The 112,252-nt window shown below is 56.0% G+C and carries 118 protein-coding genes, 4 tRNA genes and 3 pseudogenes (2 of these 125 cut by a window edge); 75 read left to right on the top strand and 50 right to left on the bottom strand.

The window, feature by feature from the left end:
• The 13 genes from nuoG to ACR0DU_RS08195 all read left to right on the top strand — a co-directional run.
• Positions 1-140, top strand: the 3' end of a protein-coding gene (nuoG, locus tag ACR0DU_RS08135) for an NADH-quinone oxidoreductase subunit NuoG (protein ID WP_480873540.1). It extends 1,882 nt beyond the left edge of the window; the window shows 140 of its 2,022 coding nt (coding positions 1,883-2,022); the start codon falls outside the window, past its left edge; the stop codon is at positions 138-140.
• Positions 137-352, top strand: coding sequence for a hypothetical protein (locus ACR0DU_RS08140; RefSeq protein ID WP_480873542.1), 216 nt, complete (start codon positions 137-139; stop codon positions 350-352). The genes nuoG and ACR0DU_RS08140 overlap by 4 nt, the downstream gene beginning before the upstream one ends.
• Positions 345-1,382, top strand: a complete 1,038-nt coding sequence (gene nuoH / locus ACR0DU_RS08145) for an NADH-quinone oxidoreductase subunit NuoH (protein WP_170543429.1) — start codon at positions 345-347, stop codon at positions 1,380-1,382. Before ACR0DU_RS08140 ends, nuoH begins: the two co-directional genes overlap by 8 nt.
• 1 nt (position 1,383) lies before the next feature.
• Positions 1,384-1,878, top strand: a complete 495-nt coding sequence (nuoI, locus tag ACR0DU_RS08150) for an NADH-quinone oxidoreductase subunit NuoI (RefSeq protein ID WP_039524264.1) — start codon at positions 1,384-1,386, stop codon at positions 1,876-1,878.
• A 244-nt stretch (positions 1,879-2,122) separates the two neighbouring features.
• Positions 2,123-2,533 carry a carboxymuconolactone decarboxylase family protein gene (locus ACR0DU_RS08155; protein ID WP_170693944.1) on the top strand — a complete coding sequence of 137 codons (411 nt, stop codon included), beginning with the start codon at positions 2,123-2,125 and terminating at the stop codon, positions 2,531-2,533.
• Entirely contained in the window at positions 2,530-3,132 is a 603-nt protein-coding gene (locus ACR0DU_RS08160; RefSeq protein ID WP_480873544.1) for an NADH-quinone oxidoreductase subunit J, read from the top strand. Before ACR0DU_RS08155 ends, ACR0DU_RS08160 begins: the two co-directional genes overlap by 4 nt.
• A 4-nt stretch (positions 3,133-3,136) precedes the next feature.
• Positions 3,137-3,442 (top strand): NADH-quinone oxidoreductase subunit NuoK, encoded by a 306-nt coding sequence (gene nuoK / locus ACR0DU_RS08165; RefSeq protein WP_005984024.1) that lies wholly within the window; start codon positions 3,137-3,139, stop codon positions 3,440-3,442.
• Positions 3,443-3,448: 6 nt separating this feature from the next.
• Entirely contained in the window at positions 3,449-5,611 is a 2,163-nt protein-coding gene (gene nuoL / locus ACR0DU_RS08170) for an NADH-quinone oxidoreductase subunit L (RefSeq protein WP_480873546.1), read from the top strand.
• Entirely contained in the window at positions 5,611-7,155 is a 1,545-nt protein-coding gene (locus tag ACR0DU_RS08175; protein ID WP_480873548.1) for an NADH-quinone oxidoreductase subunit M, read from the top strand. Before nuoL ends, ACR0DU_RS08175 begins: the two co-directional genes overlap by 1 nt.
• 15 nt (positions 7,156-7,170) lie before the next feature.
• The gene (gene nuoN / locus ACR0DU_RS08180; RefSeq protein WP_480873550.1) at positions 7,171-8,613 is read left to right on the top strand and encodes an NADH-quinone oxidoreductase subunit NuoN; all 1,443 of its coding nucleotides are present in this window, start codon (positions 7,171-7,173) and stop codon (positions 8,611-8,613) included.
• 53 nt (positions 8,614-8,666) lie between these two features.
• Positions 8,667-9,416, top strand: a complete 750-nt coding sequence (locus ACR0DU_RS08185) for a biotin--[acetyl-CoA-carboxylase] ligase (protein WP_480873552.1) — start codon at positions 8,667-8,669, stop codon at positions 9,414-9,416.
• 11 nt (positions 9,417-9,427) lie between these two features.
• Positions 9,428-10,207 (top strand): type III pantothenate kinase, encoded by a 780-nt coding sequence (locus tag ACR0DU_RS08190; protein WP_010442755.1) that lies wholly within the window; start codon positions 9,428-9,430, stop codon positions 10,205-10,207.
• Entirely contained in the window at positions 10,204-11,871 is a 1,668-nt protein-coding gene (locus ACR0DU_RS08195; protein WP_480873554.1) for a ribonuclease J, read from the top strand. Before ACR0DU_RS08190 ends, ACR0DU_RS08195 begins: the two co-directional genes overlap by 4 nt.
• On the opposite strand, the gene ACR0DU_RS08200 is transcribed toward ACR0DU_RS08195, so the two are convergent.
• Positions 11,868-12,569, bottom strand: coding sequence for an NUDIX hydrolase (locus ACR0DU_RS08200; RefSeq protein WP_480873556.1), 702 nt, complete (start codon positions 12,567-12,569; stop codon positions 11,868-11,870). The genes ACR0DU_RS08195 and ACR0DU_RS08200 overlap by 4 nt on opposite strands.
• Entirely contained in the window at positions 12,566-12,964 is a 399-nt protein-coding gene (locus tag ACR0DU_RS08205; protein ID WP_480873557.1) for a DUF983 domain-containing protein, read from the bottom strand. Before ACR0DU_RS08205 ends, ACR0DU_RS08200 begins: the two co-directional genes overlap by 4 nt.
• 221 nt (positions 12,965-13,185) lie before the next feature.
• Between ACR0DU_RS08205 and ACR0DU_RS08210 the strand changes: the two genes are divergently transcribed.
• The 4 genes from ACR0DU_RS08210 to ACR0DU_RS08225 are packed head-to-tail and all read left to right on the top strand — an operon-like array spanning position 13,186 to position 15,069.
• Positions 13,186-13,641 (top strand): EF-hand domain-containing protein, encoded by a 456-nt coding sequence (locus ACR0DU_RS08210; protein WP_480873559.1) that lies wholly within the window; start codon positions 13,186-13,188, stop codon positions 13,639-13,641.
• Between the two features lie 6 nt (positions 13,642-13,647).
• The gene (locus tag ACR0DU_RS08215; RefSeq protein ID WP_480873561.1) at positions 13,648-14,262 is read left to right on the top strand and encodes an RNA polymerase sigma factor; all 615 of its coding nucleotides are present in this window, start codon (positions 13,648-13,650) and stop codon (positions 14,260-14,262) included.
• The gene (locus ACR0DU_RS08220; RefSeq protein WP_480873563.1) at positions 14,255-14,599 is read left to right on the top strand and encodes a hypothetical protein; all 345 of its coding nucleotides are present in this window, start codon (positions 14,255-14,257) and stop codon (positions 14,597-14,599) included. Before ACR0DU_RS08215 ends, ACR0DU_RS08220 begins: the two co-directional genes overlap by 8 nt.
• Entirely contained in the window at positions 14,596-15,069 is a 474-nt protein-coding gene (locus ACR0DU_RS08225; protein WP_480873564.1) for a periplasmic heavy metal sensor, read from the top strand. The genes ACR0DU_RS08220 and ACR0DU_RS08225 overlap by 4 nt, the downstream gene beginning before the upstream one ends.
• A 4-nt stretch (positions 15,070-15,073) precedes the next feature.
• Here the strand turns inward: ACR0DU_RS08225 and ACR0DU_RS08230 are convergent, their stop codons facing one another.
• On the bottom strand, positions 15,074-16,474 hold the full coding sequence (locus ACR0DU_RS08230) for a diguanylate cyclase (RefSeq protein ID WP_480873566.1): 1,401 nt from the start codon (positions 16,472-16,474) through the stop codon (positions 15,074-15,076).
• 89 nt (positions 16,475-16,563) lie between these two features.
• Between ACR0DU_RS08230 and ACR0DU_RS08235 the strand changes: the two genes are divergently transcribed.
• The 5 genes from ACR0DU_RS08235 to ACR0DU_RS08255 all read left to right on the top strand — a co-directional run bounded on the left by ACR0DU_RS08235 (position 16,564) and on the right by ACR0DU_RS08255 (position 20,945).
• Positions 16,564-16,848, top strand: coding sequence for a DUF3572 domain-containing protein (locus tag ACR0DU_RS08235; protein ID WP_170543465.1), 285 nt, complete (start codon positions 16,564-16,566; stop codon positions 16,846-16,848).
• Positions 16,849-16,867: 19 nt separating this feature from the next.
• Positions 16,868-17,560 (top strand): HAD family hydrolase, encoded by a 693-nt coding sequence (locus ACR0DU_RS08240; protein WP_170543466.1) that lies wholly within the window; start codon positions 16,868-16,870, stop codon positions 17,558-17,560.
• Between the two features lie 120 nt (positions 17,561-17,680).
• Entirely contained in the window at positions 17,681-19,240 is a 1,560-nt protein-coding gene (locus ACR0DU_RS08245; RefSeq protein ID WP_480873568.1) for a trimethylamine methyltransferase family protein, read from the top strand.
• Between the two features lie 122 nt (positions 19,241-19,362).
• Positions 19,363-19,950, top strand: coding sequence for a heme NO-binding domain-containing protein (locus tag ACR0DU_RS08250; RefSeq protein ID WP_170775727.1), 588 nt, complete (start codon positions 19,363-19,365; stop codon positions 19,948-19,950).
• Positions 19,947-20,945 carry a diguanylate cyclase domain-containing protein gene (locus tag ACR0DU_RS08255; protein WP_480456400.1) on the top strand — a complete coding sequence of 333 codons (999 nt, stop codon included), beginning with the start codon at positions 19,947-19,949 and terminating at the stop codon, positions 20,943-20,945. Before ACR0DU_RS08250 ends, ACR0DU_RS08255 begins: the two co-directional genes overlap by 4 nt.
• An 11-nt stretch (positions 20,946-20,956) precedes the next feature.
• Here ACR0DU_RS08255 and ACR0DU_RS08260 read toward each other — a convergent pair whose 3' ends face one another.
• The 8 genes from ACR0DU_RS08260 to ACR0DU_RS08295 form a co-directional block, all read right to left on the bottom strand.
• Complete coding sequence (locus tag ACR0DU_RS08260; RefSeq protein ID WP_480873571.1) at positions 20,957-21,643, bottom strand: CbiX/SirB N-terminal domain-containing protein; 687 nt, start codon at positions 21,641-21,643, stop codon at positions 20,957-20,959.
• 72 nt (positions 21,644-21,715) lie between these two features.
• A complete protein-coding gene (locus ACR0DU_RS08265) occupies positions 21,716-22,648 on the bottom strand; it encodes an AEC family transporter (RefSeq protein WP_010442740.1) in 933 nt (310 codons plus the stop codon).
• Positions 22,649-22,692: 44 nt separating this feature from the next.
• Entirely contained in the window at positions 22,693-23,490 is a 798-nt protein-coding gene (locus ACR0DU_RS08270) for an MBL fold metallo-hydrolase (protein ID WP_480873573.1), read from the bottom strand.
• Positions 23,487-24,293 (bottom strand): TatD family hydrolase, encoded by an 807-nt coding sequence (locus ACR0DU_RS08275; RefSeq protein WP_480873575.1) that lies wholly within the window; start codon positions 24,291-24,293, stop codon positions 23,487-23,489. Before ACR0DU_RS08275 ends, ACR0DU_RS08270 begins: the two co-directional genes overlap by 4 nt.
• Positions 24,290-25,411, bottom strand: coding sequence for a DNA polymerase III subunit delta' (locus ACR0DU_RS08280; protein WP_480873577.1), 1,122 nt, complete (start codon positions 25,409-25,411; stop codon positions 24,290-24,292). Before ACR0DU_RS08280 ends, ACR0DU_RS08275 begins: the two co-directional genes overlap by 4 nt.
• A 7-nt stretch (positions 25,412-25,418) precedes the next feature.
• On the bottom strand, positions 25,419-26,045 hold the full coding sequence (gene tmk, locus ACR0DU_RS08285; protein ID WP_010442736.1) for a dTMP kinase: 627 nt from the start codon (positions 26,043-26,045) through the stop codon (positions 25,419-25,421).
• Positions 26,042-27,208, bottom strand: a complete 1,167-nt coding sequence (locus ACR0DU_RS08290; RefSeq protein WP_010442735.1) for a D-alanyl-D-alanine carboxypeptidase family protein — start codon at positions 27,206-27,208, stop codon at positions 26,042-26,044. The genes tmk and ACR0DU_RS08290 overlap by 4 nt, the downstream gene beginning before the upstream one ends.
• 19 nt (positions 27,209-27,227) lie before the next feature.
• Positions 27,228-28,529 (bottom strand): SPOR domain-containing protein, encoded by a 1,302-nt coding sequence (locus ACR0DU_RS08295; protein WP_480873579.1) that lies wholly within the window; start codon positions 28,527-28,529, stop codon positions 27,228-27,230.
• A gap of 204 nt (positions 28,530-28,733) precedes the next feature.
• Between ACR0DU_RS08295 and ACR0DU_RS08300 the strand changes: the two genes are divergently transcribed.
• The 3 genes and pseudogenes from ACR0DU_RS08300 to ACR0DU_RS08310 all read left to right on the top strand — a co-directional run.
• Positions 28,734-28,823 (top strand) — tRNA-Ser (locus ACR0DU_RS08300).
• 301 nt (positions 28,824-29,124) lie between these two features.
• The gene (locus tag ACR0DU_RS08305) at positions 29,125-29,832 is read left to right on the top strand and encodes an IS6 family transposase (protein WP_480873775.1); all 708 of its coding nucleotides are present in this window, start codon (positions 29,125-29,127) and stop codon (positions 29,830-29,832) included.
• Positions 29,833-29,929: 97 nt separating this feature from the next.
• Positions 29,930-30,154 (top strand): annotated as a pseudogene (locus tag ACR0DU_RS08310) (fumarylacetoacetate hydrolase family protein); the annotation flags it as partial.
• 193 nt (positions 30,155-30,347) lie between these two features.
• Here ACR0DU_RS08310 and ACR0DU_RS08315 read toward each other — a convergent pair.
• From ACR0DU_RS08315 to ACR0DU_RS08340, 6 genes are read right to left on the bottom strand one after another with little or no spacing between them, the layout of a single operon-like run.
• Positions 30,348-31,484 carry a Gfo/Idh/MocA family protein gene (locus ACR0DU_RS08315; RefSeq protein WP_480873581.1) on the bottom strand — a complete coding sequence of 379 codons (1,137 nt, stop codon included), beginning with the start codon at positions 31,482-31,484 and terminating at the stop codon, positions 30,348-30,350.
• Between the two features lie 9 nt (positions 31,485-31,493).
• Positions 31,494-32,237, bottom strand: a complete 744-nt coding sequence (locus tag ACR0DU_RS08320) for a sugar phosphate isomerase/epimerase family protein (protein WP_480654319.1) — start codon at positions 32,235-32,237, stop codon at positions 31,494-31,496.
• Positions 32,238-32,262: 25 nt separating this feature from the next.
• Positions 32,263-33,351, bottom strand: a complete 1,089-nt coding sequence (locus ACR0DU_RS08325) for an ABC transporter ATP-binding protein (RefSeq protein ID WP_480456409.1) — start codon at positions 33,349-33,351, stop codon at positions 32,263-32,265.
• A 4-nt stretch (positions 33,352-33,355) separates the two neighbouring features.
• Positions 33,356-34,273 (bottom strand): carbohydrate ABC transporter permease, encoded by a 918-nt coding sequence (locus tag ACR0DU_RS08330; RefSeq protein ID WP_170780559.1) that lies wholly within the window; start codon positions 34,271-34,273, stop codon positions 33,356-33,358.
• Positions 34,266-35,189 carry a carbohydrate ABC transporter permease gene (locus ACR0DU_RS08335; protein WP_170780558.1) on the bottom strand — a complete coding sequence of 308 codons (924 nt, stop codon included), beginning with the start codon at positions 35,187-35,189 and terminating at the stop codon, positions 34,266-34,268. The genes ACR0DU_RS08330 and ACR0DU_RS08335 overlap by 8 nt, the downstream gene beginning before the upstream one ends.
• Positions 35,190-35,247: 58 nt before the next feature.
• On the bottom strand, positions 35,248-36,477 hold the full coding sequence (locus ACR0DU_RS08340) for an ABC transporter substrate-binding protein (protein WP_480873584.1): 1,230 nt from the start codon (positions 36,475-36,477) through the stop codon (positions 35,248-35,250).
• A gap of 146 nt (positions 36,478-36,623) precedes the next feature.
• On the opposite strand from ACR0DU_RS08340, the gene ACR0DU_RS08345 reads away from it, so the two are divergent.
• The 20 genes and pseudogenes from ACR0DU_RS08345 (at position 36,624) to ACR0DU_RS08440 (ending at position 58,990) form a co-directional block, all read left to right on the top strand.
• Positions 36,624-37,658: a LacI family transcriptional regulator gene (locus tag ACR0DU_RS08345; RefSeq protein ID WP_480873586.1), complete on the top strand. Its 1,035-nt coding sequence runs from the start codon at positions 36,624-36,626 to the stop codon at positions 37,656-37,658.
• Positions 37,659-37,682: 24 nt separating this feature from the next.
• The gene (locus ACR0DU_RS08350; RefSeq protein WP_480873588.1) at positions 37,683-38,738 is read left to right on the top strand and encodes a sugar phosphate isomerase/epimerase family protein; all 1,056 of its coding nucleotides are present in this window, start codon (positions 37,683-37,685) and stop codon (positions 38,736-38,738) included.
• Entirely contained in the window at positions 38,735-39,844 is a 1,110-nt protein-coding gene (locus ACR0DU_RS08355; protein ID WP_480873590.1) for a Gfo/Idh/MocA family protein, read from the top strand. Before ACR0DU_RS08350 ends, ACR0DU_RS08355 begins: the two co-directional genes overlap by 4 nt.
• A complete protein-coding gene (locus tag ACR0DU_RS08360) occupies positions 39,819-41,627 on the top strand; it encodes an IlvD/Edd family dehydratase (RefSeq protein WP_480873591.1) in 1,809 nt (602 codons plus the stop codon). The genes ACR0DU_RS08355 and ACR0DU_RS08360 overlap by 26 nt, the downstream gene beginning before the upstream one ends.
• Before the next feature lie 33 nt (positions 41,628-41,660).
• Positions 41,661-42,581 (top strand): sugar kinase, encoded by a 921-nt coding sequence (locus tag ACR0DU_RS08365; RefSeq protein WP_480873593.1) that lies wholly within the window; start codon positions 41,661-41,663, stop codon positions 42,579-42,581.
• Between the two features lie 113 nt (positions 42,582-42,694).
• A complete protein-coding gene (locus ACR0DU_RS08370; RefSeq protein WP_480873778.1) occupies positions 42,695-43,402 on the top strand; it encodes an IS6 family transposase in 708 nt (235 codons plus the stop codon).
• A 64-nt stretch (positions 43,403-43,466) separates the two neighbouring features.
• Complete coding sequence (locus ACR0DU_RS08375; RefSeq protein ID WP_480873595.1) at positions 43,467-43,838, top strand: cupin domain-containing protein; 372 nt, start codon at positions 43,467-43,469, stop codon at positions 43,836-43,838.
• A 140-nt stretch (positions 43,839-43,978) separates the two neighbouring features.
• Positions 43,979-44,449, top strand: coding sequence for a VOC family protein (locus tag ACR0DU_RS08380; protein WP_480873597.1), 471 nt, complete (start codon positions 43,979-43,981; stop codon positions 44,447-44,449).
• Positions 44,446-44,796, top strand: a complete 351-nt coding sequence (locus ACR0DU_RS08385; RefSeq protein WP_010442678.1) for a hypothetical protein — start codon at positions 44,446-44,448, stop codon at positions 44,794-44,796. Before ACR0DU_RS08380 ends, ACR0DU_RS08385 begins: the two co-directional genes overlap by 4 nt.
• A gap of 130 nt (positions 44,797-44,926) precedes the next feature.
• The gene (locus ACR0DU_RS08390) at positions 44,927-45,895 is read left to right on the top strand and encodes a carbon-nitrogen hydrolase family protein (RefSeq protein WP_480873599.1); all 969 of its coding nucleotides are present in this window, start codon (positions 44,927-44,929) and stop codon (positions 45,893-45,895) included.
• 42 nt (positions 45,896-45,937) lie between these two features.
• On the top strand, positions 45,938-48,670 hold the full coding sequence (locus tag ACR0DU_RS08395; RefSeq protein WP_480873601.1) for an aminotransferase class I/II-fold pyridoxal phosphate-dependent enzyme: 2,733 nt from the start codon (positions 45,938-45,940) through the stop codon (positions 48,668-48,670).
• A gap of 17 nt (positions 48,671-48,687) precedes the next feature.
• Positions 48,688-50,136 carry a biotin carboxylase gene (locus ACR0DU_RS08400; protein ID WP_480873603.1) on the top strand — a complete coding sequence of 483 codons (1,449 nt, stop codon included), beginning with the start codon at positions 48,688-48,690 and terminating at the stop codon, positions 50,134-50,136.
• An 8-nt stretch (positions 50,137-50,144) separates the two neighbouring features.
• Positions 50,145-51,137, top strand: coding sequence for a C45 family autoproteolytic acyltransferase/hydrolase (locus ACR0DU_RS08405; protein WP_170780547.1), 993 nt, complete (start codon positions 50,145-50,147; stop codon positions 51,135-51,137).
• Between the two features lie 61 nt (positions 51,138-51,198).
• Positions 51,199-51,906, top strand: a pseudogene (locus ACR0DU_RS08410) (IS6 family transposase).
• A gap of 297 nt (positions 51,907-52,203) precedes the next feature.
• Positions 52,204-54,303, top strand: a complete 2,100-nt coding sequence (locus ACR0DU_RS08415) for a hydantoinase/oxoprolinase family protein (RefSeq protein ID WP_480873605.1) — start codon at positions 52,204-52,206, stop codon at positions 54,301-54,303.
• Entirely contained in the window at positions 54,300-55,949 is a 1,650-nt protein-coding gene (locus ACR0DU_RS08420) for a hydantoinase B/oxoprolinase family protein (RefSeq protein WP_480873607.1), read from the top strand. Before ACR0DU_RS08415 ends, ACR0DU_RS08420 begins: the two co-directional genes overlap by 4 nt.
• A complete protein-coding gene (locus ACR0DU_RS08425) occupies positions 55,946-57,028 on the top strand; it encodes a pyridoxal phosphate-dependent aminotransferase (RefSeq protein ID WP_480873609.1) in 1,083 nt (360 codons plus the stop codon). The genes ACR0DU_RS08420 and ACR0DU_RS08425 overlap by 4 nt, the downstream gene beginning before the upstream one ends.
• Positions 57,025-57,768 carry a maleate cis-trans isomerase family protein gene (locus ACR0DU_RS08430; RefSeq protein ID WP_480873611.1) on the top strand — a complete coding sequence of 248 codons (744 nt, stop codon included), beginning with the start codon at positions 57,025-57,027 and terminating at the stop codon, positions 57,766-57,768. Before ACR0DU_RS08425 ends, ACR0DU_RS08430 begins: the two co-directional genes overlap by 4 nt.
• A 41-nt stretch (positions 57,769-57,809) precedes the next feature.
• Positions 57,810-57,968, top strand: coding sequence for a hypothetical protein (locus ACR0DU_RS08435; protein WP_480873612.1), 159 nt, complete (start codon positions 57,810-57,812; stop codon positions 57,966-57,968).
• 53 nt (positions 57,969-58,021) lie between these two features.
• Positions 58,022-58,990, top strand: coding sequence for a D-2-hydroxyacid dehydrogenase (locus ACR0DU_RS08440; RefSeq protein WP_480873614.1), 969 nt, complete (start codon positions 58,022-58,024; stop codon positions 58,988-58,990).
• A 220-nt stretch (positions 58,991-59,210) separates the two neighbouring features.
• Here ACR0DU_RS08440 and ACR0DU_RS08445 read toward each other — a convergent pair whose 3' ends face one another.
• Positions 59,211-59,966: a globin domain-containing protein gene (locus tag ACR0DU_RS08445; RefSeq protein ID WP_170781926.1), complete on the bottom strand. Its 756-nt coding sequence runs from the start codon at positions 59,964-59,966 to the stop codon at positions 59,211-59,213.
• A 58-nt stretch (positions 59,967-60,024) separates the two neighbouring features.
• Positions 60,025-61,146 carry an NAD(P)/FAD-dependent oxidoreductase gene (locus ACR0DU_RS08450; RefSeq protein WP_480873779.1) on the bottom strand — a complete coding sequence of 374 codons (1,122 nt, stop codon included), beginning with the start codon at positions 61,144-61,146 and terminating at the stop codon, positions 60,025-60,027.
• 41 nt (positions 61,147-61,187) lie between these two features.
• On the opposite strand from ACR0DU_RS08450, the gene ACR0DU_RS08455 reads away from it, so the two are divergent.
• The gene (locus ACR0DU_RS08455) at positions 61,188-61,541 is read left to right on the top strand and encodes a winged helix-turn-helix transcriptional regulator (RefSeq protein WP_170781924.1); all 354 of its coding nucleotides are present in this window, start codon (positions 61,188-61,190) and stop codon (positions 61,539-61,541) included.
• A 104-nt stretch (positions 61,542-61,645) separates the two neighbouring features.
• Here ACR0DU_RS08455 and ACR0DU_RS08460 read toward each other — a convergent pair whose 3' ends face one another.
• Positions 61,646-62,659 carry a LacI family DNA-binding transcriptional regulator gene (locus tag ACR0DU_RS08460; RefSeq protein WP_170781923.1) on the bottom strand — a complete coding sequence of 338 codons (1,014 nt, stop codon included), beginning with the start codon at positions 62,657-62,659 and terminating at the stop codon, positions 61,646-61,648.
• A 104-nt stretch (positions 62,660-62,763) separates the two neighbouring features.
• Here ACR0DU_RS08460 and ACR0DU_RS08465 point away from each other — a divergent pair, with 104 nt between their 5' ends.
• The 5 genes from ACR0DU_RS08465 (at position 62,764) to ACR0DU_RS08485 (ending at position 68,903) form a co-directional block, all read left to right on the top strand.
• On the top strand, positions 62,764-65,085 hold the full coding sequence (locus ACR0DU_RS08465; RefSeq protein WP_480873617.1) for a DUF1989 domain-containing protein: 2,322 nt from the start codon (positions 62,764-62,766) through the stop codon (positions 65,083-65,085).
• Positions 65,086-65,120: 35 nt separating this feature from the next.
• On the top strand, positions 65,121-66,089 hold the full coding sequence (locus ACR0DU_RS08470) for an ABC transporter substrate-binding protein (protein ID WP_480873619.1): 969 nt from the start codon (positions 65,121-65,123) through the stop codon (positions 66,087-66,089).
• Positions 66,090-66,153: 64 nt separating this feature from the next.
• Positions 66,154-67,203: a quaternary amine ABC transporter ATP-binding protein gene (locus ACR0DU_RS08475; RefSeq protein ID WP_480873621.1), complete on the top strand. Its 1,050-nt coding sequence runs from the start codon at positions 66,154-66,156 to the stop codon at positions 67,201-67,203.
• A gap of 10 nt (positions 67,204-67,213) precedes the next feature.
• Positions 67,214-68,731 (top strand): ABC transporter permease, encoded by a 1,518-nt coding sequence (locus ACR0DU_RS08480; protein WP_480873622.1) that lies wholly within the window; start codon positions 67,214-67,216, stop codon positions 68,729-68,731.
• The gene (locus ACR0DU_RS08485) at positions 68,712-68,903 is read left to right on the top strand and encodes a hypothetical protein (RefSeq protein ID WP_480873623.1); all 192 of its coding nucleotides are present in this window, start codon (positions 68,712-68,714) and stop codon (positions 68,901-68,903) included. Before ACR0DU_RS08480 ends, ACR0DU_RS08485 begins: the two co-directional genes overlap by 20 nt.
• Positions 68,904-69,150: 247 nt before the next feature.
• On the opposite strand, the gene ACR0DU_RS08490 is transcribed toward ACR0DU_RS08485, so the two are convergent.
• The 7 genes from ACR0DU_RS08490 to ACR0DU_RS08520 are packed head-to-tail and all read right to left on the bottom strand — an operon-like array spanning position 69,151 to position 75,668.
• Entirely contained in the window at positions 69,151-70,215 is a 1,065-nt protein-coding gene (locus tag ACR0DU_RS08490) for an ABC transporter ATP-binding protein (RefSeq protein WP_480873624.1), read from the bottom strand.
• Positions 70,215-71,000: an ABC transporter permease gene (locus ACR0DU_RS08495; protein ID WP_480873626.1), complete on the bottom strand. Its 786-nt coding sequence runs from the start codon at positions 70,998-71,000 to the stop codon at positions 70,215-70,217. Before ACR0DU_RS08495 ends, ACR0DU_RS08490 begins: the two co-directional genes overlap by 1 nt.
• Entirely contained in the window at positions 70,997-71,860 is an 864-nt protein-coding gene (locus ACR0DU_RS08500) for an ABC transporter permease (protein ID WP_170477115.1), read from the bottom strand. The genes ACR0DU_RS08495 and ACR0DU_RS08500 overlap by 4 nt, the downstream gene beginning before the upstream one ends.
• Positions 71,861-71,888: 28 nt before the next feature.
• The gene (locus ACR0DU_RS08505; protein ID WP_480873629.1) at positions 71,889-72,929 is read right to left on the bottom strand and encodes an ABC transporter substrate-binding protein; all 1,041 of its coding nucleotides are present in this window, start codon (positions 72,927-72,929) and stop codon (positions 71,889-71,891) included.
• Between the two features lie 41 nt (positions 72,930-72,970).
• A complete protein-coding gene (locus ACR0DU_RS08510; RefSeq protein WP_480873631.1) occupies positions 72,971-73,903 on the bottom strand; it encodes a PfkB family carbohydrate kinase in 933 nt (310 codons plus the stop codon).
• Positions 73,900-74,925: an ADP-ribosylglycohydrolase family protein gene (locus tag ACR0DU_RS08515; protein WP_480873634.1), complete on the bottom strand. Its 1,026-nt coding sequence runs from the start codon at positions 74,923-74,925 to the stop codon at positions 73,900-73,902. Before ACR0DU_RS08515 ends, ACR0DU_RS08510 begins: the two co-directional genes overlap by 4 nt.
• A 5-nt stretch (positions 74,926-74,930) precedes the next feature.
• Positions 74,931-75,668, bottom strand: coding sequence for a GntR family transcriptional regulator (locus ACR0DU_RS08520; RefSeq protein ID WP_480873637.1), 738 nt, complete (start codon positions 75,666-75,668; stop codon positions 74,931-74,933).
• Positions 75,669-75,834: 166 nt separating this feature from the next.
• On the opposite strand from ACR0DU_RS08520, the gene ACR0DU_RS08525 reads away from it, so the two are divergent.
• The 7 genes from ACR0DU_RS08525 to ACR0DU_RS08555 are packed head-to-tail and all read left to right on the top strand — an operon-like array spanning position 75,835 to position 83,324.
• Positions 75,835-76,662, top strand: a complete 828-nt coding sequence (locus tag ACR0DU_RS08525; protein ID WP_319546701.1) for an FAD binding domain-containing protein — start codon at positions 75,835-75,837, stop codon at positions 76,660-76,662.
• Positions 76,662-79,397 (top strand): molybdopterin-dependent oxidoreductase, encoded by a 2,736-nt coding sequence (locus ACR0DU_RS08530; RefSeq protein WP_480873640.1) that lies wholly within the window; start codon positions 76,662-76,664, stop codon positions 79,395-79,397. Before ACR0DU_RS08525 ends, ACR0DU_RS08530 begins: the two co-directional genes overlap by 1 nt.
• Positions 79,397-80,881 (top strand): 6-hydroxynicotinate reductase, encoded by a 1,485-nt coding sequence (locus ACR0DU_RS08535; protein WP_480873642.1) that lies wholly within the window; start codon positions 79,397-79,399, stop codon positions 80,879-80,881. Before ACR0DU_RS08530 ends, ACR0DU_RS08535 begins: the two co-directional genes overlap by 1 nt.
• Entirely contained in the window at positions 80,878-81,741 is an 864-nt protein-coding gene (locus tag ACR0DU_RS08540; protein WP_480456445.1) for a UPF0280 family protein, read from the top strand. Before ACR0DU_RS08535 ends, ACR0DU_RS08540 begins: the two co-directional genes overlap by 4 nt.
• Positions 81,728-82,309, top strand: coding sequence for an amino acid synthesis family protein (locus ACR0DU_RS08545; protein WP_170781911.1), 582 nt, complete (start codon positions 81,728-81,730; stop codon positions 82,307-82,309). Before ACR0DU_RS08540 ends, ACR0DU_RS08545 begins: the two co-directional genes overlap by 14 nt.
• Entirely contained in the window at positions 82,306-82,890 is a 585-nt protein-coding gene (locus ACR0DU_RS08550; protein ID WP_170477094.1) for an amino acid synthesis family protein, read from the top strand. The genes ACR0DU_RS08545 and ACR0DU_RS08550 overlap by 4 nt, the downstream gene beginning before the upstream one ends.
• A gap of 8 nt (positions 82,891-82,898) precedes the next feature.
• Positions 82,899-83,324, top strand: coding sequence for a MarR family winged helix-turn-helix transcriptional regulator (locus ACR0DU_RS08555; RefSeq protein WP_010442642.1), 426 nt, complete (start codon positions 82,899-82,901; stop codon positions 83,322-83,324).
• A gap of 61 nt (positions 83,325-83,385) precedes the next feature.
• Here ACR0DU_RS08555 and ACR0DU_RS08560 read toward each other — a convergent pair whose 3' ends face one another.
• A complete protein-coding gene (locus ACR0DU_RS08560; RefSeq protein ID WP_170543549.1) occupies positions 83,386-84,552 on the bottom strand; it encodes an amidohydrolase family protein in 1,167 nt (388 codons plus the stop codon).
• Positions 84,553-84,776: 224 nt separating this feature from the next.
• Between ACR0DU_RS08560 and ACR0DU_RS08565 the strand changes: the two genes are divergently transcribed.
• Positions 84,777-85,580, top strand: a complete 804-nt coding sequence (locus ACR0DU_RS08565) for a ferredoxin--NADP reductase (RefSeq protein ID WP_480873648.1) — start codon at positions 84,777-84,779, stop codon at positions 85,578-85,580.
• Between the two features lie 69 nt (positions 85,581-85,649).
• Here ACR0DU_RS08565 and ACR0DU_RS08570 read toward each other — a convergent pair whose 3' ends face one another.
• Complete coding sequence (locus tag ACR0DU_RS08570) at positions 85,650-86,417, bottom strand: copper chaperone PCu(A)C (protein WP_480873651.1); 768 nt, start codon at positions 86,415-86,417, stop codon at positions 85,650-85,652.
• 87 nt (positions 86,418-86,504) lie between these two features.
• Between ACR0DU_RS08570 and ACR0DU_RS08575 the strand changes: the two genes are divergently transcribed.
• The 6 genes from ACR0DU_RS08575 (at position 86,505) to ACR0DU_RS08600 (ending at position 92,529) form a co-directional block, all read left to right on the top strand.
• Complete coding sequence (locus ACR0DU_RS08575) at positions 86,505-87,842, top strand: hypothetical protein (RefSeq protein ID WP_480873653.1); 1,338 nt, start codon at positions 86,505-86,507, stop codon at positions 87,840-87,842.
• Between the two features lie 89 nt (positions 87,843-87,931).
• Entirely contained in the window at positions 87,932-89,224 is a 1,293-nt protein-coding gene (locus ACR0DU_RS08580; protein WP_010442637.1) for an ABC transporter substrate-binding protein, read from the top strand.
• Between the two features lie 30 nt (positions 89,225-89,254).
• Positions 89,255-90,181 (top strand): branched-chain amino acid ABC transporter permease, encoded by a 927-nt coding sequence (locus ACR0DU_RS08585; RefSeq protein ID WP_170781907.1) that lies wholly within the window; start codon positions 89,255-89,257, stop codon positions 90,179-90,181.
• Positions 90,181-91,122 carry a branched-chain amino acid ABC transporter permease gene (locus tag ACR0DU_RS08590; RefSeq protein ID WP_480456454.1) on the top strand — a complete coding sequence of 314 codons (942 nt, stop codon included), beginning with the start codon at positions 90,181-90,183 and terminating at the stop codon, positions 91,120-91,122. Before ACR0DU_RS08585 ends, ACR0DU_RS08590 begins: the two co-directional genes overlap by 1 nt.
• On the top strand, positions 91,110-91,841 hold the full coding sequence (locus ACR0DU_RS08595) for an ABC transporter ATP-binding protein (RefSeq protein ID WP_480717422.1): 732 nt from the start codon (positions 91,110-91,112) through the stop codon (positions 91,839-91,841). The genes ACR0DU_RS08590 and ACR0DU_RS08595 overlap by 13 nt, the downstream gene beginning before the upstream one ends.
• Positions 91,834-92,529 (top strand): ABC transporter ATP-binding protein, encoded by a 696-nt coding sequence (locus ACR0DU_RS08600; RefSeq protein ID WP_480873658.1) that lies wholly within the window; start codon positions 91,834-91,836, stop codon positions 92,527-92,529. Before ACR0DU_RS08595 ends, ACR0DU_RS08600 begins: the two co-directional genes overlap by 8 nt.
• A gap of 127 nt (positions 92,530-92,656) precedes the next feature.
• On the opposite strand, the gene ACR0DU_RS08605 is transcribed toward ACR0DU_RS08600, so the two are convergent.
• Genes ACR0DU_RS08605 through ACR0DU_RS08625 form a run of 5 tightly spaced genes read right to left on the bottom strand, consistent with a single transcriptional unit; the run spans position 92,657 to position 97,451 of the window.
• The gene (locus ACR0DU_RS08605) at positions 92,657-94,135 is read right to left on the bottom strand and encodes an aldehyde dehydrogenase (protein WP_480873660.1); all 1,479 of its coding nucleotides are present in this window, start codon (positions 94,133-94,135) and stop codon (positions 92,657-92,659) included.
• 8 nt (positions 94,136-94,143) lie between these two features.
• Complete coding sequence (locus ACR0DU_RS08610; RefSeq protein ID WP_480873662.1) at positions 94,144-95,178, bottom strand: LLM class flavin-dependent oxidoreductase; 1,035 nt, start codon at positions 95,176-95,178, stop codon at positions 94,144-94,146.
• Between the two features lie 3 nt (positions 95,179-95,181).
• The gene (locus ACR0DU_RS08615) at positions 95,182-96,105 is read right to left on the bottom strand and encodes a flavin reductase family protein (RefSeq protein ID WP_170781902.1); all 924 of its coding nucleotides are present in this window, start codon (positions 96,103-96,105) and stop codon (positions 95,182-95,184) included.
• Positions 96,092-96,880, bottom strand: a complete 789-nt coding sequence (locus ACR0DU_RS08620; RefSeq protein ID WP_480873665.1) for an alpha/beta fold hydrolase — start codon at positions 96,878-96,880, stop codon at positions 96,092-96,094. Before ACR0DU_RS08620 ends, ACR0DU_RS08615 begins: the two co-directional genes overlap by 14 nt.
• On the bottom strand, positions 96,852-97,451 hold the full coding sequence (locus ACR0DU_RS08625; protein ID WP_319546719.1) for an amino acid synthesis family protein: 600 nt from the start codon (positions 97,449-97,451) through the stop codon (positions 96,852-96,854). Before ACR0DU_RS08625 ends, ACR0DU_RS08620 begins: the two co-directional genes overlap by 29 nt.
• 106 nt (positions 97,452-97,557) lie before the next feature.
• On the opposite strand from ACR0DU_RS08625, the gene ACR0DU_RS08630 reads away from it, so the two are divergent.
• Positions 97,558-98,403 (top strand): LysR family transcriptional regulator, encoded by an 846-nt coding sequence (locus tag ACR0DU_RS08630; protein ID WP_480873669.1) that lies wholly within the window; start codon positions 97,558-97,560, stop codon positions 98,401-98,403.
• 203 nt (positions 98,404-98,606) lie between these two features.
• Here the strand turns inward: ACR0DU_RS08630 and ACR0DU_RS08635 are convergent.
• A tRNA-Tyr gene (locus ACR0DU_RS08635) sits at positions 98,607-98,690 on the bottom strand.
• Positions 98,691-98,806: 116 nt separating this feature from the next.
• Between ACR0DU_RS08635 and rlmB the strand changes: the two genes are divergently transcribed.
• The 5 genes from rlmB (at position 98,807) to ACR0DU_RS08660 (ending at position 101,706) form a co-directional block, all read left to right on the top strand.
• Positions 98,807-99,580, top strand: a complete 774-nt coding sequence (gene rlmB / locus ACR0DU_RS08640) for a 23S rRNA (guanosine(2251)-2'-O)-methyltransferase RlmB (RefSeq protein ID WP_480873671.1) — start codon at positions 98,807-98,809, stop codon at positions 99,578-99,580.
• A gap of 12 nt (positions 99,581-99,592) precedes the next feature.
• Positions 99,593-99,865, top strand: coding sequence for a hypothetical protein (locus ACR0DU_RS08645; RefSeq protein ID WP_480717480.1), 273 nt, complete (start codon positions 99,593-99,595; stop codon positions 99,863-99,865).
• A 175-nt stretch (positions 99,866-100,040) separates the two neighbouring features.
• Entirely contained in the window at positions 100,041-100,412 is a 372-nt protein-coding gene (locus tag ACR0DU_RS08650; protein WP_480873674.1) for a YHS domain-containing (seleno)protein, read from the top strand.
• 201 nt (positions 100,413-100,613) lie between these two features.
• On the top strand, positions 100,614-101,084 hold the full coding sequence (locus ACR0DU_RS08655) for a CoA-binding protein (protein WP_010442623.1): 471 nt from the start codon (positions 100,614-100,616) through the stop codon (positions 101,082-101,084).
• 148 nt (positions 101,085-101,232) lie between these two features.
• Positions 101,233-101,706, top strand: coding sequence for a GFA family protein (locus ACR0DU_RS08660; RefSeq protein ID WP_480873677.1), 474 nt, complete (start codon positions 101,233-101,235; stop codon positions 101,704-101,706).
• A 76-nt stretch (positions 101,707-101,782) separates the two neighbouring features.
• Here the strand turns inward: ACR0DU_RS08660 and ACR0DU_RS08665 are convergent, their stop codons facing one another.
• The 3 genes from ACR0DU_RS08665 to hisF all read right to left on the bottom strand — a co-directional run bounded on the left by ACR0DU_RS08665 (position 101,783) and on the right by hisF (position 103,494).
• On the bottom strand, positions 101,783-102,349 hold the full coding sequence (locus ACR0DU_RS08665) for a hypothetical protein (RefSeq protein ID WP_319546724.1): 567 nt from the start codon (positions 102,347-102,349) through the stop codon (positions 101,783-101,785).
• Between the two features lie 69 nt (positions 102,350-102,418).
• Positions 102,419-102,736 (bottom strand): phosphoribosyl-ATP diphosphatase, encoded by a 318-nt coding sequence (locus ACR0DU_RS08670; protein ID WP_170781896.1) that lies wholly within the window; start codon positions 102,734-102,736, stop codon positions 102,419-102,421.
• Positions 102,733-103,494, bottom strand: coding sequence for an imidazole glycerol phosphate synthase subunit HisF (gene hisF / locus ACR0DU_RS08675; RefSeq protein ID WP_170477009.1), 762 nt, complete (start codon positions 103,492-103,494; stop codon positions 102,733-102,735). Before hisF ends, ACR0DU_RS08670 begins: the two co-directional genes overlap by 4 nt.
• Positions 103,495-103,614: 120 nt before the next feature.
• Here hisF and ACR0DU_RS08680 point away from each other — a divergent pair, with 120 nt between their 5' ends.
• Positions 103,615-104,061 (top strand): DUF302 domain-containing protein, encoded by a 447-nt coding sequence (locus ACR0DU_RS08680; protein ID WP_480873680.1) that lies wholly within the window; start codon positions 103,615-103,617, stop codon positions 104,059-104,061.
• Positions 104,062-104,073: 12 nt separating this feature from the next.
• Here the strand turns inward: ACR0DU_RS08680 and ACR0DU_RS08685 are convergent, their stop codons facing one another.
• Both ACR0DU_RS08685 and hisA read right to left on the bottom strand, forming a co-directional pair.
• Positions 104,074-104,538, bottom strand: a complete 465-nt coding sequence (locus ACR0DU_RS08685) for a DUF2867 domain-containing protein (protein ID WP_480873682.1) — start codon at positions 104,536-104,538, stop codon at positions 104,074-104,076.
• Positions 104,539-104,542: 4 nt separating this feature from the next.
• Positions 104,543-105,265, bottom strand: a complete 723-nt coding sequence (gene hisA, locus ACR0DU_RS08690) for a 1-(5-phosphoribosyl)-5-[(5-phosphoribosylamino)methylideneamino]imidazole-4-carboxamide isomerase (RefSeq protein WP_480873684.1) — start codon at positions 105,263-105,265, stop codon at positions 104,543-104,545.
• A gap of 133 nt (positions 105,266-105,398) precedes the next feature.
• Here hisA and ACR0DU_RS08695 point away from each other — a divergent pair, with 133 nt between their 5' ends.
• On the top strand, positions 105,399-105,800 hold the full coding sequence (locus ACR0DU_RS08695) for a DUF2147 domain-containing protein (protein WP_010442615.1): 402 nt from the start codon (positions 105,399-105,401) through the stop codon (positions 105,798-105,800).
• Positions 105,801-105,804: 4 nt separating this feature from the next.
• Here ACR0DU_RS08695 and hisH read toward each other — a convergent pair whose 3' ends face one another.
• Positions 105,805-106,443, bottom strand: coding sequence for an imidazole glycerol phosphate synthase subunit HisH (gene hisH, locus ACR0DU_RS08700; RefSeq protein WP_170775325.1), 639 nt, complete (start codon positions 106,441-106,443; stop codon positions 105,805-105,807).
• On the bottom strand, positions 106,444-107,031 hold the full coding sequence (gene hisB / locus ACR0DU_RS08705; RefSeq protein ID WP_480873688.1) for an imidazoleglycerol-phosphate dehydratase HisB: 588 nt from the start codon (positions 107,029-107,031) through the stop codon (positions 106,444-106,446).
• Between the two features lie 154 nt (positions 107,032-107,185).
• Here hisB and ACR0DU_RS08710 point away from each other — a divergent pair, with 154 nt between their 5' ends.
• Positions 107,186-107,425: an Lrp/AsnC ligand binding domain-containing protein gene (locus ACR0DU_RS08710; protein WP_170543593.1), complete on the top strand. Its 240-nt coding sequence runs from the start codon at positions 107,186-107,188 to the stop codon at positions 107,423-107,425.
• Here ACR0DU_RS08710 and ACR0DU_RS08715 read toward each other — a convergent pair.
• From ACR0DU_RS08715 to ACR0DU_RS08740, 6 genes and pseudogenes are all read right to left on the bottom strand, one after another.
• Positions 107,422-107,736, bottom strand: a pseudogene (locus tag ACR0DU_RS08715) (GNAT family N-acetyltransferase); the annotation flags it as partial. The gene ACR0DU_RS08710 and the pseudogene ACR0DU_RS08715 overlap by 4 nt on opposite strands.
• Before the next feature lie 30 nt (positions 107,737-107,766).
• Positions 107,767-108,084 (bottom strand): hypothetical protein, encoded by a 318-nt coding sequence (locus ACR0DU_RS08720; protein ID WP_480873691.1) that lies wholly within the window; start codon positions 108,082-108,084, stop codon positions 107,767-107,769.
• On the bottom strand, positions 108,066-108,287 hold the full coding sequence (locus ACR0DU_RS08725; RefSeq protein ID WP_480873694.1) for a hypothetical protein: 222 nt from the start codon (positions 108,285-108,287) through the stop codon (positions 108,066-108,068). Before ACR0DU_RS08725 ends, ACR0DU_RS08720 begins: the two co-directional genes overlap by 19 nt.
• Positions 108,288-108,393: 106 nt before the next feature.
• The gene (locus ACR0DU_RS08730) at positions 108,394-109,611 is read right to left on the bottom strand and encodes a RidA family protein (RefSeq protein ID WP_480873697.1); all 1,218 of its coding nucleotides are present in this window, start codon (positions 109,609-109,611) and stop codon (positions 108,394-108,396) included.
• A 112-nt stretch (positions 109,612-109,723) separates the two neighbouring features.
• Positions 109,724-109,798: transfer RNA gene (locus ACR0DU_RS08735), tRNA-Gly, on the bottom strand.
• A 34-nt stretch (positions 109,799-109,832) separates the two neighbouring features.
• A tRNA-Gly gene (locus ACR0DU_RS08740) sits at positions 109,833-109,907 on the bottom strand.
• A gap of 83 nt (positions 109,908-109,990) precedes the next feature.
• Between ACR0DU_RS08740 and ACR0DU_RS08745 the strand changes: the two genes are divergently transcribed.
• Entirely contained in the window at positions 109,991-110,209 is a 219-nt protein-coding gene (locus tag ACR0DU_RS08745) for a hypothetical protein (RefSeq protein ID WP_480456483.1), read from the top strand.
• Positions 110,210-110,224: 15 nt separating this feature from the next.
• Here ACR0DU_RS08745 and ACR0DU_RS08750 read toward each other — a convergent pair whose 3' ends face one another.
• Together ACR0DU_RS08750 and ACR0DU_RS08755 are read right to left on the bottom strand one after the other, a co-directional pair.
• A complete protein-coding gene (locus ACR0DU_RS08750; protein ID WP_480456484.1) occupies positions 110,225-110,608 on the bottom strand; it encodes an MAPEG family protein in 384 nt (127 codons plus the stop codon).
• A gap of 71 nt (positions 110,609-110,679) precedes the next feature.
• Positions 110,680-112,252: the final stretch of a pyruvate carboxylase gene (locus ACR0DU_RS08755; RefSeq protein ID WP_480873701.1), read on the bottom strand. It continues 1,865 nt past the right edge of the window; the window shows 1,573 of its 3,438 coding nt (coding positions 1,866-3,438); the start codon falls outside the window, past its right edge; its stop codon occupies positions 110,680-110,682.

Below are 112,252 nucleotides of genomic sequence, written 5' to 3' on the forward strand. Positions count from 1 at the left end.
GCCCGTTGGGCAAGGCGACATTCCGCAATGCCGTCAAAGATTTCTATCTAACTAACCCGATAGCACGCGCCTCGCAACTGATGGCCGAGCTATCGGCACAAGCGCAGGCCCGCAAGACTGAGAAGATTGCGGCGGAATGAACCAGACACGTTTCATATCGCAGACAAACGCGGTGCCCGGGTGGCAGTCAGCCGCGCCGGAATTGCGTGTGAAATTGAAGATTAAGGGTGGCGTAAAGACGGCAGATGCTGTTTACACCAACGCGCCGACCCAGCCGCAGATTGCGCAGGCAACTGGCCTTTGCATCGCACGCGGAAAACGGAATACCCACGGTGTGAGGACCAATGGCTGAATTCTTTAACACCCCAGGCGGAATAGCCATCATCATTCTGGCGCAAGTGCTTGCTGTTGTTGCGTTCGTGATGATCTCGCTGTTGTTCCTCGTTTACGGCGACCGCAAGATTTGGGCAGCGGTCCAGATGCGCCGCGGCCCCAATGTGGTCGGCGTCTACGGCCTGCTGCAATCGGTGGCGGACGCACTAAAATATGTGGTGAAAGAGGTCGTCATTCCCGCGGGCGCTGACCGCACGGTGTTTATCCTCGCACCATTGACCAGTTTTGTTCTGGCGATGATCGCTTGGGCAGTGATCCCGTTCAACGATGGCTGGGTTCTGTCGGATATCAACGTCGCCATCCTCTATGTCTTTGCCGTGTCTTCGTTGGAAGTTTATGGCGTGATCATGGGCGGTTGGGCGTCGAACTCAAAGTACCCATTCCTGGGATCGCTGCGCTCAGCCGCGCAGATGATTTCATACGAAGTGTCCATCGGCCTGATCATCATTGGCATCATCATTTCGACCGGTTCGATGAACTTCGGTGATATCGTTCGCGCGCAGGATGGCTCGTTTGGCTTCTTCAGCTGGTACTGGTTGCCGCATTTCCCGATGGTATTCCTGTTCTTCATCTCGGCGCTGGCCGAGACCAACCGGCCACCCTTCGACCTTCCCGAAGCGGAATCGGAGTTGGTTGCCGGTTACCAGGTCGAATACTCAGCCACACCTTTCTTGCTGTTCATGGCCGGTGAGTACATCGCTATCTTCCTGATGTGCGCCCTGACCACGCTGCTGTTCTTCGGCGGCTGGCTGTCGCCGATCCCGGGCTTGCCCGATGGCGTGTTGTGGATGGTCGCTAAGATGGCGTTCTTCTTCTTCATCTTCGCGATGGTCAAGGCGATCACGCCCCGCTACCGCTATGACCAACTGATGCGTCTGGGTTGGAAAGTGTTCCTGCCGTTCAGCCTCGTCTGGGTTGTCTTTGTGGCCTTCGCAGCGAAATTCGACTGGTTCTGGGGTGCGTTCGCCCGTTGGAGCGTAGGAGGCTGATATGACACAAATCGACTACACCCGCGCTGCCAAATACTTCCTTTTGCAGGACTTCTGGGTCGGTATGAAACTGGGGCTAAAGTATTTCTTCGCCCCCAAAGCCACCGTGAACTATCCGCACGAAAAAGGACCTCTGTCGCCGCGTTTCCGGGGTGAACACGCCCTGCGTCGCTATCCGAATGGCGAGGAACGCTGCATCGCCTGCAAACTCTGCGAGGCGATCTGCCCGGCTCAAGCCATCACCATCGACGCCGAACCGCGCGAAGACGGCAGCCGCCGCACCACGCGCTATGACATCGACATGACCAAATGCATCTATTGCGGTTTCTGCCAAGAGGCGTGTCCAGTCGATGCCATCGTCGAAGGTCCGAACTTCGAATTTGCCACCGAAACGCGGGAAGAGCTGTTCTACGACAAGGAAAAACTGCTCGACAATGGCGAACGCTGGGAAGCTGAGATCGCTCGCAATCTGGAAATGGACGCGCCGTACCGATGATGAAGGTGTTCTTATCGCAGTGGAGGTTTTATCTCGTCTTACTTACGGGTTTTTCGATACTTGCCTTAATCCGGTGGCATTTGGGTTTCGACGGAGCCGTTGAAGCAATTCTTTTTGGGCTCGGATTGTGCGCGTTGTTCTTTGGGGCTGATCTAGTTTTGTCGAAGTACAAGAAACGGGGATTAGACGTCTTGCTGTATATTCTCATTTTTGTCGCATCGACGGCTTACTGGTTGCGCCCCCAATGACTGATAATCCTACAAATCCGTTCGAGCTGATGATGAAGCAAGCTCAGGACATGGCCAAGGCGATGAACCCGGCGATGGAGAATTTCTCGCCCAAAGGGTTCGAGGCGCTGTGGCCGACCATGCCGAAAGAAGTCATGGAGATGATGTTCGGCAACACCGTCAACAAGGACGGGCTGGATGCCAAGACCCGCCTGCTACTGACGCTGGCCGGGCTGACCTGTCAAGGCGCTCAGGCGGACTCGGCAGTGCGTCAGACCGTCCGGCATGCGCTGGAAGCGGGCGCAAAGAAACAAGAGATCGTGGAAACGATCGGTCAGATGTCGGTCTTTGCCGGCATCCCGGCCATGACCCGCGCGCTGGATCTGGCGCAAGAGGTCATGGGCGACAACGAGGATGAGGATCAATGACCGTCTTTGCCTTCTACCTGTTTGCCATCAGCACCATCACCGGCGGGCTGTTCACGGTGATCAGTCGCCAACCGGTGCACTCGGTGCTGTGGCTGATCCTGTCCTTCCTGTCCTCAGCTGGGCTATTCGTGCTGCTGGGGGCCGAGTTCGTGGCGATGCTGCTAATCATTGTCTATGTCGGTGCGGTCGCGGTTCTGTTCCTCTTCGTGGTGATGATGCTGGATGTGGACTTTGCCGAACTGAAGGCCGAGATGGCGCGCTATATGCCGCTGGCCTTGCTGATCGGGTTGGTCATCTTGATGCAGTTCGTTATGGCAATCGGTGCCTGGGATAGCGCCGAGGGCGCGGCGGCCAATCTGGCGCAACCGGTTCCGGTCGACCGTCATAATACCGAGGCGTTGGGTGTCATCCTTTATGATCAATATTTCCTTCTTTTCCAGCTGGCGGGCCTGATCCTGCTGGTGGCCATGATCGGCGCGATTGTGCTGACACTGCGCCACCGTCAGGACATCAAGCGTCAGGACATCATCGGCCAGATGATGCGCGACCCGGCAAAGGCGATGGAGTTGAAGGACGTGAAACCGGGGCAGGGACTTTAAGACGATGATCGGACTTGAACACTATCTTACGGTCGCGGCGACACTGTTCGTCATCGGCATCTTCGGTCTCTTCCTGAACCGCAAGAACGTCATCATCCTACTGATGAGCATCGAACTGATGCTGCTGGCGGTGAATATCAACCTTGTGGCATTTTCCAGTTTCCTCGGCGATCTGGTCGGGCAGGTGTTTACGCTGTTCGTTCTGACAGTGGCGGCGGCCGAGGCGGCGATCGGGCTGGCCATTCTGGTCTGCTTCTTCCGCAACCGCGGCACCATCGCGGTTGAAGACGTCAATATGATGAAGGGGTAAGAGAACATGGAAACCACCATCCTCTTTGCCCCGCTGGTGGGCGCGCTGCTCTGCGGGTTTGGCTGGCGCTTTATCGGCGAGAAAGCCGCCATGTGGACCGCAACAGGCCTGCTGTTTCTGGCCTGTCTGCTGTCGTGGATCGTGTTCTTCGCGTTCGACGGGGTTACGCAACAGATCGAGATCATGCGCTGGATCGAGAGCGGATCTTTGTCGACAAGCTGGGCTATTCGTCTGGACCGTCTGACGGCGATCATGCTGATCGTGGTGACGACCGTCTCGGCGCTCGTGCACCTCTATTCCTTCGGCTACATGGACCACGATCCGCAATGGCGCGAGGGCGAGAGCTATAAGCCGCGTTTCTTTGCCTATCTGTCCTTCTTCACCTTCGCCATGCTGATGTTGGTGACCGCAGATAATCTGGTTCAGATGTTCTTTGGCTGGGAAGGCGTGGGCGTCGCCTCATACCTGTTGATCGGCTTCTACTATCGTAAGCCGTCGGCCAATGCCGCGGCGATGAAAGCGTTCATCGTCAACCGCGTGGGCGACTTTGGCTTTGCACTGGGGATTTTCGCGCTGTTCTTCCTGACGGACAGCATCAACTTTTCCGACATCTTCGCGTCAGCGCCCGCGCTGGCAGAAGAAAAGCTGCACTTCCTGTGGGGGGAGTGGACCGCGATTGAAGTGATCTGCGTCCTGCTGTTCATCGGCGCGATGGGTAAATCAGCGCAGTTGATCCTTCACACCTGGTTGCCCGACGCGATGGAAGGCCCAACGCCTGTATCGGCACTGATCCACGCGGCGACGATGGTGACCGCGGGTGTGTTCCTGGTCTGCCGCATGTCGCCGCTGATGGAGTTCGCTCCGGGAGCGACCGGGTTCATCACTTTCCTTGGCGCATCGACCGCGTTCTTCGCCGCGACTGTGGGTCTGGTTCAGACCGACATCAAACGCGTCATCGCCTATTCGACCTGTTCTCAGCTGGGATACATGTTCGTGGCCGCTGGCGTCGGCATGTATTCAGCGGCGATGTTCCACCTGCTGACACACGCATTCTTCAAGGCGCTGCTATTCCTTGGTGCAGGCTCGGTCATCCATGCAATGCATCACGAGCAGGAAATGACCGAATATGGTGGCCTGCGGAAGAAGATACCTTATACGTTCTGGGCGATGATGATCGGCACTCTGGCGATTACTGGCGTGGGTATTCCGCTGACCACTTTCGGCTTCGCCGGTTTCCTGTCGAAAGACGCAATTATCGAAAGCGCGTATGCCGGTGGCACTGGATATGCCTTCTGGATGCTGGTCATCGCTGCGATGTTCACATCGTTCTACAGCTGGCGCCTGATCTTCCTGACCTTCTATGGTGAGGAGCGTGGCGACAAGCATACCCATGAACATGCGCATGAAAGCCCAATGACCATGTTGGTACCGCTGGGCGTGCTGTCGCTGGGTGCAGTGTTTGCCGGGATGATCTGGTACGGCAATTTCTTTGGCCATGCGGATAAGGTGGGCAAGTTCTACGGGGTTCCAGTGGCCGAGGCATCAGAGCATGCAGAGGCGGGCGATCACAGCAAAGCGGATTCGCATGGCGAAGATAGCCACGCGAACGACAGCCACGCAGACGATAGCCATGCCGATACCGCCCATGCGGATGACGGACATGGTGAGAAGGACTCGCATGGCGGCGATCACCACTATGTCTTTGCCGGAGAACCGGGTGAAGGTGCGCTTTATATGGCACCCGACAACCATGTGCTGGACGATGCGCACGCAGCCCCGAAATGGGTTAAGGTCTCACCCTTTGTAGCGATGTTGCTTGGGTTCATCGTGGCTTACTGGTTCTACATCGTGAACACCTCGCTGCCTGCACGTTTGGCCGCGAACCAGCGTCCGCTCTACCTGTTCCTGCTGAACAAGTGGTACTTTGACGAGATCTACGACGCGATTTTCGTCAAACCCACTGTGGCGCTTGGCCGGTTCCTGTGGAAGCGCGGCGACGGCAACACGATTGACGGCTTCCTGAATGGGGTTGCGATGGGCGTTGTGCCCTTCTTCACGCGCCTCGCCGGGAAAGCTCAAACCGGTTACATCTTTACTTACGCCTTCTGGATGGTCTTGGGCATCGCCGCCCTTGTCACCTGGATGTCTATCGGCGGAGGCGCTCACTAATGGACAATATCCTATCTATTGTCACCTTCATCCCCGCCATCGCTGCAGGCATTCTGGCCCTGTTCCTGCATGGTGAGGACGTAGCCGCGCAACGCAACGCGAAATGGGTCGCGTTGGTTGCAACAACCGTGACCTTCCTGGTCTCGATCGGCATCTATACCGGCTTTGATCCGTCCAACACCGGCTTTCAGATGGTGGAAGAGGGCGAGTGGCTGCTGGGTCTGAAATACAAGATGGGTGTCGACGGCATCAGCGTTCTGTTCGTGCTGCTGACCACCTTCATCATGCCGCTGACCATTTTGGCCAGTTGGAACGTCACGGATCGTGTCAAAGAATACATGATCGCCTTCTTGCTGCTGGAAACGCTGATGCTGGGCGTGTTCATGGCGCTGGATCTGGTGCTGTTCTACCTGTTCTTCGAGGCGGGCCTGATTCCGATGTTCCTGATCATTGGTATCTGGGGTGGCAAAGACCGAATTTATGCCAGCTTCAAGTTCTTCCTCTACACCTTCCTTGGCTCGGTGCTGATGCTGGTGGCGATGGTTGCCATGTATGCGGATGCGGGCACCACGGATATCGAGGCGCTGATGAGCCATCAGTTCTCGTCGGAAGGGTTCAGCGTGCTGGGCGTGTATATCGTCGGCGGTATGCAGACGCTTATGTTCCTGGCCTTCTTCGCGTCGTTTGCGGTGAAGATGCCGATGTGGCCTGTCCACACCTGGCTGCCGGATGCGCACGTTCAGGCGCCAACGGCGGGATCGGTTGTTCTGGCTGCGATACTGTTGAAGATGGGCGGCTATGGCTTCCTGCGATTCAGTCTGCCGATGTTCCCGGTGGGTTCGGCGGTGATGACGGACGTCGTGCTGTGGATGTCGGCGATTGCGGTTGTCTACACCTCGCTTGTGGCGTTGGTGCAGGAGGATATGAAGAAGCTGATCGCCTATTCCTCGGTCGCACATATGGGCTTTGTGACCATGGGTATCTTTGCAGCGAACCAGCAGGGCATTGACGGCGCGATCTTCCAGATGCTCAGCCACGGGTTCATCTCGGCCGCGCTCTTCCTTTGCGTCGGTGTGATCTATGACCGGATGCACACCCGCGATATCGAGGCGTATGGCGGTTTGGTAATCCGGATGCCCGCCTATGCGCTGGTCTTCATGTTGTTCACCATGGCAAATGTTGGCTTGCCGGGTACGTCCGGGTTCATCGGAGAATTCCTAACCCTGATGGGTGCCTTCCAGGTCAACACATGGGTAACGGCTGTGGCCGCGACCGGTGTGATCTTCTCGGCCGGCTATGCGCTTTGGCTGTACCGCCGTGTGGTATTTGGCGACCTGATCAAGGAAAGCCTGAAAGCCATTACCGATATGAGCTCGCGCGAGCGGCTGATCTTTGCGCCTCTGATCATGATGACCATTCTGCTGGGTGTTTATCCTTCGCTGGTGACCGATGTGATCGGCAACTCGACGGCTGCGTTGATTTCGAACTATGACACGGCTCTGGCCGCGGCTGAGACCGCGACCCAGTCAGCCGCATCGCATTAAGGAGGCTTTGGAGACATGATCCAGGCTGATCTGACAATTATCCTGCCGGAAGTCGTTCTGGCGATCTATGCGATGGCGGCGCTGATCGGGGCTGTCTACACAACAAAAGATGGGCTGGCACCGGTGTTGGTCTGGTCAACGGCAGGGCTTATGGCGTTGCTGGCGATTTGGATCGCGACCAATGGCGATGGCACGAATGTTGCTTTCAACGGCATGTTTGTAGATGACGGCTTTGCCCGGTTTGCCAAAGTTGCAATTCTTCTTTCTGCAGCCGGTGTCCTGCTGATGAGTCAGGATTACATGGCACGCCGTGGTCTGTTGCGTTTCGAATATCCGCTTCTGGTGGCTCTGGCCGCTGTTGGCATGATGATGATGGTCAGCGCGGGCGATCTGATGTCGCTTTATATGGGCCTCGAGTTGCAATCACTGTCGCTCTACGTCGTGGCCGCGCTGCGTCGGGACAGTGCCAAATCGACCGAGGCGGGACTGAAGTATTTTGTTCTAGGCGCGCTCAGTTCTGGCCTGCTGCTTTACGGCGCGTCGCTGGTCTATGGCTTTACCGGAACGACTTTGTTCTCGGGCATCATCCAGACCGTGCATCACGACGACGTATCACTCGGCCTCCTATTTGGCCTTGTTTTGCTGATCTCTGGCCTTGCCTTCAAAGTTTCTGCTGTGCCGTTCCACATGTGGACACCGGATGTGTATGAAGGTTCACCGACACCCATTACCGCGTTCTTCGCCACTGCCCCGAAAGTGGCCGCGATGGCCCTGTTCGCGCGTGTTTTGCACGATGCCTTTGGCGGAGTTGTCAAAGACTGGCAACAGGTGATCGTTCTGTTGTCGGTTCTGTCCATGCTGCTGGGTGCAGTCGCGGCGATTGGGCAGCGTGACATCAAACGCCTGATGGCGTTCTCGTCGATTGCACATATGGGCTATGCCCTGATTGGTCTGGCCGCTGGTACCGAGATGGGCGTCAAGGCCATGCTGATGTATCTGGCGATCTATGTGACAATGAACATCGGCACGTTCGCCTTCATCTTGATGATGGAGCGGGATGGCAAGCCAGTGACGGATATCGATGCACTGCGTCAGTATTCAAAACGTGATCCCGGGAAAGCTCTGGCTGTTCTGATCCTGATGTTCAGCCTTGCGGGCGTGCCACCGATGCTGGGCTTTTTCGCCAAGTTTGGCGTCTGGCAAGCTGGTGTAGAGGCAGGGTTGACCGGTCTGGTCATTGCCTCGGCCATCGCTTCGGTCATCGGTGCGTTCTATTACTTGCGGATCGTGTTCTACATGTATTTCGGGGCTGAGAACGAGGACCCAATCGAAACGCGTTCGTCACCAGTTCTGTGGGGTGCTCTGATGGGGTCTGCCGCGCTGATGCTGATCGGTGTGTTTTATCAGTTCGGAATCGAAGGCGCTGCAGCTGCAGCGGCGACAACGCTTGTCAACTGATCTTGGTTCCGTAAACAGAAAGGGGCTCGGTCACTGTACCGGGCCTTTTTGACATGAGTGATTGGCCGCAAGGATACGGGCTGCATGTACTGCAGGAAGTGGACAGCACCCTAAACGAAGCCGCGCGACTCGCGCCGACCGCCTCGGGACCCGTCTGGATTTTGGCGCATCGCCAGACCGCAGCGCGCGGTCGGCGTGGTCGTGTCTGGACCAACCCCAAGGGTAATCTGGCCGCGACCTTGCTGATGCGACCGCCCGGAGATCCGGAACAGGCCGCGCTTCGCAGTTTTGTCGCGGCCCTCGCACTTTACGATGCCTGCGTCGCGGTGACCGGTCGAGCGGCGGGTTTGTCACTGAAGTGGCCTAACGATGTGTTGCTCAACGGTGGCAAGCTGGCTGGTATCTTGCTGGAAAGCACTGGGCAGGGACGAGGTGTTTCGCATCTGGCAATCGGCATTGGCGTCAATTTGTCCGAGGCTCCCAGCGCTGACAGCGTCGAACCCAGCGCCGTGCGGCCGGTGTCGTTACTGTCGGAAACCGGTTCCCATGTCACGCCTGAGGATTTTCTGGCAGAACTGGCTTCGGCCTATGCCCACTATGAAACCCAGTTCATGACGTATGGTTTCGATCCGATCCGCACCGCGTGGCTCTCTCGCGCAGCACGGCTGGGTGAGGTTATTACCGCCCGTACCGCAGCGTCCGAGACGGTAGGAACCTTCGAAACGGTAGACGCGGGTGGCAGCCTTGTCCTAAACACCGCTAAGGGCCGTGTCAGCATTCCTGCCGCGGATGTCTATTTCTAAAGGGGGCACAAATGCTTCTGGCGATTGATTGCGGCAATACCAACACCGTTTTCTCGATCTGGGATGGCGAGAAATTTCTGTGTACCCTGCGCACCTCAACCCACCACGCGCGCACCGCGGATGCGTATTTCACGTGGTATTCGACATTGGTAAAGCACTACGGAATTGAGGTGGACATTACAGATGTCATCATCTCTTCGACTGTGCCACGTGTTGTTTTCAACCTGCGGGTATTTGCAGACCGTTTCTTCGGATGCCGCCCTCTGGTCGTTGGTAAACCCGACTGTCTGCTGCCCGCCAACCCTCGTGTCGACGAAGGCACGCAAGTCGGACCGGACCGTCTGGTTAATACAGCAGGGGCCTTTGACCGATTTGGCGGTGATCTGGTTGTGGTGGATTTCGGTACGGCAACGACATTTGATGTCGTCGCTCATGACGGTGCATATGTCGGCGGAGTTATCGCGCCTGGCGTCAATCTTAGCCTTGAGGCACTGCACCTCGCAGCAGCCGCGCTGCCACATGTAGACATATCGAAGCCACAAAAGGTGATCGGGACCCACACGGTAGAGTGCATTCAATCCGGTGTCTTCTGGGGCTATGTCGGTTTGGTACGCGAGATCTGCGAGCGTATAAAAGCCGAGGCCGGGGTGCCTATGAAAGTAATCTCGACCGGGGGGCTTGCGCCCCTGTTTCAGCAAGCCGCTGACCTGTTCGACGAGTTTGAAGATGATCTGACGATGCACGGCCTGACCGTGATCCATCGCTATAACAAGGAAAATGGCTCAACATGAGCAGTGAACGACTGATCTATCTGCCGCTGGGCGGTGCAGGCGAAATCGGCATGAATGCCTACGTCTATGGCTACGGCAAACCTGGGCATGAGCGATTGATTCTTGTGGACCTCGGGGTTGCTTTCCCGGACATGGATACCTCGCCCGGCGTTGATCTTATCTTTGCCGATATCACATGGCTAAAGGAGCGTGCCGATCAGCTTGAAGCGGTCTTTATCACTCATGCGCATGAGGACCACGTCGGAGCGGTCGCGCATTGCTATGAGTCACTGGGTGCACCCGTTTATGCGCGTGCCTTCACGGCGAATATTGCGCGCCGCAAGATGGAGGAGCATGGCCATCCGACCGAGACGGTGCGAACCGCATCTCCGTGGCCCGAGCAGATCAATGCCGGACCATTCACAGTTGGTTTCTTGCCGGTATCGCATTCGATCCCGGAAAGTGCAGGGCTGGTCATCGACACTCCGGCTGGGCGCGTTGTGCACACTGGTGATTTCAAGCTGGACGCCAATCCAATTGTGGGTGAACCGTTTGATCCTGACTTGTGGTCCGAGGTGGCGAAGTCGGGTGTCAAAGCGTTGGTGTGTGACAGTACAAACGTCTTTTCATCCCACCCCGGCCGCTCGGAATCCGAGGTCGGGCCTGAAATCACGCAGCTGGTGCAGGATGCCAGTGGCATGGTTATCGCAACCACATTTGCATCGAACGTGGCGCGTGTGAAAACGCTTGCCGAGGCTGGCCAGAAGGCTGGACGTTCGGTCGTATTGCTGGGCCGTGCGATGCGCCGGATGATCGAGGCGGCCACTGAAACGGGTATTCTCAGCGATTTCCCGAAAGTCTTAAGCGCGGAAGAGGCGCTGGATGTCCCGCGCGCAAACCTGATGCTGATCGTGACTGGCAGTCAGGGAGAACGCCGTGCGGCCAGCGCCCAACTGGCGCGCGGTAAGTATCGCGGGCTTGAGGTGAAAGAGGGGGATCTGTTTCTGTTCTCGTCCAAGACTATCCCAGGAAACGAACGCGGTGTGATCCGCATTATGAACCAGCTCAGTGAAAAGGGCGTGGATGTGGTCGATGACAGTTCGGGGCTGTATCACGTCTCGGGTCACGCGAACCGGCCTGATCTGGAAAAGGTTCATGCTCTGGTTGATCCGCAAATGGTCATTCCGATGCACGGCGAGCACCGCCATTTGCGTGAACATGCCAAACTGGCCGAGGCGGGTGGCAGGACCGGAATTCTGGCCGTGAATGGCACCATATTGGACCTGACCGGAAATGCTCCGAAAGTGGTAGACTACATCGAGACGGGCCGGACCTATCTGGATGGTACGGTCAAGATTGGCGCATTGGATGGTGTTGTGCGTGACCGTATCCGCATGGCATTGAATGGCCATATCACAATCACAGTCATTCTGGACGAAGAAGACGAACCGTTGGGCGAGCCATGGTGCGACACGATGGGACTGCCCGAGATTGGATCGTCCCGTGCCGGTCTGGTCGAGGTGTTGGAAGAAGATTTGAACCAGTTCCTGATGCGCGCTGGCGCAAAAACGCTGCGCGATGACGACAAGCTGGAAGAGGGGTTGCGCCGGATTGCGCGCCAGACCGCCCAAGCTGAGATCGGCAAAAAACCCGAGGTGACGGTAGTCGTCAGCCGGATGCGTTAGCTCGTGTAGGGCATTGGAAAGCCGCGCAATTGCAGGAACAGGCTGGCTTCTTCGTTGTTGAGGAAAAAAGGCACTGTGTCCGGCGGGCTTGGGTCAGCAGCGCGCGCAGCGATTTCGGCCAGAACGACTTCGGTGATGAAAGGCAGATCGAATTCGCGCGCCTGGCTGATTTTGACCCACTGCAAATGCGATAACTCGTCCGAGGCATGAGTGAAGTCATCCAGATCGCCTTGAATCGCTTTTGCATCGACCAAAAAGAACCGGGCATCAAACCGGCGTGAGCGACCGGGTGGCGTGACCGCCCGGAACACGAATTGTAGCGCTTCTGCGGAAGGCTGGTAGCCCATAGCGGCAAAGCTCTGCCAGTCGTTCGGGGCCGTACCTTGCCAATCACCCGGTTGCCCAAGGATCAATCCGGTTTCTTCCCACAATTCACGGATCGCGGCAGCCGCCAGCGCATTCTGCAACCCTGGTTCTGATCGCTGTAACAGACGTTCGGAGCAGAGATCGGGTAACTGAGTACTCAGTGGAACGTGCGCGTCTTCAGGGTCGACTGCACCGCCGGGAAAGACAAATTTGTTTGGCATAAACGCGGCTTTCGCACCACGCTGCCCCATCAGGATCGAGGGGTCGCTGAGCCTGTCGCGCAGAACGATGACGGTCGCGGCATTGCGAATGGCGGTTTTGTCCGCGCTCATGCAGATTTGCCGAACCCGTGCATCCGACGCGCCCATTGATATGCGACCACAGCCCCTTTCAAGCGGGGCAGAAGGTACAGCGAGAGGGCAACGCAGGCGATCGAGAAGCCAATGGCCATGACCCAAGGGTCAGGCCGCCAGTGTACGTATGAGACGTGCAGCGCAGGTGCCAGAAGGTGCCCGACGATCAAAATGGTAAGATAGGCCGGGCCATCATCGGCACGGTGGTGAAACAATTCCTGACCGCATTCCGAGCAACTATCATTAACCTTGAGATAGCTGTGCAACAGCTTGCCCTCGCCGCAATTCGGGCATTTGCAACGAAACCCACGGATCAGTGCGGGTTTGGTCGGGCGGTCTTCTTCGATCGCAGTGTCGATAGTCTGATCAGTCATTTAAATCTCGCGCGTTTCTATTCGGGCGATATAGGCCGTTTCGAACCCGTCGGAAAAGGGGGGTGCGTCGCTTTGTGGCGATTGCTCACAGCGTATCAGCAACTGATCGAATTTCAAACATGGCGAAAAAAGTTGTGCGCGATGCGACGGAAAGCTGCCCGGGCTGCGTTTTAAGAAGTATCAACAGCGGCAAGGTGCCGCTAAATTCAGGGAACTTTGTAATGAAAACCAAAACTTTCATCTCGGCCATCGTTCTTGCGGCAGTTGCAGTATCCGGCAGCTCAGCACTGGCCAAAGGGCCGCGTCCGACGTTTCAGGAACTGGATGCCGATGGAGACGGGCAGGTAACGCAGGCCGAGATCGCGGCGCATCGCAACCAGAAGTTCACGACCGCGGACACGGACGGAGACGGGCAGCTGAGCGTTGAGGAAATGCAGGCAGCAGCACAGGCGAAAGCCGGCGAGCGTGTCTCTAAGATGTTTGAGAAGCACGATGCTAACTCCGATGGTTTCCTCAGCGAAGATGAATTGCCGAAACCGCGCCGTGCCACCAAGATGTTCGAGCGTATCGACGCCGATGGGAACGGATCGATATCAGAACAGGAATATGCGGATGCGAAAGACAGGATGGGTCGGAAACACAAACGGCACCAGAAGTCGGACACAGACAACAACTGATACGGGATGGAGGATCTGACCTCTTACCCAAACGAGGCGCACGGCAGTTTTTCTGCCGTGCCCGAGCTCAGCGACGAGGAGTTGCTGGGCCGGTTTGCTGATGGCAATGCGGCTGCGGCCCGTCTGCTGACCGGGCGGCTTGGACCGCGCAGCTATTCCGTGGCCTTGCGAATGTTGGGAAATCAGGCGGAAGCCGAAGATGTGACACAAGAGGCGATGATGCGTCTTTGGAAGATGGCGCCTGACTGGGTGCCGGGACAGGCGCAGATTTCGACCTGGCTTTATCGTGTGACATTGAACCTGTGCCTGGATATGCGCCGAAGAAATCGGCCTGATGCGCTCGAAAATGTTGCCGAGCCAGAAGACGAATCCGCCAGCGTGGTTGATCGGATGCAAGATACCGAGCGTAAGGATGCGTTGCAGGCGGCATTGGATCAGTTGCCGGATCGGCAACGGCAAGCTGTGGTTCTGCGGCATATCGAAGAGTTGTCCAACCCTGAAATCGCAGGGATTATGGATATCTCGGTTGAGGCGGTTGAAAGCCTGACTGCGCGTGGAAAACGATCACTGGCCGCACTACTTGCGGGGCGTCGGGATGAACTGGGGTACGAACATGGCTGATCACGACAAAAAACTCGAACACCTGTTTGCGCAAGCGCGCGACGCTCGGGATGTGTTCCCGGACAATCTTGCCGTCCGAATTGAAACCGATGCAGAGGCGGTTCGGTTGGCTCGATCCGCACACAAACGGCGTCGAACATGGCGGGACCGGATGAATGTCATCGGCGGATGGCATGGGGTAAGTGGCCTTGTGGCCGCAAGTGCAGCTGGCATCTGGATCGGGTTTTCTGCGCCTGCTTTTCTACCTGACCCTGCAGACTATTTTGTCTCGCAGGATGCAACCTATCTGGTGGCTGATCTCAACTTAGATGAAAACTATCTGGAGGACGCGGAATGAGCGATAATCCTGCACCCAAACGCAAATGGATGCCCATTCTGCTGATCGCTTCGCTTGCTCTGAACCTGCTGATTGCAGGAGTCGTCCTGGGTACAGCCTTGCGTTTCAAAGGCAGTGATCGTGCCGCTATACCGCCAGGATTTGGCCCAGCATTGTACTATGCCCTGCCCAAATCTGATCGCAAAGCTCTCAAGGATGAATTGTCAGATCTGCGTGGCAAAGGATCGCATCGACGCAAACAGGATTTTGGTGCGCTTAGCCAGGCCTTGCGAGCCGTGCCATTTGATCCGTCTGCGGTTGAAGATTTGCTTGAGAAGCAAGCGCAGGCAACGGCAGAGCTGCAAACAGCGCTGCACCAGCAATGGCTTGCGCAGGTCACGCAAATGAGTGCGGAAGAGCGGGTCGAATATGCAAATCGGCTGGAGGAGGTCGTCAGACGCGGCCCAGGAAAACACAAGAAACGAAACTGACCCGTCAGGCTGCTGAACTACGGATATGCACCTGGTTGCGACCCGCATTTTTCGCCGCATACAGAGCTTGGTCGGCTGAACGAATCAACTGACCGACGGCATTTCTGCGATCTGCAATATTCAGATCAGGTGAGGAACACCATTTTACGCCTACGCTGATCGTGACCGAGGTCAATACGGATTCGTCGGGCAGGCAAAACGGTTTGTTGCAAATGCTTTCGCAGATCTTGTCCGCGAGTTTTAACGCCTGCTCTGCCGAGCAATGAGGCAGCCCAATCATGAATTCCTCTCCGCCGATGCGTGCGACAAAGCCGGCCTTTTCTGTTGCTGCCTGAAGCCTGCGCGCTGTTTCTGTCAGAACGATGTCACCGCCAGCATGACCAAAACGATCATTAATCGCCTTGAAGTGATCTAAATCCGCCAGCATCAATGCAAACCCACGCCCTGTTTCCAAGGCCTGGTGGGCGATCTGATCAAGTGCCCTCATGGCGAATCGACGATTGTGTAACCTTGTCAAAGGATCGGTTAGCGATTCGGATAGATCTTTACGTATCGACGCACGCAATTTGTCGTCGCGGGTTTTGCGAGCGATCTGGGTATCGAGCCGGAGCGAGATTTCGTCCGGGTGGAACCCTCCCATACAAATTGCATCCGCCCCTTTGTCCAAAGCCTCGGCGGCGAGGGTCGCATCCTCGTTTGACAGAACGCCGATTAAAACGGTGTTTCGGGTGGCGCTGCGGGATTTTAGATCGGCCAGGATGTGCCCTCCTGATCCGCCGGGCGCAAGCTCAACGACAATGGCATCAGGAGCGGGTTCAGAGAAAACGCCGTGCAGATCGGGTAAAGTGTAGTTGGACAGGCGGTGTCGTGTTTGCTGTGCCAACGCACTGCCCCATAGCGCTCCAGCGCGTGGGGTCTGGGTCAACAGTGCAATCTGCGCGATCGCCGGTGGCGCAAGCGGTATCTGTGCCGCCTCACCAAAACCAATGGATTGGTTGGCGTCTCCAAGGCTCAGTTCCTGCCGATCGGCATGTGAGCGCAACATGCTGCGAACGCGCGCGAGAAGCAAAGTATCCTTAAATGGGTAACCCAGCACGTCGTCTAAACCATCCGATAAGGCCTTTAATCGCGCCGCCCTATCATTTTGCGGCGTGATGGCAACAATCGGTACATCGGCCAAAGCGGGATCAACTGCCATTAACTTCTTAACATCCGAGGCGGTCCCGTCGGGCAAGGTTTGGGCGGTCAAAACCAAGTCAGGACGCGTGCGCCTTAGTAAAGCGCCCAATCCGGCCAGCTTTTCCCCTTGTACAACATGATACCAAGCCGCGGTGAGCTGGACCTTAAGCATAATGCGATTGGTCGAGACCCCGTCGAGGACCAGTATGGTACCCTGTACAGACATTGCCGTTCACCGTTAGATTGCATGCGCTACCAAAGTGTTTATGAGTCTGGTTAACAAACCCTTTCCAAGAGCGTCGTCGAGGCCAGATAATGCCAATCTCTGTCCATTCTGCTGAAACATTGGCCCTGAGGGTGCTGAATTGGTTGGTGGGAAATGATGAGTTGCTCCCAGTTTTTTTGGGTGCAACCGGCGCTTCCATAGAGGATTTGCGTGCTCGGGCAGGAGAAGGCGAGTTTCTGGGATCGGTACTGGACTTTCTGGTGCTTGACGATTCCTGGGTGATCGCCTTTTGTGACGCCCATTCCGTGCCCTACGAAGAACCCGGCCGCGCCCGCGCTGTGTTATCCGGCACTTCTGATATGCACTGGACCTGACCAATAGGAGCCTAAATTCATGAACATTGACGCCCTCGTCTTCGACAAGGACGGCACGCTTTTTGACTTTGCGTCTACATGGGGTGCGTTCGGACGTATCGCGCTTGAACGCCTATCCGACGGTGATACAAAGCGCGCGGCTGAACTTGGCCAGGTCATCGGTTTTGATTATGCCGAGGAGAGGTATAGCCCTGACAGTATCGTTATTGCAGGAACCGTCGATGAAATTGCGCGTGCCCTGACGCCGCACTTGACTGGCATCGCTCAGCATCAAATCGTCGAAACTCTCAATGACGCATCCGCAGCGGCAGAGCAAATGCCTGCCGTTCCTCTCGCACCTTTTCTTGAAAATATGCGAAAGACCGGGCTTAAACTGGGTGTAGCGACCAATGACGCCGAGATACCGGCGCTGCGTCATCTCGAATCGGTCGGAATTCGGGGTCACTTCGATTTTGTTGCAGGGTATGACAGTGGCCACGGCTTCAAACCCGGTCCAGGACAGCTTTTGGCATTTGCCAAACATGTCGATGTTGATCCGTCGCGCGTCGCCATGGTTGGTGACAGTCTTCATGATCTTGAAGCGGGTCGCGCCGCAGGCATGGTGACGATTGGTGTTCTTACGGGGCTTGCCACAACAGAAACGCTCGAACCTTTGGCAGATGTAGTTTTACCCGACATCGGCCATATTCCCGGCTGGTTGTCAGAAATCTGATTGTTCGGTGTTCTGAAACGCCAGTTTGAACGACAAAACCGACACCACTTGTCGCAGATAGAGCGGCCAGAGCTAATTCTTCGGGGCTTTCTTGAGAAAGAGAGCGCCAGGAGGACAGCTATGGAAGACAGCAGGACACGCAGACGCCGCAGCGGTGGCCGCGCTGGTGCAGCCACCCGTCGCGGTAGCGAAGTCATCGATCAGATGCCGTGGAATCCGCCTGTGAACTTAGACCGGCCAACAGAACCGTTGGGGTCAGAGGGGATTGAGGCGATCCACGAAGGAGCTATGCGCATCCTCGAAGAGATCGGTATCGAGTTCTATAATCAAGAAGCTCTTGGCATTTTGCGCGAAGCCGGCTGTACGATCTCTGGTGATAATGTCCGTATGGGGCGGGACTTTGTCATGGAAATGGTGCGCAAAGCCCCCAACTCATTCACCATTACGCCACGCAATCTGGACCGCCAAATCGAGGTTGGAGGCAAAACCATGTTGTTCGGCAATGTTTCGTCACCGCCGAACTATTGGGATATGGAAATTGGCAAAAAAGTACCCGGCACACGACGGATGTGTCAGGATTTGCTGAAACTGACACAGTATTTCAACTGCATCCATTTCGCCGGAGGCTATCCGGTAGAACCCGTCGATATCCATGCCAGCGTCCGACATCTTGATGTGCTTTATGACAAGCTGACACTGACTGACAAGGCGATGCACGCCTACTCACTGGGTAAGGAACGTGTCGAAGATGTGATGGAAATGGTCCGTATCGCGGGCGGTTTGAGTCACGAAGAGTTTGAGGCATCGCCTCGGATGTATACCAACATCAACTCGACCTCACCGCTCAAGCACGACCATCCGATGATCGATGGTTGTCTGAGGTTGGCGCGGCGCGGGCAAGCGATCGTAGTAACTCCGTTTACGCTGGCAGGTGCAATGGCCCCAGTGACGATGGCGGGTGCGGTCGCCCAATCGCTGGCTGAGGCATTGTGTGCGATTGCGCTGTTCCAATATGTCAGGCCCGGCATTCCGTGCGTGATTGGGACGTTCACCTCGAATGTTGATATGAAGTCCGGAGCACCTGCGTTCGGGACGCCGGAATACATGCGCTCGACGCAGATGACCGGACAAATGGCGCGGTTCTATGGATTGCCGATGCGCTCTTCGGGTGTGTGCGCTGCGAATGTGCCAGATGGTCAGGCCATTTGGGAAACATCAAATTCACTGTGGGCCGCTGTTCAATCTGGAACAAATATGGTCTATCACGCGGCTGGTTGGCTTGAAGGCGGTCTGATCGCGAGTCCTGAGAAATTCATCATGGATTGCGAAATCCTGCAACAGATTCAGCGATATATGAAGCCGGAATTGACAGCGACAGGACCGGACGAGATCGCCCTTGAAGCAATCCGTTCAGTGGGAAATGACGGGCATTTCTTTGGCATTCAACACACACAGGATCGCTATACCACGGCGTTTTATCAGCCGTTTCTGAGCGATTGGAAAAACTTTGAGGCCTGGGAAGTCGCTGGCGGTATCTGGACTGCGGAACGGGCCCATCGAATGTTCAAAGAAATCGTTAACAATTTTGAAGCGCCGGCATTGGACGAGGCGATCCGCGAAGAGCTTGAAGACTTTGTTGCCCGCCGCAAGGCTGAAGGGGGCGCGCCGACAGATTTCTGACCTAGCCGAACCACGCAGATTAGTCATGAATGTCTAACATTCTCATGATCTCAGCCAGGATATTGGGTGTTTGTTAAGTTTTCTGGGGTCACCTGAAGCAGATATCCAATTCGAGTTGTTTCATGCATGGGCTGATTAACAGGGCGATCCAATCATTCGTTTGCGCCACTTATGGGCGCCAATGCTGGCTGCAGGCGACCCAAGCCGCAGGATTGGATTTCGTCGAATTCGAGGCGATGCTGATCTATGAGGCAGAGGTTTCAGATCGTGTGCTGGACGTGCTTTGTACCGAATTGAACCGTCGAAAATCCGAGTTTCTTGAGGACTTGGGAACCTACCTCGTATCACATGCGAATATGGAGGACCTAAGGCGATTGCTGCGTTTCGGGGGCGTAACGTATGTCGAGTTTTTGCACTCGCTAGATGATTTGTCTGATCGAGTGCGCCTTGCTGTTTCGGATCTCACGCTGCCGGACCTTGAATTGCAGGAACATTCATCAGCGGAATACCAACTATATTGCTCTCCCGGGCTGCCGGGATTTTCCAGTGTTATGACTGGTGTTTTGCGGGCTATGGCGGATGACTACGGCGCACTTGTTGTTCTTTCGAACGAAGAGCGTCGAAATGGGTCAGAGCTCATTTCGATTACACTGATCGAAAGCGCCTTTGCCGAAGGGCGTCATTTTGAGCTTGGGGCGCGGAAATCATGATCGAAACCGAAGATCTGGGTTCCCTTCTCGATACTTTGTGCCCCATGTATGTTCTTATCAATGATGAGGGGCGAATTGTTCAAGTGGGCCCCACAGTGCAGAAACTGCGCCCGGAGCAACCCATGGCAGGGCGGCGTTTTCTTGACGTCTTTGAGTTGCAGCGCCCGCGTTCTGTCACTGAGTTTCCAACGTTGCTTTCGACGCCAGGCGCGCGGTTACGTCTTCGTTTCCAAGATCAACCGCAAACAGCCTTTAAGGGCCTGATCGCGCCACTTTCTGGAAAGGGTGCATCGGTTGTTAACCTGTCATTCGGAATTTCAATATTGGATGCGGTGCGAGACTATGCACTGACAAGCGCAGATTTCTCAGGCACCGACTTGGCGATCGAATTGCTGTATTTGGTCGAAGCTAAATCTGCCGCGATGGAGGCTTCCAGATCATTGAACCTGCGTCTGCAAGGTGCAAAGCTGGCGGCTGAGGAGCAGGCCTATACAGACACGCTGACCGGGCTAAAAAACCGGCGTGCAATGGACCATATACTCGGGCATTTGATATCAACGAAATCGTCATTTGCATTAATGCATCTGGATTTGGATTTTTTCAAATCGGTCAACGATCGTCTGGGCCATGCCGCAGGGGATTTTGTGCTGCAGCAAGCCGCAATGATCATGCTTGATGAAACGCGGAGTGATGATACGGTCGCTCGTGTCGGCGGGGACGAGTTTGTCTTGATTATCAAAGGGGTGACCGACCGGAAAAAACTCGACAGCATTGCCCGGCGCCTGATCGCGCAACTTTGCCAGCCGATGAAATTCGAGGGAGCGGCCTGCAGTGTATCAGCGAGCGTTGGTACTGCTTTGTCGACCCAGTTCGAAATGCCAAAAGCGCAGGATGTACTGCATGCCGCTGACCTAGCGCTATACGCCGCAAAACGAAACGGACGATCTTGCCACCGGTTCTACTGTGAGTTTTCGAATGCACAACAATCCGGATAGAATGCGCTTGCCTAAATGGCGTCCAATATCGCAGCGATATGTTGTTCGACTTGGGGTAGCTCAGAAATGACTGGCATAACTTGGCCGGCGAAGTTTGCGCGGGCCAATTCTTGCGGCACATCTTCGAGCACATGGCCTCCGGTGCAGGCAAAGAAGGGCAGGCAAAGTGCCTTTTCACCACATCCTGATGCTGCCTCGGCAATGCTTGGAGATTGCTCAACAAAGCCGGTTCGGGTGCTTTTGAATGTGACCAATTGGCCCAGCGTATCTGCAAACCCATGGGCCACCGTTGCCGGGTTATTGCTGCGCCCTGAACCATGGGCTGCAATTACCAGATCAGTGTCAGGTGCTGACCATCCTAGATTTTCAAGTTTTTGATGCAGGGCGCTTTTAACCAAAAATGGCAACTGTGGGTCGATACCTAGAGGATCCAGAATTCTGACCGACCGAGAACCAAGTCGCTTAGGTAAAGCCTTGGTCACAAACCAACCCTTCGCCATGAACAACGGATAGATCGCTAGGTCGCCGTGCAATTCGTCAAGGCACGTCTCAAGCGCGTCAGGTGCAGCCAAAGTGGCGGAATGAACCGAGACCCGATGACACAGTGAATCTATTTGCCTGGCAAAGCGCGCCAGCGCCGCCTCGGCGGGTGCCGGATTTGACGGTTGTCCATGTGCGACGATAACGGCGTGTGGCATGCGGTGCTCCGAGATGGTGCTGCGAAAGATGTCCTGCTTGTTTGCAGAGTCAATGCAGGATTTTTGATCTGGCTATCCAAGTAGGGTCAACCAAAGCCAGACAGTCAGTATGGATGACGCGGTGCCGATCAAAACTGAAGATGCAGCAACCCGTTTGGCGCGCCCATACATATTTGCAAAGATATAGGCGTTGAAGCCCGGAGCCATCGCAGCGGTAAGAACACCTGAGCGAAACAGATCTTGCGGTAGCGCCAGTGAAGTTCCGAATAGCCATACGAGGCTTGGATGTAGCAACAGCGAGATGCAACAGACGAAGATAATGGCGCGCAAATCGCCTTCGGGTCGGTACTTCACCAACACGCCCCCCAATGCGAACAGTGCGCCGGGTAGGGCCGCGCGCGTAATCAGGTTCAACGCGTCATCAACCACGCCCGGTATTACAAATCCGGTAAGATTGACAACAAAGCCCAATGAGATGCCCAGTATCAACGCATTCTTGAACATTGCGGACAATACGGATTTCACCATCCGCGTCCCACCATGGCCACGGTTTCGAAAGATCTCCATCACGGTGATACCAACGCAATAGCAAAACGGTGAATGGAAGGCGATGATCGCAAAATTTCCCGTCAAGTTGTCCGGTCCGTAGGCACGTTCCGTGATGGGCAACCCTAAAAGCACTGAATTTGAGAACAAGCAGCAAAAGCCAATCGCGATCGAGTCCTCCCACTCGCGTCCGAATATGAGGCGAGCGCCTACCATTCCGGCGACAAAACAGAGGCCAGCTGCCGAATAGAAGCTGGTTAATAGTCTGGGGTCGAAGCTTGCGCTGAGATCGAGATTGGCGATGGCCAGAAACAACAAACAGGGAATGGCGAAGCCCTGCGTGAATTTCATCAACCCGTCGATATGGTCTTCGCGGAAATATCCGAACCGGGTTGCCGTATACCCGGCGCCGATGACCAAAAACACCGGCAGGATGACATCGATCAGGCTTTGGAACATGTCGCTGCCATCGACGGTATCGCGCGCGCGAACAGCGTCTTGCCCTACAGAGGTTGCCGGATCACCATGCCGTCAAAAGCAGGCGTAATATGATCCGGTGTTTCCGCATTAACCGTGGCATAATCCAGATCGATATGCATGTTGGTCAGAACGGCACGTTTTGGTTTCAATTGCTCAATCCAGCCCAGCGTCTTCTCCAGATGGGCATGGGTTGGATGCGGGGATCGGCGTAGGGCATCAATGATCAGGCAGTCGAGGTCTGAAAGCTCAGCCATGCTCTCATCATAAAGCTCTGCAACATCAGGCAGATAAACGAGATTTCCTATCTTGAAGCCAAGGGCATCAATCGATCCGTGGTTCACACGGAATGGTCGAAAGGGGATCTGGCCGCCGGGGCCGGAAACCTCAAACGGGCCATTGATTGTCTTTAGGTCCAGGATGGGCGGATAGGGTGAGCCTTCGGGTTGAACAAACGCATATCCAAAGCGACCGAGTAGATCGTTCTGGGTATCGCCGTCCGCCCATACAGGCACGCGGGTTTTCATGTTGAAAACAATCATCCGCAGATCGTCGATGCCATTCGTGTGATCGGCATGGGAATGGGTGTAAATCACGCCATCCAAACGCCCCGTTCCGGTGCCTAGCAATTGGCTGCGCATATCAGGAGACGTATCGATCAATACCGAGGTCGTACCCTCTGGCCCATCGCGTTCGGCCAACAGTGAGCAGCGACGCCGGATGTTTTTGGGGTTCTCCGGATCGCATTCGCCCCAATGCCCCCCAAGTCGCGGTACACCGCCGGACGAACCGCAGCCAAGTATTGTAAAGCGCAGCTCGCTCATGCAGCGGCCTTGTAGCAAGCGGCTTTGGTGAACAGCCGGTCAAAATTGGCCTGTGTTTGGACGGCGAAATCGGCGTACTCCAAACCGAATACTTCGGCCCCTTTGCGCGCTGTATGCGCGGTGTAGGCCGGTTCGTTTCGTTTGCCGCGATAGGGCGGTGGCGCCAGATAGGGCGCGTCGGTTTCAACCAGGATACGATCGATGGGCGCGGCGGCGAAGATATCACGCAGCTCCTGACTTTTGGGGAATGCTGCAATGCCGGACATGGATAGATAGAAGCCAAGATCAAGGGCGGCTCGGGCCAGCTCGGCTGAGGAAGAAAAGCAATGCATGACACAGGAATACGGAGCGTTTCTATGCTCATCCGCCAAGATACGTGCCATGTCCTCATCCGCGGCACGTGCATGGATAATCAGGGGTAATCCGGTCCGCTGCGCCGCTTCGATATGGATACGCAGCGAACGCTTTTGAACGTCCGCCGACTCAGCCGTGTAGTGATAATCAAGCCCGCTTTCCCCAATGCCCACGAATTTCGGATGCTTGGCGAATGCGAGCAGTTCATCGACTGTTGCCATCGGCTCGTCAGCGGCGCTCATCGGGTGGGTGCCCGCGGCATAAAAGACAGGGGCATGAGCCTCGGCGATGGCACGTACCGTGGGCTCGTTACGCAACCGTGTGCAGATGGTCACCATGCGTGTCACGCCAGCGTCGGCAGCGCGTGAAACGATTTCTTCCAACTGACCGTCAAAATCCGGGAAATCCAGATGGCAATGGCTGTCGGTAATTTCGGGAGTGGGGCTCATCTGTTGTGACCGGCGGTTTCCTGTATCTTGAACAGCGTATCTAGGACAAGCGAGGCAGGGTCAAGGTTCACCGCCTGCCCATGCCGCGCACGCGCCGTGATGGGGGCGGCGATTTCGGCCCATTGGCGGGCCTTTTGCGGTGAGCTGGAGAGACGCGATAAAGTTTCGGCCTCATTTGGGGCGGCCTCGGGCATCAGTGCGGTGCCGGTCGCACCAGTCAGAGCCAGGCGCGAGAGCACCACGTCGATTAGCGAAAGCAGCAGATCAAACCGTTCGGTGGCCCCTCGCTGAGCAGCCGTTTCAGCCAGTTTCAGGGCGCGCTGGCGGTCAAGCCGGGGCAGGGTGCCCAGAATGGCAATCAACTCGGCATAAAGTTCCAGTCCGCCGAGATTGATCAAGCGAACGGCATCGCCCACGGACCCGGCGGCAAGGGCTGCCAAATGCTCGGCCTGACCAGAGATTTCCGTGCCGGTCTGTGTCAGCGCAGCCTGCATGTCATCGGTGCCAAGGGGCGAAAGCCGCAGTGTGCGACAACGCGACCGGATGGTCGGCAGCAGGCGCGAAGGTTGGTGTGAAATCAGCAGCAGCGTCGTGCGCGCTGGCGGTTCTTCGAGCATTTTCAGCAGCGCGTTTGCGGCGCTGACGTTCATTTCATCCGCCGAGTCCACAATGACAACCCGTCGACCCCCATCAGCTGAGGACAAGCCGAAGAACCGCCCAAGTTTGCGGACGTCATCAACAACGATTTCATTGCGCAGCCGTCCCTGATCGTTAACAGAGCGGGTAATTGCGGCAAGGCCGGGTTCGGCCCCGGCAAGAATGCGATGGGCGACCGGGTGTTCCGGGGCAATATCCAAAGTGTCAGGCGGAGGTGGAGCGCCGAACAGTCCGCCATCCTCGCGTGGCGGCGTGGCCAGCAAGAACTGCGCGATCCGCCATGCTAGTGTTGCTTTGCCCACTCCACGAGGACCGGTCAGCAACCAACCATGGTGCAATCGATCCGAATTGTACGCGGTCAGAAAGGCCTGTTGTGCTGCGTCCTGCCCGATAAGACGGGTGGTTTCTCGCGGATGTGGCGCGCCAGGGGCCTGATCCGGAGTTAGGGTGTCGTCGCTCATGTCTGGTCTATCGCAGAGAAGTCATTACAATATCTGTCACATCCTGCGCGACGCTGTCCATGTCCCTATTGCCGTTCACGACTCGAAAACGATCCTGGAATTCGTCCGCCAGAGCGAGAAAACCTGCACGCATTTGCAGTTGAAGATCGACACCGAAATCTTCGAACCGTTCTTCAGCACCTTGCCGACCCTTAGCGCGTGAAAGACCGGTTTCCGGATCCATATCGATCAGTAGTGTCAGGTCAGGCTCGCGCCCGATCATCAAATTGTGCAGCTGATCCACGAGGCTGCGAAGATCGCCACGCGACATCCCCTGATACATGCGAGTGCTGTCGGCAAATCGGTCGCAGATGACCACTTTTCCAGCGGCCAGTGCGGGTTCGATTGTGCGTTCCAGATGGTCACGCCGGGCTGCAGTGAATAGCAGAATTTCCGTTTCGGCCGACCAACGATCCGGGTCGCCCTGTAAAACCAGATTGCGAATTTCTTCGGCACCGGCAGACCCACCCGGTTCCCGAGTCAGAATGACATCGCGGCCTTCACGTCGCAGGTGATCGGCCAGCAGTCGAGCTTGTGTAGACTTGCCGGATCCGTCAATGCCTTCGAAGGTAAGAAACGTGCCGCGCGCCGTCACATTTGCTCCAGCGGATTGTTGATCACGTCTTTTAGAACGATGCCGCCCACTGTCATCATGCGGACGACAAACCCGCCGAGGGGGACATCCCTGTCTGCCACCAACGGGCGGCGGATTTCCGGCAGGCCTTCGGGTTTGATCACCAACTCAGCCAGCTGTTGGCCTTTGCTGACCGGCGCATTGATCGGGCCCTCATAAACGACTTCGGCCTCAATGTCCTTGTTGCCCAGGACTGGAAATAGCAGGGTCAGATCACCTTCGGGCACCAAACCCACAGTTTTTTCCGCACCCATCCAAAGCTTGGCCTGCGCTACCGGTTCTTCCGATTTGGCAACTGTCCTCTCGACAAAATTTCGAAACGACCAGTTAACCACGGCCTCAGCCTCCTCTGCCCGCTTGCCGACGCTGTCGAGCCCGGAGAGCACAAAGACAACCCGGCGATCCCCTTGTTTGGCAGAACCAACCAGACCATATCCTGCTTCTTGCGTGTGACCGGTCTTGAGACCGTCGGCCCCGATATCCAGTTTCAGTAGAGGATTGCGGTTGCGTGCGTTCGACGGGGCACGACCGTCGAATTCGAAAACCTCTTCCGCAAAGAGGGGATAGTATTCAGGGAAATCAGTGATCAATCGATCGGCCAGAACTGCCAGATCATGCACAGACATCATGTGCCCCGCAGCAGGCCAGCCATTAGAATTGGCAAAGTTCGAGTTGTTCATACCCATCTGTTGCCCGCGCTGGGTCATAAAGCGGGCAAACCCGGCTTCGGTCCCGTCGGGGCTCAATGCCTCGGCAATCACGACGCAGGCGTCGTTTCCAGATAGCACAATGATCCCGCGCAGAAGGTCTTCGACCCGCACACGGTCCTGCGTGTTCAGGAACATGGTCGAGCCACCATAGCTCATGGCGTGTTCAGATACCGGCAGAGTTTCGTCCAGCGTAAGGCGACCATCGCGCAGCGCTTCAAACGCGACATAAAGCGTCATGAGTTTCGACATAGAAGCCGGGGGCAGAGGCTGATCAGCGTCTTTCGACAACAGCACAGTGCCGGTTTTCTGATCGATCACATAAGCAGCGCGCGCGGTGGTGTCGAACGCATAGGCCGGCAGCGCCATTAGTGCCAGCCCGATGGCAAGAGAGGTTGATCGTAAAGCGGAAAGCATCATTCGCCTCCTAGTTCAGTCAGTTCTTGGCCGTGAAGGCATCAGTAAACCCAAGGTCTTTGACGTCATTCAACAATGCCCGGCGTTCGCTGCGTGTTGCAACAGGTCCAACCAGAACGCGCCATACTGATTTGTCTTCACCTTTCAGTTCAAACACGTCAGCATTCATCCCATTCCGACGTATCTTTTCCGCTGCGCTCTTGGCATTGGATTCAACGCCAAAAGTTCCAGCCTGAACATACGGCTTGGATAAGCCTCCTGCCGTTGCAGTGCTTGCTGCCACCGGTGCCGCTGCAGCGGTCGGTTCGGATGCTTCAATTGCTGCCGCAGCACCTGCGATCGGGTCCAATGGCGTTTCGGTGATCTCGTTAGGGTTTTTCTTTTGCCACCACTTGCGCTTAGCGGGCTTCTCAGTTGGCGGTGTTATCTCTGGGTCTGACAATGCCGCCGACTGCACCTCGGTCGGGGCGGCATCAGCCTCTGTGACGGCGGCAGCAGCTGCTCCTGCTGCCGCAGCGTTGGCTTCATCCGTTGGTTTTTTCTGCCACCATTTGCGTTTGACTGGTTGCTCAGTCGCTTGTGGATCTGCATCGGCAACCTCGGTGCTTTGCACTTCGGCGGGGGTCGACTCATCGTCCGAAGATGCGACGACGGCGCCAGCGGCTGCCCCAGCAACAACTGCAGCACCAGCATTCGTGTTATTGGTTGGTTTTTTCTGCCACCACTTACGTTTAACGGGCTGTTCGACTGCTTCGCCTTCAGCTGTTTCCGTCGCCGCTTCGATTCCTTCTGCAACTTCTCCATCCTCGGTCGCCTCTGTCTCTTCAGGGGCAGGGGGCACTTCAATCGCCTCACGGCGCAGTGCCACGACTTGAACCTTGGTTGGGGCCCCCGCCAGCATACCGAGCTGTTCTGCGGCCGAGGAAGAGACCTGTAGCGCAGGTCCGGGTAAAGCCCGCTCGCGACGGAACAATGCGCCCGTAACTGTCTTGTTGTTGGCTGTGTTCTTGATCCGCACCCGCTCGGGTTGAGTAACATCAGGGTGTGCCACCCAAATTCCACCCAGAGAGGGGCGTCCATCCCAAAGTCCGGCTTCGGTCACCTGAAATACATCGGGTGCCTCAACATCACGCTGGTTCGCAGGTGCCGCATCCGGGAACAACTCGAACCTGTTGGTATTGTCTGCCTCTTCGGTCGCAACTTCTTCTTCAGGGGCCTCTTGCAGGCTGAACCCTTCTTCGCACCCAGCCAAAGCGGCCAAACCCACGACCAGAATTGCCAGCCGTTGTGGCCCTAAGCGTGTGCCCGTAGCTCGCTCCATTGTCTCAATCCCTTGCCTGACAAAGCCATATTGGCCGCGCCCCACCGCGTGATTGCTGGTTCTTCTTGCCAGTCTCTAGCGGTCTTGTCCGCGAATGATAACGCGGGCACGGGGCTAAGGAAAGACTGCTGCTGAAGCTTAGGCAAGATTTCCCGCTTTATGGCTTGCCTCTGCCTGAAACACAGCTTAGACCCTGCGGCACGCGGGGAGGTGGCAGAGTGGTCGAATGCGGCGGTCTTGAAAACCGTTGAACGTGAGAGCGTTCCCAGGGTTCGAATCCCTGTCTCCCCGCCACTCATACCTGTCTCACTTCAGTTGTACTTTCTGACCCGGAATTGTGCCGCAATTCCCGCGAGTTGGCGCATGCGCCTTCAATCAGAGACAGAGCAGACCGTACACTCAGAACGCACTTCCGGCGGCAGCCTCAGTGCCGCATTTTGTCGGGTTCGCTTTGGGAGGGATTTCCCTGATAAGCGGCAATTTACAGGGAATTTTCGTAAAACGGGTCTGAGTTCCGTCGTTCCTCACTTCAGAACCGGGTATTGTCAGAAGAACTTGGCTTGAGGCGGGCAGGGGTCTTGCGTAGCTTTTGCCCATAACCAATTTTACCTCTTTTAAGTACTTCAGAACCAGCCCCGAGATCATCCGCCTTGCGGTGATGCTTTACATCCGTTTCCCACTCTCGCTTCGAAATGTCGAAGACTTGTTACACGAGCGAGGCATCGACGTGAGCCACGAAACTGTCCGGTGTCGGTGGAATAGGTTTGGCCCAATGTTTGGCGCTGAGATCCAAAGAAAGCGTGTTCAGCAGCTGCGCGCATTCTCCAAACGGAAGTGGCATGTGGATGAGGTTTTTGTGAAGGTGAATGGCAAACGGCATTATCTTTGGCGGGCCGTTGATCACGAAGGCGAGATGCTGGAAGCCGTTGTTAACAAACGCCGAAACAAAGCTGTAGCATTTAAATTCCTCAAGAAATTGATGAAGCGACATGGTTGCGCCGAAGAGGTCGTCTCGGATCGCTTCGCCTCATACAGAGCCGCGCTCAGAGAGCTGGGTGCACTCGAAAAACAACAGACGGGCAGGTGGCTCAACAACCGCGTCGAGAATTCACATCTTCCTTTCCGACGGCGTGAACGCGCCATGCAACGTGTCAGGCGGATGCGAAGTTTGCAGAAATTCGCCGCCGTCCATTCCTCCGTATACAACCACTTCAACCAGGAAAGATCGCTAGCCAGCCGAGACACCTTCAAGCTGACCCGCGCCGCCGCTCTCGCCGAGTGGCGCGGTCTTTTTGCCGAATAAAGGACAGCTCTACTGGCCTAGCTGAGACTGGTTCGAATTCGTCTTACAGCACCGTTCCGGATAGGTTCGCGGTTTCTCAGGCAAACTGAGACTGGTTCGAATTAGTCTGACAGCACCTTGTGAAGTACGGCAAGAAGGCGACTTGAACCAGATGATTTGGAAAATTCCCGAGATGATCTCTTACCTGAGCGACTACTTCGAGCTTGCCGCTGGTGACGTCATCCTCTCAGGAACACCTTCTGGAGTTGGTCCGGTCAATCGCGGGGATGTTATGGTCGTTGCAATCGACAAGCTGGGCCGTCTGTATGTCCGCGTAACTTAGCAACTGCCTTCCTCTGCGAAAGCAACCGATGCTTGTGTAAACGGATAACAGATGCCCCATTTAGTCGCTGAATTGATCGAGCACCACGCAGACTCGGGAAAGGCCATCGGTGCCCCTGACATGCATGATCTCTTCCAGATCACGGAGATATCATACCGAACATAGAACAAGACCACGAACTGGATAGCGTCGTCTATGGGACAAGCAATAAACGAGCGTCATTCTCGGTCAGTGGATCGGGCCTGGTGCATGTCGTCGAGGTTTCAACCCAGCGTCGGTGTTCCCCTGCGTCCAGAATGGACGTCATCACATCAACCGCGTGAATGGCCAGATCGATATTGCAACGGTGGGAACGTCCTTCCAGTATTGCTTGTACCATGTCCGCCAACCCAGCGGTGCGATAGTTGGCCAGAAGCCTATCCTCGCCGTGGATTTCATTCGGAACGCCAAATGGATGCTCTGAGCCAGGCAAAGGATGCAGGTCGCCAGCTTGATTGGAAACCATCACGTCTCCGCCGAAGAAGTTTGGGTCGGGCACCTGCATCGTGCCCTCGGTGCCGTATAGCTCCATATTTGGATGCGTATGAGCGTGGATGTCCCAACTGGCCCCCAAGGTTACGATGGCGCCATTTTCGAATTCAAGAAGCACATGGATATTGGTTGGCGTATTGACCGGGATCTCTTCGCCTTCGCGGGCGCCATTGCCGATTGTACGCGTGGGAAAACTTGCAGCAGTCATGGCGCAGACGGCCTTAACCGGACCGATCAGCTGGATCAGATTGGTAATGTAGTATGGGCCGAGATCTAGGATCGGCCCTGCGCCCGGTCGAAAGAAGAAGTCCGGGTTTGGGTGCCAATGCTCCATGCCGCGGGACATCACGTGGCAGGTTCCGCCGATCACGCGGCCGATCTGGCCGTCATCGATGACCGCGCGTGCTTGCTGGTGCGCACCACCCAGAAACGTGTCCGGTGCCGAGCCGACGCGTAGCCCTTTACTTTCGGCCAGATCCCGCAGGGCTTTGCCTTGATCCAATGTCAGGACCAGAGGTTTTTCTGAATAGGCGTGTTTTCCGGCCTCGAGAATACGCTTGGTCAGGTCGAAGTGGGCCTCGGGGATGGTTAGATTGACGACAACGTCAATGTCGTTGGCGGCCAGCAGGTCATCCACTGACTCGGCGCGGATATTATACTCGTTGGCGCGGGACTGCGCCGCGCTCATATTGATGTCCGCGACCGCACGGACTTCCAGCCCTTTAAAAAGGGGCGCAAATTTTAGGTACGTAGTAGAGATGCTGCCGCATCCGATGATGCCGACGCCAAGAGTGCTCATGGAATATCCTCAAAGGGCTTGTACGGTTGCCAGCGAACGCGACGCGAAACGATGGTGGTCGTTGGGGTTGTCGTGTTCAATGACATAACGAGAGACACCGGCGTCCTGCAGCGCGTCGTGGATCGCGGTCCAGTCCATGACCCCATAACCCACATCGGCCCAACCGTCTTCGTCAACGCAATCGCCTTGCGGCGCGAGGTCCTTGATATGCGCCGAATGTATCTGATCACTGTAGGTTCGGATGAGGTGTACCGGGTCCAGCCCGGCGCGCACGACCCAGCCGAGATCAAGCTCGAGCTTCAGATCGGGCGAGGCCCCGGCAATGATGTCCAGCGGTGTTACGCCACCACCCAGATCGACCAGTTCGAAATCGTGATTGTGCCAGCCGAAGATCAGCCCGGCCTTTTGCAGTGGTTTGCCGGCTGCTACCAGACGTTCGGCAAATACTTCCCAACCGGCGCGATCCGTCGGGCGGTCTTCGGCATCTAGAAAGGGTGCGAACACCGCTTCGGCTCCAACAGCCTGGGCGAGATCAATCGCAGCGCCCGGGTCGCGTTCAAGGTCGGCGAGGCCGTAGTGCAATGTGGGCATTCTCAGCCCCGCCGTTGCGAGGTCTTCCGTGAGCGAAGGTGCTTGGGCGAACAGGGCACCATATCCTTCGACCTCGTTAAATCCTGTTGCGTAAAGCATGGCGAGCGTGTCCGGCAGGGGCCAGTTTCGCGAACCGTAAAGCTGATATGAAATAGCAGGCATGATATGTCCTTTCATCTGACGCTGGTTACAGTCGCGTCTCGGTCGCGGCGTCAAACAGCGAAGCGCGTGAAGTATCGAAACCAATTCGCAGGCGATCGCCTTCGGCCACGCGGCTGAGCCCATCCATGCGGAAACGTAGATTGTGTGACCCAAGGGTGGAGTGAACCAGGGTATCCGAACCCAGTTTCTCGACGATCTGAACTTCGACCTCTGCCTGTGCTGCAGCAGTCTCAACCGCGTCGCCGGTCAGAACATGTTCGGGGCGAATACCGATGACAACGGGTCCGGCGTGGTGGTCTGTTCTTTCGAATTCGTAGCCGTCCAGCGGCAGCGACAGGTCGTGTCCGGCGAAATGGCCATTGTCGATGCGGCCTTCGATCATGTTCATTGCCGGGCTGCCGATGAAACCTGCGACATAGATGTTTTGTGGCCGGTTGTAGATTTCGTCCGGGCTGCCCAATTGCATGATTTTGCCCCCTTTCATGATGGCAATCCGGTCCGCAAGTGTCATCGCTTCGACCTGATCATGCGTCACATAGATCATGGTATTCTTGAGCTGCTGATGCAGGCGTTTGAGTTCAACCCGCAGATCGGTGCGCAGCTTGGCGTCAAGGTTCGAGAGCGGCTCGTCAAACAGGAACACATCGACATCACGTACCAGTGCCCGGCCGATGGCGACGCGCTGGCGCTGACCGCCGGACAATGCGCCCGGCTTGCGCTTGAGCAAAGGTTCGATCTGCAATATTTCGGCGGCCCGCGCCACGCGCTTGGCGATCTCATCTCTGGCAACGCGCGCGTTCTTGAGGCCGAAGGACAGGTTTCCTTCAACAGTCATCTGCGGGTACAGCGCATAAGACTGAAACACCATGCCGATGCCACGGTCTGATGGTTCCTTCCAGGTTACGTTTTGACCTTTGATGAAAATCTGCCCGTCGGTCACGTCCAGCAGCCCGGCGATACAGTTCAACAGGGTGGATTTGCCACAACCGGACGACCCCAGCAGCACAAGAAACTCGCCTTCATGGATGTCGATGTTCAGCTCTTGCAGAACTTTGACTTCGCCAAAGTGTAGGTCCAAATCGCGGACTTCGACGGAATGGGAATGAATGTTCATAGGGTCAACCTTTCACGGCGCCGGCGGCGATACCGCGCACAAAGAGTTTGCCGGAGACAAAGTAGATGACGAGAGGGACGAGGCCGGTCAGTAGCGTAGCGGCCATGTTGACGTTGTATTCCTTGATGCCCTGGACCGAGTTCACGATGTTGTTCAGCTGCACCGTCATGGGGTAAGTTTCGGGCTTTGTGTAAATCACGCCGAACAGGAAGTCGTTCCAGATGCCGGTGACCTGCAGGATCATCGCGACCACGAAAATCGGGATCGACATGGGTAGCATCACCCGGAAATAGACGCCCCAGAACCCAGCACCGTCGACACGGGCGGCCTTGAACAGCTCTTCCGGCAGCGAGGTGAAGTAGTTTCGGAACAGCAGAGTCAGGATCGGCATCCCAAACACGGTGTGTACAAGAACCAGCCCCCAGAGCGAGCCCATCAACCCGATCTCTCGCAGGATGATCACGATGGGATAGAGCATGGTCTGATAGGGGATGAAGGCCCCGATGATCAGGATGGTAAAGAACACTTCGGACCCTTTGAACCGCCAGTTGGCAAGCGCGTAGCCGTTCACGCTTGCAATCGAAATAGACAGGATAAGCGATGGGATCAGGATCTTCACCGAGTTTCCGAACCCACGGCTCAGGCCATCGCAGTTGATGCCCGTACAGGCCTCTGCCCAGGCCTTTACCCACGGCTCAAAAGTGATTTCGACAGGTGGCGCAAAGATATTGCCCAACCGGATTTCCGGCATCCCCTTCAGCGAGGTTACGATCATCACGTAAAGCGGCAGCAGGTAGTAGATCGAAACCAACAGCAACGTGCCATAGAGGAATATGTTGCGGCGCGAGAGACGCGATTTCGGCTTGCTTCCGCGCGGGCCTTCCAGAATCCGTCCAGCGGTTTGGGATGTCGCATCAACCACGTTTCTTTCCTCCGAATTCCAGATAAGCCCACGGGACCAGCACGATGATGACCGACAGCAACATCATGGTTGAGGCAGCAAAGCCTTGCGCAAGGTTCTGCGCTTCGAACATGTAGTTGATGACGTATTTGGCCGGGACTTCGGATGCGATGCCCGGGCCGCCATTGGTCTGCGCGACCACAAGATCGTAAAGCTTGATGATGCCGCTGGCGATGATGACCAAGGCGGTCACGAAAACAGGGCGCATCATTGGGATGATCACGCGGACATAGGTTTTGGTGATGCCGATGCCATCGACTCGTGCGGCTTTCCAAATGTCTTCATCTATTCCGCGCAGACCGGCCAGCATAATGACCATTACAAAACCGGTGCCCTGCCAAAGGCCCGCGATCAGGATGCCGAAGATAACGATGTCCGGATTGTTGAGCGGGTCGAAAGTAAAGCTCTCCCAACCCATGTTGCGCACAACGCCCTGAATGCCGAAATCGGGGTTCAGGATCCATTGCCAGGCCAGACCGGTAACGATGAAGGACAGGGCGAAAGGATATAGAAAGATGGTGCGAAACGCGCCCTCGAACCGAATCTTGCGATCCAGAAGGGCCGCGAGGGTAAAACCCAAGACCATGGTCAGAACCAGTGAGCAGACACCATAGATCAATAGGTTTTCGACCGAGATGATCCAGCGGTTGCTGTTCCAGAGCCGTTCATATTGATCCAGTCCAACAAAGTCCCACTTTGGCAGCAGGCGAGACTTGGTGAAGGAATGTGCGACTGTCCACGCCGTGCCGCCGACAAACACCACAAGTGCCGTGAGGATCATCGGGATCGAGGCGAATTTAGCGCTTAGGTTGCGAAACAGTTGTTTTGGACGGCGTACCGGGTTGTCGGATACGCGTGCGGTATCTGCAAGTGTCATGGGTAACCCTGTTAAGGGTCAGGGCGCGGGGGGAGTAGCGCGCCCCGACATGTCAGGCTCAGTCGGCAGACGCGATAATCGACGCGTACCGGGCCTGTGCATCTTCGGCGGTCATGTCCGAAGCCCAGAACTCGGCCATCAGATCCTTGATCTGAGTTTGAGTGTCTGCGGACAGAGTTTGGTCCGCATTGGGCAACACGCCACCCGCTGCAAGGATCGCAAGACCCTTCTGCATACAGTCATTTGCCGTCGACAGATCAATGTCACCCCGGACGGGCAGCGAACCTTTTGCCAGATTGAAGGCGACCTGTGCCTCTTTCGAGATCAGGATCGAGGCCATCTCAAGCTGTGCAGCTTTTACATCGGGGTCGTCGACGACGGGGAAATAGAACGCGTCACCACCGGTGTCGATGACCTGGTTCAGGCCCAGACCTGGCAGGCAGGTGTAGTCTTCGCCTGCCACTTGACCAGCTACGGCAAACTCGCCTTGAGCCCAGTCACCCATGATCTGTCCACCCGCTTTGCCGGTGATCACCATGTTGGTGGCAAGATTCCAGTCCTGCACGTTGCTGTTGCGCGCCAGTTCGCGGGCATCAGCCGAAGCCTGGAACACCTTGGCATATTCCGGTCCGCCGGCTACGTCGGCATCCTTTTCGACGACAACTTTGCTCCAGGTGTCGATCCCGACCACACTGATTGACAATGCGCCGAACGCGATCGCCTGCTGCCAGCCTTGCTGACCCTGTGCCATCGGCACCAATCCGGCTTCTTCCAGCTTGGGTGCGGCGGCGACGAATTCGAACCAGTCCTTTGGTACCTCAATACCGGCCTGTTCAAAGGCGTCGTGGCTGAGCCACAGCCATTGGGTCGAGTGAATGTTCACCGGAACGCAGTAAATGCGCCCCTCGTAGGTGCAGCCCTCTAGCAGGGACGAAGGATAAACGAAGTCTTTCCAACCTTCGGCCTCGGCCAGATCGGTGAGGTCCGTCATCAGGCCTGCTTCGATCAGTTCTTCCGCCTGACGGCCATGGTTCAGCTGTGTCGCTGCCATTGGATCACCTCCCAGGATGCGACTGATGATGATTGGACGCGCCGTGCCGCCGGATCCGGCGATCGCGCCGTCTACCCAGTTATGCGCCGTCTTTTCATTTACGGCCTTGGCGAATTCCGAAACAGCAACCGCTTCACCTCCGGATGTCCACCAATGTGTCACCTCAAGATCGGCAGCACTCAACGCGCTAGCGCTAACAAATGCTGCAGTGGTTGCCAGTGCGGCTTTGATCTTCATTGCATTTTCCTCCCAACTAAATCGTTGTAGATTTTTCTATAACGTTTTAGATTGCACTTGCAACCGTTTTCTTTCTGGATAGATTTGACGCCATCAGATACCGCCCTGCAGTTCTGATAGGCCTCAGCAAAGCGAAGGTGAAAACGATGAAAAATAAAAGCCATGCGCCCAGATCAAGCTCTCGAAAGCCGACCCTCAAGACCATTTCGGAAGTGAGTGGAATGGCGGTTCCCACCGTTTCGCGCGCGTTGGCGGATGCGCCAGATATCAGCGAATCAACCAAGAGAAAGATCCGGCAGATCGCCAAAGACCTCGGTTATGTCCCGAACCGCGCTGGCGTTGGTCTGAGGACCGGACGCACCAATGTGATCTCACTGGTGATGTCGACTGAACGCGAAATGATGAATGTCACTGCGCGCCTATTATCGTCGATCGGGGTTTCCCTTCGAGAGACCCCTTATCATCTGAACGTGATTCCGATCCTGCCTGATGATGATCCAATGGAGTCGGTGCGTTATATCGTCGAAAATCAGACGGCCGATGGCATTATCTTCAATCAGGTCCGGACCGAGGACCCGCGCGCAAGATACCTTATGGACCGCAAGTTTCCCTTTGCCACCCATGGTCGTACCAAATGGGCCGGACAGCATGCCTATTACGATTTCGACAATTTCACATATGCACGGCTGGGGGTCGATGAACTTGTGCGCAAGGGGCGTCGAAACCTTGTGTTGGTCGCCCCTCCGCTTGATCAGAACTATGCATTGGAGATGGTGAACGGGGCAAAGGCGGCGGCTGAAAAGCAGAGTGTGAATCTGCATGTTGCACAACAAGTGCACAGCGATGCCACCACATTCGAAACCCGTGAGTGGGCGACACGAAAGATGGCTGCAGACCCCAAGATAGACGGGTTCATATGCGCCTCGACCAACGCAACCATGGCGGTTGTGGCTGGAATGGAAAGCCTGGATTTCCGGGTTGGGCGCGATTTCGACATCGTGTCGAAAGAGGCCATTCCAATGCTGCAATTTGTGCGCCCTGAGATCATTGTGGTGCACGAGAACGTGGATACGACCGGAGCATTTCTCGCCAAGGCCACAATTCAGGCGATCCAGAACCCCGATATTTCACCCATGCAATGTCTGGAAGTGCCCGACCGTAGCGCCCTTCACAGCCTTTAACGTCCGAACATCAAGGAGACCGAATTGAGCACTCAGATCAAAGGGCCAGCTCTGTTTCTGGCGCAATTCGCGGCGGATGACGCGCCGTTCAACTCACTTTCTGAAATCGCAGCCTGGGCCGCCGGGCTTGGGTACAAAGGGGTTCAGATACCGACCTTTGACGCGCGTCTTTTTGATTTGGATAAGGCCGCTGACAGTCAGACCTATTGCGATGAAGTCAAAGGTATTTGTACGGATGCAGGGGTCGAGATCACCGAACTGTCGACCCACCTGCAAGGCCAATTGGTCGCGGTAAACCCGGCCTATGACGCAGCATTTGATGCCTTTGCGCCGGAAGACTGCCGCGGTAACCCGGCCAAGCGTCAGGCATGGGCAGTGGATCAGATGAAGAAAGCCGCGATCGCCAGCGAACGGCTGGGCCTGAAGCACACGGTCAGTTTCACCGGCTCTCTGGCGTTCCCGTTTCTTTACCCGTGGCCACAGCGGCCCGACGGGCTGATCGAGGAAGCCTTTGCCGAACTTGGTCGCCGGTGGACACCTATCCTGAACCACTATGCCGATCACGGCCAGGATATCGGGTTCGAAATCCATCCGGGCGAGGATGTGTTTGACGGTGCAACGTTTGAGATGTTTGTCGATGCCTGCGGTGGGCACGAGGCGGCGATGATCAACTACGATCCCAGCCACTTCCTGTTGCAGCAGTTGGATTATCTTGCGTTCATCGATCACTACCATGACCGCATCAACGCATTTCATGTTAAAGACGCCGAGTTCAATCCGGACGGGCGGCAAGGTGTGTATTCTGGCTATCAGGGATGGGTAAACCGCGCCGGCCGGTTCCGATCGCTTGGCGACGGCCAGGTGGATTTCGCCGGGATCTTCTCGAAACTGACCCAATACGGCTATGACGGCTGGGCGGTTCTGGAATGGGAATGCTGCATTAAATCCCCCAAACAGGGCGCGGCCGAGGGCGCGCCGTTTATTAAGAAACACCTGATCGAGGTCACACAGAAAGCCTTTGACGACTTCGCCGGTGGCGAGCGGGATGAGGCAATGATCAAGGGGATGCTGGGGCTATGACACGTTTGAAACTGGGCATGGTTGGCGGCGGGCAGGGGGCTTTTATCGGCGCGGTGCACCGTATTGCGTCCCGTATTGACGGTCGGTTTGAACTTGTTGCTGGGGCTCTGTCCTCGGACCCGGATCGGGCGGCGGCCAGTGCCGCTGAACTTGGGATCGCATCGAGCCGGTCTTATGCCTCTTACGAGGATATGGCAACGGCCGAGGCTGCCCGCCCGGATGGGATTGATGCGGTTGCCATCGTGACCCCCAACCACATGCATGCTGGTCCCAGCGCTGCGTTTCTGAATGCGGGTATCCACGTGATTTGCGACAAACCTCTTGCTGCCAGCAACGAGGAAGCTGATGCGATTAAGGCTGCGGCCGAAACCAGCAAGGCCCGGTTCTTTCTGACCCACAACTACACTGGTTACCCGCTGATCCGGCAGGCCCGCGCCATGGTTGCGCGCAGTGATTTGGGGCAAATCAGGTTGGTACAGGCGGAATATGCGCAAGACTGGTTGACCGAACCGCTGGAACAGGACGGTCACAAGCAGGCCGGTTGGCGCACCGACCCGACCCGATCCGGGGCTGGAGCAATTGGTGACATCGGTACCCATGCGTTCAATCTGGCCAATTTTGTTACCGGACAAAAGGTTCAGGCGCTGTCTGCGGATCTGCAAAGCTTTGGCGCTGGCCGAAAGGTGGACGACAATGCACATATCCTGCTGCGATACAAAGGCGGCGCGCGGGGAATGCTTTGGGCCAGCCAGGTGGCGGTGGGCTGCGAAAACGGTCTGCGCCTGCGCATCTATGGCGACAAAGGTGGGCTCGAATGGGCACAGGAGAACCCCAACCACATGAGCTACACGCGCTTTGGCGAACCGAAACAGATCCTGACCCGGGGTGGGGCCGGAACGGGCCCGGATTGGACCCGCATCCCGCCAGGACATCCTGAAGGGTATTTGGAAGGTTTTGCAACACTCTACAATGACATCGCCGATGTGATTTCCTCGGGCACCGATAATGCGCTGATCCCGAATTTGCAGGACGGTCTGGACGGGATGTGGTTTATAGCGGCGGCCCAATCTTCGTCCGCCAATGACGGCGCATGGGTGGGGCGGTGACATGACCAAGCTTCGCTCGCGTGAGTGGTTCAACAATCCCGATGATCCCGAGATGACGGCTCTTTATCTGGAGCGATACCTGAATTACGGGCTGACACTGGAAGAATTGAGGTCCGACAAACCGATCATCGCGATCGCCCAGACCGGCAGCGACCTTTCACCCTGCAACCGTCATCATCTTGAGCTCGCGCAGCGCACGCGCGAGGCCATTCGAACCGCTGGCGGTATTGCGCTGGAAGTTCCGGTGCATCCGATTCAGGAGACCGGAAAACGCCCAACCGCCATGCTGGACCGGAACTTGGCATATCTGGGACTAGTGGAAACACTGTTTGGCTATCCTATTGATGGGGTTGTGCTAACCATTGGATGCGACAAGACAACGCCTGCGCTGTTAATGGCTGCGGCGACCGTAAATGTTCCTGCGATCGCGCTGTCAGTCGGGCCAATGCTGAATGGGTGGTACAAGGGTGAACGGGCCGGGTCGGGAAGTGTTATCTGGCAGGCGCGGCAACAACTGGCGGCAGGTGAAATCGACGCAGAAGAGTTTCTTGTGCTTGCCGCCTCATCCGCCCCTTCGGTTGGCTATTGCAATACAATGGGAACTGCATCCACCATGAACTCTCTCGCCGAGGTGTTGGGTATGCAACTTCCGGGTTCTGCCGCCATTCCCGCGCCGTATCGGGAACGTGGGCAAATGGCCTACTATACCGGTTTGCGCATTGTTGAAATGGTACGAGAGGATTTGCGTCCGAGCAAGATCATGACCCGCGAAGCGTTCGAGAATGCCATCGTCATCAACTCTGCGCTGGGGGGATCGACCAACGCGCCGATTCACCTGAACGCAATTGCCCGCCATCTGGGTATCGAGTTGACCAATGAGGATTGGGAAAGTCTGGGTCACGCCATTCCGCTGTTGGCAAATGTTCAGCCCTCAGGCCAGTATTTGGGTGAGGACTTTTTCCGCGCTGGTGGTGTGCCTGCTGTTGTCGCTGAGCTAATGCGCGCAGGATTGCTGCCGCATCCGGATGTGATCTGCGCCAACGGTAAGACGATCGCCCAAAACAACTCCGGGATTGAGGCTACAAACGCGGATGTAATTCGCTCGGTGGAAAATCCTCTTTTGCAGGATGCCGGTTTTCTCAATCTGAAGGGCAATCTGTTTGACAGCGCCATTATGAAAACCTCGGTCATCGGTGATGCCTTTCGCCGGCGCTATCTTTGCAATCCAAACGATCCGAACGCGTTTGAAGGGCGCGCCATTGTATTTGACGGGCCAGAGGTATTTCACGAAACCATTGATGATCCGGTCCTTGAAATCGATAAAGAATGCATCTTAGTGATGCGCGGCGCAGGGCCGATCGGGTACCCGGGCGGCGCCGAAGTGGTAAATATGCGGCCGCCTTCATACCTCATCAAACAAGGCGTTCACGCCCTTCCCTGTATCGGAGATGGGCGGCAATCGGGAACATCCGGTTCCGCTTCAATCCTGAACGCTTCGCCCGAGGCAGCCGATGGCGGTGGTCTCGCAATATTGCAGACCGGAGATCGGGTGCGGGTAGATCTGAACAATCGGACGGTCAATGTATTGATCGCCGATGAAGAATTGGCTGACCGACGAAGGGCGCTGGAGAACGCGGGAGGCTTCAAGGCCCCAGCAAGCCAAACCCCATGGCAGCAAATGTTCCGAGACTCTGTTCAACCCTTTTCGGAAGGCATGGTGCTGAGGCAGGCACCTAAATTTCAGGACATCGAACGAAAGTTCGCCCTCAGACACAATCACTGATGCAAAGCAATGTTCCGGTAAGGAGTACGGCCAATGAAATCTTTGAAAGTCGCCTGCATCGGTGAAGTCATGATGGAACTGGTTGCCACTACCATTCCCGGTACAGCCAGAATCGGAGTTGCGGGTGACGTGCTAAACACAGCGATCTATTTACGCCGCACCTTGCCTGCCAAACACAGTGTCAGTCTTGTCAGTCTGCTGGGAAGCGACCACTTCTCTGACGAAATCTCTCGATTTGTTCAGGCGGAGGGAATTGGCATCAACGATTTGGGAAGGATCGAAGGTCGATTGCCCGGTGTCTATGCTATCGCAACAGATCCATCCGGAGAGCGCAGTTTCCAATACTGGCGCCATCAATCCGCCGCGCGTCTGCTCTTTCAGCAGAATGAACGTCATCCATTTCAGTCCCTCGAAAAATATGACGTTGTCTACGCCTCGGCAATCACGCTTGCGATTCTAGATGAGAATATCCGTCACGCCTTTCTAAATTGGTTGCCAACTTATCGCACAATGGGTGGAAAGTTTGTTTTCGACAGCAACTATCGCCCGTCATTGTGGCCATCAAAGAGCGTTGCTTTGACCGCGGTCGAAGCTGCTTGGCGACAATGTGACATTGCTTTGCCCTCGTTGAATGATGAGTTGACCCTGTTTGACGAGATTTCAGAACATCAAGTTGTCAAACGCTTCCAGACATATGGTATCGAAAATGGGGCTCTGAAACGTGGTCATCGAGGTCCGCTATGCTTGAAAGGCCCGCAACCAGATAAGCAGTTCCAAGCGGTGGACAAAGTGGTCGACACAACTGCGGCGGGAGATGGTTTTAATGGTGGTTTTCTGGGCCGTTTTCTGCAGACCGGAGATACTAGCGTAGCCATGAAGTACGGGCATTCTCTCGCGTCGCAGATCGTGATGCATTCGGGGGCGATTATTCCAAAAGAATCTCAACCGGCTTGAGTTCTCGCCCAGAGGTCAAAAAGGCTGTGTCCCTGCAGAACATCAATTTACGGCAAGGTATTGTCAGAAGAACTTGGCTTGAGGCGGGCAGGGGTCTTGCGTAGCTTTTGCCCATAACCAATTTTGCCTCTTTTAAGTACTTCAAAACCAGCCCCGAGATCATCCGCCTTGCGGTGATGCTTTACATCCGTTTCCCACTCTCGCTTCGAAATGTCGAAGACTTGTTACACGAGCGAGGCATCGACGTGAGCCACGAAACTGTCCGGTGTCGGTGGAATAGGTTTGGCCCAATGTTTGGCGCTGAGATCCAAAGAAAGCGTGTTCAGCAGCTGCGCGCATTCTCCAAACGGAAGTGGCATGTGGATGAGGTTTTTGTGAAGGTGAATGGCAAACGGCATTATCTTTGGCGGGCCGTTGATCACGAAGGCGAGATGCTGGAAGCCGTTGTTAACAAACGCCGAAACAAAGCTGTAGCATTTAAATTCCTCAAGAAATTGATGAAGCGACATGGTTGCGCCGAAGAGGTCGTCTCGGATCGCTTCGCCTCATACAGAGCCGCGCTCAGAGAGCTGGGTGCACTCGAAAAACAACAGACGGGCAGGTGGCTCAACAACCGCGTCGAGAATTCACATCTTCCTTTCCGACGGCGTGAACGCGCCATGCAACGTGTCAGGCGGATGCGAAGTTTGCAGAAATTCGCCGCCGTCCATTCCTCCGTATACAACCACTTCAACCAGGAAAGATCGCTAGCCAGCCGAGACACCTTCAAGCTGACCCGCGCCGCCGCTCTCGCCGAGTGGCGTCAACTTTGTTCCGGATAGGTTCGCGGTTTCTCAGGCAAACTGAGACTGGTTCGAACTCGTCTGACAGCGCCACCCGATCAGCATGTCGGACTTTTTCTCGTCCGAGATCGAAAGTGAGCAGACAGTGTTCTACGCTGCTGAAGAACTGACCAAGAACGGCAAGGGCGGGCTGTCGCTGTGGCAGTTGGGCTCAAACCTGCATGCGCGCGCGATGATGATCTTGCAGGAGACCTATGACTTTGGCGCCGACACAGGGCGGGTGATTTATGGCCATGAGGTGGAAGAGGGCGGCGTCGTGATTTCGGGCCGGGTCGAGGTGACGGTGGGCGATCAACGCAAGGTTCTGGGCCCGGTCGATGCCTATTACTTCAACAGTCGCACGCCGCAACGGTTCCGGAAGGTCGGCCCCGTAGTCTGCCGGATCATCAGCGCCTGCACACCGCCAACTTTCTGAGCATTTGGAGTGAAAAATAAGCACTATGCATCATAGTGTTGCAGGCCCCGCCGGAATGAGCCACAGTATGATGCATAGTGCGGGAAATTCCTGCATGTCACTTAGGGCGACCGTCGCCCAATTCGGAGAGGACCGGAATTATGAAGAAGCCTGCCACTCTGCCCCGTGGCTATCGTACCTGCACCGCGTCGCTTGCCGTTGGTGACGTACCCGCAGCGCTGCAGTTCTACGAAAGCGCCTTTAGTGCGAAGGTTCAGGCCCGCGACGTGGAAGAGGCTCCGAGATTTGCCACCATCAAGATCGGGAATTCGATGCTGTTTGTCACCGCGGGTTGGGGTGCGCATGGTCCCGCCGTTTCGGGCACGGTCACACCGGTTGGACATCACATGTATGTCGAAGACACTGACGCGACCCTCGCGACCGCGCTGGAAAATGGCGCCCGCCTGATTGCCGAGGCGACCGATACCTATTGGGGTGAACGCTGCTCTACAATCGCCGATCCCTTCGGCCATGTCTGGACGCTTGCGACCCGTATCGAAAACCTCAAACCGGCGGAGATCAGTGAACGGCGCAAGGCGCTGCTCGACGCCGTACAGACCGAGGCTGCATGAGCGTCGCCCCGTTCCCGACTTTCACGATCCGTCAAAACGATCTGGCGATTCTTGCTGCTGAAAACCGCATCGGAGATTACCCTGTCGCTGTGCGCACAGCGCGCGAGGTGGTCAGCGGCGGCTTTGCCAACCACTCGACGCATCCCAACACCTGGACGGTGTATTTTCTGGTCGATAGCCAATGGGCGTTGGTCGAATCCACCCGCGGTCTTCGGCGGGAATGGTCCAGCCTGGACCGCCTTGAAAAATGGCTGCGCAGTTGTGGCTTTCGGTTCTTCTGGGTCCGCAACGATATCGATTTTGTGGAAACACTGACAGAGGATGCAGCCGAGGAAGAGGCTCTATGACGCCGGAATCTTCCAAAACAATTGGCCTGAGGACAGCAGGCTTGCGTGAATACACGATTTTGTGTTCCGATGAAGAGCGCCGGATCATAGCGGCGGTCGCAATCGGCGAGAAAATGAGAAGAAACGAAATATGACCCCCTTTGCGATAACCGGAATCCAGATGCATGTCGGCGCGCTGCAGTCGAATGTCGACGCTATGTTGCATCGGATCGACATCATGATGGCTCGGTTTCCCTGGACCCAGATGGCCTTGTTCAGCGAGCTGGCGCCTCATGGTCCGCTCGACCGGTTTGCCCAACCCTTTCCCAATGACGACCTGTCGCGCTTTCAGGACGCGGCGCGGCGTTACGGGATCTGGCTGATCCCTGGCTCGATGTTCGAGAAACGCGAGGATGGGCGGATTTATAATACTTCCTTGGTGATCAACCCGGATGGTGAGATCGTTTCGAAATACTCCAAGATGTTCCCGTTCAAGCCTTATGAACAAAACATCGCCTCAGGCATCGAGTTCTGCATATTCGACGTGCCGGAAGTGGGCCGGTTTGGCCTGTCGATCTGCTATGACATCTGGTTTCCCGAAACAACACGGCACCTGACTTCTCAGGGGGTTGAGGTTCTTTTGCATCCGGTCCTGACCGGCACAACCGACCGCGAGGCCGAGCTATCGATTGCCAAGGCGACCGCCGCGCAGTTCCAATGCTATGTGTTCGATGTGAACGGGCTGGCCGCTGGGGGCGTTGGCCGCTCGCTGGTCGTCGACCCATCGGCCACTGTGCTGCACCAATCGGCAGGGCAAGAGGACATCTTCCCCATCGAGATCGATTTGGATCAGGTCCGTCGCCAACGTGAAGTTGGACTGAAAGGTCTGGGGCAGGTTCTCAAGAGTTTCCGTGACCGCGAGGCGGACTTCCCGGTTTATGACCGTACCAGCGGGGCGGATGCTTATCTGCATACGCTGGGCCCACTGCGTATTCCGCAAAAAGGCGACGTTGCAGGTGTCGCTGCATCCGACCCCAGAACGGCGCTGGGATATAACGAAGACGCCGCGACCAAGCCCGACAATCTGTATCTCTACAAAGGGCGCTCCGGCACAGACTGATATCAGCCCAACTTTTCGGTATCGGCAGAAAGGAAAAATTTCATGCACGGCATTTCCGATAGCGAAAAGCTCCACACTATCTCGGACTACTACAGCGCCTCACAGCTGAGAGCAGACCGATGGAGCGCGCTGCGGGAAACGGCCGAATCTCTGGATCAGGGCGGTAGCGAAAAAGATCGGGACCGGGCACGGCAATTGTTGCAGGCGCTGGCCCCGATCGAAGTGTATTTTGCGTTTCCGGGCGGTTCTGCATTCGATTATCTGCGCCGGTTGTTGGATCATGGCAACTTTGGCGATTTTTCAACCGCCGTGCGCCGGGTGTCGCGTGCGCTTACATCGGGGGCGTATCGTCGCCGCTCGATCCCCCTGATCGCGGATGAAACCGAAGGCGATGAGTTCGAGGACGAAGCGGCCCAAAGCCACGAGGCGCGCGCGCTGGGGCGGCCCTATTTCGAAGTGATGATCGTCGACAACGTCAACGAACATCAGGAACGCTTCCTGCAAACCAGCTTGCAACGGATGCGCCGCAGCGAAGACCAGTTCATATATGAAACCGTTGTGGTTCCTAGTGTCGAGGACGCATTGATCGGGGTTCTGTTCAATCAGAACGTTCAGGCTGTGATCGTCCGCCCGGGCCTGAGCCTGAAATCCAAGAACGAAACCAATGTTTTGGGCCGCTATATCAGCCTCTATGGCGAGGGCGCCGATCTAGATGCGCTGTCGCCCTCGGAATACGGACCAGAAACCTGCCGCCGGATCGGCATGCTTCGTCCCGAGTTGGATGCCTATTTGATCACTGACCGCTCGGCGGAAGATATCGCCGGTCTTGATCTCGGCCTGTGCCGGCGGGTGTTCTACAATCAGGAAGACTTTCTGGAACTGCACCTGAACATCCTGCGGGGGGTGCAACGAAGGTACAAGACGCCCTTCTTCACAGCGCTCAAGGAATACTCCAAACAACCCACAGGCGTGTTTCACGCAATGCCGATCAGCCGGGGTAAATCCATCAGCCGCAGCCATTGGATTCAAGACATGGGGGCTTTCTACGGATCGAACATCTTCATGGCTGAAACTTCTGCCACCTCGGGCGGGCTGGATTCGCTGCTGGAACCCAAAGGTCCGATAAAGGAGGCGCAAGAAGCCGCCGCTCGCGCGTTTGGCTCTAAACAGACCTTCTTTGCCACCAACGGAACATCGACCTGCAACAAGATCGTGGTGCAGGCGCTGGTCCGGCCCGGTGACATCGTGCTGGTCGACCGTGACTGCCATAAATCACACCATTACGGTATGGTGCTGGCGGGGGCGAGCGTGGTCTACATGGACAGCTATCCGCTGCACGATTACTCGATGTACGGTGCGGTACCGATCCGTGAAATCAAACATAAACTGCTGGCCCTGCGCGCTGAAGGCAAACTGGACCGGGTGCGCATGGTGCTGCTGACCAACTGCACCTTTGACGGCATCGTCTATAACGTCCAGCGGGTGATGCAGGAATGTCTGGCGATCAAGAAAGACCTTGTGTTCCTGTGGGATGAGGCGTGGTTTGGTTACGCCCGCTTTGCGCCCAATACCCGCGTACGCACCGCGATGCGTTCGGCCAATATTCTGCGAGAAGAGTTCCGCACCACCGAACACGCCGAGGCCTATGCGGCACAGCAAAAGGAACTGGAGGGCAAGGGAGATGACGCGTGGCTCGATACGCGGCTGATCGCACCACCGGACGCACGGGTGCGGGTCTATGCCACGCAATCAACGCATAAAACGCTGACCGCGCTACGGCAGGGCTCGATGATCCACGTCAACGACCAGCAGTTCAAAGGTGCTGTCGAAGAAGCCTTTCATGAGGCTTATATGACCCACACCTCGACCTCGCCCAACTACCAGATCATTGCATCGCTGGACGTGGGCCGCAGGCAGGTCGAGATCGAAGGGTATGAGTTCGTCCAGCGGCAGGTCGAAAGCGCCATGGCAATCCGCCGGGCGGTTACAACGCATCCATTGCTCAAGAAATACTTCCGGCTGGTCACCGCAGGCGACATGATCCCCGAGCAATATCGCGAAAGCGGCATGACCAGCTATTTCGACCCGGATCAGGGCTGGGCCGATGTCTGGGATTGCTGGGCAAAGGATGAGTTCGTTCTGGATGCCACGCGTATCACGCTCCATGTGGGCGCGACCGGCTGGGATGGCGATACCTTCAAGACCAAGATCCTGATGGACAAATACGGCATCCAGATCAACAAAACCTCGCGCAACACCGTGCTGTTCATGACCAATATTGGTACCACGCGCAGTTCGGTCGCCTATCTGATCGAGGTGCTGGTCGAGATCGCCAAGGAACTCGACGATCTGATGGACGATGCGTCCAAGATGGAAAAACGGGCCTTTGAGAAGCGCGTCAGGAACCTGAGCGAACACGTCCCGCCGCTGCCGGATTTCAGTCGGTTCCATGATGCTTTCCGCTGCGAAAAAGGTACCGAGGCGGGGGACATCCGTACTGCCTTTTTCCTGTCTTACGACGAAGACAACTGCGATTATGTGGAGCCGGACAAAGAGATGCTGGACCGGCTGGAGGCCGGGGAAGAAATGGTCTCAGCCACCTTCGTGATCCCTTATCCGCCGGGCTTTCCGATTTTGGTGCCGGGGCAAGTGATCAGCCCCGAAATCCTAAAATTCATGCAGGAACTGGACGTCTCGGAAATCCATGGATTCCGCGCCGATCTGGGCCTGCGCATATTTACCGAAGACGCTTTGAAAACAATCAAGAAATCATAAGGGACTGGGAGGACCATATGCCAAAGAAGGTGCTGAAAAACATCTCGGAAATCCGCCGGTATTTTCATACCAACAAGGACCCGATCTATTTTGTATCGGCGACCAATTTTAACTTGTTGGGGCTGGATGAATGGGTGATGAACTTTACCTATATCTGCTACATGGATTGCTTTGACGGTCGACATCCGAACGTGTTCGTACCTTCCGAGATGCCGCATGACGAATTCCAGTCGATCGAAGACATCAATAACTATCTGTTGCAGCACAAAGAGGTCATTGATCTGATCAAACGGCGCGGCGGCAAGCCCAAGTTTGTCTTCTTGATGTTTGACGAAACCACCGAGGCGCTGGTTAAGGAGTTGGGTGGCCAGCTATGGTTTCCTAAGGCAAAGCTGCGCACCAAATGCGACAACAAGATCGAAACAGTTCGCATCGGTAATAAGGCGGGTGTACCTTCGGTGCCAAACACCCTGAGTGTGGTCAAAAGCTACGATCACCTGCGGAAAATCTGCGACAAGGCGGGCCTGGGCCAAGATCTGGTGCTGCAATCGGCCTTTGGCGACAGTGGCCACACGACTTTTTTCATCAAGTCCGAGACCGATTTCAAAAAGCATGAGCACGAGATCGTCGGGGAAGGCGAGATCAAGATCATGAAACGGATCGATTGTCGTGGTGCGGCGATCGAGGCCTGCGCGACGTCCGAAGGCACCATCGTCGGCCCGCTGATGACCGAGCTTGTGGGCTTCAAGGAACTCACCCCCTATCGCGGCGGCTGGTGCGGGAATGAGATTTTCTCGACCGCCTTCCCACCCAAGGCCCGCGAACAGGCGCGGCAGTTGACCTTCCAGTTCGGAGAAGAATTGCGCAAATCCGGTTATCGCGGGTATTTCGAGCTTGACTTCCTGATCGACAAGAAAAACGATGAGCTTTGGTTAGGCGAATTAAATCCCCGCATCACCGGCGCCAGTTCGATGACCAACCACGCAGCCTTTGCTCATGCCGATGCGCCACTGTTCCTGTTCCACCTGCTGGAGTTTTCGAAGAAACCGTTCGAACTGGATGTCGAGGAACTGAATGCCCGCTGGGCTGACCCGGACATGATCGACAGTTGGTCACAGATGGTGATCAAACATACCGATGACAGTGTCGACCGCATCACGCAGGCCCCGCAATCGGGGATCTACAAGATGCTGGAAGACGGGCGTGTGGTGTTTGACCGGTTCGACTATCACCGCCGCGCCGTGGGCGAGAATGAGGCGTTTTTCCTGCGCATCTCGAATGTTGGCGATTACCGCTATGAAGGGGCTGATCTGGGCATTCTGGTGACGCGCGGGCGGTCGATGACCAAAGGTTTCAAACTGACAGACAAGTCGAAAAAGTGGATCCATGGGATCACTTCGGCTTATACGGCTGAACCTCTGCCCGCGGCGCAACCGATGGAAGACCCCGCGTTCAAAATCATGTAGAAAGTCCTATGACGCTTGTTTTTCGTTCCATCGACGAGGCGCAGCCCGGTCCTAAGCTGGCCGGGCTGTTTGCCGAATACTGGCCCGCTTACCGCAAATGGTGGGCGCAAGAGGGGTATTCGGCCCGCCCCACTTATCGCGAATGTCTGCGCGCGCTGGAACAGCATATGCCCGAGATCATGCCACTGTATGAAGAGGTGGTTGAACTGGTCGGCGGCAGCGACAGCCAAGCGCGGTTTCTCAGTTTTTACTGCCCGCCGAAATACCTATCGGGGTGCAGCCAGGCGGTCTGGCGCGGCAAGACACCTATTCTGGTGCGAAACTATGATTACCACCCCAAGACCTTCGATGCCGCCTTGCTTAGAACCCGCTGGGGTGAGCGTGGCGTGATCGGGATGAGTGATGGCGTACTTGGCCTGCTCGACGGGATAAACGATGCCGGTCTGACGGTGTCGCTGACATTTGGCGGACGGCGCGAGGTGGGTGAGGGGTTCGGCGTTCCACTGATCCTGCGCTATGTTCTGCAAACCTGCGAAACAACCGCTGAAGCGGTTGAATGCCTAAGTCGTATTCCCTGCCACATGAGCTATAACGTCACCGTTTTGGACGCAAAGTACAATCATGGCACGGTGTTTCTGGCCCCCGACCGGCATCCGCAAATCTCTGACGTGCCGGTGGCGACCAACCACCAGGGCCAGGTGGAATGGTCGAAACATGCACGCTTTACCGCTACGCTCGAGCGGGAACGGTTCCTGTTGAACCGTCTCAACCAGCACCCCGAAAGCGAAAAGCGGTTTATCGACGCTTTCCTGCGTCCGCCTCTCTATTCCACGGCATTCAGCTCGGGGTTCGGGACGCTCTATACTGCTGTCTACCGACCAGCAACAAAGCAATTGCAACTGGTATGGCCAGGGACGAGCTGGGATCTGTCGTTTAGTAACTTCAGCGAAGGAAAGGTCAGCCTGATGTTGCCGAAGGCGGAGGCTGAGGACACATACTAGCCCGGGTCTTGCCAGAAGAACTTGAGTTGAGGCGGGTAGGGGTGTTGCGTAACTTTTGCCCATGACCAAACCTGCCTCCTTCAAGAACTTCAAAACCAGCCCCGAGATCATCCGCCTTGCCGTGATGCTGTACATCCGTTTCCCGCTCTCGCTTCGGACTGTTGAAGATCTGCTGCACGAGCGAGGCGTCGACGTGAGCCACGAAACTGTCCGATATTGGTGGAACAGGTTTGGTCTGGTGTTTGCTTCCGAGATCCTAAGAAAGCGTGTTCAGCAACTGCGCGCCTTCTCCAAATAGAAGTGGCACGTGGATGAGGTTCTTGTGAAGGTGAATGGCAAGCGGCATTATTTTTGGCAGGCCGTTGATCACGAAGGCGAGATGCTGGAAGCCGTTGTTACCAAACGCTGAAACAAAGCTGTAGCACTTAAACTCCTCAGGAAATTGATGAAGCAATACGATAAAGCGGAAAACGTCGTCACGGACCGCTTCACCTCCTACACAGCCGCGCTCAGAGAGCTGGGCGCCAATGAAATACAGCAGACCGGCAGGTGGCTCAAAAACCGCGTCGAGAATTCACATCTTCCTTTCCGACGGCGTGAACGCACGATGCTACGTTTCAAGCGCATGCGAAATCGGCAGAAGTTCGCCTCCGTTCATTCCTCCGTCTACAACCACTTCAACCAGGAAAGATTGCTAGCCAGCCGAGACACCTTCAAGCTGACCCGCGTCGCCGCTCTCGCCGAGTGGCGTGGTCTTTTTGCCGAATAAAGGACAGCTCTACTGGCCTAGCTGAGACTGGTTCAAATTCGTCTGTCAGCACCCGCAAGCTTGCGGGACATGTCCACATTTTTGTTGACGTCAGTCCGGTACTCGGGCAGCGTTTTGGGCATGGAAAAGAGCAAGCGCGGCCAAACATGGCGCAAATCATGATTGCAAAACTGGGACGTCGGGAAACCGGCTGTGATCTGGTCGTCTAAACTGACGCTGGTAATGAACCGATTTGGCTTTTTGCTGGACCGGGCATCCTCATCTCTTTTGCCTCTCCTGATTTTCTGGTTTTTCTAGATGCACAACAAGAACGGGTTGCGCCTTGCCGTTGATATTGGCGGTACATTTACCGATACGGTTTTGGTCGATGAGCAGGGTCATATCCTTGCCACTGCCAAAACACCGACCACCCCGAAAAACCCGACACTTGGGGCGCTTGCGGGTGCTAAGTACGTATTGGACAAAACCGGGGCGGACTGGCCTCAGATCAGCGGCTTTATCCATGGCACGACACTGGCCACCAATGCGTTGATCGAGCGCCGTGGAGCAGTTGTGGCGACTGTGACGAGCGAAGGGTTTCGTGACATTCTCGAGATCGCCTATGAGCGCCGCTACAACCAATATGAGATCAATCTCGTTAAACCTGATCTGATCGTGCCGCGTGCGCACGCTTTTACGATTAAAGGCCGAATCGACGCGCGCGGGCAAGAGTTGCAGCCGTTCGATGAAGAGGCTGTTTCCCGACTGGCTGAAGAGCTTTCTGCTTGCGGCGCCGAGGCCGTGGCTATTTGCCTTATGCATGCCTATGCCAACCCGACACATGAGTTGCGGCTGCGAGAACTTCTGCTGGCGGCGCTACCCGATCTAACGATTTCGCTATCGCATGAGGTCAGCCCCGAGGCGCGCGAGTTCGACCGGCTCTCAACTACTATAGCCAACGCATATATCCAGCCTCAGATGGAAAGCTACCTGGCTGATTTCCAAGCGCGGTTTAGCGATAAGGGGTTGCGATGCCCGATCCTGATGATGACTGCGGGTGGGGGCATGACCACGATGCAAACCGCCGCGCGCCTGCCGATCCGACTTGTAGAATCCGGTCCTGCAGGGGGCGCCATTCTGGCTGCGCGCATCGCCGCCGAGACCGGCGAGCGCGAAGTGCTGAGTTTCGACATGGGCGGTACGACTGCCAAGCTGTGCCTGATCGACCAATATCGCCCGCAGACAGCCCGAAAATTCGAAATCGCGCGTGCGGCGCGTTTCATCAAGGGTTCGGGTATGCCTGTACGTATTCCGGTGATCGAAATGATCGAGATTGGAGCAGGTGGCGGTTCGATCGCGCATGTGGATCGGTTAGGCCGCTTGCAGGTCGGGCCCGAAAGTGCGGGATCCGAGCCCGGACCCGCCGCCTTTGCCAAGGGTGGAACCAATCCGACGGTAACAGATGCCGATGTGGTGCTGGGGCTGATTGAACCCGGGCGTTTTGCTGAGGGACGGCTTGGGATCGATACGGACGCGGCTGAAACTGCGCTTGCGTCGGGGATCGGGCAGGCGCTGGAGCTAAACAGCGCACAGGTCGCCCATGGGGTCAGCGAGATCGTGGATGAGAACATGGCTGCCGCAGGGCGGATGCATGCGGTGGAATCTGGCAAGGATCTGGGCGCTCGGTTGATGATCGCTTTTGGTGGCAATGGCCCCCTGCACGCCACAAGGGTGGCGCGGCGTGCACAAGTCGATCGCATTCTGGTCCCGCGTGATCCAGGGGTAGGTTCGGCGGTGGGGTTCCTATTTGCTCCGGTCTCGTTTGAAATCATCCGCTCGCGCTATAGCACCCTTGAGGCGCTCGACCTTGAGGGGCTTAATGCCTTCTTCGATGCAATGATCAGTGAGGCTGAGGCCGTTGTGAGGGCTGGCGCACCAGAAGGGCGACTAACCCGGCAAAGGCAGGCTTTCATGCGCTATCATGGGCAAGGGCATGAGATTGAAATCACGCTACCTGACCGGGCTTTGAAAGAGGCGGATATTCCTGCGCTTCGCCAGACGTTCGAGGAGGAATACAGCCGCCAATTCAGCCGCGCAGTGCCGGGCATGACTATCGAGGTTCTGAATTGGGCGCTGGAAGTAACATCAGAGCCGTCCGCGCTGGAACATTATCCTGAGACGCTTGAGAAAAAGCCTGCGCGGCCAGATGGACAGCGGCGCATCCTGTGTGATGTCACCGGTGAGTGGCGCGAGGCCGATATCCACGAGCGCGCAGCGCTCAGGCCCGGCGACCAAGTGAGCGGGCCTGCCCTGATCATTGAGCCGCAGACCACGACATTCGTCAGCGCGGATTTCTCAGCCCATTTGGATGGCGGCAGCAACATTTGGCTCATACGCAAACGGGAGGGCAACCGATGAGCACCGCGAATACTCGCCTGCAGGTCATGTGGAATCGGCTATTGGCCGTGGTAGAGGAACAGGGTCAGGCGCTGATACGCGCAGCTTTCAGCCCCATCGTGCGCGAATGTGGTGATATTTCCGCTGGCATATTCGATCTGCAGGGCCGAATGCTGGCCCAGGCCGTGACCGGCACGCCTGGCCATATCAACACCATGGCTGAAGCAGTCAAAACACTGCGTAGCCGCTTTCAGCTTCAGGATATGAGACCCGGCGACATTTACTTAACGAATGATCCATGGATAGCTTCTGGGCACCTGAACGATTTCCTGCTGATGATGCCGGTGTTTTTTCGGGATCAGGTGGTCGGGTTTACCTCCTGCACCTCGCATTTAGTCGATCTAGGCGGGCTGGGCATGGGGCCAGAGGGCGCTGACATCTTTGACGAGGGGCTGCTCATTCCTCCTTGTAAGCTAGTGGATACGGGCAATCTAAACACACTTCTGATGGAGATAGTCAAAGCCAACTCTCGCGAACCCGTCGCCAATGAAGGCGATATCTATGCGCTGATCGCGTGTTGCGAGACTGGTGCCGCGCGACTTGCCGGCATGATGGATGAGTTCGGTATCGACCATCTGGACGAACTAGCCGACTACATCATCGATACTTCATATCGTGGCACCGTTGAGGCCATTGCCCAGCTTCCCGAGGGGACGTGGCACACTGTGCTGAAGGTAGACGGGTATGAGCAGGAGATTGATCTTCATGCGACCCTGACCATCGGCAAAGATTACGTTAATCTGGATTTCAGCGGCACTTCCGGCCTGTCAAAAAAGGGTATCAACGTGCCGCTCAATTACGCCACCGCATATTCGGTGTTTGCCCTTCGCTGTATTATCGGGCCGGACATTCCCAACAATGCGGGCTCGCTTGAGCCATTCCACGTTACGGGGCCAAAGAACTGTATTCTGAACGCCCAAGCACCCGCACCGGTCGCCATGCGCCATACACTGGGGCAGATGACACCCGATTTGATCTATGGCTGCCTGTCGCAGGCGCTGCCGGATTCTGTCCCGGCCGAGGGGGCATCATGCATGTATGACCTGCCGCTACGCCATGCGCCCGAGGCGGTGTCTCGTGGGGATGAGCAGTTTGCGCTGGAGCTTGTATTCAGCGGTGGAACCGGGGCGCGGCCTGATCTGGATGGGCTCTCGGCTACCGCCTTTCCGTCGGGTGTCTGGGGAAGTCAGGTGGAAACGACCGAAGCGGTCGCGCCTGTCCTGATCACACGGCGCGAGCTCATTCCGGACAGCGGCGGACCCGGGCGAACACGCGGCGGCTTAGGTCAACATATCGAAGTACGCTCGTCGCAGGACGAAGAATTCATGGTGTTTCTTTCGGTCGAGCGTGTCTTAAACCCTGCGCGCGGGCGTCAGGGAGGGGGTCCTGGCGCACCGGGGCGCATCCGCATCGGCCATGACGGACCAGATCTGCCTGGAAAAGGAGAGGTTCGGGTGAAGGCAGGAGAAACCTTGCTTTTCGAAACTCCGGGTGGTGGCGGTTTTGGAGATCCGCATGAGCGTAGTCGGAACGACGTTCGCCGCGATCTGGACGAAGGACTGATCAGTCAAGAAGCTGCGCGCGATATCTATGGGTACAAACCATGATCCGCTCGGTTGGGCATATATCCGCGATGTCACCTTATGCGCTGGCTCAGCTTGATGCACCGAAGGGGAAGCCCCTGATTTCGCTCTCTCAAAATGAAAGCCTACGCCCTCCCAGTCCCCTCGCGATTGACGCGGCCGAAAAAGCGCTGGAAGCCGGACATCTCTACCCCGACCCGGACTGGGGGGAGCTTCGCGCCGCGTTGGCGAGGCTTCATGGTATCCCTGCCGATGGCATCCTGTGTGGCTGTGGCTCGATGGAGCTGATTTCATGCATCACACAAGCGTTTGCGGATGAGCACAATTCGGTACTGGCCCCGGCGCATGCCTACCCGTTTTTCCGAACTGCCGCGCAGATAGCACGAGCGCGCTATGACGACGCTCCGGAAGAAGACAAGCGCGTTTCAGTCGATGCGTTGCTTGCAGCTATCCGGGACGACACCCGTATCGTTTTCGTTGCCAATCCCGGCAATCCTACCGGCTCCCGCATCCCGCGCGCCGAACTGGTACGTCTGCGCGAAGGCTTGCCGCGCGATACCCTACTGGTGGTCGACGAAGCATATGGCGAGTTCACAGATCATATAAGAGAGCCCGTGTTCGATCTGGTCGAACGCGGCGATACGGTGGTTCTGCGTACCTTCTCTAAGGCGTATGGTTTGGCCGGGATGCGCGTAGGTTGGGGCTTGTTTCCACTTGAAATCGCCCGAGAGCTTCGCAAGGTGATGAACCCCAACAACATCACGATTGCCGGCCAGGCTGCTGCAACAGCTGCGCTCTTGGATCAAGGATATATGCGCGAAACCTGTCGGGAAACGGCGAGATTGCGCGACGGATTGCGCCAACGGCTGCTTCAGGCCGGGCTAAATGTGCCTGAAAGTTTTACCAATTTCGTCCTGATCCATATGGAAAGCCCTGAAGCGGCGCACCACGCCGATCATGCCCTTCGGGCAGAGGGCGTGTTTTTGCGCCCGCAAGCCGGAGCTGGGCTTGCCGATTGCCTACGTGTAACCATCGGTGTCGCGGATCAAATCGACGTTGCTGCGAGCCTTCTGGAGCGCCTGGTAAAGGAGGGATTATCATGACGAATTCTCGTGGGCGTGCCCGATTTGGTGTTCTGGTGCCTTTCACCAATACAAATCTCGAACCCGACATGACACTGTTGCGCCCCGATGGCGTGTCGATGCATTTCGCCCGTATGGGGGGCTATGATCAGGACATGGTCCCCGATGCAGACCAGATGCACGGGCTGGGCGCAGCGGATTTGGACGAGTCGCTGCATCTGTTGCAGGGTGTACGTCCGGATGTGATCCTTTATGGTTGTACCTCGGCTACGCTTACGCACGGCCCGGTATTTGACCGAGGGCTTTCTGAACGGATCAAAGCCACGAGTGGTGCCCAAACTGTGACGGCGGCAGGCGCTTTGGTACACGCGCTGACCACACTGGGGGTGGGGCGTATCGGCTTTGCCTCGCCCTATGTGCCCACGATCAATGACATGGCCGTCGAATTTCTGGCACAAATGGGTGTTGAAACCTTGATCCGCTCAGAGGTGGACAGTGATTTGGACAACTACGGACAGGGCGAACTGGACCCGCAGGCAGTGTTCGATTTGGGCCTTGCCGCCAACCATCCCGAGGCCGATGCGATTGTGCTGTCTTGCACTGACATGCGCAGCGTCGAGATCATCGCCCATTTAGAGCAAGCAGTGGGCAAACCAGTAATCACGTCTAATCAAGCAATGGCTTTCCGTGCGATGCAGCTTGCTGGAATCGGCGAAGCCTTGCCGGGTTTCGGTCAGCTTTTGGAAAGAGAGCGGCTATGAGTTTTGACCGGGTCGCTGAGCTCTCGCTCGCATGCTAGGACATGCTGCGAGGTGCTCTCAACTTGGGCGTAGCGCTGCTGATCGACACGGTTCGCATGGTAGCCGCTGCAACAGGTGCGATGGCAGGGCGAGTCACTGTGGATTGTGCCTTTGCCACTCGCGGCACCGCGAAAGATGCTAGGGCGGTTGATGCGGCCTGAGACCAATTTTAGTGAAATGGAACAGCATGTCCGTGCTCTCGTGGAGGAAAACCATGTCTGACACCCCGCGTATCATTCTGCACAACAGCGACACGGAACCGCTTGCCGAAAGCTTGTGCGCCGCATTCCCAAAAGCAGATTATCGTGAATGCAACAGCTATGAGGGTCTTCCTACGCTGATCGACAGCTATAAGCCCGAGGTCGTCTATTCGGTTCGTTTCGCGGGCACGCCTGGCTATCCGCGCGACGCGCTGTTTGGCCCGCAAGGCCCAAGTTGGATTGCCAATGGTGGGGCGGGTACTGATCATTACGGCCAGTGGGACCCTCAAAGGACTATCGTGACCAATGCTGCGGGTGTGGCCGCTGGGATGATGGCGGAATATATCTTTGGCGGGTTTTTGCATTTTACCCTGGATGTGCCTGGTCTGCAGAAAGACAAGGCTGCGCGGCACTGGAACGCGCGTACGGTCAGGCCGTTGGCGGGCAAAACACTCCTGATCATCGGGCTGGGTCATACCGGTCAGGCGGTGGCGGCGCGCGCCAAGGCCTTTGGAATGAAAGTCTTGGGAACCCGCGCGCGCCCCAAGCCGATGAAAAATGTCGATGAGGTGCACGCAGCGGATGAACTGCATGACCTTCTGCCATTTGCGGATTTCATTGCAGTCTCGACCCCACTAATTCCAGCGACACGTGGCTTGGTCGGTGCGCGAGAGATTGCGGCGATGAAGCAAGGCGTCATCCTCGCGGATGTTTCACGCGGCGGTGTAGTGGATCAAGCTGTCCTTCACGTAGCACTGAGTGCAGGTCATGTGGCGGCGGCGGTACTGGACGTGTTCGAAACCGAGCCTCTTCCCGAAACAAGCCCGCTCTGGGCTCTTGAGAACGTGGTCATCTCACCGCATTGCTCATCGGTTTATACCGAATGGGAACAGGCTTCTTTTGAGCTGTTTATTCAGAACCTGGATCGCTGGATACGCGGCGAGAGATTGGTCAATATCGTGAACCCTGTGCGTGGATACTAAAGAAAATGACCTGACCTGTAGCCTGTTTGGTTCGGAGCGCATGTTTTCTTCCGGATCAAATTTCAAGCCAAGCTAAATAGCGGCTCTTGCCAAGCGGCGCGGTTTCTGCACGGCACAAGGGACAATCATCGGAACCGGTCTGGCAGCTTCAACATAAGTGATTGTTATGCTGCCAGCTGTTTCGGCTGGGTGATATGGTGTCTGGATTGGATTGCAGGTGTCACATCATCAACGCTTTTTCAACAAGCGCCTGTTTGTCCGGATATCGGGACACGTCCACGCCGTGCTCAACCAGCGCGTCGCTTAGCTCTTGCGTGCTCAAGTTTTCGATTGCGGCGGTCGTCATTCTCAGGAAGTTTATCCGGCGCTTTAGCTGTCCGTTCGTTTCACCAAAAATGTGCCGATCGTGGAAAGCGAATTCTTCGGCGTATTTTGTCATGAAGTATGACAGGAACGTGTTGAGGCTGATCCGCACGCGTGGATCGTCTGTGAGCAGGTCCGCAGAGGCATCTAACGTCTGTCGCATCAGGGTGGTCCATCTTTCTGCCCCCTTGTCATTCATCAGAGCCATAGCATTATGCGCGTGATGAAAGTTCAACCGGAACTCAGCGCCGTGGTAATAGGCGCCACCCCCCATGACATCGATCCACATGGAGGCCTGGGTCGCAACATGATGGTGCAATCCCCCAACCCTTTCGAAGACGGATGTGAACCAAGGCTCATCGGCAAACACGCGTTCATAGAATCTGGTGACTACGCCAACAATTGCATCTTGTCCCAAGACAGAGAATAGCTGCCAGAACTGAATCGGCTTTGAGGTGTCGCCCGGTGCAGTTAGCGAAACAACCTCTGCCATGCGGTGGGCTTCAGCGGGCAGCAGTCCATTTTCGATCGCAGCTGTGATATATGCCTGCTGAACGCGCTCACTCATATACCCGTGGCTGGTTGGAAATTTCGGAAGGTCGACACGTGTCATTAGTTTATTTCCTGGCGGTCTCTTGTCGGGAGGTGAATTGTGGGGCATTCAGCCGATCCTATCGCCAGAACGCCTTGCGATACTTCGAAATAAAAAGGTCTTTTCCCTTCATCTGGCGCGTGACCCAATCGCCAACAGTCGCAAATAGCCAGCTGTTCCCGATTTTGGGACCAAGGGGCAGTAAGATCGGGGCTTTTTTCCATGGCACATATGGCTTTAGATCCTCGATCGCCTGGCCTTTCAGTGCTTGTTTCAAGGTTTTGATCAGCCACGGATTCTGTCGGGATATTGCCACAATGGTCATGCCGTCACCGATATCGGCAATGTCCCCTGCGATGAAGACGTTAGGGTGCTCGGAAGGGCGTAACCATTTGTCGGTTCGAATCCGGCCAGAAGGTGCCGTGGCGACCCCGGAAAGCGATTGCGCCAAAGCCGTATTCGGTCTGGATCCGATCACAGGAAACACCAGATCAGCACTAATCACCCGGCCATCGGTCAACTTGACCGACCCGGCATAGGGTCTGTCCAGGTGTAGCAAGTTTTCCGCTCTTTGGCCCAGAACGATGTTCACGCCTGCGCGTTCCAGCTTGCGTTTCAACTGCGCGCCCAACTTTGCCGGGTACATTGGAAACAAAGTGTTATCTGAAGAAACCAATGTGATGTCCTTGTCGGGTTGAGCTGCGGCGATTTCCCCTGCCAACTCGGTGCCGACCGCACCTGCTCCGACGATGACAACCGATTTTGCTGACGCCAATTGCAAACTAACCTCAGCACTCGCCTCGCGAAAATCCTTAATGCTGTTCCCTTCGGGCTTGAAAGGCGCGGCATAGGACGAACCTGTCGCCAGGACGATGTAATCGGCGGGATAGATGGTTCCGTCTTCTAACGTAATTTCGGATTGTGTAACCTTTGAGGCCCGACCGCGAATGACGCGTCCGTGCATCAGTAAACGATCATAGGGCAGAATGATCTGATCCAACAATTCGGGCTGCAAAAGTGCACGAATGGTCGCTGGCGGCTGCACAAAGGCTTCGCGCTGCTCGATCAGCGTGACATCAGCGTATCCATCCAGTGCTTTGGCGACCTCAAAGCCAACATATCCACCGCCGACAATCACGACTTTCTTCTGAGTCATCTTCTTCCTCGTTGCGTTCCGTAAGTCTGAGGCGTAGTTAAAAATACAAGATCAAAGCGACAAGTACGGTCATATAGGATACCGCTATGGCAACGCTCGAACCAGATGAAAACTGTCTGATTGAGCCACTGATAGAGGCGATCTCGGGCAAGTGGAAACTCTTGATCATCTATTGGCTGGCGCAGGAAACCTCTCGGTTTAATCAGCTTCAGCGCAACCTCGGAAGCATCACCCACCGCACGCTTACCCGACAACTTGGCGAGCTACAGGACGCTGGCTTTGTGTCCCGCAAGGACTTTCGGACTATCCCTCCACATGTGGAATACAGTCTGACCTCATTGGGGCAAAGTCTGATCCCATTGTTACAGGCCATGCATGAATGGGCGGCCACAAACGCGGGTAAAATGGCAGATCAGAAAGACAACAAGGAGCGCATTTAGTTGCGTACGTCCCGGCAGTAATTGCATCCTTTCAACAGTTGCTTTCGGGACACTGAAGCCCGATACCGAACGGGTCGGCCAATGTCTGGTCTGGCCCACTTGCCTCAACAACGTTTTGTAGAGTTCCGAACAACGAGTTGTGTAAACAGCTCTTCGGATTCGGGCGCCTGATGAGATGTGATCCAGTTGGCAAGCGCATCCGCTGCGCGTTCACCCATCTGAGAAACCGGTAAATGTACGCTTGTCAGTGGCGGAACGGTCACAGACGAAGTTGGAAGATCGTCAACCCCGACCATGGAAATTTGGTCCGGGACGATGATATTTTGCGCCTGAAGACCAAGCAAAACCCCCAGGGCGACGACATCGGATAGACATAGAATTGCCGTTGGCCTGGTGCTTAGATTGCCCAAGTGTTTTGCAGCGTCTGCGCCGCCCTGATGGCTGATCTCGGTCTCGAAGGTTGAGAGCTTTCCGTCGAAGGGAAAGGCTTTGAGGCCGGTTAGGCGCGCTTGGGTACGGTCATTGTCGTTAACGGGGCCATGCACGACCGCAATGTCTCGGTGTCCGAGTTCAACAAGGTGTTTTAGGGCAAGTTGCGCCGCAGCCGCGTTATCATACCCGATGGTCGGCAGCGGGTTTTCCGGATTAAAGAAAGACGTGACGATCGTTGGCAACGACGCCCGTTCGATCAGTTCGTGAAACGCCGGGCTGTGGGTAATGCCAGTGATGATCAGTCCTTCTGCCCCGATATCCAGCAGGCTTTTGGCTTTCTCGGCTTCAATCTCTAGGCTCGCCTCGGTTGTCGCAACGATCAGAGACAACTGATGGTCTGATAGCTTACGCTCCAGAGCAGCAAGGAATCGGGCAAAGATCGCATTGTCCAGCGTAGGGACCAAAGCCCCAACAAAGCGGGTGCGGCCAGAATTGATTGCCCTGGCAGCCGCGCTAGGAACGAATTTTAGCTCGGCAATCGCGGTCTGAACTTTTTCGAGCGTTTCCTTCTTCACCACGGTCGGTTCATTAAGCACCCTGGACACCGTTGCAACGGACACGCCTGCTGCTTTTGCTACATCTCTGAGATTTGAGCGTTTTTTAGGCTCGGGGGTTTTCTGCGTCACTGATTTTAGGGCCCGTCTTGCCAATTTCCAAGTAAAGAGTTGACATATGTAACTGGTTTCATCAAGCTTTGTAACTAGTTACATTTTGGGAATCTGGCTGCGCCATGCACGGGTCTACGGTTTTACATACTTTTACTAACACGGGGTACGACGGCCCCGGTCGCCGGTTCCCGGGCTTCCAAGATGCCCCCGACACACGACAGCATGTCCTGTGTCCGCGCGAGGCGATGAAGCTGTCGATCAACCCCGGAGATTTGCTGTCAGTAGAAGGGGCTGGTTCAATGCAGCCATTGGATCTTGCTGCTTTGGCAGAGGGTGGGCAGCCGATGCTTGCGGCGCTTGGGCTGAGCCAAACCGGGTTGGTTGAATGGGACGGTTTTGACAGTGCCCAGTTCTCGGGCTGGATAGCAGCGCGGGATGGGGATCAGCGGGTTCCCTGTTGCAGATTTGATCAGTCATCCGAGCCAGTGATTATACGTGCCAGTCAGACGATGACGGTCTGGTTGATCCGACCCGTCGGAGTTGCCGGGCTAATCGAAGGCTCAGGCGCCGGAAATGTGACGGTTCTGCACAAACCCGCAGCCAAACGTGATGTGCAATTGCCGCCTTTGCTGGGGGATACACGAGACGAATTCACCATCGCTCGCGGCAGCGCCATGGCGTACGAGCTTAAAGCTGGCGAATTCGTTCAAATCATCGATGTTGAAGGTCAGCAATGTTCCGATTTCATGGCGTTGCGGGCTGATGGCCTGGACCGTGGCGAGGAATGGATGATCGACTCCACTGCCACTCGGTCCATGGTTAGACGGGCTTTTCCCGGTCCCGGTTTGCTGGATAAATTCTTTGATCGCGATATGCGCCCGTTGCTGAATGTGGTTCAGGACACTTGTGGTCAACACGATACATTCGGTCTGGCGTGCACCGCTCGCGGTTACGAAGAGAGAGGCTTTCCCAGCCATCTAAACTGTTCCGACAACATGACCAATGCTCTGGTGCCCTACGGTGTCAAAAAGCGGACCGCTTGGCCCGCAATCAACTTCTTCTGGAGCACGTGGGTTGACCCGGCTTCGCATCATATCCTGACTGAAGAATCCCGTTCACGCCCTGGTGATTATGTTGCCATGCGAGCGTTGGAGGATCTCGTCTGCACCTCGACCGCCTGTCCAGACGATATTGATCCGATCAACGGCTGGAACCCGACGGATGTGCATGTACGTATCTATCGCCCTGAAACACCGATCCGCCGTGCGGTTGCCTATCGCGAAAAGGAAGACGCCCTCATGTCGATCAGCCAGGAGTCCGCTTTTCATGACCGTCTGGCCCCGCTGACCCAGCATTTTGCGCCAGCGCGTGATCTATGGGCACCGGTCAGTTACCCGGCCCATGGTACTTTGGGTGAATATTGGGCCTGCCGCGAAGCTGTGACAGTGCAGGACATGAGCGGTCTGCGCAAATTCGACATCGTCGGCCCGGATGCCGAAGCGCTGCTGCAACTGGCCACCACTCGAAACGTGGCGAAACTGCCGGTTTGGCGTGGATCTTACACGCTGATGTGCGACGAAAGTGGATCGGTCATTGACGATGGCACCCTGTTCCGTCTGGCACCCGAAATTTTCCGTTGGTGCTGCGGGTCCGAGGAAAGCGGGCGGGTGTTGCAGGAACTGGCAGACGCGCGCGGCTTGCAAGTGCGGGTCCACGCATTGCGCGGAACGATGCCAAACCTGGCTATTCAAGGGCCGAAATCGCGCGACTTGCTACGCAAGATCGCTTTTACCCAACCGCATGTACCCAGCCTGGATCATCTAAAATGGTTCGGTGTCACCGTCGCACGGCTGAACGATCGCGAAGGTGCGCCGTTCATGCTGTCGCGATCGGGCTATACCGGCGAATTAGGGTATGAAGTTTTCTGCTCAAAATCCGATGCCGTCGCGATCTGGGATGCGGTAATGGCAGCCGGCGAAGAATTCGGGATCACCCCAATGGGTTCAGCCGCACTAGACATCATCCGGATTGAGGCAGGTCTGGCCGCCGCAAACGCCGAATTCGCACCGGGCGTCGATGCGTTCGAGGCTGGATTGGGCTTTGCGGTCGATCTGACCAAGTCTGACTTCACCGGCAAGTCGGCTCTGCAACGCAACGCACGCGACCCTCGCCGGGTGCTCAAAGGGCTGCTGATCGGTTGCGATGACGTGCCAGCCCACGGTGCCCCGGTCTACGCGGGAGAACGGCAGGTGGGTGTGGTGACCTCGGCTATACGTTCACCGATGCTGGAGCATGCGATTGCGATGGCCCGATTGTCGGTCGAGCAGGTGGAAAACGGCATTCAATTGGAGATCGGACAGCTCGACGGACGGATGAAACGCCTGTGCGCGACGGTCTCGGACATTCCATTCATAGACCCGCAACGCAAGCGGGCGCGCGCCTGATGGCGCATGCAACTCAACGAAACGGGAGAAATAATATGAAAAAAGGAATGCTAACGGCAGCATTGACCCTGACTTTGGGCGCGACAACCGCGATCGCACAGGACAAAGTGATGGTCGGTGAACCCAGCTGGCCCGGTGCCAAGATTATGAGCCGCGTCATTGGTCAGGTTATCGAAACACGTCTAGGCGGCGAAGTTGGCTATGCGCCTGGCGCCAATGCGGTGATCTTTGCAGCGATGGATGGCGGGCGTGGCGATATCGACGTGCACCCGGATGTCTGGCTGCCGAACCAGTCTTCGTTCACCGACGAGTATGTCGATCAGAAGGGCACTGTCGCGCTGTCTTCTGGCAGCTACGAGGGGCGCGCCGGCATCTGCGTGCCGAATTATATGGTTGAGGATCACAACATCCGTTCAATCTACGATCTGGCCACCCCAATGGCGCAAGAGCTCTTCGACTCGGATGGTGACGGCATGGGTGAGGTTTGGGTTGGTGCTTCGGGCTGGGCTTCAACCAACACATTTAAAGTGCGGGTGCGGGACTATGGGATCGAGACCTTCCTGACACCAACGACCGAGGATGAAACCGTGTTCTATTCGCGCTTGAAGGATCAGGTTGACCAACAGAAGGGTGCGGCCTTCTACTGCTATGCGCCGCATTACGTGCATGCTTTGTATGATGTGACAATTCTGGAAGAACCTGAACATGATGCGACCACATACAAGATGGTGCAGCCCGATCAGGACGCGGATTGGTTCAACAAGTCCCATATCAGCACCGGTGAACCGGTCAAGACCGTGACCGTCGCCCATTCCAAATCGCTTGAGCAGCGCAATCCTGCAGCGGCGTCCTTTTTGGCCAATATCGACATGGATGCCGGTGAGCTAAGCGGCCTGACTTACGAGGTCGTGGTCAAAGGGCGCGACACAGACGAGGTCGTGGCCGAGTGGATCGCCGCCAATGGCGATGCCGTCGACAGCTGGCTTGGTCTGACCACCAACTAAAACCTGTGCGCCCCCGATGATTTCGGGGGCGTTGCTCGATTCATTCAACTGCGGTGGGGTCAGTATGACAGCGGATATTGCAATCGACGCAAAAGGCGTTTGGAAGGTTTTTGGTGCGCGGTCGCAGGAAGCGTTGCAAGCCATCCACAGCGAGGGGCTGAGCAAGGCCGAAGTGCTGGAGCGCTTCAACTGCGTTGTTGGCGTCGCCGATGCAAGTTTCGAAATCGAGCGGGGTGAGTTGTTCTGCGTCATGGGCTTGTCGGGTTCGGGCAAGTCGACCCTTGTGCGCCATGTGAACCGTCTGCTGGAGCCCACGGACGGCCATATCTATCTGGATGGCGAGGACGTGATGGGCCTGAATGATGAGGGCCTGCGCGACTTGCGCAACCGGCGCGTCGCGATGGTGTTCCAGAACTTCGGCCTGATGCCCCACCGAACTGTCCGCGACAACGTAGCGATGCCGCTGGAAATCCGAGGCACCGGCAAGGCGCGCCGCTGGGAAGAAGCGGACCGGGTGCTGGAACTGGTCGAGCTCAACGGTTGGGAAGACAAATACGCTCATGAGCTGTCGGGCGGTATGCAGCAACGTGTGGGTCTGGCCCGTGCCATCGCCGCCGACCCCGAGATATTGCTGATGGACGAGCCGTTCTCGGCTCTCGACCCGCTGATCCGAAAACAGTTGCAGGACCAGTTCATGGACCTCAGCCACAAGCTGAACAAAACCACGATGTTCATCACCCACGATTTAGATGAAGCGATCCGCATCGGCCATCGTATCGCGATCATGAAGGATGGGCGCATTGTGCAGATCGGTACGCCGGAAGAGATCATCCTCAACCCTGCCGATGAGTATGTGGCCGACTTTGTGGCGGGTATCTCCAAACTCAACATGATCTTCGCCCATGCGGTGATGAAACCGGTCGAAGAGTTCGAGGCGCATCACGGCGAAGTGCCCGAAGATGCCAAAGAGGCGCATCCGGACATGGATTTGTCCGATCTGATGAACCTCTGCGTTGATGGTCATGGAGTTGTAGCCGTCACTCAGGATGGCAAGACCGTGGGTGTTATCAACCGAGCGGGTCTGATCCGCGCGATTCAGGACAGTCAAGCCTAAGGGGACCGCTATGAAACATGTTGATACACAACAGATCCAACCGAAAACCGCCGACCGCCTGAATGGCTTGATCGGAGATTTCGTGGGGCAGGGGCAGTCCTATTACCAAAAGACCTTTGCCTACATGATGCAGGCGCCCGGCTACCGCTTTACGCTTAACAAAGCTGCTGCAATTTGGGGTCCGATATGGTTCGGGGCGCGGGGGCTGTGGTCATGGTTCCTTGGGTTTTTGGTGCTGGAAACGCTTGCCTATATCCAAATCGGTCTGGGCTTGTTCGGTGATCTGGGCCGTGAGTTTCGGGAACGCGCGGAACAGATTGGGCAGACACTGGAGCTGCGCCGCCAGCAAATTGCAGCGGCAGAGCAATCCGGTTCAACCACTTTGGAGTCATTGAAGCGCGCCGCGGAATCGCTTGAGGGTGCTTTGGCAGGCGCGCAGGAGGCCGCACGTTCGGCGGATTCGACAGGATTCACCTATCTGGTTATCGGGATCGTCCTTCTGCTGGCGTTTAAGTTCCTGGCCGCCTCGTTGGCCAACTGGACGCTTGAAGGGCAGTTCGCGCGCTGGCGTTCGGACCCAAGCGTGGCGCATGGCTGGTCGCTGCCTCGAGTAGTCGTCGCGACGGCGCTGACTGCCGTGGTAGTAATCTTGTCGATGATCAAGTTTGCGCAACCCGATGCGCTAGCGGTACTCAAAACTTTCCCAACCAACCGGGACTGGCGTTTAAACGTCGGCGATGGCGTACAAGCAGTGTTTGAATGGACCAAAACCGCCGGGCGCGGCTTCTTCGATGGGCTGACCTTTGGGATGCGCACCCTGCTGGACTGGATTGAGGTAGTACTGGTCGATACGCCATGGCCGGTCGTGGCACTGGTGATTATCATGCTGGCCTATCTCTCTGCCGGACCGCGCGTGGCAATCTTCACCGGTGCAGCGCTGGCCTATCTGGGCCTATTAGATTTCTGGGAAAAAGCGATGACCACGATTGCCCTGCTGGGCGCGGCGGCGCTGATCTCGATCACGCTAGGTATCCCGCTGGGCATCTATTGTGCGCGCCGCCCGCGGGCGTTTGCAATCGTGCGACCGATTTTGGATTTCATGCAGTCGATGCCGTCCTTCGTCTACTTGATCCCGGTCGTGGCCTTTATCGGATCAGGCAAGCCAGCGGGCGTGGTCGCTACAATGATCTTTGGCAGCCCCCCGGTGATCCGTTTTACCGTTCTTGGCCTGCAGCAAGTCCCCGAAACCGTGCGGGAGGCCGCCTTGGCCTTCGGAGCGACGCCCCGGTATCTGCTATGGAGGGTAGATCTGCCCCTGGCGCACAAGACTATCATGGCGGGTGTGAATCAGACTATCCTGATGTCTCTGGCGATGGTGGTCGTCGCCTCGCTGATCGGTGCAAAAGGCTTGGGCGAGGACGTGCTGGAGGCACTTCAATATGCCGCCGCAGGACAAGGAATTTTGGCTGGATTGGCGATCCTGTTCTGCGCGCTCATCCTGGATCGGATTGTGGCTGGAAGAAAATGACGAATACGTCAAGCGCACGATCACTCGACAGTATTTCGAGGTGGGCGATGCAGATTTGTTCGCAGATGTCACGGTTTCGTCTGAACCCTTAGTTGAAGCAAGCTCACTGGCCCGGCATGTGGGCGGCGCAGGCACCTACAAGGTGACAGGCTATGTTGTTCTACTAATCTGATTGAAGCTGGTTCGAATTGTTTTCCAACCCGGTGGCAGCGCAGATCCAGTGCCGCATATGTTGGATTGATGTTTGAACCCAGATCGCCGGACTATTAATCGCATTCGCCACCCAGTGAGGCGTCATTCAACTAGTAGGCTGATCCGGTCGCGTGCAGTCACTTCGTTTATCACGAGGTCAACGCACGTCAGGGCCGTGTTTGTCGTAGCGCCACGAACGAGGGTTTTCGAACTTGATCTTGCTCGGCTCAGTTGGGATCGAACCCAACTGATCCTTCTGGTACAACAATCGTGTGCTCGGGTTTCCAGCTCAGCCATATTTCGCCACCTTCGGGCAAATCCGGGATGTCCTGATCGCGCGCAATGACTTTGAAGGTGCTGTCGTTGTGTTTCAGGACGCAGGTCGCCATCGCTCCGGCGAAGATGCGACGGACCAGCGTGGCGGGGAGTTTTGAGATCTCGTCGCCGTCAGGCTCTGAGATAGATATGCTCATGTTCTCGGGTCTGACGGCCAGGGTCGACTGCGGTGTCGCTCTGTGTGGCAATTTGATATCCGCGCCGCCAGAATTCAGAGCCAAGCCGCTTTGACCTGTCAGAATATTGGCTTCGCCCAGAAATTCGGCGGTAAAGACGTCGACGGGATTGTTGTAGACTTCGCGTGGCGGGCCAGCCTGAATCATCGTTCCCTGTCTGAGAATGCCGATCTTGTCTGACAAAGTAAGGGCTTCTTCCTGATCATGGGTCACAAAGATCGTTGTAATGCCAATCTCGCGCTGAATACGCTTCAGTTCTATCTGCATGTCGACACGCAAGGATTTGTCCAAGGCCGATAGCGGCTCGTCCAATAGAAGCACCTTTGGATTAGTGACAATAGCCCGTGCCAATGCCACGCGCTGTCGTTGACCACCAGACAACTGATGAGGTTTGCGGTCGCCCAGTTGCCCAAGCTGTACCAATTCCAGCGCTTCACTCACGCGGCGGCGTTCCTCAGCGGCACCTACTTTGCGTACACGCAAGCCAAAACCCACATTGTCGGCGACGGTCATATTGGGAAACAGAGCATAGTTCTGGAACATCATTCCGATGTCGCGCTTTTCGACGGGAATGTGCTCGACCGACTGATCACCGATATGGATCGAACCACTATCCGCAAAGATGAATCCGGCAATGGCACGCAGCAACGTCGTCTTACCGCTGCCTGACGGGCCGAGCAGGGCAAAAAAACCACCATCCGGAAAGTGCATGGTGACGTCATTCAAAGCCTTGAGTGACCCGAATGTTTTGGTGACGTTTTGGACAGAAACATCGGCCATCAGCGTTCTCCTCCGAAATTTGAGAACCGGGCTGCAAACAGCATCACGGCCATCGAGATTACGATAATGATTGTCGAGATTGCATTGATTTCCGGCGTGAAGCCTTTGCGGATCGAGGTGTAGATCAGCACTGGCAACGTGCTGTCGCCGGGTTCGGAGAGGAAGTACGATACAACGAACTGGTCAAAGCTGACCGCAAAAGCGAACAGAGCACCGGCAATGATCCCCGAAGCGATCCAGGGCAGGGTGACGCGGCGCGTCACAGTCCAGCTGTCGGCACCCATGGACCTTGCGGCCTCTTCCAGTGTGGGATCAAATGTCGCCAAACGGGCGCTGACGACGACGATCACGTAAGGCAGTGCAAGCGCGACATGGCCGATCAGAACCGACGGTGTGCCGCGGCCAAGACCGACGCCATAGAAAAAGATCAGCATCGCCGTGCCGGTGATCAGCCATGGAATTGCGATCGGCGGGAACAGCATCACCTGCAGGAAGCGCTTGCCACGGAACTCGAACCGGAACAGGGCCAGTGAGGCGGCTGTGCCCAAGATGGTGGCAATCACTGTTGTAGCGAACGCGATCAGAATTGAGCGGGTCGCGGCATTCAGAACTTCGGTGTTCTGGCCCAGTTTTTCGTACCATTTTAGCGAGAACTCGAAGGGCAGTTGATAATACTGTGACGCGTTGAAGGACATGAACGCCATGACGATGATCGGGGCGTAAAGAAAGAATAGGATTAGGCCAAGCCAAACCTTACCTGCCCAGACCAGATAGGTGTTATTCATGTCTGTGCCCTCCGTAATGCCGGGCTGGCGGTTGCCAGGATCACCAAAACCACCGCAAGCAGGATAAAGGACAAGGCAGCCCCTAAGGGCCAATTGAACACGGCCACGAACTGATCCTCGATCACAGTACCAAAGTAAGTTCCAACACGACCACCTAATATGCGCGGCTCCATGAAAGAGCCGACGACAGGTACAAAAATCAGTACCGCACCGGCCAACAGCCCGGGCAGGGACAAAGGCAGGATGACGCGCCACAGTATGGTCAGTTTGTTCGCCCCCATTGACCGCGCGGCGTCGATCAGATTGTCGTCGATGGCCTGTAAGGCTAGATACGAAGTCAAGATCACGTAAGGCAGGTAAGAATGGACCAGGCCGATAACGATCGCAGGGGTCGAGAACATCAGGTTCACATCGACCTCGAACGGCAGGATCGCGTTGAGGCCGAGCTCTAGCACTCCATTTCCGCGCAGAACGATGGCCCAGGAAAATATCCGGACCAGAGAATTCGACCAGAAGGGCAGGATGACCAGAAGGAATAGTGCTTCGCGCGACTTACCCTTAATCGCCTTAGCCAGAACATAGGCGCAGGGAAAGCCAACCAGCACGGAAATCACCGTCACAGTCAGGCCCAGCTTTATGGATTTCCACAGCAGCGTTGCGTAAGTCGAGGTCTGGAAGAAGGCCTGATAGTTTTCAGATGTGTAGTGCCATTCGGCATCGCCAAAAGGCACATCGGACAAAAAGCTGAAATACAACATCGCCGACAGCGGCAAAAATATTGCCACCGTCAGCCAAATATAAGCCGGAGAAAGCAGGCTGACGATCTTGAGCCTGTTTTGTCGGGCGAGAACCGTTGACATGTCTGCTTTCTCCTTAGCGTGCCTGGGCTTATTGGGCGGCTTTCAACCCTTGCCAGAGCTCAAGGTATCTCTCGCGATTTTCATCCGAGACCGGACGCTGGAACTGGACGCGTGCCACGACTGCGGGGTCGCCCAGAACGCGTTTGTTGAAGGCGTCATCAGGCAACGCAGCGGCGGCCTTGGCATTGGCCGAAGCTGGGGCACCGCTTTCGGCCCATTTGACGTAGAACTCAGGGTCGATCATCCAATTGATAAAGGCGTGTGCAGCCTCTTTCTTGGTCGATGATGTTGGGATCGACAGACCATCCAACCAGCCGATTGCACCCTCGTCCGGCACGATGAATTGAACCGGTAGTCCGGAAGCCATCGAGCGGCTCGCAGAACCTGACCAGAAGGTCGCCACATCCAGATCGCCCGCAGCCATGAACTGGTTCCAGTCGTTCTCCGAACCCCAATAGGTTTTGATCTGAGGCATCAACTCGGCAAGTTTGGCCTCGATGGCATCGAGATCTTGGATGTCGTTGATATCCTGGCCCGTTGCGATAGCTGCGAATTGTACGGCTTCCAACGCGTCATCGCGGATCGAGACTTTGCCTTCGTGCGCCGTGTCCCAAAATACCTCAATCGACGTTGGTATCTCGTTGAATTCATTGGTGTTCACAGCAAAGGATGTCAGGCCCCAGGTCCAAGGCATTCCATGCAGCGCACCTCCGGCGTTGAGGTCCGGATTGGCGGCCAGATTTTCGGGCACGTCGCTAAAATTCGCGACCATCGAGCTGTCCACTGGCCCTATCAGCCCCTCGGCCTGCGCCTGTGGCGTAAAGGCCGCGTTGATCAGCACGACGTCATAGGCACCGGGGTTGGTCCGAAGCTTGGTCAACATCTCTTGTTCAGAATTGAAGTATTCATGAACGACGGTGTGGCCCGTTGCCTCGGTAAAGGCAGAAATGGCCCAGTCTTCGTCGGTTCCATACCCTTGCCAATTGAGAACTCGGATCTCATCGGCCAGAACGGCCGCGCCCGTTGTTGTCAAAGCAACTGTGGTTGCTAATAGGATACGTTTGTTCATTGTGATCTCCCGGTTGAATGGTCTTTAGCTTTGGTTCTCGATCAACCCGCCTCTTTCTTGTTTAGGGCGTCCGCCACGACCGCTTGGGTCGGCGCCGTTGCGGGCCCTTGTTGTGTGGTTGACAACGCCGCAGCGACATTTGCGTAAATGGCTGCTTCCTTTGGGGTATCACCGCGCGCCATTCGCGCGATGAAACTGCCAACATGGGTGTCACCAGCGCCGTTGGTGTCCACCGCTTGAACGCGGTAAGGTGGGATATGGTGAAGAGCATCGGGCCGGGCCAGAATGCAGCCGTCTTCCCCCAGTCGCACAACAGTTCCACCGTCATCAGGGCGGGTTTCAGCAAGTGCTCTGGCAGCAGCAACAGGGTCCGTGTGACCAGTCAGAACCGCAGCTTCGCGCGCATTTGCACTGATCCATGTGGCCCGTCTCAACGCGGTCTGCAGCACTTCATTTGGGAGAGAAGCGATGATGGGCGAAGGATCGAACACCAGGTTATTGATGCGGGCATCCGAAGATAACCTCTGGTGCAGCGCATCACGCGAGCCCGTGTAGTGCAGAGCGTAGCCAGACAAAAGGGTCCAGTCGAATTCGGCAAAGCTGATCTGCATTAAGTCCTCGGCAGTCACGTGCCCCTGAGCACCGTCGCTTGCCACAAAGGTCCGCTCACCCTGAGGGTCGATCATCACGGTACAGCAGCCCTGATCGCGTGTTAGGTCTTGTGCCCGCAGGAACGGGATACCTTCGGTGTTAAGACCTTCGCGAATAATCTTGGCAAATGGGCCAGATCCGATAGAACCACCATAGAATACCATCATGCCAGCGCGTTTCGCGGCCACCATGGCGTTGAACCCGCCACCAGGTGCGATGGAGAAACCCTTGACGATAGCTTCTTCACCAACCGCTGGAACAGCTTCGACCTGATAGAGCAGATCGGCCACAACACCTGACATCTGAAGAAGACGATTGGTCATCTTGCGGCCTCCGTCTTAGCGTCAGACGTATGGCGAAGAGAAAGCAACTGTTCCGCTATTACTTCGATGGGTAGGTTGTTGGCAGCACGAACAGGGTCGAGTACAGCGGGCGCGATGGCTTCAATTCCGGCGCATGCCCCGGCCATCGCACCGGCAATAGCGCCGATTGTATCTGTGTCGTCCCCGATATTCGCAGCAATCCGGGTGGCCTTCCAGACATCCCCCGACGCCATCCTTACGATGCCAAAGGCCGCCGGGACAGATTCAAACGAAGAGACAGAAGTTCCGACGAGCTGCGCGAATTCTACATCGGTCAGGCCCTGATCAGCGAGATCAAGTGCGTTTGAAATCCGACGGCGCATGTTTGCTTCGCCAAACCGATGGCCGCGTTTCTGCCCTTGCTCTGCGGCGTCCAGCGCGGTGTCGAGCGCTGAGTCGAAATCAAGACCATCCACACCACAGCTGACGACAGTGGCAACAGCAGCAGCAGCGGCGATGGCTTCGCCCGTGTTATGCGTCATACGGCAGGCCAGTTCCACGCGGTCCAAGAAACTCTGCGTTGGCGAGAAATGCGTGGCGATCCCAACTGGTGCAATTCGCATCGCAGCGCCGTTTGTCGTTCCGTTGCGCCCCGTTTCGCTGGCTGGTTCTCCGTTCAGCATCGCTGCAAGAGCCGCTTTGGAAGATGGACCCAGCAGGTCGCGCAAACCACGCGCTCGGACGTCACCCTCCCAATCCAGCAGGTCTTGCGCCCAAAGCGCCTCGTCAAAACCTTCGCCATCTTTCACAAGACGTTGAGCCAACAGAAATGCCTGCTCGGTGTCATCCGTCACCTGCGCCGCCTGTAGGCCATGAGAGACCGGATGGTCGGGGTAGGGGGCGACATAAGCTGTGATCTCGCCATAATGTTGCGCTATTTCTGAGCGCGACAGCGTTTGTGAGGGCATACCCAACGCATCCCCGATGGCCATTCCGGCAAGAGCGCCACAAGCGCGACTGAAAGCCAGTTCTCCAGTGGCCATAGCCGTCAAAACTCCATGTGCAGACCAAACAGGTCTGGGTCCAGAATGCTCTCGACAAATTCCAGGGAGTCCCCGTCGGCTGAACGGGTCAACCGGCACAGCCGCAACATCGGTTCTCCTGACACGCGCCCCATGACAGCCGCGTCTTCCGCGCTGAGCGCGGGCAACACACGCGCCCATTCGCTACCGCCGTTGACTGCCAACCCGCGACTGCGAAGCGTTTCCGTCAAAGAGCCGTTTTCCAGACCGGTCTCAATTATCTCGGAAAACTCCGAACGCCATGGGACACGGCTGCGTTCCAGCGACACTCCCTGACCGGTGTTCACACGAAAACGTAAACGATCGACCATCAAGACATCGGTGCCGACACTTTCAGGTGCGTCTGCTAAATCCATTTTACCGCGTGTGAGGCGAAGAATCCGCGTCGCAAGTTCGGTTTCACCCGAGGATAACGCAACGCTCCAACCTTTCCGGTCGTCGATCGTTTTTCCCCCAAAGGTGACAAATGATCCGATGCCACGCCGGGTCGTGATCAGACCCTTGCGGCTGAGGATATCGAGGCTTTTCCGTATAGTATTTCTGCTAACCGAGAACCGTTTGACCAGAGCATTCTCACTGGCCAGCGGTGCGCCTGTATCCAACCCACCTGACCGGATCTCTTCCTCTAGCATGAGTGCGATCCTGACAGATTTCGGTGCTCCGATCCGGTCAGTGCTTGTTGATTCTTGTTCAGACATGTTCATGCTTGTACCTTATCCGGATTCGATTATCTGTCAAATTGGATATACGGAGTCCCACTTGGCTCAAACTGCGGCCCATGTATGATTGGATGTGTTCTCAGGACAGTTCTGTTGACTCTGGCAAACGTCCACACTTATCATTAGTGTGCTAATGAAAGTGGATATGTGCATGGCCTACTCACAACCAAGCTTGTTGCCTGACGCGCTGGGCATTCTTAAGCAGGCCGGGGTCCGCGTTATTGCAGGTGGGACAGATTTCTATCCGGCGTTGAAAGCAGGCCAGCATCCCGAAAATCTGTTAGATGTAACAAGAATAGATGGGTTTTCGGACATCACGCAATCTGAAGGGGGCACAAGAATTGGTGCAGCCGTCACATGGTCGGATGTTGTTAGAACTGATCTTCCTCGGGCCTTTGATGCCTTGAAGCAGGCGGCGCGCGAGGTCGGAAGCCTGCAAATTCAAAATGCAGGTACGGTTGTCGGAAACATTTGCAACGCCTCTCCCGCCGCCGATGGTGTTCCACCTCTGCTTGCATTGAATGCTGAGGTTGAGCTGGCCAGTGCAGCAAAGGGAAAGCGTGTTCTTCCCCTCGAGGCATTTATCAGGGGTGTGCGGCAAACAGCGTTGATGGATGACGAGCTGGTGACAGCGATCATCGTGCCGAAACCCCATGCTGGCATGACGTCTGGTTTTGAAAAATTAGGGAGCCGTCGCTATTTGGTCATTTCTATTGCCATGACAGCGGCAAATGTTCTTTTGGATGCAAAGGGAAGAATAGCCGAGGCTCGCATCGCAGTAGGGTCCTGTTCCGCTGTAGCGCAACGGCTTACGGCGTTAGAGGCGAGCCTGATCGGTCAGGATCCCGCTGATGTCAGGATTTCTCCGATTGATGTCACAGCATTAACGCCGATCGATGATGTCCGAGGGACAAGTTCGTATCGGCTTGATGCAGTGCGTCATCAAATTCAGCGTGCAATTCACCAGGCGGTTTCGTGATGAACAAAGCGCTTTCAGGCACCCCGACCCCATTTCGTTTGAATGGACGTGAAGCGGCCCCATTGCTTTTCCCTGGCCAACGACTGTCCGAAGTTCTGCGCGAGGGTTTGGGGCAACGCGATGTGAAGATTGGCTGCGATGCGGGGGATTGCGGCGCGTGTACTGTACTGCTTGAGGGCGAGCCCGTTTGCGCCTGTCTGACCCCAGCACATCAGGTTGCGGGGCGCGAAGTCGAGACTGTGCAAGGACTATATGCCAATGACCCCGTGGCGGCCAAACTGGCGCAGAGCTTACTGGATCATGGCGCAGCGCAATGTGGGATCTGTACACCCGGCATGATGGTATCTGCCGTTGCGCTGCTGCGGGACGTGCCTGAGCCCACCGAGGCGCAAGTGAAGGATGCGCTAGGCGGTGTGCTATGTCGCTGTACAGGTTACCGCAAAATCATCGACGCGGTGATGGGTGCGCCCTCGGTTGCTATCGCGACAGCAGGTAAGGTGGGCGATGCGGTTCAGCATTTGGATGGGATCGAAAAAGTTTCGGCTACCGTCAAGTACGGCGATGATATTGCACCCGTGGGGTGCCTTGAGATTTTGGTCATTCGCTCCCCCCATGCCCGGGCGGTCTTTGAAATCGGTGACCTCGAAGGGTTCGCGCAGGCGGCTGGACTGGACGCGGTACTGACTGCGGAAGACGTGAAGGGCCAGAACAACTTTGGCGTGATACCCGGATTTGAAGACCAGCCTGTCTTTGCCGAGCGGGAGACGCGTTTCAGGGGAGAGGCTGTCGCGGCACTGATTGGTGCTCGGGATGTGCTTCGCGCGATCGATCCGGAAATGGTACCGATTACTTGGACCGAAATGCCGACCTTACAAGACATGGATGCAGCCGAAGACCAAAAAGCTGATCAACTTCATCACGGGCGGGAAAATAACGTGATGTGCACAGGGTTTGTGACCTGTGGCGATCCAAATGCGGCTCTGGCACGCGCGCATGTAACTGTGGAAGGCCAGTTTGAAAGCGGCTTTGTCGAGCATGCCTATATCGAACCTGAAGCCGGTTTCGCCGAAGTCGTGAACGGTCGCGTTGAGGTGCATGCCTGCACGCAAGCCCCGGTTATGGATCTCGAAGGGCTCGAGCGTGTTCTGGGGCTTGACCGCTCGGACATACGTGTTGTCCCAACGGCCACCGGGGGCGGTTTCGGTTCCAAGTTGGATATGAGCGTACAGCCCTACCTGGCACTCGCGGCGCTGAAGACGGGCAAGCCTGTACGGCTTTGTTATACGCGTACTGAATCCATGCAATGTTCGACCAAGCGGCACCCCTCAGACATCACGCTTAGGATCGGTGCTGATAAGACGGGCAAGCTCTGCGGCTTTGACTTTCGTGGCCGCTTTGACACGGGGGCTTATGCCAGTTGGGGCCCGACAGTGGCGAACAGGGTGCCGGTCCATGCTTCGGGACCGTACCGCGTCGCTGACTACATCGCGCAGGCCAAGGGTGTGCATACCAACAACCCGCCGTCGGGGGCGTTTCGCGGCTTTGGTGTGCCTCAGGCAGCCATTGCACAAGAATGTCTTTTCGACGATCTGGCTGAGAAGCTGGGAATGGATGCGCTGGAGTTCCGTGTTCTCAACGCTTTGGATAATGGTGTGCCGACCGTGTGCGGACAGGTGTTTGACCAGGGGGTTGGGATCAAGGCCTGCCTTGAGGCATTGCGGTTTGCCTGGACCGAAGAGCGCGCAGGTGTTGAGGCATTCAACGCACAAAATGACGCTGTAAAACGCGGTGTGGGTATCGCCAGCGGATGGTATGGCTGTGGCAACACGTCTTTGCCCAACCCATCGGCCATCAAATGCGGCATTCGCGCTGATGGCACGGTGGTGCTGCATCAAGGCGCGATGGATATCGGTCAGGGGGCCAATACCGTCATCACCCAGATTTTTGCCACCGCACTTGGGGCCGAGGTGGGTCAGATTACGCTTGTCGGAGCGGATACGGATGTGACACCGGATGCGGGCAAAACCTCGGCTTCGCGCCAGACTTTTGTCTCGGGCAATGCGGCGCGGCTCTCGGGTGAGGCATTGCGGGCCATGATACTGGAGCGTCTGAACGTTGCCGAAGATGCTGCCTTGGAGTTCAGCGCCGGGGAAATTCAGGCGATTGATGCCGGGGGGGCTCGTGTGCTGGATCTTTCGGCTCTAGAAGCGGACTCGGATGGGTATGTTCTTAGCGCCGAAGAAAGCTATGATCCGCCGACAAAGCCCTTGGATAAAAATGGGCAGGGGCATCCTTACGCCCAATTCGGCTATGCTGCGCATCTGGCTGTTGTCGAAGTGGATACCGCGCTGGGCACAGTCACGCCAGTGAAATTCATCGCGGCTCATGATGTCGGTCAGGCCATCAACCCGATGCTGGTCGAAGGACAGGTCCATGGCGGTATTGCTCAGGGTCTGGGGATGGCGCTAATGGAGGAATACATCCCCGGCCGGACCGAGAACCTGCATGACTATCTGATCCCGACGTTCGGTGACATCCCTCCGATTGAGGCCATTATCATCGAAGAAGCCGACGCGCATGGACCTTATGGAGCCAAGGGTCTGGGAGAGCATGTGTTGATCCCAACGGCACCGGCGATCCTGAACGCAATCAAACATGCAACAGGGGTACGACTGTTCAAGGGACCGGCAATCCCCAGCGTCGTCCATGCAGCCCTCAAGAAGAGTGTAACGTGATGACGGATGTTGCGAAGCCAGAAAAGATCCGCTGCGATGCCTGCCCGGTGATGTGCTATATCGCCGAGGGCAATTCGGGCGCCTGCGACCGTTATGCCAACCACGGTGGCGAGCTGGTTCGGCTTGATCCGTTGACCATCATCCAAAGCGGCCAAGACCTCGTTCCGTTCATGGGCGAGGGCGCGACAGAGGAATGGGATGGCGATATCTTCAAAGGTGAGCGTCAGTTTGTGACAGCTGTAGGAGCGGGAACCACTTATCCCGACTACAAGCCTGCGCCTTTTATCGCCAGCCAAGAGGTCGAAGGCGTCGATATGGTCACCGTCGTGACCGAGGGTATCTTTAGCTATTGCGGTGTGAAGGTGAAGATCGACACTGATCGCCACATCGGCCATGAGCGAGACGTGGTGCGCGTCGACGGGGAACCGATCGGCCATGTCATGACCTCTGAATATGGCTCAAAGATGCTGTCCTTGGGTGGTGTCGAACACCTCACAGGTGGTAGCAAGAAAGAAGGCCGCGTAACCTGTGACGCCCTGCTGCGGCTGTGCAACCGAGAACCTGTCACGATGGTCATTGGCGAAGAGGATCACGTCACCGAAGTTGTGGTTGAAGCGGGAAAACCGCCTATCATCAATGGCGTGACTGAAAGCTTGATGCGCGTAGGCTGCGGTTCTGCCACTATAGGCATGTTCCCGAAACAGTGGATCGGTCATGTCGACGACGTCGTGGTGGTGGATGACCACATCACCGGAGTGCTCAGCGAGCACGAGACCGGCAAGCAGCTTGATGTACCGGCAACGGGGATCAAGATCAAAGGACGGCGCTCGACGCCTGGGCGATACTTCCAAGTGGCTGAGCCCGGCACCGGTTGGGGCGGGACAGATATCGAGGACCCTCTTGCGATCCTTGGCCCCTTCAACCCCAAAACAGCATGGGAAGGCTTGCGGCTGTTTATGGTGTCCACAACGGGTGAGCAGTTTTCATACTATGAACTCGACGCCGATCTTGTCCCGCAGCTGCGGGACGTACCCGCGAAACTGGCGGCTTCAGCTGCGCTGATTGCGGAAAACTGCGAACCTTCGGTTTGTTCAGTGCTGTTCATGGGTGGGGCAGGGGGATCGCTGCGCGCGGGCGTTACTGAGAACCCCGTGCGCCTGACCAAATCGGTTAAGGACGCGCTGACCCATGTGTCTTGTGGTGGTGCAGATGCCTATGTGTGGCCCGGAGGCGGGATCACTGTGATGGTAGATGTGTTGGATATGCCCACGAATTCTTTTGGCTATGTTCCAACTCCCGCGCTTGTCGCCCCCATCGAGTTTACCTTGCGTGTCAGAGATTACGCTGCTCTGGGCGGACATGTGGACCACATGCGCCGCGTCAGTGACATCAATTCGGATCAGGCTCGCCACGTACGACAAAAACCTAATGCCGGGGATCCGATGGATCTTGGAAACTACAACTGGAAGGCGGACGCAGAATGAGGCCGCGCGCGCGCCTTTTGCCCGATGGCCAACGGCTGCATCTGCAGCATGGCCCCAGTGATCTGATTGTTTGGGTGGAAGGGGATCGGGATCAGGCGTATTGGGCCGCAGCAAAGCGGTTCGAAACGATTATCGCCGAAATTGTCGCGGAACTGCCGGACCTACGGGGGATGCTGTCTCCGCTAACAAAACGTCCTAACGGCACAGTTGCGCGTCGAATGCATGACGCGTGTCTGCCGTTGATTGATGTCGGGTACGTCACACGGATGGCCGCCGTGGCTGGAAGCATTGCGGATGAGGTGCTTGCGGCAATGACCCAAAGCGCGAATATCACGCGCGCTTATGTCAACAACGGTGGAGATATCGCTCTATATCTGACCCCAGGAACGAGCTTCAATACCTCGATTCAAGCCCATGACGGCGGCGAATTGGGTCGGATTGAAGTTACGGACAAGGATCGTATCGGGGGTATTGCGACCTCTGGTCGCCACGGGCGCAGCCTGTCTCTGGGCATTGCGGACAGCGTGACGGCGCTCGCCTCATCGGCCGCTGAGGCTGACGTTGCGGCAACACTCATCGCCAATGCGGTGGACCTGCCGGGTCATCCATCGATCACACGTCGCGCCGCTTGCGATATCGACGAGAACAGTGATTTGGGGGAGTTGCCGGTCACTGTTAGCTGTGGTGCTTTGTCAGCCGAGGATTGTGAACGCGCTTTGGCCCGTGGTCTCAACCGCGCGACGTCGTTTCAGGCCCTGGGACGGATCGCGTCTGCGGGTTTGTTCCTCCAGAGCCGATCTGTCACAACCGGTGCACACGCATTTTCGTTCCAACAAGAGATACAACATGTCCCAGCTTAATGTCCGGAAAACAGCCTATTCTGTCGAAGAGATTTTCCACGAAGGTGGTCCGGCTCCGGCGAGCCCCCTGCGCCGGGCGGCGGCGATTGCGATCATCGAGAACCCATTTGCCGGGCGTTACGAGCCTGATATTCAGTGGTTCATGGAGGACCTCAAGCCACTTGGTTTGCTGATGGCGAGGCGATTGGTCGAGATGCTGGGCGGGGCGGACAAGATTGAAGGCTATGGTAAAGGCGCATTGATAGGTGAGGCGGGTGAGCTGGAACATGGTGCCCTGTGGCACGCTCCGGGAGGTTACGCGATGCGCGAACTTCTAAATGATTCCAACGCGATCGTACCCTCTACCAAGAAAGTCACGGGCGTTGGCGGGCGGCTCGATGTGCCGATCACCCATATAAATGCCTCTTACGTTCGAAGCCACTTTGACAGTATGGAGGTCGGCCTGAACGACGCGCCCAAAGCTCATGAAATGGCCGTCATTCTGGTCATGAGCACGGGACCACGCATCCACGACCGCGCTGGCGGCCTGGCAGCCAAGGATATCAAAGGAGAGGACGGCCTGAGATGAGCGCTAAGATTCGTAAGATCGCTGTAAACATCGAAGAAACGCATTCCGAAATCGGACGAAAGATCGACCCGGCCACCCGCAAGGCCGTCGCCGTTGCAGTAATCGAGAACCCGTTTGCGGGCACCTATACTGAGGACTTAAGCGCATTGATGGAGATCGGTGCAGAGCTGGGAACGCTGTTGGGTCGCAAATGCGTAGAAGCCCTTGGCATCACACCAGAGCAGGCAGAGAGCTATGGCAAGTCGGCCATGGTCGGCGAAAATGGCGAGTTGGAACATGCCGCTGCGATCCTCCATCCCAAGTTGGGCGCGCCGTTGCGTAAAGAAGTGGAAAAAGGGGCCGCCTTGGTGCCGTCTTCGAAAAAGATGGGTTCGCCTGGTCAGGTGCTTGATGTACCGCTTGGGCACAAGGACGCAGCCTATGTGCGCAGCCACTTTGACGGCATCGAAGTACGGCTGAACGATGCGCCACGTGCAAATGAAATCATGGTGGCCGTGGCCGTGACCGACAGCGGGCGGCCATTACCCCGTGTCGGTGGCTTGACCCACGATGAAGCAGAAGGCAAAGACGGGCTTCGTTAGGAGCACTTATGTCAAACAGCGTTGATCCCTACCATCTTGAAGACCAGGTCGGATATCTTTTGCGGCTGGCCAGTCAGCGCCATTCGATCATCTTTCAGAACCGAATTTCCAAAGATCTGACGCCGACGCAATTTGCCACGCTGATCCGGGTGGCCGAGAAGAAAGAGGTGTCGCAAAACCAGCTGGGCCGACTTGCGGCAATGGACATTGCGACGATCAAGGGCGTGGTCGACCGGTTGAAGGCTAAGGGACTATTGCAGGCGACTGCCGATCCCGGGGACAAACGCCGCTCGATCATCTCGTTGACCGAAGCGGGGGCGCAATTGATGGAACAGCTATACGCTGACGGGTTCGGGATTTCGCATGAAACCCTCGCACCTCTCAAGAAGTCCGAGCAAAAGACGCTTCTGGCATTGCTCAAAAAGATCACCTGACCTTCAAAGATCGCGTTGCCCGCATTTTGCGCCAAACAAACCAAGTCACCGAAAATCGAGTTTACAGAATACGTTCCGGCAGGCGTTGTGCGGGCGGTGTGTTGCGAGAACGTTCCGAGCAGATCACGCCATCAATGATCGTCATGCCAACACCCGGCAGGTTCCCCTGCGCGACGCTTTCAAGCATGTTTTTTCCGGGCGCGTGCTGCGCTTGGTCCAGAAGGACGAAATCGGCGCAACGACCCTTTTCAATAAGACCCACATCCAGATCTCGCTGCCGTGCCGTGTTTCCGTTGCCAAAGCAGAAAGCGATCTCAGCAGGGACGTTGCCAAAGGCCGACAGCATGGCGATCATCCTTAAGATGCCAAGGGGCTGTACGCCTGACCCTGCCGGCCCGTCGGTGCCCAGGATCACCTGATCCAGCTTGCCTAACTCGCGCGCGGTATTCACCGTAAGCACTGCGGCGCGTTCATTGCCGTTATGAACGATTTCAAAGGCTTGCTTGGTGCAGGTCTCACAAAGGCAGATGATCTGATCATCCGGCAGTGCCGAATGACCTCCGTTGATGTGCCCGATCACGTCGGTACCTGTCTCGATCACCATATCCGCGTCAATGAGGCCGGACCCGGGGATGGATGGGCCTCCCGTGTGGATCGTGGACTGAATCCCATGTTTTCTGGCCCATTCGACCATTTGGTTTGCGGTTTTGCCATCTTTTACCGAACCCAGACCAACTTCGCCCAGATATTTCACTCCGGCGTTGGCCAGTTCGGCGAAATCCTCCTCGACCATGCCATGTTCGATGACAGGGGCGCCGGCATGGACCTTGACACCGGAGGGGCGAAAATTCTCATACCAGCGTTGTGCCGCGATCGACATCGCCTTGAGGCCGATCACATCTTTGGGTCGCCCCGGCATATGAACCTCTCCGGCCGAGATCATTGTGGTCACACCGCCGTTCAGAGTGGAGTCGATCCAGTGGAGTTGTTGCTGACGGGGCGTGTAGTCACCTACCACCGGGTGCACATGGCTGTCGATCAGACCGGGGGCAAGCGTCACACCATGGGCGTCTACGATGCTGGTTGCGTCGTCGGTATCGAGGTCCTTTTCATTGCCCCATGCGTCTATCTTACCATCTATGGCAATCAGACAATCTCCATCAAAAATCGGTTCTTCCATTTTTCCTGACAGGATCATGCCGATGTTCTTAATGACAAGTTTTTCCATAAGATCCTCCCACTATTCATTAGTATACGAATATAATTAGCAGGCATGCGTCAAGATAATTCTGGGGCGAAAGGCATTCTTCACAAATCAATTGACAGGATATTCCATTACCTCATAATCATTAGTATACTAATGAAGTGAATAGCCTGACCTAGGTGACTGACGAAGAATGCCTAAGGGTGAGGCATCTGGCCGCTTTCTTGGTGGCAAGAGGAGGTGATCTGATGGCGCTCGATTCCAAAGAGACAAAGTTCCCGATCCCGGCGGGTGTATTTGCCCAGACCGTAACTGAAGTGCAGCACTATACTGATCGGCTGTTTCGGTTCCGTATGACGCGGCCTGCATCTTTCCGCTTCCGGTCCGGTGAATTTGTGATGATTGGCCTGCCAAATGACGAGAAGCCTGTGTTCCGGGCCTACTCTGTGGCGTCTCCCAGTTGGGATGAGGAGTTGGAGTTTTATTCGATCAAAGTTCCGGATGGCCCGCTCACCGAGCATCTGCAAAATATCAAGGAAGGTGACACAATATTAATGCGCAGAAAACCAACGGGCACCTTGGTGAACGATGCGTTGTTGCCCGGCAAACGGCTTTGGATGTTTTCTACAGGTACCGGATTTGCGCCCTTTGCCAGTTTGATCCGAGACCCCGAGACCTATGAGAAGTTTGACGAAGTCATCGTCACCCACACCTGCCGCGAAGTTGCTGAACTCACCTATAGCAAGAACCTGGTTGCGTCTGTGAAAGACGATCCGTTGTGCGGAGAGTTTGCGCATGGTCTGCGCCTTTATACGACCACCACACGCGAAGACTATCCGTTCATGGGCCGCACTACCGATCTAATGACCAATGGCAAGCTGTTTAAAAACCTAGGGGTTCCGCCTATTTCGCCAGATACCGACCGGGGCATGATCTGCGGCTCAATGGATATGCTCAAAGATACCAAGGCTCTACTCGAGGAGTTCGGTCTAGTCGAGGGATCGAACAGTAAACCAGACACGTTTGTTGTTGAGCGTGCTTTTGTCGATTAAGAACAACTGCTTGTGTTCTGCTTTTCTGTGATTCACTGAAGGCTTGTCACTTGCCAAAGGCAATCCGCATCATAGTGTAAATCTATAGGTTACCGAGATGGGTGCGCCATCGGACATATAAGGGCGGTGGTCGTTAGAGTTCAGCGCAACAGTTAATTTATAATCGCCGGGCTTCAGCGCTCCGACTTGAAAGCTGTTTTCGTAAAGTCGGCCAAGCTTCAGGCCGTTCAGATAGATATGGGCGTGACCCTGACCGTCGATATGCGGTGTGCCGTCCTCGACAAGGACAAACTCGAAGTTTTTAACGCTAATTTGAACAGCAAATCCGTCAGTGCTGACCTGCGGGTCCTGAACCAGCGCGATCGTCGGGCTAGGGGAGGTTTCGATGCCGTTGGCATTGCTGTGGTCCATTGACGTCATACTGCCGGTCGCCTCTGGATTCAGGATGCGAGTCACAACCTCGCTGCCATCGTCAAACGTGAGCGCCAGCGAATGATACGTGCCTTCGGGAAAGCTACCGTCGGGTACTTGCAACATGATATGGGCCCCGTCCATTGCCAGTTGCGCCAGATCGCCGCCAGGCACTACAAGTGGTTTGTCATGTCCAGGGTTCATTAATGACGTTTGGGCTCCAGATGGCGACGTGACGATTTGAAGAATGCGAGGGTCACCGTCATTTTGCAGGTTAAGAGTGACCATGAACTGCGATCCCGACGCCCCCATCGGCGCGGCGCGCCCGTCGCTGACCTTTACAGCAGATTGCGGCGTACCTGCGAATATGTAGGCGAAACCCAACGCGGCCGCGATACCTGCCACAGCGAACCAGCGTTTGCTCATCTGACTTGCCTCCTTGCAAGAATTTGTGTGTATGCTAACGAAGTGAAGTTGATTGTGAAGTCATTTCTTGCGTTAGTTTGCGCCACTATGGTTGCGGGACCAGCCTTTGCTCATGCAGCCGATCAGGGTTTTGTGCTTCTTTTGCCCACCACCGCCTACATCACTGGTGGTACTGCGACTGTGGCAGCGACAATCCTGCTGCTTGTTTGCCTGAGACCAGGGCAGATTGAGGTTATACTGCGGCCCATTACATTGCCTCTCAAGCGCGGTCGAGGCCGATGGTGCAACTGGGGTCAGATCGCAGCCTCCCTTTGTCTGATGTTGTTGATTCTGATTGGTCTAAGGGGCCCAACGGACCCGCAAGCGAACCTCATGCCTTTGGTGCTGTGGACCATATGGTGGATGTTACTTTTCATGGTGCAAGCGCTGATCTTTGATGTCTGGAAATGGGTCAATCCCTGGCCGGGCTTGCACCGTCTGTTGGCCCCAAATCACAAAGCGCCTCTGACAATTGCAAAAAAACTTTCGATTTGGCCGGCTGTTGTTCTTATGGCGGCGTTTCAGGGCTTTGTTCTTGCCGATGCAGCTCCAAACGATCCGGGCAGGCTTGCGAGTTTCGCGCTTGGATACTGGGGTTTTACAGTACTGGGTATGACCCTTTTTGGGCGCAAATCCTGGCTTGGTCAGGTCGAGTGCTTTTCGGTCTTGTTCGCACTGATCGGCACAATCAGATCGGTGCGCGGGGCAGCATTTGGCGCGCCGGGATGGCAAGTCTTTCACGGTAATAAGTTTGATCTAAGCCATGCGGCCTTTGTAATAATTATTCTCGCATCCGGCAGTTTCGATGGCCTCTACGAGACCTTCTGGTGGCTGGATCAGATAGGGGTCAATCCCTTGGAGTATCCGGGGCGAACCGCGATGATCTGGCCGACGACGCTTGGCCTCTACACCAGTATGCTACTGCTGACGTGTATTTTTGCGCTCGCCGTTTACTTGGGAACGGTACTGGTGAACGAGACCGCTTCTTTCAAAATAGCCTTCATCCGCTTTTCCATCACCTTGCTGCCGATTGCGATCGGCTATCATTTTGCCCACTACTTCGTGACGTTTCTGGTTCAAATTCAGGTTGTAGTCGCAACACTGGCCGATCCTTTCGCGCTTGGCTGGAATCTGTTCGGGCTAGGCAGCCGCCCCGTCAGGGTCGGGTTTCTGACGGTTCCAGAAACTGTGAAGACCATCTGGCTCACGCAGGCGGGTGTCGTTGTATTGTCGCATGTTTTGGCCGTCATCTTGTGCCACAGGACGGCTGAGGCTCTTTGCACATCACGCAGGGACATTCTGCTGTTGCAATTGGGTCTGTCTATCTTGATGATTTTCTATACGATTTTCGGGCTGTGGCTGCTTTCCAGCCCGCGCGGAGCTTAAAAATGTAGACAACTCGTTAGTATACATACAAACTGATCAAAAAAGAGAGGCGAAACATCGCCCTAAAAACAACAGAGGAGATGAACGCCATGACAAAGACTTCAAAGATCAGTCGCCGTAGTACACTGCTTGGTCTCGGGGCCGGTGCAAGTGCTCTGGCCGCGGGTGGGGTGTTGCCCGGTTCTCTTGGATTTGCGCAAGCGCAAAGCTCGGCACCGATCAAGATCGGATTCCAAAAGCACGCGACTGGCATTGGCGCTGCATATGGCCGCTGGTATGACGTGGCGACCAACGCTGCTGCTGCGCGCATCAACGAAATGGGCGGCATCAATGGTCGTCCGGTCGAGATCATCACTGAAGACGACGCAACCGATCCCGGGCGTGGGGCCGAAGTGCTTGAGAAATTTGCCAACCAACACGAGGTAGACGTCGCTTTCGGTACCTTGTTCAGCCACGTGGTAATTGGCTCTGCGCCCCGCGCGGGCGAGTTGAAACTGCCTTATTTTGTTGTCTCCGAAGGTCACCATGTCGCCAGCGGCATGCTGAATCGCTATACGCTGCAACCAGGTATCACTGATGTGAAAAGTCAGGTTATTTCGATGGCACCCTTCGTTGCCGACAATCTGGGTAAGAAGGTCACGATGATCTATCCTGACTTTGCTTTCGGCCATGATCATCGCGACTTTTTCTCGCAAGCGATTGAGGCGCAGGGGGGCGAAGTTGTTGCGAAGATTGCGATCCCGCCCACCGAGACAACCTTCACCCGCTATTTCCCAAGCATCCCGCGCGAAACCGAAGTGATCTATCATGTGATGGTGGGCCCGGCAGTGCTGACATTCGTCAAAGAGATGGGCGAGTTCTTCGGACCCAGCCGACCCGAGATTTTTGGCTTTATCGACAGCCTTGAAGCGGTTGATATACAAAGCCCCGGGCTTGAGTTCCTCGAAGGCACGTATTTCTGGGAAGGCATGCCGCGCTATAAGCAAGCCAACGAATCGGAGGCGGCCTCAGCCTATCGTGCGGCAGTTGGCGTGAATGACAGTGGCGCTGCGATCGATGACCCGGCCAATGTTGCCACTTACGCTCATATGTTCGGGTGTTGGGAAACGATGCATATCATCAAAGCTGGTATGGAAGCAGCGGACTACCAAGGGCCTGCAGATCGCTCCAAACTGATCGAAGCGGTCGAGGCTATGACTGACATGCCGGAATCCATCGAACATCCGCAGGGTGAAAAAGTCTTTAACGGCAAGACCCATCAGACCTTTGGCAAACAGTATATCTCAAAGGTTGGTGATGGCCGTCTTGATGTGGTGCATACCGCGTCAATCGAGGATGGCCTTTATGAAGATGAGGTGGATTACACCACGCAATCCTTCTGATCCCGACATTAGGCAAAAGCGAGACTGGGTATGGACTTCGGGCCTCACCTGATGCTCGCCTCCATCGAGGGGGCGGTCATTTCGGCTATTCTTGTGCTGACGGCAATGGGGCTCAGCATTGTGTTCGGCGTCATGCGCGTTGTGAATGTCGCCCATGGCGAGTTCTTCATGCTGGGTGCGGTATTTGCCTGGGCGGTAAGCACGATGATCGGCGGCCATGCTGGTTTCGGTTTCGTGGCTGCCCTGCTTATAGTGCCGGTTTTGGTCGGCTGCATTGCGGCGGGGGTCGATCAGCTGATCCTAAAGCGGATCGACTATGACGTGGACCGGACCATCGTAGCCACGATTGGCGTACTTTATATTGTGCAGCAATCGACGCTGATGCTGTATGGACCCGAGGCGCGGCCTGTCGCGCCACCATTCAACACTCGCTTGGCACTGCCCTGGTTCGATTTTGGTGCAGATGGATTCCAAATGATCTGGCCCTGGGGGCTAAGTGTGACGACCTACAAGCTGTTCGTGATTGTTGCGGCGATTTCCGTATTGGGGGCGCTTTGGTTTGTGCTGACGCGCACCAAGATCGGATTGATCATGCGCGCAACGCAGCAGGATCGCGAGATGGCTCAGGCCTTTGGGGTGCCGGTCAATCGTGTGTACTCCTGGGTATTTGGCCTGGGTGCAGGGCTGGCAGCACTAGGTGCTGTGTTGGTGGTTCCAATTCAGCAGGCCCATTATCTAATGGGCGGAGATCCATTGTTGCTGGCGTTTATCGTGGTAATCATCGGCGGTCTCGGAAGTTTGCCCGGCACTGTGATTGCAGCGGTGCTGATCGGAATGAGCGACGGCATTATCTCGGTCTTTTTCTCGCCGACTCTGGCCAAAATCATCGCGACCTTCCTTGTCGCAATGGTGCTTGTTTTTCGGCCGCAAGGCTTGATGGGGCGGGTGGCGGCCTGATGACGGTGTCTAGAACAACCGCATTGCATATCGGCACTTTACTTGTGCTTATCGCATTGTTCTTCGTGCTGCCCGCATATCACGTCGGAGCCTTCTCGCGTATCATGGTGCTTGCGATTTATGCCATCGGGTTCAATCTGCTGTTTGGCTATACCGGCCTTCTGAGCCTCGGCCACGCCATGTTCTTTGCCGCTGGAATGTACGGGTTTGGGCTGAGCATGAATTTCGGCGGACTGTCAGTGCTACCAGCTTTTGCAGTTGGCGTCCTCGCTGCGGGATTGTTGGCGCTGGGCGTAGGCTTATTGGCGCTGCGTACCATCGGTGTCGCGTTCATGATCGTGACGCTGATGTTTGCTCAAACCTTCTATCTCGTGATCCTGTATTTCGGAGAATACACGCGCGGTGACGAAGGCTTCATCATTCAACAGGCCCAACGTAACCTCGCTGGGATTGACCTGACAACGGAAACGGCACGTTACTTCGCTGCATTTACCCTTTTCGCCATCTGCTTTCTCGCCATGGCGCGTTTGGTGCAAAGCCCATTTGGAAAGCGACTGGTTGCCATACGGGAAAACGAAGAGCGAGCCCGGATGTTGGGATATGACGTAGGGCGTCTGAAACTTGCTGCGCTGGTTGTATCTGGCCTGTTTTCAGGTGTCGCAGGCGCCGCCTACGCGATGCTGTTCGGCTATGTCGGTGCAAGCTTTGCCGCGGTGCATTATTCTATCTTCCCGCTACTGTGGGTCTTGCTGGGCGGGGCCGGAACCACGATCGGACCTCTAATCGGCGTCATCTTCATGTTCTATCTGATCGACATTTCTAGCGGTTTCACCAACGCATATATGCTTGTTGCCGGTGTTGCTTTGGTTCTGCTGACCCTGTTCGCCCCCCAAGGTATTGCGGGCACAATACGCAAGAGAGCTGTGTCATGGTTGCCGTAAATATCCTTGAGACCAAAGGCCTGACTAAGATCTATGGCGGGCTCCAGGCCAATACTGACATAGATTTCTCTCTGCGAAGGAATGCAATTACAGCGTTGATAGGGCCCAACGGCGCGGGCAAGTCGACATTTGTTGGAATGGTTAGCGGGCGGACTCCACCAACCCGCGGCAGCGTTTCATTCGAAGGCCGGGACATCAGCAAACTGCCCGCGCATAAACGCATGCAACTCGGCATGGCCTATACGTTCCAGATCACTTCGATCTTTCCCGGACTGACGGTTGAAGACAACGTTGCCCTTGCTGCCGGTCGCAGGCTTGCGCATGACAAAGTAGCCCATGCTGAAAAGACGACTGCTGTGCTGGATAGAATCGGATTAAGGGATCGAGCCAGGCAAGTCGCCTCGGACCTCAGTTATGGTCACCAAAGGGTGTTGGAAATTGCCATGGGTCTGGCGCAGGATCCCAAACTTTTCATCCTTGACGAGCCGACCCAAGGTCTGGCCGAAGGTGAAGTTGAAGCGTTTGTGGCGCTCATGCGGACGATGGCCGAAGAAACTACGATCCTGCTGATCGAGCACAATATGCGGGTGGTCGCTGAAACCGCCGATCATGTTGCAGTGCTGGATCAGGGTCGCCTTTTGGCCTCGGGTAGCTTTGACGAAATTCGCGCGAACGCTGCCGTGCAATCCGCCTATTTGGGGGCGCCCGCCGATGTTTGAGATCCAGAATATCCACACCGGCTATGGCAAGGTAAAAGTGCTGTTTGGCGTGTCGTTGACCGTCAGTGCAGGGGAAATTCATTGCCTGATGGGCCGCAACGGGGCGGGCAAAACGACATTGCTGAAAGCAATCATGGGGCAACTACCCCTGAGCCAAGGTGAGGTCATCTTAGATGGTGAACGCCTCAGCGGCCTGCCTGCACACCTCGTGCCACAACGCGGAATCGGCTATATCCCGCAGGGACGGCGGCTTTTTCCTGAGCTTACGGTTTCAGAGAACATCGAAATGGGCCTTTTGGCGCGGGGTGAAGGTGCAGATACACGAGATTGGGTGCTTGAACTCTTTCCCCGGCTCAAGGAACGTCTGAGCCAAGTCGCCGGTACACTTTCAGGAGGTGAACAGCAGATGTTGGCCACAGCCCGAGCGTTATGCCTGCGCCCCAAGGTATTGCTTTTGGACGAACCGACCGAAGGATTGCAGCCTTCAATGATCGAACAGATCCGGCAAGTCGTGGTTAAAATGAAAGCAGAAGGCTACGCTATCGTCCTTGTGGAACAGCGTATCGATGCGGTTTTGTCGATTGCTGACCGGATCACCTTTATTGAAAACGGCCAAGATCGTGTGACTGTCCAACCCGCAGATGTCGCTGAAGATCAGACGATCCTTACACGTTACCTCGGTGTCTAATAGCATCGACCCAGATAAGCTTCTGTAGATTTTTCTGGGTTTGGGTTGAAATCATCGCTGTAAGCGGTGCCTATTCCGTCACCAATCCGTCAGAAGTTGGTTCAAAAAATTCCAGTTCATATAAATGTCAGCGCATGGTGAATGGATTGGCCATTGCCGCATCTGACGTATTGATCCAGGTGGTTTTGGTTCTCGTGTAGTCATAAACCACGTCAATCCCGGCCTCTCGCCCATAGCCGGACTGATTGAACCCACCAAATGGGGCAATGGGAGAGACCGCGCGATACGTGTTCACCCAGCAAATCCCTGCTTTGAGCCGTCCTGACACACGATGTGCACGGGCGACATTCTGGGTGAATATTCCCGCGCCGAGCCCATATGGCGTTTCATTGGCGATTGCGATGGCTTCCTCTTCCGTATCAAACGGGATCAAGGACATAACCGGGCCAAACATCTCAACCTTCAGAGTCTCGATGTCGGCATTGGGGCATTCCACAAGCGTCGGCGCCATATAGTTGCCAGCGCGATCCAACCTGCTTCCACCAAAACGGATGCGCGCGCCCCCGGAACGGGCGGCATTTAGCGCGGCCTCTATTTTCTGTATCTGCGCTGACGTACAAAGAGGTCCGATTTGCGTATCGGGTGCAAGAGGATCGCCGACAGTGACGCCCTCCATTTTGGATTCAATCAGAGATACGATCTTTTCAAATACCGGGCGGTGGACAAGCCCACGACTACCAGCCACACAGCTTTGCCCTGATGCGCCAAAATTTCCTGCAATCAATCCATTCGCGGCACCATCGAGATCAGCGTCATCAAAAACGACCATCGGGGATTTTCCCCCAAGCTCAAGCGAGGTAACCGCGAAATTTTCGGCCGAGTTGCGAACGACATGACGCGCAGTTTCCGGCCCGCCGGTAAAGGCGATACGGTCTACATCCGGATGGCGCGTCAAGGGTATGGCGCAGTTTTCGGCATCACCAGTGAGGACCGATACTACGCCAGGCGGAAACCCGGCTTCTTCAATGAGACGGGCAAATTCAAGCAGAGGCGCAGGAGCGATTTCTGAGGCTTTTAGTACAACTGCACAGCCCGCAGCCAGGGCCGGTCCCAACTTGGTTGCGGTCAGGAACATTTGAGCGTTCCAGGGGACGATCGCGACCACAACGCCGATTGGTTCGCGCTGGGTAAACGCATGCATGTCGGGTTTATCAATGGGCAGAACTGCACCTTCGATCTTGTCTGCCAGCCCCGCATAATAGCGATAGTAATCCCCGACATAGGCGGATTGCGCCGCAGTCTCAGCCAGCAGCTTGCCGCTGTCGGTGGTCTCGATGCGGCCGATCTGTTCGGCATGCTCCTCGATCAATTCTGCCAGACGATACAACAGCTTGCCACGCTGAGTCTGGGTCATGTCGCGCCATGTAGGGTCGTTGAGGGCCCGGCGAGCGGCGCTGATCGCTCGATCAACATCGTCGGGTGCCGCACAGGCAAAGGTGGCCCAATGTGTTCCGGTGGCGGGGTTTTCCGAGGACATGGTTTGCCCTTGGGCACCGTCGGTAAATTCCCCGTCGATGAAAAGCTGGTAATGTGGTTTCTGGTCCATCTCTTCCCTCACTGGAATGCTGGCATGACGTCGTCGATAAAGCGGGCAAGCGAGGCGCGCTTACGCTCAAAACTCATGCCGCTGTCGATCCAGAATGAGAACTCATCATACCCTAAATCTTCGTAGCGTTTGATCTGATCAATCACCTCTGTTGCGGTTCCGACCGTCAGATCACGCCGCAGGTTTTCCGGGGCCATCAGCGTGTTGGCAGCGATTTCTTCTGCGGTCAGTTGTTGGATCAAACCCTGTTTCACTGGCCGCTTGTTCTGGAACCATGCACCAAAATAGCAATAAAACCGCGACAACTCTCGTGCAGCTAAATCTACATCGGCTGCATCTTTTCCGACATATGTGTGGTGCAAGAGCATGATTTTGGGGCGCGGCCCAGCATACCCTTCACAAGCGTCATTGAAACGGCCGACCAGACTCTCAATCTCTTCCATCCCTTGCCAGAGGGGAGTGACTTGGATGTTAAATCCGTTGTGAACGCCAAATTCATGGCTATTGGGATCACGCGCGGCGATCCAGATCGGAGGCCCGTCTTTCTGAACAGGTTTCGGTGCAGAGGTCGTTGCGGGAAACTGAAAGAACTCTCCTTCATGTGCACAATCGTCAGCCCATAGTTTGGGGATCAGAGGCACCAACTCGCGCATGCGTTGCCCGGCCTCCCACGCGTCCATACCCGGCATGAGACGTTCGTATTCATAAGAGTAAGCACCGCGCGCGATGCCAAGCTCGATCCGACCACCTGTAATCAGATCCGCCGATGCAGCTTCGCCTGCCAGTTTGATGGGGTGCCAGAAAGGGGCGATGACTGTACCGGTCCCAAGTTTCACATGGTTGGTGTGATTGGCGAGGTTGACCAGTTCCAACAAAGGGTTAGGGGAAATGGTGAAATCCATTCCATGATGCTCACCCGTCCAGACCGCGCGCATTCTGGCGTCATCGGCCATTTTGCACAGCTCGATGAAATCGCTGTGAAGATTTTCCTGGCTTTGATCAGGGGTCATGCGTTCCATGTGCGCAAAAAGCGAAAAATCCATGGATCAGTTCCTTTCAATCAAGCTATGAACATCGCCGCGATCCGCATTGCCAAGGTAAAACCCAAAGCTGTTCGTGCGGGATTCGAGCGCATACCGCAGCATCATGTCGGCAATCGCGGAGGTCGTGTATGAGAGGGTCGGCAGGGTAGCGGTTGGGATGGGTTGCAACGAAGATTGTCCGGTTTGCACGCCACTTTGGGCCAGAAAGTAAACATGGTGGGTCTGGCTTTGCGCATCGTCATAGACAGAATAAACCGGGCCAAGCTCGACGGGGCTTCCCTGCAATGCGAGGGCGTCGGTCAGGTCCTGCCGCAGATTGCCAATGTCGATTAAGCTGATCTGAGGCGGTCGGTATCCATCGTCAGTGAGTTCCAGCAAAACGCAGTCGTTTGAGTTAATAATTGCGCCACAAGTTGTTGTGCCACCATTCCGGTCCATCGCGGCGCGTTCGAGGCCAAGGCTGAAATACTGCCCGCCGGTATATCCAAGCCCAAGGGCGTCGGATTCAGTGAACGCTTGCACTTCTCCGATCAGGATTTGGTGGTCCCCTGCAGGCAAGGATTGCCATGTGCTGCAAGAAAACTGAGCAATAGCCCCATCGATCAACGGAATGCCGTTCAGATCGAGCGTATGGGGGACCGCGGCGAAACGATCTCCGGTGAAACTGGCGAATGTATTGGATACTTCTTGCTGCCCCTCGGCCAGAATACTAATGGCGAAGTGACTGCAGTTCGAGAACTGGTCAAAGGTCGACAGAAACCGACCCGGACAAACCAGAAGCAGCGGCGGGTCAAGCGAGACCGACGAAAAGGAATTGGCGGTGAAACCGCAAAGCGTTCCGTCATTTGCGCGGCAGGTCACCACGGTCACGCCGGTCATGAAACGGCCAAACGCGCTGCGTAGGGTGCGGGGATCAATCTCTGCCATGAGCTGACTTTCTAGCAAATTCCAGCAGCGCAGAATTGACTTCGGCTGCATGTGTCATGGGCATCATGTGCGCAGCACCTGTGATTATTTGGGCTTTTCCTTTCGGGGTAAGCGAGGCCATTGTTTCAGACATCTCGGGTGTCGAATTGGGTTCGGCGCTCCCCGTCAGAAAAAGTGCGGGGCAGGTCAGCGCAGAGAGCGTGTCGATATCTGGGCCATTTTCATACGCAAATATGCTGTAGGCTCTGCGGTAGGCCATCGGGTCGACGTTTGTGAGCCAATTTCTGCAAACCTCTTTCTCGATGACATCTGCATCACCGAACCAACGGGCCAGGGTAGGCGTCGGGTCAGTGCCTGTTTCCGTGTCCAAAAGAGATGCGCGCGCTTTTACGGCTTTGGCGGCTGTATCACTTCGATTGAATATGGCATTCAGTGCCGCCACACCCAGCACCTTTCCCTTATGTCGCGCAGCCAAATCCAGTGCGATCATGGCGCCCATGGAATGCCCAATGACGATTGCCGGTGTATCCAGGCCGGATGCAATCGTATCTGTATAACTCCGAAGGTCTTGTGCTCCGGCTGGCAAGGCGCTCGCGCCATGGCCCGGCATGTCCACTGCGGTGACACGGAACATTGACGACAAGGTGTCCAGTTGCGCGTTCCATGCTTCGGCCCGAAGCCCGACACCATGTATCAACAGAACCGCTGGGCCGTCACCTTGGCTGATCGCGCGGAGGCGCCCGAAATCAGACCGCGGCCGGGTTGTCCAGATCATGGCCCAAATCCTTTAAGTCCTGATAGCGATCTCCAATCCTATGATGGGGGCGTCCGCCGGTAGCTGCTCCCAGCACCACCACGATCTCGTCATCCCGCGGCGCATCAGGGATCGAGAATTGGATGGTGAGGTAGTGTGATCGCCGGCCTGCATCGTTTTTGTCCATCAGCGGAACCATGATCGGTGCATTGGCCGTTCCGCGTGTATTGGTAAACGCCAGATAAGATTTGGCGCCGACCGCCTCACGATAAAAATTGCCGAAGCGCAGCGTATGAATTAGCCCCGAGGCATGTTCGACCTCGCCGTTCAGACCAACCACGGCGGCTTTGCCATAAGCTTCGATCGCATCTCCGCCGCCGGCCAGAGCGATCATCCGGTTGGTTATCATCTCTCCCAAAACAGGGCCATAAGCCTGTATTTCGGGTTTCAGGTCCTCAACAAACCGCCCTGCCCAAGGGTTCTTGACAACTGCGGCAACAGCGAACATGCGCCAAGGTTGTTGTGTTTCTTTGAAACCTTCGATGAGAACTTCTTCATCATAGGTCACGATCTTCCGTATCTCGGGGCGCATAAATTTCTCCTGTTCGCTACCCGAGAAATTCAGAGATTACACCGACTTTGACAAACGATTGATTTAAGGGCTTATGTATTAAAAAGACTAATGGCTTACTTGACCCATGAAAAAATCGCTGCCCCCGCTGACCTGGTTTCGCGCGTTCGAGGCCGCTGCGCGCCATCTGAGTTTTACCGCTGCCGGTGAAGAGATCGGCCTGACCCAATCTGCGGTCAGCCAACAGGTAAAATCCCTTGAAACACGGCTGCGTGCAGCTTTGTTTACGCGCCATGCGCGTGGATTGTCGCTGACCGACGAAGGGCGCAAACTGCTGCCTCAGGTCGGGGCGGCACTGGGGGTGTTGTCTGCAGCGACAGATACATTTGATACTGGCCCGTCAGAGAACCTTTTGACCATCGCATCGTCAGTCAGTGTAGCCCAGTGGATTATCGCGCCAAACCTTGCTGAATTTCGGAAGAGGCATCCGAATATCCGCGTTCGTCTTTTAAGTGCGGTCTGGCCGGACGAGTTCAGTTCTGCACGCGCAGATGTAGAAATCCGCTTCGGATCGGAAAAACAGGTAGGAAGAAATGCCAGATTGCTCACACCTAACCAGCTCATTGCCCTCAAATCACCCAGCCTTAAAGGTGGGGTAAGTGATTTGCCGTTGATCGAAGCGGTCGGCACATCCAGCGGATGGAAAGAATGGTCCGCAAAGGTTGAGCCTGTTCCGGAGCCTCAGATTTTTGCGGATTCGTACGGTGTGGCCTTGCACTTTGCTGCCCATGGCAATGGAATTGCGCTTGTGAGCGAACTTCTGATCAAACACGCGATCAATTCTGGTGTGCTTGAAAGGGCGCATCCGGCAACCGTCGAAAGTAACGAAGGATATTACCTGTCGAGCAACGAAGAGAATGAATTTGCAAGGCAATTTCAGGGCTGGCTGTTGGAGCAATTACCACAACAATAAAGAGATCAATGTCTCGAAAACACTAATCTACGAGTGGTTTGCCCTATTTGATACCAGAGACAAATTTCCAGTTAATGGATGTGGGCCATTCGCATTAGTCTAGATTCCCACTTTGCAACAAACAAACAGTCGACCAAAGCGGGCGCAAAGCTTATTGGAACACCCTAAATGGCATTTACCGACCCAAAGACTGAGAAGCTGAATGGTGGGCGACCCTGGAATCGAACCAGGCGTGCGTCTCCGCGAGGGAGTTACAGTCCCCTGCCACACCTTGCGGCCTGTCGCCCACTGTCAGGCGTTGCACCTGACGTGGAGGCGTGATTACTAGCGCGTCTAAAGGGCGTCAACAGGAAAATACCGCTTTGACGCAGGAAACCGAATTCCCGGCCCGGAGGCCCGTAAAATGAAGAAACCAAAGTGGGTCGTCGAGAAAGAACAGGCGCGAAAAGCTGCTGCTGCGGAAACCGTATGGCTGTTTGGATTACATGCTGTTCGTGATGCCTTGATGAATCCGAAACGGCAGAAGCTACGTTTGATCGTGACGCGAAACGCCCGCGATAAGCTGGTGGAATCCATTGATTTTTCCGGGATTGAGGCCGAGGTAGTTGATCCACGGAAATTCACGGCTCCGATTGATCCGGGCTCTGTTCATCAGGGGGCTGCGCTTGAGGTCAAGCCGCTGGACTGGGGTGGGCTTGTCGAGAATTGTATCGGGCAGGAAATCCCGCGTGTGTTGCTTTTGGACCGGGTTACAGATCCGCATAACGTAGGCGCGATTCTCCGTTCAGCGGAAGTATTGGGCGCAAGTGCGGTAATTGGCACGCGGCACCATTCTGCCCCTGAAACTGGCGCACTGGCAAAAACTGCCAGCGGTGCGTTGGAACGGCAACCGTATCTGCGTGTCCGTAACCTGGCTGACACGATCAATGCGCTGCAGGATATGGGCTTTCTGGTTCTGGGTCTGGATGGTGAGGCAGACGAAACTATCGAAACCGTATTGGAGGGCAAACGAACGCAGCCAGTAGCGTTAGTATTGGGGGCCGAAGGACCGGGCCTGCGTCAAAAGACCAAAGAATCTGTGGACCAGCTGGTCAAGATTGACGCGGCGGGCGGATTTGGGTCACTCAATGTCTCAAATGCTGCCGCAATTGCACTATATGCGTCACAGCCCAGATGACAGGAGGTTCACATTTCCACGCCGCACAAAATCGCCACCTGCTGTTATTGTGGAACCCGCGCCGCGCTGGTTCTTAGGGGGAAACAGCAACATGAACTAAGTTGCTCAAGCTGTGGTGCGCCTTTGCATAACCTCAAGATGGTTCCAAAGGCCAAGCTTGTTGATCGTCCGGTCCAGAAATCCAGGCCAACCCATTACAACAAAAAGAATAGGAAGAAGAAAAAGGGCCTGTTTTCGCGCGTATTGGACGAGGCCTGGGATGCTATTGAAGACGTTTTCGATTGAAGACCGCACGCGTGTTCACAAGGGCGTCATGGGGGTTTTCGTGACCAGATGAAATGTGCAACTTAAAACCCTCTCAAAATCAATCGATGAATCAGTGATGCTGTCCCGACGTTCCTTTTTAACCAGTCTCGCATGTCTCGCCGTTGCGCCTTCAGTAAGAGCGCAGGAAAGGCCGATGTTCTATTCTGACGGCGGATTGGCTGTTTCTGGTTATGATGCGGTCTCATACTTCAGGATCGGAACGCCTACGCTGGGGAAATCTGATTTTTCCCTGATGTGGAAGGGGGCCGTGTGGCAGTTCACATCGGAAGAAAATCGTGACAGATTCGAGCGCAACCCACGGGCTTTTGCTCCTCAGTTTGGTGGATATTGTGCGTTTGCGATGGTGCAGGGGGTGCTCAGCAGCACTGACCCGCAAGCATGGCAGATCGTTGACGGAAAGTTGTACTTGACCCATTCGGAAGCGATTGAGCGTATCTGGAAACAGAACGTGTCGCAGAACATTCGCGAGGCCGAGGGGCATTGGCCTCAAGTTCTGTATAACTGATCGGCAAATCTCCGCCAATTGTGAATTGTCATCACAAAAATGCGCGCCCCCTCTTTTTTTTCACAAACTTAGGCTTAAATGTCACAGTGACCGCGGAATGGAACTGCCGCGGGTCATTTCACTGTCCCTCGTTCCAACAACTGGCGCTCAGGCAAGACCTGAGCGCTTTTTTCTTTTTGACATGGCGTCTAGGGTGCGATCATGCCTGATTACTCTGACCAGTTCCTGACCACAGTGTTGAAACGTACCAAGGTTGTTGCCGTTGTTGGCGTGTCGATGAATCCGGTAAGGCCCAGCTACTACGTTGCGCGTTACTTGTCGCTCAAAGGCTATACGGTGATTCCGGTGAACCCGGGGCATGCCGGTAAACCTCTCTTCGGTCAGACGGTCAGGGCGTCGTTATCCGAGATCTCTGAAGCGGTAGACATGGTTGATATTTTTCGACGCTCTGAAGCCGTTCCGCCTATCGTTGACGAGGCTTTGGCCGAGTTGCCGAATCTACGCACAATCTGGATGCAGATCGGCGTAGAACATGCCGAGGCAGCCGCCAGAGCGCAGGCCCGCGATATTGACGTGGTCATGAACCGTTGCCCCAAAATCGAATATCAGCGCCTGTTTGGCGAGCTGCGGATGGGTGGGTTTGCAACGGGCGTCATTTCGTCCAAACTCTAAGCAATTCATGGCTATAGCGCTTTCACAGCAAAATCGCGCTATGATTGGATTGCCAGTCGGTCTTGGTTGAGTGCCGCCTTCGTGCAATCCGCTGATTCCCAGCCTCCCGAAATTGAACCTGTCTGATCCCTGCGGAGGGGCTTGTGAAATGGAAAGTGAGCTAAGAACAATGTCAATTCCAGAACCTCCATTTGAAGGTGCTTGCTTATGTGGTGCGGTGCGCGTTCGTGTGACGGCATCCCCACTGTTAACCGTTGCGTGCCACTGCCGTGATTGCCAAAAATTCAGTGCGAGCGCTTTTTCTCTTACCACCATGTTCCCAAGCGATAGTTTCTCCTATGACGGCGAACTGGTTCTGGGTGGTCTTGGATCGGTCGAACGCGCGCATTATTTCTGCAAATCGTGTCTGAACTTCATCTACTCTCAGCTCAAAGGAGCACCGGAACGGGTCAACCTGCGGACGTCGATCTTAGATCAAGCAGCTTCATTCGAGCCATTTCTCGAAGTGATGACAGAGGCGAAGACGCCTTGGGTGGATGTTCCTGCTGTTCACAGCTACTCCCGATTTCCGGAAACACCGGAAGAGCTGCAATCGCTAATGCGCGACTATTCAAAACGCTGAATCCCGGTGGAGACAGACTGAACTGTCACGGGCTTTCGAGGTCGAACACATCGGAGCCTGATGATGCACAACGGGTTCAGTTCAAAGCCAATCGGGTCAGTTGCCCGACTTGTTCCTGGCGACGCTTTTCCAGAACCTCTTCGCGTGGGACCCACTCGTAACGGGTATCCTCAACCAGGGGCGACCAGAATAACACTCCACCATAGCGCCAGGGGTCCAGGACGACGCCGTCATACATGCTCTCGCCTTTGCGGCTGATGATGGCGGTGCTGTGGTCGATACGGAATGGGTTATCCGCATTGGCGATAGCGCGGTGCATCTCGAGCGTACGGAATTTTTCCTGATCCAGTCGCCGCTCGATATCCTCGGCCCAATGCCAGCACAAGCCGCGCGGGCGCAGGCCTTTGTTGACCTTGGCATTGTGGATCAGTGGAGGGTCTGTGATTTCGTATTCCTGCACCAGCTGCGCAGTATAGGCATAGGCGATGCGGGCGGCGCGGGTGGCCTCTTCCGGGTCGATATCGGGGCCGAGGCTTTGGATTTCAGTCGCCAGCCGTTGGACCTCATCCCCAGAAGAAGGGGGAGGGGTGGTACAGGCCGCGAGAGTTGCAAGTGCTGCTGCGAACACCAAAGCTCTGATCATCTGCGCGCCCTTTGCCTCAATGCACCCGAACCCGGAGTATAGCGAGCTGGGTTATCGCACGAAACCCGCTTACCCCTTGGGCCGGGATGCCTTTTCAGTGATGCCACTGGTGCCCTGGCGTTGGGCCAGTTCGGCCAACACATCGTCCAGTTCCACATCGCTCGCGGCCAGCATGACCAGCAGGTGGTAAAGCACATCCGCCGCCTCAGAGGTCAGCTTTTTGTTGTCGCCCTTGGCTGCCTCAATGATAGCCTCGATAGCCTCTTCGCCAAATTTCTCAGCACATTTCTCAGGGCCTTTGGACAATAGCTTGGCGGTCCAGCTGCTATCGGGATCCGCCCCTTTGCGGGCCTCAATGGTTGCGGCCAATTCGTGCAGAATACTCATGTCAGCCTCATTGGAATGCCGGCGGCGGCCATATGTTCTTTGGCCTCTTGGATGGTATATTCGCCGAAATGGAAGATCGAGGCCGCCAGAACAGCGCTTGCCCCGCCCTTGGTGACGCCTTCGACCAGATGGTCCAGATTGCCGACGCCACCGCTTGCGATCACTGGCACATCGACGGCATCTGAAATCGCGCGGGTCAGGGGCAGGTTGAATCCAGCCTTGGTGCCATCGCGATCCATCGAGGTTAGCAGGATTTCTCCCGCGCCCTTGGCGACAACGGTCTTGGCAAACTCAACCGCGTCGATACCGGTGGGCTTGCGACCGCCATGGGTGAAAATCTCCCACTTGCCGGGGCTAACGGTTTTGGCGTCGATGGCGCAGACGATACACTGGCTGCCGAACTGGTCTGCCGCCTCAGCAATCACATCCGGGTTGGCCACAGCGGCCGAATTAAAACTGACCTTATCCGCTCCTGCCAACAGCAGGGCACGTACATCATCCTTGGTGCGAACTCCGCCACCCACAGTCAGGGGGACAAAGCATTGTTCTGCCGTGCGTTGGACGACATCAAACATGGTGCCGCGATTTTCGTGGGTTGCATGGATGTCGAGAAAGCAGATTTCGTCGGCTCCAGCAGCATCATAGGCCTTGGCGGACTCCACCGGATCACCCGCATCGCGTAGGCCCACGAAATTCACACCTTTGACCACGCGGCCATCAGCGACATCCAGACAGGGAATGATACGGGTTTTCAGCATTGGGTATCCTCTGTTGCTGGCACCTCTACCGGCAAAGCCTCGCCGATGCCAGACTTGTGATTGTGATCTACCGAGAAGCCATGGAAATTAGAGGTGAAATTCATGAAAAGGATTATCCAGATGCGACATCTTATTTTGGCTTCAATAATCACATTCGGAGGTGCGCTGTCCGCCATGGCTGACGACATCATCAAAGTACAAACCAATAAAACAGTGGCCGAGGCGCTGGACGCCCTCGAAGCTGCGGTAGGCAATGCAGGCGCGACTGTATTTGCCCGTATCGATCACGCGGCTGGGGCAGAAAAGGTCGGTACTCCGATTGCACCCAATCAGGTGCTTATCTTCGGCAACCCAGCACTGGGCACGCCTGCGATGCTGATTGATCCGCGCGCCGGGTTATTTCTGCCTCTGAAGGTGCAGGCTTTTGAGGATGCGAATGGTCAGGTATGGCTGGCTTACGAAGACCCAAAAGAGACAATGGATGAACTCGATGAGGTCGAAAAGTCACCGGTTATCGAAAAAATGCGTGGTGCATTGAAAAAGCTGACCACAGCCGCAGCGGGCTAATATAGCTTCGTGTCAGGCGCTTGCGCGGCGCACCCGTGCAAGCGCGTTGCGCGCAATCAGGATGTGGAAAGGCAAAATAATCGCCAGATATAGTCGCCCACCCAGATTGTGTCGATGAACCCAGGTCGCGAGGGAAATACGACCGTCTTCGGAAAAGACAGACACTCGGAAATCGAGGTGACGGTCATCGAAGCCAGCGACCACCTCGCTCGCGTCATTGTGCTCAACCGGAAAAATACCCACCTTATCAGTTGCTTCTGGCCCTGTATTATCAAGCCCAAACGGGGCGACCAGGATGCCGCGCAGTCGAACCAACATTTTGGCCCAAGCAGGGAAACTGGTGATAATCTCTGCCGCCTGACGCGGCGAAAGTTCAGAAGCCACGCTGAAACAATCCAGAAAATCGCCATCTTCCAGCCGGCTATGCAGCAGACTCTTGGTTGGCAGTTCGGATCGCTTCACGCGTGATTTGAGCATCGGACTATTCTCTGAGTGTTGTCAGAGCCTCTTTCAGATCGATGGCGCCATCGTAAAGCGCGCGCCCTGAGATCGCACCATTCAAATCTGCGCCACAATCACGCAGGGCAATCAAGTCGGAAATAGAAGACACACCACCCGAGGCAACGACCGGGATGTCGACAGCTTTGGCTAGGTCAGCAGTGGCTTCGATATTTGGTCCCTGCATCGCACCATCCCGGTTGATGTCGGTGTAGATGATTGCAGCGACGCCAGCATCCTCGAAACTGCGCGCCAGATCGGTGACCTGAACATTGGTCTCTTCAGCCCATCCTTTGGTGGCAACCATGCCGTTGCGGGCGTCGATTCCGACGGCGACTTTGCCAGGGAAAGCTTTGGCTGCTTCGCGCACCAGATCGGGGTTCTCGACCGCGACAGTGCCCAGAATCACTCGCGCCAGGCCTTTCTCGATCCAGGACTCGATTGTTGCCATGTCACGAATGCCGCCACCTAACTGAGCTGGAACATTGCACTCCCTCAGAATAGCTTCAACCGGGGCTGCGTTTACCGGCTCACCGGCAAAAGCACCGTTCAAGTCAACCAGGTGCAGCCATTCACAGCCAGCTTCTACAAAGGCGCGGGCTTGCGCGGCGGGGTCTTCATTAAAGACCGTCGCCTTGTCCATTTCACCGCGCAGCAAGCGCACAGCATTGCCGTCTTTGAGGTCGATAGCGGGGTAGAGGATCATGTCAGGCGGCCCTATATCTTTGTTACACGCGCGGGATATCGCACAGGCGGGGCAGGGGCGCAACGCGACGCAAAGTCAATCTTGCCCGGTACCGACCGGCAGGTCAGACTGTCTGCAAAACAGGGAGACAACAATGAAGACATATACTCTTGCAGCTATATTCGCTGCGATGGCCACAACCGCCTTTGCCGCCGATCCGGTGGACGGTTTGTGGAAGACTGCCCCAGGAGATACGGGCGGTTATCTGCATGTGACGATTTCCGAATGCGGCAGTGCCATTTGCGGTACCATCGACAGCGCGTTTGACGCTGAAGGCAATCAGCAACTGGAGTACGAGAACCTTGGTAAGCAGATCATCTGGGACATGGTGCCAGATGGTGCCGGTGCCTATAGCGGCGGCAAAATTTGGGCACCGGATCGCGATAAGACCTACAACTCAAAAATGTCGCTGAACGGGCAGAACAAACTGACGGTGAAAGGCTGTGTCGCGGGTGGTTTGATCTGCCGTGGACAGGATTGGACCCGAGTTCAATAACCGATCACGGAGTCCAGGTCAGGAAATTTCCGATCATGCGCAGGCCTACGTCCTGGCTTTTCTCAGGGTGAAACTGCATCCCGACCATGGTGTCACGGCCAATCACGGCCGTGACCTCTTGCCCATAATCCACATATGCCAATCGTTGGACCGGATTGGTCACCCGAAAGTGGTAGGAGTGAACAAAATATGTGTGATCACCTGATTTCACTCCGTCAAAAACCGGGTGGTCGCTTTCCAAAACCAGATCGTTCCAGCCCATATGCGGAACCTTCAGGGTACTGTCCGAGGGTTCGATCTTCACGACATCACCGGCAACCCAACCCAGACCGTCGGTCTGGGAGTATTCGTGCCCCTTGGTCGCCATCAGCTGCATACCAACGCAGATGCCCAGAAACGGGCGGCCCTTCTGTTCCACTGCTTCTACCATCGCGTCATAGATGCCCTTGTGGCCGCGCAACTCGGTGGCGCAAGCCGGAAAGGCTCCATCTCCCGGTAGGACCAATCGATCCGCCCGCGCAACAACGTCAGCGTCCGAGGTCACGACGACTTCGCCAGCATCCAGCTCGCGAGCCATGCGTTGAAACGCCTTCTCTGCCGAGTGCAGGTTACCGCTCTCGTAGTCGATGATGGCTGTCAGCATCTACAATGCGCCCTTGGTCGAGGGAATCGCATCCGCCTTGCGCGGATCGGTCTCGACCGCCAAACGCAGAGCGCGGGCGACTGCCTTGAAGGCGGCCTCGGCAATGTGGTGGCTGTTGAAGCCGTGTAATTGGTCGACATGCAGGGTTATGCCGCCATGGGTACTGAGCGCTTGAAAGAACTCGCGCACCAACTCTGTATCGAACGTACCGATTTTGGATGTCGGCAGGTCCACATTCCAGATCAGGAAAGGGCGGGCGGACAGGTCCAGCGCACAACGCACCTGTGCATCATCCATGGGCAGGTGACATTCGCCATAGCGGCGAATACCCTTCTTGTTCCCTAATGCCTGCGTCAGCGCTTGACCCAGAGCAATCCCGGTATCCTCCACCGTGTGGTGGTCGTCGATGTGGTAATCACCCTTGGCGCGGATCGTCATGTCGATCAGCGAATGGCGCGCCAGTTGGTCCAGCATGTGGTCGAAGAACCCAACACCAGTCTGGTTGTCATACTGGCCGGTGCCGTCCAGATTGACCTCGACCGAGATCTCGGTTTCGGCGGTCTGACGGCTGATCTTAGCGCTGCGCATGGGCGAATTCCTTTTGCTTCTGGGGCGCTTATAGACCCGGAAGAGCAGCCTATCCAGACCGCTTTGAGCCTTCGGTGCAAACTGTTGCAGGGGATTGCACCCGAGCGCGGCCCATGCCAGCCTACGGTCAACACGAACCAACAAGGCCCGGCCCATGTCCACCTGCGTTTTCATCCAGATCCGCTGTAAACCCGGCACCACCTACAAGGTAGCCGAAGAGATTGCCCTCCGCGAAATCCACTCGGAACTGTATTCCACCAGCGGCGAATATGACCTGCTGCTGAAACTCTACATCCCCGAAACCGATGATGTGGGCCATTACATCAACGAAAACCTGCTGGAGATTCCCAATATCGAACGCTCGCTGACCACGATGACGTTCAAGGCTTTCTAGTCCAGTTCAAACGTCGTCACGCCGAAGATTCGGTTCAGGTCAATCTCGGGTTCGTGGTCGGAATACATCCGCGCGGTCTCAAAGACCTTCTCCACCCCAAGCTCTTCGGCCAACGCGAACGCCGATACATTGGGCTGTGGCATATCGATGAACACTTCGTGCGCGTTGTGATCCTCGGGAATCGACGGGAGAACAGCGGCCAGCAACGCCCTCGCGATTTCTTTAGTGTCTGCAAATAGGGTGCCGATCTTATAACCCGTTAGACAAGGGCGCAGTGTTGCATAGCCCCTGATCCTGCCGTTCTCGGTGTAAAGCTTTGAAACGTGGCTGAAAGCACCAAATCAGCTTTCCAGAAACAGAGCGCGTGGTGCGGAGAACAGAACGCGATCATATACCTTCAATTCATCAAACGCTTGTTTCAGATCCGATATATGGCTGTTCGGCTCAGCCTCTAGCTTGGCCAGAATCTGGTGTTTTGTCCCTGCGAAACGATAGTTGTTATAAGCAAAAGAAAAGCCAGACTTACGATAGTTATCCTGCTGTTCGACCACGCCATCCAGACCCATGTTTCGGCCCGTGCAATGGCTCAGCGCATGCTGTGCGATTTCAAGCCCGTGGCCGTGGTGCCTGAACTCGGGCTTTACGATGCAGAAGCCCAAAACGAAAATGTGTCGTCGTAATTCACAGCCGAAACAGATGAGATCATCTCACCATCCAGAAGCCCGCCCAAAAACCCATTAGGGTCTGTTGGGCGAAAGCACTCGGCATCATGCACACCCGGGTTCCAACCTTCGCGCCCGGCCCAATCCACGGCGTGCTGAACCTCGGCTATGGTGAGAGGGCGTTTGTCATAGCGCGGCATGGTCAGGTCCCTGTCTTATGGCTGTATTGGTCAGAGTGGCCCAGCCCGCCGAAAAGAACCAGCCCCTTGCTGGCTCGGCGTGAGCGCGGGTCCAGAGCAGCACTGCTTAATCCAAAATTGCGATCGCTTCGATTTCGATCATCATTCCTTCATAGATAAGCGCGGGCACGGGTATGCCAGTCGTAGCAGGCCCCGGCGCCGTGTAAGAATTCGAGCGTATCAGCAGGTTTTCATGCAGCGCTTCCGCTGAAGCACTTCCCTGATAGAAGGTCGTGACTTTTACGACGTCGTCCAGTGTCGCACCAAACTCGGCTAGAACTTTGGATAGGGTATCCATTGCGATCTTGGTTTGCGCGACCATATCTCCGGGCTTAAGGACTTGCGCCTGATGATCCAGGGCTACTTGCCCGCCAATGTGGATGACATTGCCACACCTGTTACCCTGTTTGTACGGAAGCGGTGTGGTCCAATTCCAATGCCCGTCTGGCCATGCAAAATTTTTGGGCTCATCAGTCGCCGACGTGCAAATCGCCGTTGCTGCTATTTTGGTCGTCAATCCTTCGTGCGCAAAGTTGGGAACCGGGATCCCCGTCGCTGTAGGTCCGGGATCGGAGAAATACGAAGCTCTTAGACTTGCGGCTTTCTTCCAGCTACTGCCATGTAGATCATCTGGATAAAATGTGTTGAGCTTGACGATGTCGTGCAAGTCCGCGTCGACCGTCGACAGCGCCCGCTTCAAACGCTCCATGGTTTTGGCAGTTTGCGCTGGAATATTGTCTGGGGCCTCAACCGTTCCATGTGGTGTCAGGGCAGACATCTCGCTGGTAAAAACCATATCCTCGGAACGAACCACATGTGAAAACCCGTCTGGCAAATACGGCATGTCCTCAAGTCGATGGCATTGTTTTGGTATTCTGGCGCCGTCTGGACGCCGCATGGCAACGCCTTCGATTTCTGTGAGCATGTTCGGATAACATAGCTCTGGCATGTTGATCATGCTGATCACGGGGCGGGCCGTGTCGCCAATGATCTGGCTTAGAAGCTCCTGTAAGTGGCCTTCGTCATTCGCATCCCCTACGTAATAGACGACCAAGCGCACCAGATCATCGAAATCGACACCCAAATCAGAGAACAGGTTGGCCATATAGGCCATAGAGTTTCTGCATTGCGCTGTCAGATCGCCAATGTTGCGCACATTGCCTTGCGCATCCAGATCGACTTGCCCGCCAGTGAAAATCATGTCCCCGGCACGGACGGCGTGGTGATGAGTCAATTTGACGGGCCAATCCCAATGCCCGTCAGGAAAACTGTATCGACTGGTCAATCCATCCTCCGCGCCTGATTTGGCAACTGTTGGATGGAAGCCAATATGATGTCAAAACAGAAACGAGTTCCGTAAAGCACCACATTCAAACAGGTGTTGAAGGTCTGGTATCTGGAGCGGGCGAGGCGATTCGAACGCCCGACCCTAACCTTGGCAAGGTTATGCTCTACCCCTGAGCTACGCCCGCATCAGATACTTATGTCGGTCCAAAGACCTCTCAATGGAGCGGGCGAGGCGATTCGAACGCCCGACCCTAACCTTGGCAAGGTTATGCTCTACCCCTGAGCTACGCCCGCGCCGTTGAGTGAGGAGGGATGTATAAATTCCCACACGTGGCTGCAAGAGGAAAATGGGGCCGTTGGAAAATTATTTCGACGGAATGCCTGCCCCTCACGCGTTCAAGAGCAAATGGAAAGCAAAGCAAGCTGCGCGGGAAGGTGTTACGATGATCAATGTCTCAGATTTGAAAGCCATAGCGTTGGGTGTCATGATCATTCTTGTGATCATGGTTTCGAAATTTGACAGCGAGCGCATGGAATCTGAGGTCTCGCACCGATTTAGCGGCGCTCAGCCTGGTTGGTACGCTCCTATCGGATAACAGCGATCAGGTGCTTCAAAGCGCCAGAATAAGACCCGCGCTGGCCGCGACCAAAATCGCCGAGAATGTCAGTAACATTCCGATCTGTCGCATAATGATTGTTTGTGGCGTCTTTCCGAAGCCGTAGGCGTGCGACAGCCGTCCGGCCAGCAACATCAGACCCAGCAGATTAACAAGCCATGCTTCAGCGCCCTGCAACTCAACCATGGCGATCAGCAGCAATGCGAAAGGAGCATATTCGGCACAGTTGGCCTGCGTCCGCATGGCTTTGATCATGGCCTTGTCGCCGTGATCTCCGACCGAGATTTTGCCTTTGCGACGCTGCAGGATGACGTTCACGCTGAGCGCAATGAACAGAAATGCAATCAGTGCAGCGTAGATCGGGGTGATGGACAGCATGACAGCTCCTGATATTGAAAAGGCCGCGCAGAGAACTGCGCGGCCCTGTATGCCTTTATGTGATAACTGGCTTATTCCAGTTCGACCAGCAGGTCCTTGGCGTCAATCTGGCCGCCGGGTTGGACGTGGACGGCCTTGACCGTTGCGTCTCGCTCGGCGTGGATGCCGGTTTCCATCTTCATCGCTTCGATGGTCAGCAGCAGATCGCCTTCGTGTACTTCTTGACCTGCCGAGACGGCAACGGTGGCCACGACGCCCGGCATCGGCGCGCCAATATGGTCGGGATTCCCAACTTCGGCTTTGGGCCGCTGCGCAGTAGTGGCTTTGACCATCCGGTTCGGCACGCGGATCACACGTGGTTGGCCATTGAGTTCAAAGAACACGCGCACTTCGCCGTTTTCGTCGGTCTCGCCGATGGCCTGACAGCGAATTTCCAGCGTTTTGCCGGGGTCAATCTCGGCAGTAATTTCTTCGCCGGGTTCCATGCCATAGAAGAAGGTGCGCGTGGGCAGGGTACGGACCGGGCCATAGGTCCGGTGGCGGCCCATGTAATCCAGGAACACCTTGGGATACATCAGATAGCCGTTCAGGTCCTCGTCATCGACCTCTTTGCCCTCAAGCTGTTTGGACAGATCGGCGCGGGTGGCTTCCAGATCGACGGCCTCGACATTTTTGCCGGGGCGTTCCGTATTCGGTACTTCGTCTTTTAGTACCTTGGTGATGATCGTGTTAGGGAACCCGCCCGGAGGTTGACCCAGATTGCCGCGCATCATGTCCACGACCGAGTCAGGGAAGGCGACGTCGGTGGCCGGGTCTTCAACCTGTTCACGTGTCATGTTCTGACTTACCATCATCAGTGCCATGTCACCGACCACTTTGGACGACGGTGTCACCTTGACGATATCACCGAACATCTGGTTCACATCGGCGTACATCTGGGCGACCTCGTGCCAACGCTCCTCTAGACCCAGCGAACGCGCCTGTGCCTTTAGGTTGGTAAACTGACCGCCGGGCATCTCGTGCAGATAGACCTCGGAGGCCGGGGCCTGCAGGCTGGATTCGAAGGCCGCGTATTGGCCACGGACGGCCTCGAAATAGTCGCTGATCTCGCGGATGGCCTTGATGTCCAGCCCGGTGTCACGCTCGGTATGACGCAGCGCCTCGACCACGGTCCCCAATGTTGCTTGGCTGGTGTTGCCGGAGAAGCTGTCCATCGCGCAATCCACCGCGTCCACGCCCGCCTCAGAGGCCGCCAGAATAGTGGCGCTGGCGATACCGGCCGTATCGTGGGTGTGGAAGTGGATCGGCAGGCCGACCTCTTCCTTAAGCGCGCGGATCAAAATGCGTGCCGAGGCTGGTTTCAACAAGCCCGCCATGTCTTTCAGGCCAAGAACATGCGCGCCCGCATCTCGCAGCTCTTTTGCCATACCGACATAATATTTCAGGTCATACTTGGCGCGATCCGGGTCGAGGATATCGCCGGTATAACAGACTGTACCTTCACAGATCTTACCGTTCTCGATCACTGCATCCATGGCGACGCGCATGTTCTCGACCCAGTTCAGCGAGTCGAAAACGCGGAACACGTCGATATTCTGCGAGGCTTGCCGCACGAACTCCTGCACCACATTGTCGGGATAGTTT

Source organism: Ruegeria sp. G2, assembly GCF_056533505.1.

Coding starts and splice junctions, on each gene's coding strand:
- ACR0DU_RS08140 (WP_480873542.1), top strand. CDS start 137: ATGAACCAGACACGTTTCATATCGCAGACAAACGCGGTGCCCGGGTGG.
- nuoH (WP_170543429.1), top strand. CDS start 345: ATGGCTGAATTCTTTAACACCCCAGGCGGAATAGCCATCATCATTCTG.
- nuoI (WP_039524264.1), top strand. CDS start 1,384: ATGACACAAATCGACTACACCCGCGCTGCCAAATACTTCCTTTTGCAG.
- ACR0DU_RS08155 (WP_170693944.1), top strand. CDS start 2,123: ATGACTGATAATCCTACAAATCCGTTCGAGCTGATGATGAAGCAAGCT.
- ACR0DU_RS08160 (WP_480873544.1), top strand. CDS start 2,530: ATGACCGTCTTTGCCTTCTACCTGTTTGCCATCAGCACCATCACCGGC.
- nuoK (WP_005984024.1), top strand. CDS start 3,137: ATGATCGGACTTGAACACTATCTTACGGTCGCGGCGACACTGTTCGTC.
- nuoL (WP_480873546.1), top strand. CDS start 3,449: ATGGAAACCACCATCCTCTTTGCCCCGCTGGTGGGCGCGCTGCTCTGC.
- ACR0DU_RS08175 (WP_480873548.1), top strand. CDS start 5,611: ATGGACAATATCCTATCTATTGTCACCTTCATCCCCGCCATCGCTGCA.
- nuoN (WP_480873550.1), top strand. CDS start 7,171: ATGATCCAGGCTGATCTGACAATTATCCTGCCGGAAGTCGTTCTGGCG.
- ACR0DU_RS08185 (WP_480873552.1), top strand. CDS start 8,667: ATGAGTGATTGGCCGCAAGGATACGGGCTGCATGTACTGCAGGAAGTG.
- ACR0DU_RS08190 (WP_010442755.1), top strand. CDS start 9,428: ATGCTTCTGGCGATTGATTGCGGCAATACCAACACCGTTTTCTCGATC.
- ACR0DU_RS08195 (WP_480873554.1), top strand. CDS start 10,204: ATGAGCAGTGAACGACTGATCTATCTGCCGCTGGGCGGTGCAGGCGAA.
- ACR0DU_RS08200 (WP_480873556.1), bottom strand. CDS start 12,569: ATGAGCGCGGACAAAACCGCCATTCGCAATGCCGCGACCGTCATCGTT.
- ACR0DU_RS08205 (WP_480873557.1), bottom strand. CDS start 12,964: ATGACTGATCAGACTATCGACACTGCGATCGAAGAAGACCGCCCGACC.
- ACR0DU_RS08210 (WP_480873559.1), top strand. CDS start 13,186: ATGAAAACCAAAACTTTCATCTCGGCCATCGTTCTTGCGGCAGTTGCA.
- ACR0DU_RS08215 (WP_480873561.1), top strand. CDS start 13,648: ATGGAGGATCTGACCTCTTACCCAAACGAGGCGCACGGCAGTTTTTCT.
- ACR0DU_RS08220 (WP_480873563.1), top strand. CDS start 14,255: ATGGCTGATCACGACAAAAAACTCGAACACCTGTTTGCGCAAGCGCGC.
- ACR0DU_RS08225 (WP_480873564.1), top strand. CDS start 14,596: ATGAGCGATAATCCTGCACCCAAACGCAAATGGATGCCCATTCTGCTG.
- ACR0DU_RS08230 (WP_480873566.1), bottom strand. CDS start 16,474: ATGTCTGTACAGGGTACCATACTGGTCCTCGACGGGGTCTCGACCAAT.
- ACR0DU_RS08235 (WP_170543465.1), top strand. CDS start 16,564: ATGCCAATCTCTGTCCATTCTGCTGAAACATTGGCCCTGAGGGTGCTG.
- ACR0DU_RS08240 (WP_170543466.1), top strand. CDS start 16,868: ATGAACATTGACGCCCTCGTCTTCGACAAGGACGGCACGCTTTTTGAC.
- ACR0DU_RS08245 (WP_480873568.1), top strand. CDS start 17,681: ATGGAAGACAGCAGGACACGCAGACGCCGCAGCGGTGGCCGCGCTGGT.
- ACR0DU_RS08250 (WP_170775727.1), top strand. CDS start 19,363: ATGCATGGGCTGATTAACAGGGCGATCCAATCATTCGTTTGCGCCACT.
- ACR0DU_RS08255 (WP_480456400.1), top strand. CDS start 19,947: ATGATCGAAACCGAAGATCTGGGTTCCCTTCTCGATACTTTGTGCCCC.
- ACR0DU_RS08260 (WP_480873571.1), bottom strand. CDS start 21,643: ATGCCACACGCCGTTATCGTCGCACATGGACAACCGTCAAATCCGGCA.
- ACR0DU_RS08265 (WP_010442740.1), bottom strand. CDS start 22,648: ATGTTCCAAAGCCTGATCGATGTCATCCTGCCGGTGTTTTTGGTCATC.
- ACR0DU_RS08270 (WP_480873573.1), bottom strand. CDS start 23,490: ATGAGCGAGCTGCGCTTTACAATACTTGGCTGCGGTTCGTCCGGCGGT.
- ACR0DU_RS08275 (WP_480873575.1), bottom strand. CDS start 24,293: ATGAGCCCCACTCCCGAAATTACCGACAGCCATTGCCATCTGGATTTC.
- ACR0DU_RS08280 (WP_480873577.1), bottom strand. CDS start 25,411: ATGAGCGACGACACCCTAACTCCGGATCAGGCCCCTGGCGCGCCACAT.
- ACR0DU_RS08290 (WP_010442735.1), bottom strand. CDS start 27,208: ATGCTTTCCGCTTTACGATCAACCTCTCTTGCCATCGGGCTGGCACTA.
- ACR0DU_RS08295 (WP_480873579.1), bottom strand. CDS start 28,529: ATGGAGCGAGCTACGGGCACACGCTTAGGGCCACAACGGCTGGCAATT.
- ACR0DU_RS08315 (WP_480873581.1), bottom strand. CDS start 31,484: ATGAGCACTCTTGGCGTCGGCATCATCGGATGCGGCAGCATCTCTACT.
- ACR0DU_RS08320 (WP_480654319.1), bottom strand. CDS start 32,237: ATGCCTGCTATTTCATATCAGCTTTACGGTTCGCGAAACTGGCCCCTG.
- ACR0DU_RS08325 (WP_480456409.1), bottom strand. CDS start 33,351: ATGAACATTCATTCCCATTCCGTCGAAGTCCGCGATTTGGACCTACAC.
- ACR0DU_RS08335 (WP_170780558.1), bottom strand. CDS start 35,189: ATGACACTTGCAGATACCGCACGCGTATCCGACAACCCGGTACGCCGT.
- ACR0DU_RS08340 (WP_480873584.1), bottom strand. CDS start 36,477: ATGAAGATCAAAGCCGCACTGGCAACCACTGCAGCATTTGTTAGCGCT.
- ACR0DU_RS08345 (WP_480873586.1), top strand. CDS start 36,624: ATGAAAAATAAAAGCCATGCGCCCAGATCAAGCTCTCGAAAGCCGACC.
- ACR0DU_RS08355 (WP_480873590.1), top strand. CDS start 38,735: ATGACACGTTTGAAACTGGGCATGGTTGGCGGCGGGCAGGGGGCTTTT.
- ACR0DU_RS08360 (WP_480873591.1), top strand. CDS start 39,819: ATGACGGCGCATGGGTGGGGCGGTGACATGACCAAGCTTCGCTCGCGT.
- ACR0DU_RS08365 (WP_480873593.1), top strand. CDS start 41,661: ATGAAATCTTTGAAAGTCGCCTGCATCGGTGAAGTCATGATGGAACTG.
- ACR0DU_RS08375 (WP_480873595.1), top strand. CDS start 43,467: ATGTCGGACTTTTTCTCGTCCGAGATCGAAAGTGAGCAGACAGTGTTC.
- ACR0DU_RS08380 (WP_480873597.1), top strand. CDS start 43,979: ATGAAGAAGCCTGCCACTCTGCCCCGTGGCTATCGTACCTGCACCGCG.
- ACR0DU_RS08385 (WP_010442678.1), top strand. CDS start 44,446: ATGAGCGTCGCCCCGTTCCCGACTTTCACGATCCGTCAAAACGATCTG.
- ACR0DU_RS08390 (WP_480873599.1), top strand. CDS start 44,927: ATGACCCCCTTTGCGATAACCGGAATCCAGATGCATGTCGGCGCGCTG.
- ACR0DU_RS08395 (WP_480873601.1), top strand. CDS start 45,938: ATGCACGGCATTTCCGATAGCGAAAAGCTCCACACTATCTCGGACTAC.
- ACR0DU_RS08400 (WP_480873603.1), top strand. CDS start 48,688: ATGCCAAAGAAGGTGCTGAAAAACATCTCGGAAATCCGCCGGTATTTT.
- ACR0DU_RS08405 (WP_170780547.1), top strand. CDS start 50,145: ATGACGCTTGTTTTTCGTTCCATCGACGAGGCGCAGCCCGGTCCTAAG.
- ACR0DU_RS08415 (WP_480873605.1), top strand. CDS start 52,204: ATGCACAACAAGAACGGGTTGCGCCTTGCCGTTGATATTGGCGGTACA.
- ACR0DU_RS08420 (WP_480873607.1), top strand. CDS start 54,300: ATGAGCACCGCGAATACTCGCCTGCAGGTCATGTGGAATCGGCTATTG.
- ACR0DU_RS08425 (WP_480873609.1), top strand. CDS start 55,946: ATGATCCGCTCGGTTGGGCATATATCCGCGATGTCACCTTATGCGCTG.
- ACR0DU_RS08430 (WP_480873611.1), top strand. CDS start 57,025: ATGACGAATTCTCGTGGGCGTGCCCGATTTGGTGTTCTGGTGCCTTTC.
- ACR0DU_RS08435 (WP_480873612.1), top strand. CDS start 57,810: ATGCTGCGAGGTGCTCTCAACTTGGGCGTAGCGCTGCTGATCGACACG.
- ACR0DU_RS08440 (WP_480873614.1), top strand. CDS start 58,022: ATGTCTGACACCCCGCGTATCATTCTGCACAACAGCGACACGGAACCG.
- ACR0DU_RS08445 (WP_170781926.1), bottom strand. CDS start 59,966: ATGACACGTGTCGACCTTCCGAAATTTCCAACCAGCCACGGGTATATG.
- ACR0DU_RS08455 (WP_170781924.1), top strand. CDS start 61,188: ATGGCAACGCTCGAACCAGATGAAAACTGTCTGATTGAGCCACTGATA.
- ACR0DU_RS08465 (WP_480873617.1), top strand. CDS start 62,764: ATGCACGGGTCTACGGTTTTACATACTTTTACTAACACGGGGTACGAC.
- ACR0DU_RS08470 (WP_480873619.1), top strand. CDS start 65,121: ATGAAAAAAGGAATGCTAACGGCAGCATTGACCCTGACTTTGGGCGCG.
- ACR0DU_RS08475 (WP_480873621.1), top strand. CDS start 66,154: ATGACAGCGGATATTGCAATCGACGCAAAAGGCGTTTGGAAGGTTTTT.
- ACR0DU_RS08480 (WP_480873622.1), top strand. CDS start 67,214: ATGAAACATGTTGATACACAACAGATCCAACCGAAAACCGCCGACCGC.
- ACR0DU_RS08490 (WP_480873624.1), bottom strand. CDS start 70,215: ATGGCCGATGTTTCTGTCCAAAACGTCACCAAAACATTCGGGTCACTC.
- ACR0DU_RS08495 (WP_480873626.1), bottom strand. CDS start 71,000: ATGAATAACACCTATCTGGTCTGGGCAGGTAAGGTTTGGCTTGGCCTA.
- ACR0DU_RS08500 (WP_170477115.1), bottom strand. CDS start 71,860: ATGTCAACGGTTCTCGCCCGACAAAACAGGCTCAAGATCGTCAGCCTG.
- ACR0DU_RS08505 (WP_480873629.1), bottom strand. CDS start 72,929: ATGAACAAACGTATCCTATTAGCAACCACAGTTGCTTTGACAACAACG.
- ACR0DU_RS08510 (WP_480873631.1), bottom strand. CDS start 73,903: ATGACCAATCGTCTTCTTCAGATGTCAGGTGTTGTGGCCGATCTGCTC.
- ACR0DU_RS08515 (WP_480873634.1), bottom strand. CDS start 74,925: ATGGCCACTGGAGAACTGGCTTTCAGTCGCGCTTGTGGCGCTCTTGCC.
- ACR0DU_RS08520 (WP_480873637.1), bottom strand. CDS start 75,668: ATGAACATGTCTGAACAAGAATCAACAAGCACTGACCGGATCGGAGCA.
- ACR0DU_RS08525 (WP_319546701.1), top strand. CDS start 75,835: ATGGCCTACTCACAACCAAGCTTGTTGCCTGACGCGCTGGGCATTCTT.
- ACR0DU_RS08530 (WP_480873640.1), top strand. CDS start 76,662: ATGAACAAAGCGCTTTCAGGCACCCCGACCCCATTTCGTTTGAATGGA.
- ACR0DU_RS08535 (WP_480873642.1), top strand. CDS start 79,397: ATGACGGATGTTGCGAAGCCAGAAAAGATCCGCTGCGATGCCTGCCCG.
- ACR0DU_RS08540 (WP_480456445.1), top strand. CDS start 80,878: ATGAGGCCGCGCGCGCGCCTTTTGCCCGATGGCCAACGGCTGCATCTG.
- ACR0DU_RS08545 (WP_170781911.1), top strand. CDS start 81,728: ATGTCCCAGCTTAATGTCCGGAAAACAGCCTATTCTGTCGAAGAGATT.
- ACR0DU_RS08550 (WP_170477094.1), top strand. CDS start 82,306: ATGAGCGCTAAGATTCGTAAGATCGCTGTAAACATCGAAGAAACGCAT.
- ACR0DU_RS08555 (WP_010442642.1), top strand. CDS start 82,899: ATGTCAAACAGCGTTGATCCCTACCATCTTGAAGACCAGGTCGGATAT.
- ACR0DU_RS08560 (WP_170543549.1), bottom strand. CDS start 84,552: ATGGAAAAACTTGTCATTAAGAACATCGGCATGATCCTGTCAGGAAAA.
- ACR0DU_RS08565 (WP_480873648.1), top strand. CDS start 84,777: ATGGCGCTCGATTCCAAAGAGACAAAGTTCCCGATCCCGGCGGGTGTA.
- ACR0DU_RS08570 (WP_480873651.1), bottom strand. CDS start 86,417: ATGAGCAAACGCTGGTTCGCTGTGGCAGGTATCGCGGCCGCGTTGGGT.
- ACR0DU_RS08575 (WP_480873653.1), top strand. CDS start 86,505: ATGGTTGCGGGACCAGCCTTTGCTCATGCAGCCGATCAGGGTTTTGTG.
- ACR0DU_RS08580 (WP_010442637.1), top strand. CDS start 87,932: ATGACAAAGACTTCAAAGATCAGTCGCCGTAGTACACTGCTTGGTCTC.
- ACR0DU_RS08585 (WP_170781907.1), top strand. CDS start 89,255: ATGGACTTCGGGCCTCACCTGATGCTCGCCTCCATCGAGGGGGCGGTC.
- ACR0DU_RS08590 (WP_480456454.1), top strand. CDS start 90,181: ATGACGGTGTCTAGAACAACCGCATTGCATATCGGCACTTTACTTGTG.
- ACR0DU_RS08595 (WP_480717422.1), top strand. CDS start 91,110: ATGGTTGCCGTAAATATCCTTGAGACCAAAGGCCTGACTAAGATCTAT.
- ACR0DU_RS08600 (WP_480873658.1), top strand. CDS start 91,834: ATGTTTGAGATCCAGAATATCCACACCGGCTATGGCAAGGTAAAAGTG.
- ACR0DU_RS08605 (WP_480873660.1), bottom strand. CDS start 94,135: ATGGACCAGAAACCACATTACCAGCTTTTCATCGACGGGGAATTTACC.
- ACR0DU_RS08610 (WP_480873662.1), bottom strand. CDS start 95,178: ATGGATTTTTCGCTTTTTGCGCACATGGAACGCATGACCCCTGATCAA.
- ACR0DU_RS08615 (WP_170781902.1), bottom strand. CDS start 96,105: ATGGCAGAGATTGATCCCCGCACCCTACGCAGCGCGTTTGGCCGTTTC.
- ACR0DU_RS08620 (WP_480873665.1), bottom strand. CDS start 96,880: ATGATCTGGACAACCCGGCCGCGGTCTGATTTCGGGCGCCTCCGCGCG.
- ACR0DU_RS08625 (WP_319546719.1), bottom strand. CDS start 97,451: ATGCGCCCCGAGATACGGAAGATCGTGACCTATGATGAAGAAGTTCTC.
- ACR0DU_RS08630 (WP_480873669.1), top strand. CDS start 97,558: ATGAAAAAATCGCTGCCCCCGCTGACCTGGTTTCGCGCGTTCGAGGCC.
- rlmB (WP_480873671.1), top strand. CDS start 98,807: ATGAAGAAACCAAAGTGGGTCGTCGAGAAAGAACAGGCGCGAAAAGCT.
- ACR0DU_RS08650 (WP_480873674.1), top strand. CDS start 100,041: ATGTTCTATTCTGACGGCGGATTGGCTGTTTCTGGTTATGATGCGGTC.
- ACR0DU_RS08655 (WP_010442623.1), top strand. CDS start 100,614: ATGCCTGATTACTCTGACCAGTTCCTGACCACAGTGTTGAAACGTACC.
- ACR0DU_RS08660 (WP_480873677.1), top strand. CDS start 101,233: ATGGAAAGTGAGCTAAGAACAATGTCAATTCCAGAACCTCCATTTGAA.
- ACR0DU_RS08665 (WP_319546724.1), bottom strand. CDS start 102,349: ATGATCAGAGCTTTGGTGTTCGCAGCAGCACTTGCAACTCTCGCGGCC.
- ACR0DU_RS08670 (WP_170781896.1), bottom strand. CDS start 102,736: ATGAGTATTCTGCACGAATTGGCCGCAACCATTGAGGCCCGCAAAGGG.
- hisF (WP_170477009.1), bottom strand. CDS start 103,494: ATGCTGAAAACCCGTATCATTCCCTGTCTGGATGTCGCTGATGGCCGC.
- ACR0DU_RS08680 (WP_480873680.1), top strand. CDS start 103,615: ATGCGACATCTTATTTTGGCTTCAATAATCACATTCGGAGGTGCGCTG.
- ACR0DU_RS08685 (WP_480873682.1), bottom strand. CDS start 104,538: ATGCTCAAATCACGCGTGAAGCGATCCGAACTGCCAACCAAGAGTCTG.
- hisA (WP_480873684.1), bottom strand. CDS start 105,265: ATGATCCTCTACCCCGCTATCGACCTCAAAGACGGCAATGCTGTGCGC.
- ACR0DU_RS08695 (WP_010442615.1), top strand. CDS start 105,399: ATGAAGACATATACTCTTGCAGCTATATTCGCTGCGATGGCCACAACC.
- hisH (WP_170775325.1), bottom strand. CDS start 106,443: ATGCTGACAGCCATCATCGACTACGAGAGCGGTAACCTGCACTCGGCA.
- hisB (WP_480873688.1), bottom strand. CDS start 107,031: ATGCGCAGCGCTAAGATCAGCCGTCAGACCGCCGAAACCGAGATCTCG.
- ACR0DU_RS08710 (WP_170543593.1), top strand. CDS start 107,186: ATGTCCACCTGCGTTTTCATCCAGATCCGCTGTAAACCCGGCACCACC.
- ACR0DU_RS08725 (WP_480873694.1), bottom strand. CDS start 108,287: ATGCCGCGCTATGACAAACGCCCTCTCACCATAGCCGAGGTTCAGCAC.
- ACR0DU_RS08745 (WP_480456483.1), top strand. CDS start 109,991: ATGCCTGCCCCTCACGCGTTCAAGAGCAAATGGAAAGCAAAGCAAGCT.
- ACR0DU_RS08750 (WP_480456484.1), bottom strand. CDS start 110,608: ATGCTGTCCATCACCCCGATCTACGCTGCACTGATTGCATTTCTGTTC.